The organism is Sphingobium sp. CFD-1, assembly GCF_024611115.1.
In the GTDB taxonomy this organism is placed as follows: Bacteria; Pseudomonadota; Alphaproteobacteria; order Sphingomonadales; family Sphingomonadaceae; genus Sphingobium; species Sphingobium baderi_A.
In genome coordinates this window covers 1,330,413-1,445,755 of record NZ_CP084398.1, presented here as the reverse complement: position 1 = coordinate 1,445,755, position 115,343 = coordinate 1,330,413, and the positions used below count along the sequence as shown (strand labels likewise).

General features: G+C 61.8%; 103 protein-coding genes, 2 tRNA genes, 1 other RNA gene, 1 pseudogene and 1 riboswitch (2 of these 108 cut by a window edge). Of the genes and pseudogenes, 45 read left to right on the top strand and 62 right to left on the bottom strand.

Translation table 11 applies throughout. The features are described 5' to 3' along the window. The 12 genes from LDB26_RS07500 to LDB26_RS07445 all read right to left on the bottom strand — a co-directional run. Positions 1–213: the beginning of a MaoC family dehydratase gene (locus LDB26_RS07500; protein ID WP_257541471.1), read on the bottom strand. The gene continues 243 nt to the left of window position 1, outside the view; the window shows 213 of its 456 coding nt (coding positions 1–213); its start codon is at positions 211–213; its stop codon lies off the left edge, out of view. A gap of 2 nt (positions 214–215) precedes the next feature. Continuing rightward, complete coding sequence (locus LDB26_RS07495; RefSeq protein ID WP_257541469.1) at positions 216–383, bottom strand: hypothetical protein; 168 nt, start codon at positions 381–383, stop codon at positions 216–218. A gap of 169 nt (positions 384–552) precedes the next feature. Beyond that, positions 553–963, bottom strand: coding sequence for a hypothetical protein (locus LDB26_RS07490; protein ID WP_257541467.1), 411 nt, complete (start codon positions 961–963; stop codon positions 553–555). Between the two features lie 455 nt (positions 964–1,418). Continuing rightward, positions 1,419–1,847 (bottom strand): putative toxin-antitoxin system toxin component, PIN family, encoded by a 429-nt coding sequence (locus LDB26_RS07485; protein WP_257541465.1) that lies wholly within the window; start codon positions 1,845–1,847, stop codon positions 1,419–1,421. Further along, positions 1,847–2,086, bottom strand: a complete 240-nt coding sequence (locus LDB26_RS07480) for a ribbon-helix-helix domain-containing protein (protein WP_257541462.1) — start codon at positions 2,084–2,086, stop codon at positions 1,847–1,849. The genes LDB26_RS07485 and LDB26_RS07480 overlap by 1 nt, the downstream gene beginning before the upstream one ends. A gap of 492 nt (positions 2,087–2,578) precedes the next feature. Beyond that, a complete protein-coding gene (locus tag LDB26_RS07475) occupies positions 2,579–3,643 on the bottom strand; it encodes a tyrosine-type recombinase/integrase (RefSeq protein ID WP_257541460.1) in 1,065 nt (354 codons plus the stop codon). Then, on the bottom strand, positions 3,630–3,824 hold the full coding sequence (locus LDB26_RS07470; RefSeq protein WP_257541457.1) for a hypothetical protein: 195 nt from the start codon (positions 3,822–3,824) through the stop codon (positions 3,630–3,632). Before LDB26_RS07470 ends, LDB26_RS07475 begins: the two co-directional genes overlap by 14 nt. Before the next feature lie 27 nt (positions 3,825–3,851). Then, on the bottom strand, positions 3,852–4,442 hold the full coding sequence (locus tag LDB26_RS07465) for a pirin family protein (RefSeq protein WP_231746279.1): 591 nt from the start codon (positions 4,440–4,442) through the stop codon (positions 3,852–3,854). Between the two features lie 111 nt (positions 4,443–4,553). Beyond that, positions 4,554–5,333: an isochorismatase family protein gene (locus LDB26_RS07460; protein WP_373886191.1), complete on the bottom strand. Its 780-nt coding sequence runs from the start codon at positions 5,331–5,333 to the stop codon at positions 4,554–4,556. 8 nt (positions 5,334–5,341) lie between these two features. Further along, a complete protein-coding gene (locus tag LDB26_RS07455) occupies positions 5,342–5,563 on the bottom strand; it encodes a hypothetical protein (RefSeq protein WP_257541453.1) in 222 nt (73 codons plus the stop codon). Between the two features lie 70 nt (positions 5,564–5,633). Next, positions 5,634–6,275, bottom strand: a complete 642-nt coding sequence (locus tag LDB26_RS07450; protein ID WP_257541451.1) for a hydrolase — start codon at positions 6,273–6,275, stop codon at positions 5,634–5,636. A 110-nt stretch (positions 6,276–6,385) separates the two neighbouring features. Next, positions 6,386–7,255: a pirin family protein gene (locus LDB26_RS07445; RefSeq protein WP_257541449.1), complete on the bottom strand. Its 870-nt coding sequence runs from the start codon at positions 7,253–7,255 to the stop codon at positions 6,386–6,388. 118 nt (positions 7,256–7,373) lie between these two features. On the opposite strand from LDB26_RS07445, the gene LDB26_RS07440 reads away from it, so the two are divergent. After that, on the top strand, positions 7,374–8,294 hold the full coding sequence (locus LDB26_RS07440; RefSeq protein WP_257541447.1) for a LysR substrate-binding domain-containing protein: 921 nt from the start codon (positions 7,374–7,376) through the stop codon (positions 8,292–8,294). A 373-nt stretch (positions 8,295–8,667) separates the two neighbouring features. Here LDB26_RS07440 and LDB26_RS07435 read toward each other — a convergent pair whose 3' ends face one another. From LDB26_RS07435 to cofE, 4 genes are all read right to left on the bottom strand, one after another. Beyond that, a complete protein-coding gene (locus tag LDB26_RS07435) occupies positions 8,668–9,879 on the bottom strand; it encodes an acetyl-CoA C-acetyltransferase (RefSeq protein ID WP_257542016.1) in 1,212 nt (403 codons plus the stop codon). 173 nt (positions 9,880–10,052) lie between these two features. Then, a complete protein-coding gene (gene cofC, locus LDB26_RS07430) occupies positions 10,053–10,634 on the bottom strand; it encodes a 2-phospho-L-lactate guanylyltransferase (RefSeq protein WP_257541445.1) in 582 nt (193 codons plus the stop codon). Positions 10,635–10,639: 5 nt separating this feature from the next. Further along, positions 10,640–11,581, bottom strand: coding sequence for a 2-phospho-L-lactate transferase (cofD, locus tag LDB26_RS07425; protein WP_257541443.1), 942 nt, complete (start codon positions 11,579–11,581; stop codon positions 10,640–10,642). After that, positions 11,578–12,354, bottom strand: coding sequence for a coenzyme F420-0:L-glutamate ligase (gene cofE, locus LDB26_RS07420; RefSeq protein WP_257541441.1), 777 nt, complete (start codon positions 12,352–12,354; stop codon positions 11,578–11,580). Before cofE ends, cofD begins: the two co-directional genes overlap by 4 nt. 257 nt (positions 12,355–12,611) lie before the next feature. Between cofE and LDB26_RS07415 the strand changes: the two genes are divergently transcribed. Continuing rightward, on the top strand, positions 12,612–14,396 hold the full coding sequence (locus LDB26_RS07415) for a cation:proton antiporter (protein WP_062065493.1): 1,785 nt from the start codon (positions 12,612–12,614) through the stop codon (positions 14,394–14,396). 104 nt (positions 14,397–14,500) lie between these two features. Here the strand turns inward: LDB26_RS07415 and alaS are convergent, their stop codons facing one another. Both alaS and LDB26_RS07405 read right to left on the bottom strand, forming a co-directional pair. Further along, complete coding sequence (gene alaS, locus LDB26_RS07410) at positions 14,501–17,158, bottom strand: alanine--tRNA ligase (RefSeq protein WP_257541439.1); 2,658 nt, start codon at positions 17,156–17,158, stop codon at positions 14,501–14,503. A 113-nt stretch (positions 17,159–17,271) separates the two neighbouring features. Beyond that, on the bottom strand, positions 17,272–19,377 hold the full coding sequence (locus LDB26_RS07405; protein ID WP_257541437.1) for a malate synthase G: 2,106 nt from the start codon (positions 19,375–19,377) through the stop codon (positions 17,272–17,274). 89 nt (positions 19,378–19,466) lie between these two features. Here LDB26_RS07405 and LDB26_RS07400 point away from each other — a divergent pair, with 89 nt between their 5' ends. The 3 genes from LDB26_RS07400 to LDB26_RS07390 are packed head-to-tail and all read left to right on the top strand — an operon-like array spanning position 19,467 to position 23,420. Then, on the top strand, positions 19,467–20,390 hold the full coding sequence (locus tag LDB26_RS07400) for a LysR family transcriptional regulator (RefSeq protein ID WP_257541435.1): 924 nt from the start codon (positions 19,467–19,469) through the stop codon (positions 20,388–20,390). A gap of 10 nt (positions 20,391–20,400) precedes the next feature. Continuing rightward, the gene (locus tag LDB26_RS07395) at positions 20,401–22,668 is read left to right on the top strand and encodes an NADP-dependent malic enzyme (RefSeq protein WP_257541433.1); all 2,268 of its coding nucleotides are present in this window, start codon (positions 20,401–20,403) and stop codon (positions 22,666–22,668) included. 59 nt (positions 22,669–22,727) lie between these two features. Beyond that, a complete protein-coding gene (locus LDB26_RS07390) occupies positions 22,728–23,420 on the top strand; it encodes a L,D-transpeptidase family protein (RefSeq protein WP_257541431.1) in 693 nt (230 codons plus the stop codon). Positions 23,421–23,441: 21 nt separating this feature from the next. Here the strand turns inward: LDB26_RS07390 and LDB26_RS07385 are convergent, their stop codons facing one another. The 12 genes from LDB26_RS07385 to LDB26_RS07330 all read right to left on the bottom strand — a co-directional run bounded on the left by LDB26_RS07385 (position 23,442) and on the right by LDB26_RS07330 (position 33,318). After that, entirely contained in the window at positions 23,442–23,975 is a 534-nt protein-coding gene (locus LDB26_RS07385; protein ID WP_257541429.1) for a hypothetical protein, read from the bottom strand. Continuing rightward, positions 23,962–24,333, bottom strand: a complete 372-nt coding sequence (gene hisI, locus LDB26_RS07380) for a phosphoribosyl-AMP cyclohydrolase (RefSeq protein WP_257541427.1) — start codon at positions 24,331–24,333, stop codon at positions 23,962–23,964. Before hisI ends, LDB26_RS07385 begins: the two co-directional genes overlap by 14 nt. Before the next feature lie 65 nt (positions 24,334–24,398). Then, positions 24,399–24,475, bottom strand: a tRNA-His gene (locus LDB26_RS07375). Positions 24,476–24,714: 239 nt separating this feature from the next. Then, positions 24,715–24,987 (bottom strand): HU family DNA-binding protein, encoded by a 273-nt coding sequence (locus tag LDB26_RS07370; RefSeq protein ID WP_062065469.1) that lies wholly within the window; start codon positions 24,985–24,987, stop codon positions 24,715–24,717. Positions 24,988–25,181: 194 nt separating this feature from the next. Then, positions 25,182–27,578 (bottom strand): endopeptidase La, encoded by a 2,397-nt coding sequence (gene lon, locus LDB26_RS07365; RefSeq protein WP_257541425.1) that lies wholly within the window; start codon positions 27,576–27,578, stop codon positions 25,182–25,184. 130 nt (positions 27,579–27,708) lie between these two features. Continuing rightward, positions 27,709–28,032 carry a YbaB/EbfC family nucleoid-associated protein gene (locus LDB26_RS07360; RefSeq protein ID WP_062065463.1) on the bottom strand — a complete coding sequence of 108 codons (324 nt, stop codon included), beginning with the start codon at positions 28,030–28,032 and terminating at the stop codon, positions 27,709–27,711. A gap of 3 nt (positions 28,033–28,035) precedes the next feature. Next, positions 28,036–29,637, bottom strand: a complete 1,602-nt coding sequence (locus LDB26_RS07355) for a DNA polymerase III subunit gamma/tau (RefSeq protein ID WP_373886173.1) — start codon at positions 29,635–29,637, stop codon at positions 28,036–28,038. Positions 29,638–29,716: 79 nt separating this feature from the next. Continuing rightward, an RNA gene (gene ffs, locus LDB26_RS07350) (signal recognition particle sRNA small type) lies at positions 29,717–29,814 on the bottom strand. 56 nt (positions 29,815–29,870) lie between these two features. Next, a complete protein-coding gene (gene blaSGM / locus LDB26_RS07345) occupies positions 29,871–30,800 on the bottom strand; it encodes an SGM family class A beta-lactamase (protein ID WP_062065457.1) in 930 nt (309 codons plus the stop codon). A 20-nt stretch (positions 30,801–30,820) separates the two neighbouring features. Further along, positions 30,821–31,156 (bottom strand): 2Fe-2S iron-sulfur cluster-binding protein, encoded by a 336-nt coding sequence (locus LDB26_RS07340; RefSeq protein WP_062065455.1) that lies wholly within the window; start codon positions 31,154–31,156, stop codon positions 30,821–30,823. A gap of 15 nt (positions 31,157–31,171) precedes the next feature. Further along, positions 31,172–32,296: a cysteine desulfurase family protein gene (locus LDB26_RS07335; RefSeq protein ID WP_257541421.1), complete on the bottom strand. Its 1,125-nt coding sequence runs from the start codon at positions 32,294–32,296 to the stop codon at positions 31,172–31,174. After that, positions 32,263–33,318 carry a cysteine desulfurase family protein gene (locus LDB26_RS07330; RefSeq protein WP_257541419.1) on the bottom strand — a complete coding sequence of 352 codons (1,056 nt, stop codon included), beginning with the start codon at positions 33,316–33,318 and terminating at the stop codon, positions 32,263–32,265. Before LDB26_RS07330 ends, LDB26_RS07335 begins: the two co-directional genes overlap by 34 nt. 131 nt (positions 33,319–33,449) lie before the next feature. On the opposite strand from LDB26_RS07330, the gene LDB26_RS07325 reads away from it, so the two are divergent. Further along, positions 33,450–34,106: an alpha/beta hydrolase gene (locus LDB26_RS07325; RefSeq protein ID WP_062065446.1), complete on the top strand. Its 657-nt coding sequence runs from the start codon at positions 33,450–33,452 to the stop codon at positions 34,104–34,106. A 71-nt stretch (positions 34,107–34,177) separates the two neighbouring features. On the opposite strand, the gene LDB26_RS07320 is transcribed toward LDB26_RS07325, so the two are convergent. Then, positions 34,178–34,375 (bottom strand): hypothetical protein, encoded by a 198-nt coding sequence (locus LDB26_RS07320; RefSeq protein WP_062068802.1) that lies wholly within the window; start codon positions 34,373–34,375, stop codon positions 34,178–34,180. 101 nt (positions 34,376–34,476) lie between these two features. On the opposite strand from LDB26_RS07320, the gene rpiB reads away from it, so the two are divergent. The 4 genes from rpiB (at position 34,477) to LDB26_RS07300 (ending at position 37,981) form a co-directional block, all read left to right on the top strand. Then, positions 34,477–34,914, top strand: a complete 438-nt coding sequence (gene rpiB, locus LDB26_RS07315; RefSeq protein WP_062065443.1) for a ribose 5-phosphate isomerase B — start codon at positions 34,477–34,479, stop codon at positions 34,912–34,914. 11 nt (positions 34,915–34,925) lie between these two features. After that, positions 34,926–36,245, top strand: coding sequence for a serine hydroxymethyltransferase (gene glyA, locus LDB26_RS07310; protein WP_306812057.1), 1,320 nt, complete (start codon positions 34,926–34,928; stop codon positions 36,243–36,245). Positions 36,246–36,363: 118 nt separating this feature from the next. Further along, a complete protein-coding gene (gene nrdR, locus LDB26_RS07305; RefSeq protein WP_062065437.1) occupies positions 36,364–36,825 on the top strand; it encodes a transcriptional regulator NrdR in 462 nt (153 codons plus the stop codon). Positions 36,826–36,907: 82 nt separating this feature from the next. Then, positions 36,908–37,981 carry a TrmH family RNA methyltransferase gene (locus tag LDB26_RS07300; RefSeq protein ID WP_082635210.1) on the top strand — a complete coding sequence of 358 codons (1,074 nt, stop codon included), beginning with the start codon at positions 36,908–36,910 and terminating at the stop codon, positions 37,979–37,981. Here LDB26_RS07300 and LDB26_RS07295 read toward each other — a convergent pair. Next, on the bottom strand, positions 37,978–38,274 hold the full coding sequence (locus tag LDB26_RS07295; RefSeq protein WP_062068798.1) for a chorismate mutase: 297 nt from the start codon (positions 38,272–38,274) through the stop codon (positions 37,978–37,980). The two genes, LDB26_RS07300 and LDB26_RS07295, sit on opposite strands and share 4 nt — an antisense overlap. Positions 38,275–38,454: 180 nt before the next feature. Between LDB26_RS07295 and rpsD the strand changes: the two genes are divergently transcribed. The 4 genes from rpsD to aguB all read left to right on the top strand — a co-directional run bounded on the left by rpsD (position 38,455) and on the right by aguB (position 42,841). Continuing rightward, positions 38,455–39,069 carry a 30S ribosomal protein S4 gene (rpsD, locus tag LDB26_RS07290; protein WP_021246646.1) on the top strand — a complete coding sequence of 205 codons (615 nt, stop codon included), beginning with the start codon at positions 38,455–38,457 and terminating at the stop codon, positions 39,067–39,069. 131 nt (positions 39,070–39,200) lie between these two features. Then, positions 39,201–40,880 carry a M28 family metallopeptidase gene (locus LDB26_RS07285; protein WP_257541417.1) on the top strand — a complete coding sequence of 560 codons (1,680 nt, stop codon included), beginning with the start codon at positions 39,201–39,203 and terminating at the stop codon, positions 40,878–40,880. Positions 40,881–40,970: 90 nt separating this feature from the next. Continuing rightward, positions 40,971–41,954, top strand: coding sequence for an agmatine deiminase family protein (locus LDB26_RS07280; protein ID WP_257541415.1), 984 nt, complete (start codon positions 40,971–40,973; stop codon positions 41,952–41,954). A gap of 38 nt (positions 41,955–41,992) precedes the next feature. After that, the gene (gene aguB, locus LDB26_RS07275) at positions 41,993–42,841 is read left to right on the top strand and encodes an N-carbamoylputrescine amidase (protein ID WP_062065429.1); all 849 of its coding nucleotides are present in this window, start codon (positions 41,993–41,995) and stop codon (positions 42,839–42,841) included. A gap of 3 nt (positions 42,842–42,844) precedes the next feature. Here aguB and LDB26_RS07270 read toward each other — a convergent pair whose 3' ends face one another. Beyond that, entirely contained in the window at positions 42,845–43,498 is a 654-nt protein-coding gene (locus LDB26_RS07270; RefSeq protein ID WP_257542012.1) for a uracil-DNA glycosylase, read from the bottom strand. 26 nt (positions 43,499–43,524) lie between these two features. Here LDB26_RS07270 and folK point away from each other — a divergent pair, with 26 nt between their 5' ends. The 11 genes from folK to cbiB all read left to right on the top strand — a co-directional run bounded on the left by folK (position 43,525) and on the right by cbiB (position 56,856). Continuing rightward, positions 43,525–44,037, top strand: coding sequence for a 2-amino-4-hydroxy-6-hydroxymethyldihydropteridine diphosphokinase (gene folK / locus LDB26_RS07265; protein ID WP_257541413.1), 513 nt, complete (start codon positions 43,525–43,527; stop codon positions 44,035–44,037). A gap of 42 nt (positions 44,038–44,079) precedes the next feature. Continuing rightward, positions 44,080–44,155: transfer RNA gene (locus tag LDB26_RS07260), tRNA-Lys, on the top strand. Between the two features lie 236 nt (positions 44,156–44,391). Further along, positions 44,392–45,585, top strand: coding sequence for a hypothetical protein (locus tag LDB26_RS07255; RefSeq protein ID WP_257542010.1), 1,194 nt, complete (start codon positions 44,392–44,394; stop codon positions 45,583–45,585). Positions 45,586–46,183: 598 nt separating this feature from the next. Further along, a complete protein-coding gene (locus LDB26_RS07250; RefSeq protein WP_257541411.1) occupies positions 46,184–48,634 on the top strand; it encodes a TonB-dependent receptor in 2,451 nt (816 codons plus the stop codon). Between the two features lie 8 nt (positions 48,635–48,642). Then, positions 48,643–50,049: an MFS transporter gene (locus LDB26_RS07245; RefSeq protein ID WP_257541409.1), complete on the top strand. Its 1,407-nt coding sequence runs from the start codon at positions 48,643–48,645 to the stop codon at positions 50,047–50,049. A 42-nt stretch (positions 50,050–50,091) separates the two neighbouring features. After that, positions 50,092–51,033 carry a TauD/TfdA family dioxygenase gene (locus tag LDB26_RS07240; protein WP_257541407.1) on the top strand — a complete coding sequence of 314 codons (942 nt, stop codon included), beginning with the start codon at positions 50,092–50,094 and terminating at the stop codon, positions 51,031–51,033. Between the two features lie 131 nt (positions 51,034–51,164). Next, positions 51,165–52,808 (top strand): arylsulfatase, encoded by a 1,644-nt coding sequence (locus LDB26_RS07235; protein WP_062065413.1) that lies wholly within the window; start codon positions 51,165–51,167, stop codon positions 52,806–52,808. Then, positions 52,805–53,752, top strand: coding sequence for a formylglycine-generating enzyme family protein (locus tag LDB26_RS07230; protein WP_062065410.1), 948 nt, complete (start codon positions 52,805–52,807; stop codon positions 53,750–53,752). Before LDB26_RS07235 ends, LDB26_RS07230 begins: the two co-directional genes overlap by 4 nt. A gap of 55 nt (positions 53,753–53,807) precedes the next feature. Continuing rightward, positions 53,808–53,995: riboswitch (cobalamin riboswitch) on the top strand. Between the two features lie 221 nt (positions 53,996–54,216). After that, positions 54,217–54,945 carry an adenosylcobinamide-GDP ribazoletransferase gene (locus tag LDB26_RS07225; protein WP_257541405.1) on the top strand — a complete coding sequence of 243 codons (729 nt, stop codon included), beginning with the start codon at positions 54,217–54,219 and terminating at the stop codon, positions 54,943–54,945. Then, positions 54,942–55,925, top strand: coding sequence for an aminotransferase class I/II-fold pyridoxal phosphate-dependent enzyme (locus LDB26_RS07220; RefSeq protein WP_257541402.1), 984 nt, complete (start codon positions 54,942–54,944; stop codon positions 55,923–55,925). Before LDB26_RS07225 ends, LDB26_RS07220 begins: the two co-directional genes overlap by 4 nt. Continuing rightward, positions 55,918–56,856 (top strand): adenosylcobinamide-phosphate synthase CbiB, encoded by a 939-nt coding sequence (gene cbiB / locus LDB26_RS07215; RefSeq protein WP_257541400.1) that lies wholly within the window; start codon positions 55,918–55,920, stop codon positions 56,854–56,856. Before LDB26_RS07220 ends, cbiB begins: the two co-directional genes overlap by 8 nt. Positions 56,857–56,914: 58 nt before the next feature. Here cbiB and proS read toward each other — a convergent pair whose 3' ends face one another. Together proS and phaR are read right to left on the bottom strand one after the other, a co-directional pair. Further along, the gene (gene proS, locus LDB26_RS07210; RefSeq protein WP_257541398.1) at positions 56,915–58,441 is read right to left on the bottom strand and encodes a proline--tRNA ligase; all 1,527 of its coding nucleotides are present in this window, start codon (positions 58,439–58,441) and stop codon (positions 56,915–56,917) included. Between the two features lie 92 nt (positions 58,442–58,533). Further along, the gene (gene phaR / locus LDB26_RS07205; protein ID WP_062065395.1) at positions 58,534–59,097 is read right to left on the bottom strand and encodes a polyhydroxyalkanoate synthesis repressor PhaR; all 564 of its coding nucleotides are present in this window, start codon (positions 59,095–59,097) and stop codon (positions 58,534–58,536) included. Between phaR and LDB26_RS07200 the strand changes: the two genes are divergently transcribed. Both LDB26_RS07200 and LDB26_RS07195 read left to right on the top strand, forming a co-directional pair. Beyond that, a complete protein-coding gene (locus tag LDB26_RS07200) occupies positions 59,096–60,184 on the top strand; it encodes an alpha/beta hydrolase (protein ID WP_231746275.1) in 1,089 nt (362 codons plus the stop codon). The genes phaR and LDB26_RS07200 overlap by 2 nt on opposite strands. Positions 60,185–60,230: 46 nt before the next feature. Next, positions 60,231–61,403 carry an acetyl-CoA C-acetyltransferase gene (locus tag LDB26_RS07195; protein WP_062065392.1) on the top strand — a complete coding sequence of 391 codons (1,173 nt, stop codon included), beginning with the start codon at positions 60,231–60,233 and terminating at the stop codon, positions 61,401–61,403. 47 nt (positions 61,404–61,450) lie between these two features. On the opposite strand, the gene alr is transcribed toward LDB26_RS07195, so the two are convergent. The 9 genes from alr to LDB26_RS07150 all read right to left on the bottom strand — a co-directional run bounded on the left by alr (position 61,451) and on the right by LDB26_RS07150 (position 73,233). Further along, positions 61,451–62,497, bottom strand: coding sequence for an alanine racemase (alr, locus tag LDB26_RS07190; RefSeq protein ID WP_062065389.1), 1,047 nt, complete (start codon positions 62,495–62,497; stop codon positions 61,451–61,453). Positions 62,498–62,537: 40 nt separating this feature from the next. Next, positions 62,538–64,124 carry an MFS transporter gene (locus LDB26_RS07185; protein WP_062065386.1) on the bottom strand — a complete coding sequence of 529 codons (1,587 nt, stop codon included), beginning with the start codon at positions 64,122–64,124 and terminating at the stop codon, positions 62,538–62,540. Positions 64,125–64,232: 108 nt separating this feature from the next. Further along, positions 64,233–64,604: a tRNA-binding protein gene (locus LDB26_RS07180; protein ID WP_257542007.1), complete on the bottom strand. Its 372-nt coding sequence runs from the start codon at positions 64,602–64,604 to the stop codon at positions 64,233–64,235. A gap of 133 nt (positions 64,605–64,737) precedes the next feature. Beyond that, positions 64,738–66,735, bottom strand: a complete 1,998-nt coding sequence (locus LDB26_RS07175) for an acetyl/propionyl/methylcrotonyl-CoA carboxylase subunit alpha (protein ID WP_257541396.1) — start codon at positions 66,733–66,735, stop codon at positions 64,738–64,740. A gap of 99 nt (positions 66,736–66,834) precedes the next feature. Further along, complete coding sequence (gene bioB, locus LDB26_RS07170; protein WP_257541394.1) at positions 66,835–67,836, bottom strand: biotin synthase BioB; 1,002 nt, start codon at positions 67,834–67,836, stop codon at positions 66,835–66,837. Then, on the bottom strand, positions 67,833–69,986 hold the full coding sequence (gene scpA / locus LDB26_RS07165; protein WP_257541391.1) for a methylmalonyl-CoA mutase: 2,154 nt from the start codon (positions 69,984–69,986) through the stop codon (positions 67,833–67,835). The genes bioB and scpA overlap by 4 nt, the downstream gene beginning before the upstream one ends. 44 nt (positions 69,987–70,030) lie before the next feature. Continuing rightward, positions 70,031–70,468 (bottom strand): methylmalonyl-CoA epimerase, encoded by a 438-nt coding sequence (mce, locus tag LDB26_RS07160; protein WP_062065370.1) that lies wholly within the window; start codon positions 70,466–70,468, stop codon positions 70,031–70,033. Continuing rightward, positions 70,465–71,655 (bottom strand): beta-ketothiolase BktB, encoded by a 1,191-nt coding sequence (gene bktB / locus LDB26_RS07155; protein ID WP_257541389.1) that lies wholly within the window; start codon positions 71,653–71,655, stop codon positions 70,465–70,467. The genes mce and bktB overlap by 4 nt, the downstream gene beginning before the upstream one ends. 45 nt (positions 71,656–71,700) lie before the next feature. Then, positions 71,701–73,233 carry an acyl-CoA carboxylase subunit beta gene (locus tag LDB26_RS07150; RefSeq protein WP_062065367.1) on the bottom strand — a complete coding sequence of 511 codons (1,533 nt, stop codon included), beginning with the start codon at positions 73,231–73,233 and terminating at the stop codon, positions 71,701–71,703. Positions 73,234–73,355: 122 nt separating this feature from the next. Here LDB26_RS07150 and LDB26_RS07145 point away from each other — a divergent pair, with 122 nt between their 5' ends. Beyond that, positions 73,356–74,771: a short-chain fatty acyl-CoA regulator family protein gene (locus tag LDB26_RS07145; protein ID WP_257541387.1), complete on the top strand. Its 1,416-nt coding sequence runs from the start codon at positions 73,356–73,358 to the stop codon at positions 74,769–74,771. 58 nt (positions 74,772–74,829) lie between these two features. Then, on the top strand, positions 74,830–75,552 hold the full coding sequence (locus tag LDB26_RS07140) for a 2OG-Fe dioxygenase family protein (RefSeq protein ID WP_373886172.1): 723 nt from the start codon (positions 74,830–74,832) through the stop codon (positions 75,550–75,552). A gap of 2 nt (positions 75,553–75,554) precedes the next feature. Here the strand turns inward: LDB26_RS07140 and gorA are convergent, their stop codons facing one another. Further along, complete coding sequence (gene gorA / locus LDB26_RS07135) at positions 75,555–76,901, bottom strand: glutathione-disulfide reductase (protein ID WP_257541384.1); 1,347 nt, start codon at positions 76,899–76,901, stop codon at positions 75,555–75,557. Positions 76,902–76,974: 73 nt separating this feature from the next. Further along, positions 76,975–78,480 carry a glucose-6-phosphate isomerase gene (gene pgi / locus LDB26_RS07130; protein WP_257541382.1) on the bottom strand — a complete coding sequence of 502 codons (1,506 nt, stop codon included), beginning with the start codon at positions 78,478–78,480 and terminating at the stop codon, positions 76,975–76,977. A gap of 177 nt (positions 78,481–78,657) precedes the next feature. Between pgi and lepB the strand changes: the two genes are divergently transcribed. From lepB to LDB26_RS07110, 4 genes are all read left to right on the top strand, one after another. Next, positions 78,658–79,482 (top strand): signal peptidase I, encoded by an 825-nt coding sequence (gene lepB / locus LDB26_RS07125; protein ID WP_062065359.1) that lies wholly within the window; start codon positions 78,658–78,660, stop codon positions 79,480–79,482. Beyond that, a complete protein-coding gene (rnc, locus tag LDB26_RS07120) occupies positions 79,431–80,150 on the top strand; it encodes a ribonuclease III (RefSeq protein WP_062065357.1) in 720 nt (239 codons plus the stop codon). Before lepB ends, rnc begins: the two co-directional genes overlap by 52 nt. Before the next feature lie 73 nt (positions 80,151–80,223). Beyond that, the gene (era, locus tag LDB26_RS07115) at positions 80,224–81,132 is read left to right on the top strand and encodes a GTPase Era (protein ID WP_257541380.1); all 909 of its coding nucleotides are present in this window, start codon (positions 80,224–80,226) and stop codon (positions 81,130–81,132) included. Between the two features lie 194 nt (positions 81,133–81,326). After that, complete coding sequence (locus tag LDB26_RS07110) at positions 81,327–81,902, top strand: GGDEF domain-containing protein (RefSeq protein WP_257541378.1); 576 nt, start codon at positions 81,327–81,329, stop codon at positions 81,900–81,902. Positions 81,903–81,968: 66 nt separating this feature from the next. Here LDB26_RS07110 and topA read toward each other — a convergent pair whose 3' ends face one another. The 3 genes from topA to plsY all read right to left on the bottom strand — a co-directional run bounded on the left by topA (position 81,969) and on the right by plsY (position 86,343). Next, a complete protein-coding gene (gene topA, locus LDB26_RS07105) occupies positions 81,969–84,536 on the bottom strand; it encodes a type I DNA topoisomerase (protein ID WP_062065347.1) in 2,568 nt (855 codons plus the stop codon). 128 nt (positions 84,537–84,664) lie between these two features. Then, positions 84,665–85,747 carry a DNA-processing protein DprA gene (dprA, locus tag LDB26_RS07100; protein ID WP_257541376.1) on the bottom strand — a complete coding sequence of 361 codons (1,083 nt, stop codon included), beginning with the start codon at positions 85,745–85,747 and terminating at the stop codon, positions 84,665–84,667. Next, positions 85,744–86,343 carry a glycerol-3-phosphate 1-O-acyltransferase PlsY gene (gene plsY / locus LDB26_RS07095; protein WP_257542005.1) on the bottom strand — a complete coding sequence of 200 codons (600 nt, stop codon included), beginning with the start codon at positions 86,341–86,343 and terminating at the stop codon, positions 85,744–85,746. Before plsY ends, dprA begins: the two co-directional genes overlap by 4 nt. Positions 86,344–86,473: 130 nt before the next feature. Here plsY and murI point away from each other — a divergent pair, with 130 nt between their 5' ends. Together murI and hemA are read left to right on the top strand one after the other, a co-directional pair. After that, positions 86,474–87,277 (top strand): glutamate racemase, encoded by an 804-nt coding sequence (gene murI, locus LDB26_RS07090; protein ID WP_257541374.1) that lies wholly within the window; start codon positions 86,474–86,476, stop codon positions 87,275–87,277. 129 nt (positions 87,278–87,406) lie between these two features. Continuing rightward, complete coding sequence (gene hemA, locus LDB26_RS07085) at positions 87,407–88,627, top strand: 5-aminolevulinate synthase (RefSeq protein WP_257541371.1); 1,221 nt, start codon at positions 87,407–87,409, stop codon at positions 88,625–88,627. Positions 88,628–88,684: 57 nt separating this feature from the next. Here hemA and LDB26_RS07080 read toward each other — a convergent pair whose 3' ends face one another. Then, entirely contained in the window at positions 88,685–89,308 is a 624-nt protein-coding gene (locus tag LDB26_RS07080) for a class I SAM-dependent methyltransferase (protein WP_373886190.1), read from the bottom strand. A 20-nt stretch (positions 89,309–89,328) separates the two neighbouring features. Further along, complete coding sequence (locus LDB26_RS07075) at positions 89,329–90,552, bottom strand: DUF3419 family protein (RefSeq protein WP_257541367.1); 1,224 nt, start codon at positions 90,550–90,552, stop codon at positions 89,329–89,331. Between the two features lie 132 nt (positions 90,553–90,684). Between LDB26_RS07075 and LDB26_RS07070 the strand changes: the two are divergent. Next, positions 90,685–91,101 (top strand): annotated as a pseudogene (locus LDB26_RS07070) (DNA ligase-associated DEXH box helicase); the annotation flags it as partial. Between the two features lie 405 nt (positions 91,102–91,506). Here the strand turns inward: LDB26_RS07070 and LDB26_RS07060 are convergent. Continuing rightward, the gene (locus LDB26_RS07060; RefSeq protein WP_257541365.1) at positions 91,507–91,965 is read right to left on the bottom strand and encodes a DUF1801 domain-containing protein; all 459 of its coding nucleotides are present in this window, start codon (positions 91,963–91,965) and stop codon (positions 91,507–91,509) included. Between the two features lie 85 nt (positions 91,966–92,050). On the opposite strand from LDB26_RS07060, the gene LDB26_RS07055 reads away from it, so the two are divergent. From LDB26_RS07055 to LDB26_RS07045, 3 genes are all read left to right on the top strand, one after another. Further along, on the top strand, positions 92,051–93,256 hold the full coding sequence (locus tag LDB26_RS07055; protein WP_257541363.1) for a saccharopine dehydrogenase family protein: 1,206 nt from the start codon (positions 92,051–92,053) through the stop codon (positions 93,254–93,256). A gap of 99 nt (positions 93,257–93,355) precedes the next feature. Next, a complete protein-coding gene (locus LDB26_RS07050; RefSeq protein WP_257541360.1) occupies positions 93,356–94,528 on the top strand; it encodes a carboxynorspermidine decarboxylase in 1,173 nt (390 codons plus the stop codon). 147 nt (positions 94,529–94,675) lie between these two features. Further along, positions 94,676–95,869 (top strand): type III PLP-dependent enzyme, encoded by a 1,194-nt coding sequence (locus LDB26_RS07045; RefSeq protein ID WP_257541358.1) that lies wholly within the window; start codon positions 94,676–94,678, stop codon positions 95,867–95,869. 68 nt (positions 95,870–95,937) lie between these two features. Here LDB26_RS07045 and LDB26_RS07040 read toward each other — a convergent pair whose 3' ends face one another. From LDB26_RS07040 to LDB26_RS07005, 8 genes are read right to left on the bottom strand one after another with little or no spacing between them, the layout of a single operon-like run. After that, complete coding sequence (locus LDB26_RS07040; protein WP_257541356.1) at positions 95,938–97,143, bottom strand: class I SAM-dependent RNA methyltransferase; 1,206 nt, start codon at positions 97,141–97,143, stop codon at positions 95,938–95,940. Then, complete coding sequence (locus tag LDB26_RS07035) at positions 97,140–98,528, bottom strand: NAD(P)H-hydrate dehydratase (protein ID WP_257541354.1); 1,389 nt, start codon at positions 98,526–98,528, stop codon at positions 97,140–97,142. Before LDB26_RS07035 ends, LDB26_RS07040 begins: the two co-directional genes overlap by 4 nt. Before the next feature lie 2 nt (positions 98,529–98,530). After that, complete coding sequence (locus tag LDB26_RS07030; protein WP_306812056.1) at positions 98,531–98,890, bottom strand: hypothetical protein; 360 nt, start codon at positions 98,888–98,890, stop codon at positions 98,531–98,533. Next, positions 98,877–100,598, bottom strand: a complete 1,722-nt coding sequence (gene ilvD, locus LDB26_RS07025) for a dihydroxy-acid dehydratase (RefSeq protein WP_257541349.1) — start codon at positions 100,596–100,598, stop codon at positions 98,877–98,879. The genes LDB26_RS07030 and ilvD overlap by 14 nt, the downstream gene beginning before the upstream one ends. A gap of 45 nt (positions 100,599–100,643) precedes the next feature. Further along, positions 100,644–101,360, bottom strand: a complete 717-nt coding sequence (locus LDB26_RS07020) for an N-formylglutamate amidohydrolase (protein ID WP_257541347.1) — start codon at positions 101,358–101,360, stop codon at positions 100,644–100,646. Next, positions 101,357–102,208 carry a 4-(cytidine 5'-diphospho)-2-C-methyl-D-erythritol kinase gene (locus LDB26_RS07015; RefSeq protein ID WP_257541345.1) on the bottom strand — a complete coding sequence of 284 codons (852 nt, stop codon included), beginning with the start codon at positions 102,206–102,208 and terminating at the stop codon, positions 101,357–101,359. Before LDB26_RS07015 ends, LDB26_RS07020 begins: the two co-directional genes overlap by 4 nt. Before the next feature lie 31 nt (positions 102,209–102,239). Continuing rightward, a complete protein-coding gene (locus tag LDB26_RS07010; protein WP_257541343.1) occupies positions 102,240–103,850 on the bottom strand; it encodes a tetratricopeptide repeat protein in 1,611 nt (536 codons plus the stop codon). Positions 103,851–103,884: 34 nt separating this feature from the next. Next, the gene (locus tag LDB26_RS07005) at positions 103,885–105,537 is read right to left on the bottom strand and encodes an electron transfer flavoprotein-ubiquinone oxidoreductase (RefSeq protein ID WP_062065305.1); all 1,653 of its coding nucleotides are present in this window, start codon (positions 105,535–105,537) and stop codon (positions 103,885–103,887) included. A gap of 151 nt (positions 105,538–105,688) precedes the next feature. Here LDB26_RS07005 and LDB26_RS07000 point away from each other — a divergent pair, with 151 nt between their 5' ends. The 3 genes from LDB26_RS07000 to moaB are packed head-to-tail and all read left to right on the top strand — an operon-like array spanning position 105,689 to position 108,689. Next, entirely contained in the window at positions 105,689–106,384 is a 696-nt protein-coding gene (locus tag LDB26_RS07000) for a uracil-DNA glycosylase family protein (RefSeq protein WP_257541341.1), read from the top strand. Next, positions 106,381–108,162, top strand: a complete 1,782-nt coding sequence (locus tag LDB26_RS06995; RefSeq protein WP_257541339.1) for a lytic transglycosylase domain-containing protein — start codon at positions 106,381–106,383, stop codon at positions 108,160–108,162. Before LDB26_RS07000 ends, LDB26_RS06995 begins: the two co-directional genes overlap by 4 nt. Further along, entirely contained in the window at positions 108,162–108,689 is a 528-nt protein-coding gene (gene moaB, locus LDB26_RS06990; RefSeq protein WP_062065296.1) for a molybdenum cofactor biosynthesis protein B, read from the top strand. Before LDB26_RS06995 ends, moaB begins: the two co-directional genes overlap by 1 nt. A 19-nt stretch (positions 108,690–108,708) precedes the next feature. Here moaB and LDB26_RS06985 read toward each other — a convergent pair whose 3' ends face one another. Beyond that, a complete protein-coding gene (locus LDB26_RS06985; RefSeq protein WP_257541337.1) occupies positions 108,709–109,254 on the bottom strand; it encodes a YbjN domain-containing protein in 546 nt (181 codons plus the stop codon). Positions 109,255–109,337: 83 nt separating this feature from the next. On the opposite strand from LDB26_RS06985, the gene LDB26_RS06980 reads away from it, so the two are divergent. Together LDB26_RS06980 and LDB26_RS06975 are read left to right on the top strand one after the other, a co-directional pair. Then, a complete protein-coding gene (locus tag LDB26_RS06980) occupies positions 109,338–110,405 on the top strand; it encodes a PA0069 family radical SAM protein (RefSeq protein WP_257541335.1) in 1,068 nt (355 codons plus the stop codon). Positions 110,406–110,618: 213 nt separating this feature from the next. Beyond that, positions 110,619–111,110: a flavin reductase family protein gene (locus LDB26_RS06975; RefSeq protein WP_062065290.1), complete on the top strand. Its 492-nt coding sequence runs from the start codon at positions 110,619–110,621 to the stop codon at positions 111,108–111,110. A gap of 133 nt (positions 111,111–111,243) precedes the next feature. Here the strand turns inward: LDB26_RS06975 and dnaE are convergent, their stop codons facing one another. Beyond that, positions 111,244–114,783, bottom strand: a complete 3,540-nt coding sequence (dnaE, locus tag LDB26_RS06970) for a DNA polymerase III subunit alpha (RefSeq protein WP_257542001.1) — start codon at positions 114,781–114,783, stop codon at positions 111,244–111,246. Between the two features lie 133 nt (positions 114,784–114,916). Here dnaE and LDB26_RS06965 point away from each other — a divergent pair, with 133 nt between their 5' ends. Continuing rightward, positions 114,917–115,343, top strand: the 5' portion of a protein-coding gene (locus LDB26_RS06965) for a Yip1 family protein (RefSeq protein ID WP_257541333.1). Its footprint extends 743 nt past the window's final position; 427 of the gene's 1,170 nt are visible here — the first part of the coding sequence; the start codon lies at positions 114,917–114,919; the stop codon falls past the right edge of the window.

Sequence of the window (115,343 nt, the reverse complement as noted above, 5' to 3'; positions counted from 1 at the left end):
ATTGTATAATCCCATCGACAGTGCGATCCCGAAGGGGCCGTGCGCGATGATCCGGCCCATCGCCGTCTGCGCGGCATAGGCTGGATCGACGTGCATCGGGTGGCGATCGCCCGAGACTTGGGCGAAGCGGAGGAAATCCTCGTGCGTGACCCGGCGCGCGCCCGAAACGAACTGGCGCCCTTCAAGGAGGATCGTGTGCCGGCCCGCGGGCATGATCACGCGCCTTGCGCCGAAAGGAACTTGCGCATGCTCTTCTGCCAGCGCTGCGGATCGTCGGCTTTCTGGCGAAAATAGCGCGCGACCTCGGGGTGCGGCAGGATCAGCGGCGCTTCCTCGCGAATGCCTTCGACGATCGCCGCCGCCGCGTCCTGCGCGCTGATCACGCGGCCCGCCGACTTATAGCCGAGTTCGCCGCCTCGCCGACCAACGTCGCCGCCAGCATCGGCGTGTCAACGGTCTGTGGGCAGACCACGCTGGTGCGGACGCCCTGGTCGGCATACGTGATCGCGAGCCATTCGGAGAGCCGACCAGCCCCAATCGAGCGCGACGCAGCTATACCAGCCGTGGTCGTTGATGCGCTTGCCCGGCAGCCCGATCCACATGCGGCAGCTTGGCAGCGAAATAACCGGCCGGGAGCTGGTATCGCTTTTCGATGCGGCCGAGCAGTTCGAGGCTCGTCACCGAACGAGGCACCTTGGTCCCGGCTACCCAATGCGCGATCGTCTTGCGGTCGACCCGGTCTTTCGGGCCGGTGATCGCCTTGTGCAGATGCCAGACGGTGTCACCGTGGCGCTCGATATGGAAGGCAAGGGCTTCGTGGAATGCATCCTTGTCCGCCCATATCGCGGACTTGGCTTGCGGCAGTTCGACGACAGGACGCGGCTTTGGACCACGCTTCTTTTTCAGTGATGGCGGAATGGCCCGAGTGGAAGAGATGCGCTTGCGACGGGCCTTCGGTATCATGAAATAAGGTCTATCCTGTAACGACTTATGGAGCGGGGTCAGGCTCCTTACAAGATCGAGCTCGTTACGGAACAGAAATCGTCATCGTCGTAACCGGATTGGCTGACCGAAGAGTATCATGCCATCGAAGGCTACCGTCTTCATATGCACAGCCTTCACGCCAGAATATGCTGGCTGGCAGTGCTTGCGCCATCATTTCGTGCTGGGTGAATGATATTCACAGAACTGTAGATTTTGTGATCGAAATTCGCGATCCGTGAACGAGATTCGCAGACGATCCGGGCCTAGTGGTAGTTTTTCACGGAAAGACTATGGGCCCATGCCCCTCACCGCCAGTGAACGATTTTCGCGGGCGGGCACACCTGAACCGGTAACACCAGTCGGCTATGCAGCCCTGATGGCCACCTACGATCTTTCTATCTATTCCTTCGCCGGTCAGAAGTTCTTAAGAACTTCTAGCCCATCAAGCCCAGCGCCTCGCAAAATGCCCCCGGAGTAAGAAGCCGTGCGCGCTGAAAACTGCCGCGTTGCAGGAGCCCGGCACGTCTATCTCCGGTAACGAGAAAATCCGCGTCGCTGGCGAGGACCATGCCCAACAGGAAATCATCGTCGGGATCGCTTGATCCCGCACCATCCGGCAAGGCCGGGAGTTGGTCCAGCACGATCGCACGATCGAGATTATTGATCATGGTGCCAATGCGGTGGTTCGGCAGGATAGCCTTCAATTTGGGGTAGCGACTTACACGCCGCAGCTCGTCCAGTTGCAGGCGGCATGTTACCAGCTCGAAGCGACCACTGCGCCAGGCACGATAGATCGCCTCTGGCGGGCTATGTCGTGAGATCAGAGCGGCAACCAGGACATTGGTGTCCACGATCACGCGCATCAGTTATGGCGCGCCCACTGGACAGCTTCATCGATCAGGTCCGCAAGGTCCACCTCGCCGATATCGGCGGTGGCGTCCTTAGCCTGCTCCACGGCCTGTTCAAACAGATAGGTCCGAACCGCCTGCTCGATAAAACGCGATAGGTCGCCTTTGCGGCCTCCGCCTTGGGCGGCCAAGAACATCCGTACGGATTGATCCGTGTCCGGCGACACAGCGATATTCCAGCGGACGGACGACATGGCAAACTCCGGTGTATTGACGCTTTTACACATATACACCGATAAGCGGGAATTTCAACCTGCCGCCTTCCGCGATCTCCTTCCCCTTTGCTCGCGGCTGCACCAACGAAAGGTGAAGAAAGATATCGGCTGACGTCGAGACACATGTTGACCTGGAAGGCAAGAAGCCATTGACCGGGAGCAAAAGCAGCAAATATTGCACTTTTCGGAAAGAGATTGGATCAGGAGGTTTCAGGCGGGCCCAGAACGGAAATGAGGCGCCGAAAATAGCGGGGCCGATGCCTTCCCTTGTGGCAAATTCCAAGCTATAAAATTGGATCGAAGAAGCACAGGGTTCAAAACAAGAAAATATAATAATATCAATATTTTGTGAGACCATACTGACTCTTAATCAGCGGGTCCTTGGTTCGAGCCCAAAAAAAAGTGCGTCCACCACCTTTTTCTGCCGTTTTCCCGTCATCATCATCGGACTCGCGTAGAGCAGTTGGGAAGTCAGTTGGGAGAATCCGTTCTCCTTTCGAGCTTCCGGATGGCCGATTCTGCTAGGCGCGGATCGCGTTTCAGATAGTGGGCATCCAGGATCGCAGCGACATCGCGAAGCGAGTGTCCGGTGATCGTCGCAATCTCCGCTTCGCTACATCCGGACAGCGCCAACCGCGTGACGGCCGTGCCGCGAAGATCGTGAAAGGTGACGCCCACCACGCCCGATTTCGCACACGCCTTGCGCCATGAAGCGCGGAAGCCGGACTCGGTCCAGGCCGTGCCGCCTTCGGTCGCCAGGATTGTCAGGGGACGCGGTTTGCCCTCTTCCATCTCGGCCAGCTTGCGCTTTGCTTCCTCCAGCGCCGCCTTCAGCGGTGCGCCCACGGGGATGATGACGCGGGCACCCGTCTTGCTTTGCTTCAGGCGAATATGCGTGCCGTTGTATGCGCTCCAGGTGAGCTTCAACAGGTCGCCTTGTCGCTGGCCGGTCCACAGCGCCAGAATGAGCGCCAGGCGCAAATGCACGGGAGCCTTTTCCATGAAGGCGGCTTCGTCTTCATCGCTCCACACGCTTTCGGAGCGGGTGGACCTATAGAGGCGGCCGGGACGCTCGCACGGATTAGTGAGCACGAGTCCACGATTAAAGCCCCATGCGATCATGCGCGCCAAGACGCTGAAGCGATAATCGGCTTGCCGCCGCGATACCGCGCCAACGCGATCCCGCCATGCCAGAAACTCCCCGCGCGTGCGCCGGTCATCCATCGCCTTCAGCGGGAAATCGCCGAACTCCGTTTCGATATGCTTGATGTGCTTCTTGTAATCGGCGCGCGTCTTCGCGGCCAATGACGTGAAATCGGAAGACACTTGGAAGGCGTCAATGACGGACTGGAGCGTATCTTTCGGGATGCGGCGCTGCGCTTCCACAGCGGCGTGATAGCTGGCGATGAACTCCGGCGATCCCGGCTCGCCCTCCAGTCTTGGGCCGCCCTTGCCTAGGTAATAGTAAATCCTCTCGCTTCCGTCCGCGAGTTTCTTCTTGGTGCGATTCAGCCCCTTCAGGTTAATGCGTGTCACGCTTCGCCTTCCATTGGTCAAAGGGAGTCGCCGGTTCGGAAGTTACTTCCGTCCGATGATCGAAGATAAATGTGCCATCGGGAAGCACAAGCGTCCGCACCATGGGCAAGCCCGCTGCCTTCACACCTTTAGCGGCGCGGGTCAGTTCGGCTTGCTTGAATGGAGCGGGACGCTTGGCCATGACACTGCTATCTTCCAACGCCCGCAGTTACGACGCCTGCCCGTCCAAGATCATCATTTTGCCGGCCCCATAGGTTTCACCATCCAGTTCGATCGCGCCACGTGCAACATAGACCGCGCGCTCGGGTTGATCTGTCGGGATGCCCGCAACCGCATCGGGCACCATGTCGAGATGGGCATAGAAAAGCGGAGAATGGGTGCGCGCAGCGGCCTTGAGTCCATAGGCTGCACCGGCAATCAGATGACAGCTCACGCCACCCTCCTCCCAGTGCCGCAGGTCAGCCCCGCCATGATGGGAAAAGCTCGGATCGCTCTCCTCATCCTCCCTGGGCAAGGCAACCCAGGCCTGGATCCCATGTAGATGATTGCCCACCGCGCGGGCCTTCTCGAATCGCTCGCTATGCGTGATACCGCTGCCGGCGGTCATCCAGTTCACCTCCTGCGGGCGGATGGTCTGGACCGATCCCACGCTGTCGCGGTGCATGATCTCACCCGAAAAAAGATAGGTAACGGTGGAAAGCCCGATATGGGGGTGCGGGCGTACATCGAGATCCTGTCCCGCCCCCGCCGCAACGTCGAGCGGTCCCATATGATCGAAGAAAATGAAAGGGCCAATCATCCGCCGCTTGGCTTAAGGAAGCACCCGTCCGACCTCCAGCTCGCCGCTCAGGCTGCGCCGGCGCTGCTCGATTACCATCTCGATCATCCTAACATTCCTGCCTCAGTCGGATCAGCCGTCAACAATATCGGCATATTCGGGATGGCTCGCGAAGAAGCGTGCCATGAAGCTGCATTTCAGCACGGCCTTGCGACCGCTGGCACATATGAGGTCGAACACGCCTGTGGCCAATCTTGTGCCCACGCCCTGACCGGAAAAGGCATAGGGGACTTCGGTATGGATCAGAACCACCCGTCCCTCCTCGATCCGATAATAGGCCGCCGCCAATGCGTCGCCGCCCAGATCCAGCTCAAACCGATGTTCAGCGGGATTATCGATCACCTTATTCGTCATATGTCCGCCTTTCGACGTGGCCGGCAGGGCGCCGGCCATATTTGGTTTCCATCTCCGCTGTGAATCGGGCATTTCATGTTCGATCGCAACCTGTTGCGCCTTGGCATAGCTTTCGATCAGTAACTGATAGGGCGGGAATATGCGGGTATAAATCTCGGCCCATTTTTCCGCATCATCGCGATGCCATGTCTTCTGGATTTCCGATGCGACGGCGGCCGTATCCATTGGCACCACGCCCGCCTGGACAACACGCGCCAGCGTGATTTCTTGCGCCATCTTCGAATAGGTTCCCGACGCATCAACCACCGCGAACACGCGATAGCCATCCTGCACGGCGGCAATAGAGGGGAAGGCCATACAGACACTGGTGATCGTACCCGCAATAATTAGCGTCCCGCGTCCAGTCGCTTTGACCGCTGCAATGAAATCGGGATTATCCCATGCGTTGATCTCGCCCCGGCGGGCCACATATTGGGCATGTGGCGCATTGGCATGGATTTCCGGGATCAGCGGACCATTCGGCCCCTGGGGTACTGACGCGGTCGTGATGACAGGGTTTTGGCCAGCGTCGCGATCGAGGCGAGCGCGCCGGCTCGAGATCGCAATTCAGGCATCGGCATGTCGCCAACGGTCTGGAACAGGCCGCTCTGATGGTCGATCAGCAGCATCACGGAATCGTCAGGATCGATGATCGGTCGGCTGCCGTTGAAATTGGCGGGGGAAGACATGGAATTTCTCCTGCGGAGTGGAGGTCGATCACGGCCAAGGCGTCATGCCGTCTGGCCGTGATCGAAAAAATCAGTCGGCCTTGTCGTAGGAAAACTGGATGCCAGCGGTGCCACCGGTTTCGATGAACAGGTTCATGAAGGCGGGCACGGTCTCGCTGCGTTTCCAGTCACGCTGCAGTTCACAGAAAAGCTGGGGCACCGAGATCATCTTGCCACCGGCTTGCTCGATCCGGCGGAGGCCTGCCTCATGTGCGGCCAGCGATGTCCCCCCAACCGCATCGACCGGAACATAAACTTCATATCCTTCCTTCAGTGCATCGAGCGCCGGGAAGGTCAGGCAGGCTTCGGTCCAGAGCGCGGTCATGATCAGCTTCTTGCGCCCCGTCGCCTCCACTGCCTGGCGAAATTCGATATCTTCCCAGCTGTTGATGCTCGTGCGGTCATAGGTCGGATAATTGGCCAGCGCTTTGCGTACTTGCGGGACCGGCGGGTGGTTGAGGCCGGTTTCGACGTTCACGGTCGAATGCACGATCGGCAGATCATAGGCGACCGCCGCCTTGGCGCAGCCGACGATGTTGTTGAGCAGCAGTTGCCGATCCATCGAGGCGATCGAATTCACCTGGACCGGTTGATAGTCGATGATGATGAAGGCCGAATTTTGCGGTGTCAGCAGATGATCCGCCTTGGGATCGCGGATGGATTCGCTCGTCATGATGGTTCCTTTCCTGTGCAGCTTCCGTAATGAAACGAAGGTCGGCTGGACGCCCGACCGCCCCGTAACCATGGCCCCGGCGATCAGGATGACCGCCGGGGTTGAGGTCGTCAGCCGATCGCCTGCGCGAAACGACCATTGTTGAAGTCATCGACGGCCGCCCGGATTTCCGCCTCGCTGTTCATAACGAAGGGGCCATGACCGACGATCGGCTCGTCGATCGGTTCGCCGGTCAGCACCAGCAATGTCGTGTCGACATCGGCACGGAGTTGAACATCCTGTCCATCGCGACCGAGCAGCAGCATTTCCGCTTCGCCAATCTCATGCTCGCCCGCCACGGTCAGCCGACCACTCAGAACGACCAGCATCGCGACATGGCCTTCGGGCAACGGCAGGCGCATCTCCGCATCGCGGGTCAGGCGCATGTCCCAGACATTGACGGGGGTGAAGGTCCGGGCTGGACCATCAATGCCGTCGAACGCCCCAGCAATCACCCGCACCACGCCGGCACCGCTTGCCAGTTCGACGACAGGGATGTCGGCATTGACGATCGCCTGATAGCCGCCGGGGGTCATCTTGTCCTTGGCCGGCAGATTGACCCACAACTGCACCATGCGAAATGGACCGCCGGTCCGCGCAAAGCTGGGCGAATGATATTCCTCGTGCAATATGCCGCCGCCGGCCGTCATCCACTGCACATCGCCCGGACCGATCACGCCGCCGTTGCCGGCGGAATCCTTGTGCTCGACCTCGCCATCATAAACGATGGTAACCGTCTCGAAGCCACGATGGGGATGCTGGCCAACGCCACGACGTTCCGCAGTGGGTGCGAAATAATGGGGACCAGCATAGTCCAGCAGCAGGAAGGGGCTGATATACTGACCCAGGCCATGGTAGGAAAAAAGCGAGCGAACGGGGAAGCCATCGCCCACCCAATGGCCATGATCATTGCCATAACGGCCCAGAATTTCCTTGGTCATCTTGCACCTCCTGGCAGGGCGACTCCATTTTGCGGCCCTGAACTTGCAGCGAAGATGATCCTGCAATGATGATAGCGAAAGATTGCGATCGGGGACGCAGCGTCCTACTGATGGGACGATGCACGACCTCAATGATCTTTATTATTTCGCCCAGGTGGTCGAGCATGGCGGCTTTGCGCCCGCCGCACGGACCATCCATCAGCCCAAATCCAAACTTAGCCGGCGCATATTATTGCTGGAAGACCGAGTGGGCGTGCGCCTGCTCAATCGTTCCTCGCGGCGCTTCTCCGTCACGGAGGTGGGGCAGGAATATTATCGGCACTGCCTCGCCATGCTGGTCGAGGCCGAAGCCGCCGAGCAGGCGATCGCCGAACTGCGCGCGGAACCCAGAGGTGTCATCCGAATGGCCTGCCCGGTCGGGCTGCTGCAATTCCAGTTCAGCGGCCTTGTCGCTCATTTTGTGAAGGAGCATCCGGCGGTCGATATTCACCTCAAAAGCTTCAATCGTCCGGTCGATCTGATTGCTGAGGGATATGACCTTGCCATTCGGGCGCGTTTTCCGCCGCTCGATGATACGGGGCTGGTGATGCGCAAGCTGGATGACAGCCGGCAATGCTTGGTGGCCAGCCCTGAACTGATCACACGCCCCGTCATCTACCCCGCCGACCTCAATGGACTACCAAGCCTCGATCTGGGGCCGGCACACAACGATTATCAATGGCATCTGGAAAGCAGCGATGGCCAGCGGGCGGCCGTCCGCCATCGCCCACGGATCGTCACTGATGACATGGCAACCTTGCGCGCGGGGGCGCTGGAGGGACTGGGCGTCGTGCAATTGCCTACCCTGCTGATATGGCCAGATGTTATGGCAGGCCGGCTGGTTCATCTCCTGCCGGATTGGCGTCCTCCGGCGGCGATCGTCCATGCCGTATTTCCTTCGCGCAGGGGGTTGCTGCCGTCGGTTCGGGCACTTCTAGATTTCTTTGTCAGAGAATGTGCGGTTCAACGCGCCGCCGCCGAGAATGCCTTGAAGACATGAACGCCCCTTCCCGGCTGTTTAGCCGTCGATTTTTAATCCCGACAAGCTGACGGTCGGCTTACTGGAGCGTTAAGACCATAAGCCTCCGGTAAACTCGGGGCGGTTCACTCAGTAAGATTGATACATCCCTCTCAGTTGGGAGAGTTCCCCACATTTCACAGCTCCGAAATTGGTGGGTCGCCCGCTCAGAACTGCATTTCAGATAGTTAGAATCGAATATTGTGCCTGATCTTTGATCCCGTGCCGATGAGTTCGGCGTCAGTACAACAAACCGGCTGGTAGCAAGGGCATCCCTATCGGCAGAGAAGCTGAACACGGAATCAATGTTCAGTGTGCCGGAGAAGTCCGTCCGCGCCGCCTTGGTTTTGTGCGATCAGGCTGCTTCGAATATCGCCGCGATGCCCTGCCCCCCTCCAATGCACATCGTCTCCAATCCAAAGCGTCCACCGCGCCGTTTGAGTTCACGGGTCAGATTGGCGAGAATCCGTCCTCCCGTCGCACCAATCGGGTGACCAAGGGAAATGCCCGACCCATTTACATTGAGGAGGGCGTGGCGTTCGTCCGTCGCGCTCCACCCCCACCCCTTGAGCACAGCCAACACCTGAGACGCAAAGGCTTCGTTCAGTTCGATAAGGTCAATATCACTCCAGCCAAGCCCGGATCGAGCGAATAGCCGTTCCACGGCAGGAACTGGCCCTATCCCCATGCGCGAGGGTTCACAGCCCGCTGCCGCCCAACTGTGAAACCATGCAATCGGCTCCAACCGCAGTTCAGCCAATTTATCCTCCGCGACCACCAGGCAAGCTGCAGCGGCATCATTTTGCTGGCTGGCATTCCCCGCAGTGACGACGCCGCCCTCTAGGGGACGCAATGTTGCGAGCGATTCCGCCGTCGCATCCGGGCGATATCCCTCGTCATGGCTAAACATCAGCGGATCGCCTGGCTTTTGCGGGACAGGTACGGGAACGATCTCATCGGCAAAAACGCCATTTGCCCATGCCGCAGTGGCACGCTGATGGCTGGCCGCCGCGTAGGCATCGCATTGGGCGCGCGTGATGTCATAGTCCCGTGCCAGGTTTTCGGCTGTTTCGATCATTCCACTGATGACGCCGCACCGTGCGGCAGGTTGCGACATGATCCGGCCACGAATCAACCGGTCGTGCATGGTTACGGAGCCAGCACGGGCGCCCTTCCGCAAGTCAGTCGAATAATATTCGACATTTGACATGCTTTCCACGCCACCCGCCACCACAACGTCGGCTGCTCCTGTTTGCACCATCATCGCGGCATTGATCACTGCTTGCAAACCAGAGCCGCAACGCCGGTCGAGTTGATAGCCGGGGATCGAGATAGGCAGACCGGCGGCGAGCGCGGACCAGCGCGCGACACACGGCGCTTCGCCATTGCCATAGGCCTGGGCAAATACGATATCATCGATCCTGTCAGGATCCACCCCGGAGCGGCCGATCAGTGCTCGCATGATCACTGCCGCCAGTTCTCCTGCTGAAACCGGGGACAGACTGCCAAGAAATTTTCCCACGGGAGTGCGAATGGGCGAAACAATTGCGGCCCGGCGCAGCGACATTAGGAGGATCCTTTCGAGTAGATACCGATAATTCCTAGCATGCGAATCGCCGTCGATGCAGAGGAAAAACCCCAAACGCTCCACCAATATCTTGCTCGCCGCCCGGGCAGACATATGATGCCATCCTGTGCCGCCTCGGGTCGCCCAGCGCGGCCAGCAACTTCCCCGCTAAGTCAACAGGAGCGATTGTTCAGAAACAGCAGGTCTTCGGGTCGATCCACGTCATGAGCCAAGCCGATCCGTTCTACCACTGTCCAGCGCAACCCCGCCCCGTCCGCCTCTGCTTCATGCAGCGCACGGCTATCCGGCCCGAAACAAGGACGGATCAGGCGTGGCTGGCCCAGAAAAAGCGCGTTAGTGCCGGTCCTTGCTTTGTCCGTGGCGATTCCGACATCCACGGTTTCTCCCAACGCGAGCATGACTGCGAGATCTTCCGTGATCAGGAAGGGAAGGTCTGAACTCAACAACAAAACCGATCCATTTACCCGGCCCATCGCCTGCTCCAGCGCGCCGTTCTGGCCCTGTCCCCGCTCAATCATGCTTCGGGCACCAGCTTTACGCGCCATCTCCAAGGCTTCCTGACACCGGCTGACTACCAGCACTTCTGCATTCAATGTCCGGTCCTTGGCCAACGTAAGGACATGCTGGAAGAAATCGCGGCTCAGCCGTTTCCGCTGTTCCGGGGTCAGGATGGACGCAAGCCGGGTTTTACCTTCATGGAAAGGCTTGACTGGAATGATGATGGTGCCTGCCATGCGGCTTAGCGCGCGGTCGCGCCCAGAGCACGCGCAAAGTCCAGCACTTCGCTCGCCAGACGCCGTTGATCCACCGGATCGCGCATCAATATATCCGTGGCAAAAAGGGCCGGCCGCTTGCCTGACAATGCGCCCACGTCAGCGGTATCGATCACCAATCCGTCGATCAGTTCGCCATAATGGGTGGCCACGGCTGCCGGCGTGGTGGCAATGCCCAACTCGGTCATAATCTTGGCTGCCGGTCCCTTAACCGCCTGCCCCGCAATGAAAGGCGACAGGGCGATGCAGGGCACGTTCCGGTTGACAATATGTTCGCGCACGCCCGGCACCGCCAATATCGGCGCAATCGACAGCAGTGGATTGGACGGGCAGAGAATGATGGCTTCCAGCGCCGGATCACCGAGCGCCGCGAGAAATCCAGCACTGGGCCGCGCCTTCTCGACTCCGTCAAAGCGGATCGATTCAAATCGCGGCGCGCATTGATAGCGGACGAAATAATCTTGAAAAGGCAGATCCCCACGATCCGTCGACACGATGGACCGGACCGGATCATCGCTCATCGGCACAATCCTCTGCGCTATACCAAGGCGCCGCCCGATTTCATCCGTCGCTGCGGACAAATCCCCCTGCTGCATGAGCTGCCGTCGCAGGATATGCGTCGCCAGATCGCGATCACCCAGCCGGAACCATGTTTCGCCACCCAGCCGGGCAATGGCATCCATGAAGGCCCAGCTTTCATCCGCAACGCCCCAGCCCAGTTCCACATTGTTCATATCCGCCAGCGCATAGGTCACGCTGTCGAGATCGGGACAGATAAGCAATCCGAGATGCTCGAAATCATCGCCCGTGTTGACCGCTATGGTAAGTGTCCCCAGCGGTAATATCGCGGCAAGTCCATTGGCGAGTTTCGCTCCGCCCACGCCACCTGCCAATGCCAGCACGCTCATGGGAAAAGGTCCAGCTCAGGCTCGCGGATCAATTCGGCAGCGCTGCCTTTGGAACGTCCGCGGCCGACACCCCGGACAAGAACGACCGGCCGCCCTTCGTCGCCCTGTCCCATGACCAGCGATGCCGCCGCTGCCACTTCGTCGGCAAGGCCTAACTCACTTGTCTGAAGTTGTCGTCCGTGCAAATCCGGTGCGCCGCGCAGATCCAGCAGTCCGGCCATTCCGCTCACACCGATGGCGATGCCACAGGTGCCCTTGCGCCAGGCCCTACCCAGACTGTCAATGATCAAAACAGCGATATCCTTTTCCGTCCGCCGTACGATCTCTTCCCGGATGACCGCGCAGCTGGCGTCTGGATCAAGCGGCAGCAAGAGCGCGACACCGTCTTCATCCTGCGTGATGTTCGACTGGTCGATGCCTGCGTTGGCCAACACCAAGCCCAGCCGATGACGGACGACGAGCACGCCTTTACGGACACGCATCACCTCATCCGTTTCGGAAAGGACCAGTTCTACAAGACGTGGGTCCTTATCGCATCGCAACGCCAGTTCCCTCGCCTCGGTGGAAGGCACGACCTGCGCCAGAGAAACGGCCCGCCCTTCCGCCTTCGACACAATCTTCTGCGCGAGAACGATGATGTCGCCATCCAGCAAAATTTCTCCCGACCGCTCCAGCGCATCAAGGATCATTCCGGAAAGATCGTCGCCCTGCCCGATCATAGGCATGCCGCCCAGGGCAAGCAGGGTGGCGGTGGCCGATGCGGCAGAAGTCATGATGAAACGGTCGAACCCCCGTGATGCGAATGCCGGAACCGGGCATCTTGTATCGACGATTGAGGGCGATCAGCACGGAGGTCAAGCCCTCCGCAACACTGAATCGCAAAGCAATCCCGCATATGATGCGCGCAGACCGATTTCTCCCGCCGGAACGACCACCGTCTTCATCGTCAGTCGCGATGGCTGATGATGGCATCTGGATATTTCTACTGAAAAACTCTGGATATTCGCATGCCACGCCGCGATGATAGGGCATGGCCGGCGCAATCAATCCTCAAAGCTTCAGTGATTCCCTTGTCATCCTCGGCGCAGCCGGTCTGGTCATTCCCGGATTTGCCCGTTTCCGCATCAGCCCGGTCATCGGTTTCATCTTGGTAGGCCTCGCGGTCGGCCCGGCGGGGCTGGGATCGCTGGTGGGCCAATATCCCTGGCTTTATCATATCACCATATCCAATCAGGAGGCGATAGAGCCCTTCGCGGAACTTGGCGTCATACTATTGCTGTTTTCCATAGGGTTGGAACTGAGTTTTCGTCGCTTATGGACCATGCGGACGCAGGTGTTCGGCGTTGGTGCCGCCGAGCTGCTCGGCAGCGGCCTGCTGATCGCCGCAGGTCTTTATATATTGGGTCAGCCCACGGCGGGCGCGATCGGCCTTGGCCTCGCGCTCGCATTGTCCTCAACCGCCGTGGTGCTTCCCATGGTCGGCACCCAGAGCGCGGTGGGACGCGCCGCCTTTTCGATGCTGCTGTTTGAGGACCTGGCGCTCGTCCCCATCATTTTCATGCTGGGCGCGCTCGCCCCTTCCGTTGCAGCAAGCCCCGATGGTGCATGGGGCGAATTGGCGAGCACGCTGCTTAGGGGCGGCATCACCATTGCTATCATGCTGGTGCTCGGTCGCATCATTCTGCCTCATATCTTCAGCCAGGCCGCACGCACCAAGAGCCCCGAGGTTTTCCTTGCCGCCAGTCTGCTGGTGGTGATCGTTTCCAGCCTTGCCACGTCCATCGCGGGCCTGTCCCCCATCGTCGGCGCGCTGCTGGCGGGTCTGCTGATCGCCGAAACCGAATATCATGGCGAGGTCGAAGTGATGACCGCGCCGTTCAAGGGACTGGCGCTGGGCGTTTTCCTCATCACCGTGGGCATGAGCCTCGACATACGCGTCATCCTCGCCAACTGGCCAAGTCTGGTGCTGGCCGTCATGGGGGTCATCCTCGCCAAAACGCTGGTGACGGCGGCGCTCCTTTATTTCTCCGGCGCACGTAAGGGCGTGGCGCTGGAGGTTGGCGTACTGATGTCCAGCCCGTCTGAAACCACGCTGATCGTGCTGTCGGCGGCAGCGGCGGCCAAACTGATCCTCCCTTCCACCGCAGCTTTCTGGCAGATCGTGACCGCAATCGGCCTTACCATCACGCCGCTTCTCGCCCGCATCGGCCACGACATCGCCCGCCGCCTTGAAATGGCGCTGGGCGAGGAAGCAGTGGAGGTGAAGGAAGAACTGATAGAGGCCGCCGCCGTTGTCATTGGCTTTGGACGTGTTGGCCGCATGGTGTGCGATCTGCTCAAAATGCATAAGCAGCGGTTCATCGTTGTGGAATCCGACCCGGATGTGGTCGCCGAAGCCCGCCGAAGCGGCTATCCGATCCTCTTTGGCGATGTATCGCGAGCGGAAATGCTCGATCGGCTGCGATTGGGGCATGCCCGCGCGTTGATCCTGACCATGGATGATCCGGTGCTGTCTGTCCGCGTGACCAAGCGGGTGCGCGGCTGGGTGTCTGATCTTCCCATCATCGCCCGCGCCCGCGATACCGAACATGCCGCGCAGCTTTATCGGGCGGGGGCGAGCGACGCCGTACCCGAAACGCTGGAAAGCTCGTTGCAACTGGCGGAGACCGCGCTCGTCGATCTCGGCATCGCCATGGGACCGGTGATAGCCTCCGTTCACCAGATGCGCGAAGACCTCCGTATCGGGATCAAGGACGCCGCGCAGCTTGAAAACGCGCCGAAACTGCGCCGCCTGCGCGCCGACGAAGTGCCTTAAATTCGGTCCCGAGCGCGGTCCTGTGAAGGCGCTTCAATCCAAACAAGGCCAGCGTGGCGTCAGGCCGGAGAGTCCTATCGCTCCGGCCTGACGCGCGCCTTCCCTCAAGCGGGAACTTGCGCCAACGCTGCCTTTACGGCTTCTATGGCCGCAGCGGCCTTGTCGCCGTCTGGGCCACCGCCCTGCGCCATGTCCGGCCGACCGCCGCCGCCCTTCCCTCCAAGAGTTTCCACGCCCGCGCGGACCAGGTCGACCGCGCTGATGCTGCCCATCAGATCATCGGTCACGCCCACGGCAATGCTGGCCCGGCCATCAGTGACAGCCAAAACCGCCGAAACACCGCTGCCCAGCGTCGTCTTGTTCTGATCAACAATGCCGCGCAGTTCCTTGGGGTCCAGGCCTTCGATTACCTGACCAATAAAGTTGACATTCCCTACCTGTTCCAGCCCCGCCGGTTGAGCCGAACCGCTGCCGCCGCCAAGAGCCAGCGCCTTCTTCGCTTCAGCCAACTCCCGCTCCAGTTTCCGGCTCTGTTCCACCAGCGCCGCGATACGGACAGGCACTTCCTCCGGCGTCGTCTTGAGCGCCGCCGCCGACTGACGCAAGCGATCCTCGCGATCGGACAGCCATAGACGGGCAGCCTCGCCCGTCAGCGCCTCAATACGGCGAACGCCTGAGGAAACCGCGCTTTCCGAAATGATCTTGAAGAGCGCGATATCACCCGTCGCCCGGACGTGGGTGCCGCCGCACAATTCCACCGAATAGCTGTGTTCGTCGCCACGCCCCATGGAAAGAACGCGGACCTCATCGCCATATTTCTCACCGAACAGCGCCAGCGCTCCGGCCGACACCGCATCGTCTGGCGTCATCAGACGGGTCGTGACCGCTTCATTATGACGAACCTGCTCGTTCACATCGGCCTCGACCGCTGCAATCTGGCTATGCGTCAACGCTTCGGGGTGCGAGAAATCGAAACGCAGACGATCCGGCGCCACCAGGCTCCCCTTCTGCGTCACATGCGCGCCGAGTCGATTGCGAAGCGCCGCATGAAGTAAATGGGTCGCGCTATGATTGGCGCGCAGCCGGTCGCGGCGGTCCCTATCGACGCTCAAATGCACGGTATCGCCGATTTTGATGCTGCCCGCGCCAACCTTCGCCCGGTGTGCGTTCAGGCGGCCGAGCGGCTTCGCGGTATCTGACACGTCCGCGACCAGCCCGGTCTGCGACGTGATGCTACCCGCATCGCCCATCTGGCCACCGCTTTCGCCATAGAAAGGCGTCTGGTTTGTAATGATTGTCACTTCATCGCCGGGCCCAGCGCCGTCGACGCGCGCGCCATCCTTGACCAGCGCCAGCACTTCGCCTTCGCCCTCTGTCGAGTTGTAGCCGATAAACTCGGTGCTTCCCGCGCTTTCCGCGATGTCGAACCAGATTTCGTCCAACGCCTTTTCGCCCGAACCCTTCCACGCGGCGCGGGCGGCGGCTTTCTGCTCGGCCATCGCCTTGTCGAAGCCGTCCCGGTCCACGCCCAACCCGCGCGAACGCAGCGCGTCCTCGGTGAGGTCATAGGGGAAGCCATAGGTGTCATAGAGCTTGAACGCCGTCTCGCCCGGCAACGTCCCGCTCTCGCCAAGACCGACGGTGGCTTCGTCGAGCAGTTTCAGGCCGTTTTCCAGCGTCTTGCGAAAACGCGTTTCCTCCCGCAGCAGCGTTTCCTCGATCAGCGGCTGCGCGCGCACCAGTTCGGGATAGGCCCCGCCCATTTCGGACACGAGGCCGCCGACGAGGCGATACATCAGCGGCTCCTTCGCGCCGATGATATGGGCGTGGCGCATCGCGCGGCGCATGATCCGGCGAAGGACATAGCCCCGGCCCTCATTGGCGGGCAGCACCCCGTCCGCGATCAGGAAGCTGGTCGAGCGGAGGTGGTCCGCGATGACGCGATGGCTCGCCTTGTATTCGCCGTCGGTCGCTGTGCGGGTCAGCGCGCCCGATTCCGCGATCAGCGCCTTGAAGGTGTCGGTGTCGTAATTGTCGTGCACCCCTTGCATGACGGCGGCGATGCGCTCCAACCCCATGCCGGTGTCGATGCTGGGCCTAGGCAGGTTGCCGACGATCTCGTTCGCTTCCTGCTCGAACTGCATGAAGACGAGGTTCCATATCTCGACGAAACGGTCGCCATCCTCTTCCGGCGATCCGGGAGGGCCGCCCCAGATATGCTCGCCATGGTCGTAGAAAATCTCCGAGCAGGGACCGCACGGGCCGCTGTCGCCCATGGCCCAGAAATTGTCCTTCGTCGGGATGCGGATGATCCTGTGATCGGGCAGGCCCGCGATCTTCTTCCACAGGTCGAACGCCTCGTCATCGGTGTGATAGACCGTCGCGGTCAGCTTTTCCGCCGCAAGCCCCCACTCCTTCGTCAACAGCGTCCAGGCATGGAGAATCGCCTGTTCCTTGAAATAATCGCCGAAGCTGAAATTCCCCAGCATTTCGAAAAAAGTATGGTGCCGCGCGGTGTAGCCGACATTGTCGAGGTCGTTATGCTTGCCGCCGGCACGCACCGACTTCTGGCTGGAGGTCGCCGTCGTATAAGGCCGGGTTTCAAGGCCCGTGAAGACATTCTTGAACGGCACCATGCCCGCATTGACGAACATGAGCGTCGGGTCGTTATGTGGCACCAGAGGTGCGGACGGGACGATGGTGTGGCCGTTCGCTCCGAAATATTCGAGGAAGGATCGGCGAATGTCGTTGGTCGAGGTCATGGGGGCGATTTAGTGGGAAGCGCCCCGGCGCACAAGCGGGGCTTTTCATCGCATCGGTCGATTGGATCATCTGGCGGGACGGGTGGCGTTGATGCGCCGCCCGTCCATTTCCCTCAGCTCGCCGCCTTGGCAAGGGCGCGATATCGGTGCAGCAGCGGTTCTGTATAGCCATTGGGCTGCGTCACCCCTTCGAAGACCAGCGCGCGGGCAGCCTGATAGGCAAGGCTTTCCTCCTCGCGACCGCTAATAGGCTGATAGAGGGGATCGCCCGCATTCTGCGTGTCGACCTTGACTGCCATGCGTTTGAAGGCGGCATCCACCTGCTCCGCCGTGCAGACACCGTGTAGCAGCCAATTCGCTATATGCTGGGAGGAAATCCGAAGGGTCGCGCGATCCTCCATGAGGCCGACATCGTGAATGTCCGGCACCTTCGAGCAGCCGACGCCCTGATCCACCCAGCGCACGACATAGCCCAATATGCCTTGCGCGTTATTGTCCAGTTCCTCGGCGATTTCCTCGGCCGACCAGTTGCGGCCGGAGGCGGCGGGAACGGTCAGCAGCTTTTCGAGCGGCGCTATGGGTTCGGCGCGCCGTTCGGCCTGACGAGCGAAGACATCGACCTGATGATAGTGCGTCGCGTGGAGCGTCGCGGCGGTCGGCGACGGCACCCAGGCGGTGTTCGCGCCGCTCCTGGGATGGCCGATCTTCTGTTCCAGCATATCGGCCATGCGGTCGGGCGCGGCCCACATGCCCTTGCCGATCTGCGCGCGCCCCGAAAGGCCGCAGGCGAGGCCGATCTGGACATTGCGGTCCTCATAGGCCGCGATCCAGTCGCTCGCCTTCATCTCGCCCTTGCGGATCATGGGACCGGCGCGCATCGCCGTGTGCATCTCATCCCCCGTGCGGTCGAGGAAGCCGGTGTTGATGAAGATGATCCGGCCCTTCACCGCCTCGATGCAGGCGGCAAGATTGGCGGAGGTGCGGCGCTCCTCGTTCATGACGCCGACTTTCAGCGTATGGCGGGCGAGGCCCAGCATGTCCTCGATGGCGTCGAAGAGGCGGTTGGTGAAACCCACTTCCTCCGGCCCGTGCATCTTGGGCTTGACGATATAGACGCTGCCTGAGCGGCTGTTGGCGAAGCCGCCCTTGCGCTGGAGGTCGTGCATCGCGATCAGGCTGGTGACGATGCCGTCGAGAATGCCTTCGGGCGCTTCGCGGCCGTCGGGCAGGAGAATGGCGGGCGTCGTCATCAAATGGCCGACATTGCGGACCAGAAGCAGGCTACGGCCGGGCAAGGTGAAGCTGCCGCCGTCGGGCGCGGTATAGCTGCGGTCGGCGTTGAGGGCGCGGGTCATCATCGCGCCATTCTTTTCGAAGGTGTCGGTGAGGTCGCCTTGCATCAGGCCCAGCCAGTTGGCATAGGCGGCGACCTTGTCCTCCGCATCGACGGCGGCGACGGAGTCCTCAAGGTCGCAGATGGTGGTCAGCGCGGATTCGAGGATCACATCGGCAATGCCCGCCGGATCGTCCTTGCCGATGGGATGATCGCGGTCGAACACGACTTCGATGTGAAGTCCGTTGTGGCGGAACAGGCGCCCCTTCCCGTTCTTGCCGCGATACTGGGTCGGATCGGCAAGGGAAATGCCTTCCGCATCGGTGAGACCCGCCCAACTGCCGCCGGCGAGCGGGACAGCCTGATCGAGAAACGCCTTTGCCCAGGCGATGACCTGCGCGCCGCGCCCGGCGTCATAGCCCTTCCCCGCCGGAGCGCCAGGGATGGCATCCGTGCCATAGAGCGCGTCATAAAGGCTGCCCCAGCGCGCATTGGCGGCGTTGAGGAGGAAACGGGCGTTGAGGATCGGCACGACGAGCTGCGGTCCGGCAAGGCGGGCGACTTCATCGTCGACATTGTCGCTGGTGACGGTGAAGGGCGCGGGTTCGGGGACGAGATAGCCGATTTCCTGGAGGAAAGCGCGCAAGTCCGCCGCGTTGCCGGGTTGGCCCGCGCGGTCGCTGTAGAAGGCGTCGATCCGACTCTGGAGATTATCGCGCTTGGCGAGCAGGGCCGCGTTTTCCGGGGCGAATCGGGCGAAGATCGCCGCCGCGCCGGACCAGAAGGCCGGCGCGTCGATGCCGGTGCCGGGAAGGACGCGCTCTTCGATGAAGGCGGCGAGGGGCCGGGCGACCTGAAGGCCGGCTTTGTCGATCATGTTCGTCATGCGATGCTCCTTTGCCATAAAGCATAGACGGTCCGCATTATGTGCAGTAGGGGATATTATATAAATTCAGAATTTCCTGTGGTGAAATTATGATGGACCCGGATTACGATCTCTTCGCCGCCATAGTGGAGGAAGGCGGACTGGCCGCGGCAGGGCGGCGGCTTCGCATTTCGCCCGCCATGGTGTCGAAGCGGCTGGTGCGGCTGGAGGAAAGGCTGGGCGCGCGGCTGATCCATCGCACGACGCGAAGGCTGGCGCTGACGCCCGCGGGCGAGCGACTGCATGACGACCTGCGGGAGATAATGACGGCGCTGGACGCAGCGGAAAGGCGCGTGTCGGGCGCCTGTGAGGAAGCTTCGGGGACGATACGGATCACCGCGCCCACATCCTTCGGGCGGATGCATATCGCGCCGCATCTGGGGCGGTTCATGGATGCACATCCCCGCGTTACGCTGCATATCGACCTGTCGGATGACTATGCCGACCTGCTTGCCACGCGGGCCGATCTTGCCATACGCATCACCGTCGATCCGGGACAGGGCCTCGTGGCAAGGCGGCTCGCGACCAACAGGCGGATATTGTGCGCCGCGCCCGCCTATCTGGAGCGGTTCGGCGCTCCGCAGGACATAGCGGACCTCAAAAAACACAGGCTGCTGGCAGCGGAGGGGCAGTTGCCATGGCGGCTGACCGGCCCAGACGGCGCCATCAGCGTGGGCGGAGTGAGCCATGTCCCCACCAACAGCAGCGAGGTCGTGCGTGAACTGGCGATCGCGGGCACGGGGATCGCGCTGCGTTCGCTCTGGGACATCAGCGAGGCGCTGGCGCTGGGACAGGTGCGGCAAATCTTGCCCGCATGGGAAGGATCGGCGGACGTCGGCCTGTTCGCGGTTCACCTGCCCCAGCCCAATCCACCGCTGGCCTTGAGCGCCTTCATTGATTTTCTGGCTGGATTATATCAGCCGACGCCGCCGTGGGAGGGGACGGCCATTGCCCCGGCGGCGCAGGACTTCTAAGGCTCCCCCCATGGACGACAATACACGCCGCGCCGCGCTCGACTACCACCGCTTTCCCCAACCGGGCAAGCTTCGCATCGAACCGACCAAGCGCATGGTCAACCAGCGCGATCTGGCACTGGCCTATTCGCCGGGCGTGGCCGCGCCCTGCCTGGAAATCGCGGCAGACCCCGACAAGGCACTGGATTATACCGCGCGCGGCAATCTGGTCGCGGTGATTTCCAATGGCACGGCGGTGCTAGGGCTGGGCGCCATCGGCGCGCTGGCGTCCAAGCCGGTGATGGAAGGCAAGGCCGTCCTCTTCAAGAAGTTCGCCGATATCGACGTGTTCGACATAGAGGTGGACACGACCGACCCGGACAAGTTCGTCGAAGCGGTGGCGCTGCTGGAACCGACCTTCGGCGGCATCAATCTGGAGGACATAAAGGCACCGGAATGCTTCGCCATCGAAGCGCGGTTGAAGGAACGGATGAACATCCCGGTCTTTCACGACGATCAGCACGGCACGGCCATCGTCGTGGCGGCGGCGGTCCGCAATGCGCTGGTCCTGCAGGGCAAGACGCTGGCCGAAGCGCGGCTGGTAACGTCGGGCGCGGGCGCGGCGGCGCTGGCCTGCGTCGACCTGCTGGTGTCCATGGGCCTGCCGGTCGAGCATGTGACGATGACCGACAAGGACGGCGTGATCCATTCCGGGCGCGAAGGCATGTTGCCCAATATGGCGCGCTATGCCCGCGTCACCAATGCGCGGACCCTGCCGGAAGTGCTGCCGGGGGCGAACATCTTTCTGGGCCTGTCGGCGCCGGGCGTGTTGAAGCCGGAATGGCTGCCTTTGCTGGCGGATAGCCCGTTGATCTTCGCGCTCGCCAATCCGGAGCCGGAAATCCTGCCGGACGTGGCGCGGGCGGCCCGGCCCGACGCCATCGTCGCGACGGGGCGGTCGGACTTTCCCAATCAGGTCAATAATGTCCTGTGCTTCCCCTATATCTTCCGGGGGGCGCTGGACGCTGGCGCGACGCAGATTAACGAGGCGATGAAGGCGGCGGCTGCCGAAGCCATCGCAGCCCTTGCTCGCCTACCCGCGCATGACGACGTGGCGCAGGCCTATGGCGGGCGTAAACTGGTGTTCGGGCCGGAATATATCATTCCCACCCCATTCGACCCGCGCCTGATCGCGGAAATTGCGCCGGCCGTCGCCAGGGCGGCGATGGATAGCGGCGTGGCGAAGCGGACGCTGGATATCGACGAATATCGGCGCGCGCTGGCCCGCCAGAATACGCGTTCGGGCCAGCTCATGCTGCCGGTGTTCGAGGCGGCACGGGGCACCCATCGGCGCATTGTCTATGGCGAAGGCGAGGATGCGCGCGTGCTGCGCGCCATTCAGGACGCACTGGACGAAGGGATCGTGCGCCCCGTCATCGTTGCGCGCCGGCGGATATTGGAACAGAAGCTGCCCGATCTGGGCCTGCGTTTCGAACTGGACCGGGATGTCGAGGTGATCGACCCGGAAACCGACCATGGCGTCATGCAGGAACTGGTCGATGGCTATCGCACGATAGCGGCGCGTAAGGGAGTGCCAGCCGCCGAGATTTTGCGCCATGTCTATCGTCGGCCAACCGTGACCGCGGCCATGCTGCTGCGACTGGGCAAGGTCGACGCGGCATTAGTCGGCGGCAATTCGGAATATTGGGGCCAGGTCGAGCATGTGCTGCGGATCATCGACCGGGAGCCGGGCTATGGGCGCGCCTATGCGCTGTCGGGGCTGATCCTGGACGCGGGCGCGCTGTTCATCACGGACAGCCATATGGTGCCCGATCCGACGCCGGAACAGATTGCGGAGATGACATTGCTGGCGGCGACGGAGCTGCGCTATTTCGGATTGAAACCGCGGGTGGCGTTGCTCTCTCATTCCAATTTTGGGGCTTCGCACAGCCCCAGTGCGCGCAAGATGCGGGCGGCACTGAAGCTGGTGCGTGAAGCCGCACCCGATCTGGCCGTGGATGGCGAAATGCATGCGGATGCGGCCCTCAGTCAGGCGTTGCGCGACCGGCTGGTCCCCGATTCGCGGTTCGAAGGGCCAGCGAACCTGCTGGTCATGCCCAACCTGGATTCGGCGAACATCGCGCTGACGGCGCTGTCGGCCTCTTCCAGTTCGCCCACGGTGGGGCCGATGCTGATGGGCCTTTCACAGCCGATCCATGTTTTGACGCCGGGCGTCACCTCACGCGGGATATTGAACCTGACCGCCATTGCGGCGGCGGAAGTAGCGCGGGAAGGCTGACCTTAACCTTTTCCCGTCACATTACAGCACGGCAATGGAACGGAGCGGGTTAGCGGATCATGGCAGGTTTCCTGACGGGACTAGTGAAGGGCTTCGGGCCGAAGCTGGCGATCGGGGCCGGATTGGGCGCTGCGGGCCTGCTGGTCGCGAGCAAGATCGACCGTCCGGCGGCGACTGAGGGAAAGACGGCGGAAGTCTCGCCCGAAGAAAAGAAGACGGCTGCCGTCGCCCTTGCCGGCACGAAACCCGCCGAACGCTCACGATCCCAGCCGATGGCCGTCGATCCCCATGCACTTGTCGTGAAGCGCGTGCTCAAGATCGACGGGCCTTTCCGACATGGCGATTATGTCTGGGACGAAAGCGGCGCGCCGACCACCGGCCCGGTCATCATCACTATCGACCTCAAGGCGCAGACCCTGTCCGTGTTCCGCGGCGGCTATGAAATCGGGGCGGCGGTCATTCTTTACGGCGCGGATGACAAGCCCAGCCCGCTCGGCGCCTTTCCAATCACGGAAAAAGACGCGGACCATGTGTCGAACCTCTATGACGCGCCGATGCCCTATATGCTGCGGCTCACCAATGACGGAGTGGCGATCCACGGCAGCGACGTGCAGTGGGGCAATGCGACCCATGGCTGCATCGGCGTCCCCACGCCCTTTGCGAAGAAGCTGTTCGGAGCGACTAAATTAGGCGACATGGCGATCATCACCAACGGACGGATGCTGGACACCAGCCACGCCGACCCGGCCTGACGCTTTCGGAACAGGCTTCGCTCAGTCCGGCGCGCAGAGCGATTCGCCCGCGCGGTCCCGGGCAGCGAAGGCGGGCCCTGCCTGTCCAGCTATCCGAGGAAAGCTCACGCCTTCCAGCGAGCCGCGACCATCGCAAAGGTCGGCGCATTTCATGTCGACGACGCCCGGCAAGGCGATCTGATCGCCATCATATTGCGCCACGATGATGCATTGGTCGCGCCCGCCGAAGCTGAGGACCAGCTTGTCTCCCGCCCTGCGGGCCGCGCCCTGTCCGTGGCAGCTCTGTTCGGCGCCGAAAATGGCCTCCAGCCCGAAATGCAGGGTTCCGTTGCGGCCTGGCACAATGCAGAGCATGTCGCGCCCCGCTTCATGCCGCTGTTGAAACAGGCCGACGGGGGATATCTTGCCGACATCGGCGACGACCCCGGATTCGATGGCGGCCCGTTCCAGACCAGAGGCGGAAGGAGTGTCCGCTCCGCCCCCCGCCTGATCCGGTCCAGCCGCCTGCTGGCAGGCCGCCAACAAGAGGAGCAGGAACAGGCTAGTCCGCCGCATCGACCCTGCTGAGCCCCTCCGCGCTTATGCGGCGGAAAAAGCAGGTGCGCGCGCCGGTATGGCAGGTGGGACCGGCGGGCGTGGCCTTGATCCATACCGCGTCCTGATCGCAGTCGATGCGGAGATCGCGGACCTGCAACATGTTGCCGGACGTTTCCCCCTTCTTCCATAGCGACTGGCGGCTGCGGGACCAGAAATGGGCCAGGCCCGTTTCGATGGTGAGCGCCAGAGCCTGCGCGTTCATGTGCGCGACCATGAGCACATCGCCCGTGGCCACATCCGTCACCACCGCCGTGATGAGGCCGTTATCGTCATATTTGGGATTGAGGGTCAGTCCCTTGTCGCGCGCATCGTCCATGCCTTGCGCTATAAGAGGCGGAGCGCCGGATGCGAAGTCCCTTATCACAGGAGTCCGGGAGAAAATGGGGCGATCGACGGGATCCGAACCCGCGACCTCCGGTACCACAAACCGGCGCTCTAACCAACTGAGCTACGATCGCCACAGCGCCTTACGGCGTCGAGAGAGCGGCACATATGCGGCCCATTCCCCCTCGTCAAGCGGACAAATCCGCCTGGATGAAAGAAAAGGGAGGCCGGCATCATGCCCCTCCCCTTTCCACTTTCGGCATATGTCCGCATCCGGAAATTCGGGCGCGAACTCACTCTCCTGAAATGCTTCCGACCGCGACGCCGGCAATATATAAGACTTGGACGCTTCCCAAGGGAAACGCCCAGATCGTCAGTTGACCGCGTCCTTCAGGCCCTTACCCGCCTTGAACTTGGGCTGAGCAGATGCCTTGATGGTCATGGTCTCGCCAGTGCGCGGATTACGGCCGGTCGAAGCCTTGCGCTGCGAAACGGAAAAAGTGCCAAAGCCGACCAGGCGCACTTCGTCGCCCTTCTTCAGTGCACCTGTGATAGCATCAAATACGCCTTCGACAGCCTTGCTGGCGTCGTTCTTGCTAAGACCGCTGCTTTCGGCAACCGCACTGATAAGATCCTGCTTGTTCATGCCTTGGGAACCCCCTTATAGCTGTTTGGTGACTTAGGAATCGCGGCGTATGGCGCGGCAATAAGGCCCAGCTTTCAGCGCCTGTCAAAGGGAAAGCGACAAACTACTCTGGTTCGCCGCATTTTTGCCCATTTCAGGACAAAAAAGCATAGAAATCAGTGCCCATTGCCGCCAATTCCCCTTGAATGCCCCTGTCAGTGCCGAAGCGTAGCATCTCCATCCCGGCACGAAGTCGCGGGCGGTTGAGCGGCAAGGTCATCCTCTTCGGTCCATGTAATCGCTTCGGGAAGCGACACCAGCGCGCGGGCCAACACCTCATCCACATGGCTTACCGGCACGATTTCGAGTCCTTCACGGATATTGGCCGGGATTTCCGCCAGGTCCTTCTCATTTTCCTGCGGAATCAGCACGGTCTTGATGCCCCCGCGCAATGCGGCCAGCAGCTTTTCCTTCAGTCCGCCGATCGGCAGCACCCGGCCGCGCAGCGTGACTTCGCCGGTCATCGCCACATCTTTGTGCACCGGGATGCCCGTCAAGGTGCTGACGATGCAGGTAACCATGCCAATGCCCGCGGAAGGACCGTCCTTCGGCACCGCCCCTTCGGGCAGATGGATGTGAATGTCCTTGCGATTGAAGATGCTGGGCTTGATCCCATAGCCGGGCGCGCGCGCCTTCACGTAGGAAAAAGCCGCCTGAACCGATTCGTTCATGACATCGCCCAGCTTGCCCGTGGTTCTGATCAAGCCCTTGCCGGATACAGTCACCGCCTCAATCGTCAGCAGTTCGCCGCCCACTTCAGTCCAGGCAAGGCCGGTGACAGCCCCGATCTGATGCTCTTCCTCACCCACGCCATGACGGAATTTGCGAACACCCGCATAATCGGCAAGATTTTCAGGCGTTATGACGATCTTGTCATAAGCGCCCTCCAATATCTTCCGCAGCGCCTTGCGGGCGAGACGGGCAATTTCACGCTCCAGCGTGCGGACACCCGCCTCGCGGGTATAGTAGCGGATCAGATCGCGAACCGCATCTTCGGTGACTTCGAACTCACCTTCCTTGAGACCGTGCGCGTCGATCTGCTTGGACAGCAGGTGACGCTGGGCGATCTCCACCTTCTCATCCTCGGTATAGCCTTCCAGCCGGATGATCTCCATGCGGTCGAGCAAAGGTTGAGGCAAATTCAAGGAGTTGGCAGTCGTCACGAACATCACGTCTGAAAGATCGACGTCGATCTCCAGATAATGATCCTGGAACTTGCTGTTCTGTTCCGGGTCAAGCACTTCCAGCAGGGCGGACGCGGGATCGCCCCGGAAATCCTGCCCTAGCTTGTCGATCTCGTCGAGCAGGAACAGCGGGTTCATCGTGCCCGCCTTCTTAAGATTCGTCACCACCTTGCCCGGCAGCGAGCCGATGTAGGTGCGGCGGTGGCCGCGAATTTCGGCCTCATCCCGCACGCCGCCCAGCGACTGGCGCACGAACTCGCGGCCCGTTGCCTTGGCGATGGAACGGCCGAGCGACGTCTTGCCCACGCCCGGCGGACCGACGAGGCACAGGATCGGGCCTTTGAGCTTGTTGGTGCGCGCCTGCACCGCGAGATATTCGATGATCCGGTCCTTGACCTTCTCCAGCGCGAAATGATCTTCATCCAGGATCGCCTGCGCGCGCTTGAGGTCGGTCTTGACCTTGCCCTTCTTGCCCCAGGGCAGGCCCAGCAGCACATCCAGATAATTGCGGACGACCGTGGCCTCCGCCGACATGGGCTGCATCGCCTTGAGCTTCTTCAACTCGGCACTGGCCTTGGTCCGCGCTTCCTTGCTCAGCTTGGTCTTGGCGATCTTTTCCGCGAGTTCGGCAAGTTCGTCGCCTTCCTCACCTTCGCCGTTGCCCAGTTCGCGCTGAATCGCTTTCAATTGCTCATTGAGATAATATTCGCGCTGGGTCTTCTCCATCTGCCGCTTCACGCGGCCGCGAATTTTCTTTTCAACCTGAAGCACGCCAAGCTCGCCTTCCATGAAGGCGAACACCATTTCGAGACGCTTGACCGGATCAGCCTCGACCAGCAGCGATTGCTTGTCGGACACCTTGACGTTGATATTGGCGGCGACCGCATCGGCCAGACGGCCCGCATCCTCGATCTCGCGAAGCTGGACCGGGGTTTCAGCGGGAAGCTTCTTGTTGAGCTTCGCATAATTTTCGAATTGTTCGGCGACCGAACGCATCAGGGCGGCCGCTTCCGGCCCTTCCGCCGCCGCTTCCTCCACCGGAAGGATGGTAGCGGTCAGATAACCGTCAACCGAATCCATGGATTGAAGCTGGGCGCGATGCTTGCCCTCCACCAGCACGCGAACGGTGCCATCGGGCAGCTTGAGAAGCTGCAGCACCACGGCCACGACGCCCGTGTCATAAAGGGAATCCCTGCCCGGATCATCCTCCGCCGGGTCAAGCTGGGAAACGAGGAATATCTCCTTGTCGCCTTCCATCGCCGCTTCGAGCGCGGCCACGCTTTTGTCGCGTCCAACAAACAGCGGAACGATCATCTGCGGAAAAACGACGATGTCACGCAGGGGCAGAAGCGGGTAGTTCGTAGTCATTCATTCTCCGGGATCTGCTTTCCAGATCCATATGCGATTCATCGTCTTTATGGGGACGACTATCGCACCAATCAATCGCCCCTGATGGGGACAACATAGTTAACGTCGAACAGGGACCATCGTTTTCGTTTCAAAACGGTAGTTTGAAACCCGGAGGAAGCGAAAGGCCGCTGGTCATCTTCGCCATTTCAGAAGAGCTGACCTCGTCCGCCTTCTTGCGCGCATCGTTGAAGGCAGCCGTGACGAGATCCTCAAGCATCTGCTTTTCGGAGGGGGAAAGCAGGCTTTCGTCGATCGACACGCCGACAATGCGGCCTTTGGCGGATGCGCGCACCTTGACCAGGCCGCCGCCCGCCGCACCTTCTACCTCAATCTTGTCGAGATTTTCCTGCGCGCGCTGCAATTCTTCCTGCACGCGATTGGCCATGCCCAATATTTCGTTGAGATCCTTCATGCCTCATGCACTCCATTGTTCGAGCTTTTCATCCAGCTCGGCATCGGGGAAGGCCGCCATTGCGGCCTTTACCACCGGGGTTTCCAGAATGACGGCGCGTTCTTCCGCCGCCTTGCGTTGTTCCTGCTCCAGCAAGGTGGGTGCAGCCGGTCCATCGCTTTGCGCGACACGCCATGCGACGCCCGTGACTTCGCGCAAGGCGGGCGTCAGGCGGGCGGTGAAGTCGGATGAGAGGGCTGGCGTGGCCTTGTAGTCGAGTTCGGGCGCGGCATAACGGACAAGGCCGACGCAATCGTGAAGCTCTTGCGCCAACTGACCTTTGCCGTGCTGCCAGAAGGCTTCGATCAGATCGTCGAAGCTGGCGGGTAGCTTTGTCGAAGAACCGGATGAGGATTCCAGGGATGCGGCGGGCCCGTTGGTCGCCACCGGCCCACCCTCGCGCAACATCCGGGCGATTTCGCCGGGGTCCGGCATCGTGGCGGCGTGCATCACGCGCAGCAATGCCATTTCGCAGCTTTCGATGGGGAGGATGGCGCTTGCCACCTCGTCATGCCCTTTGAGCAGAAGCTGCCACAGGCGATGGAGCGGCGCGAAACCGAGTTGCGAGGCCCATTCGGCAATGGCTTCCCGTTCCTCGACAGACTGGCCGGGGCTGGCGATGTCGCGCCCCGCCTTGACCAACGTGACGGCGTGGACCAGTTCCAGCAGTCCGCGCATGAGCGAGAGCGGCTCGACACCCAGAGCATATTGATCGCGGGCGGCAGCGAGCAGCGGCGCGGTTTCCCCCTCCAGCAAAAGGCCCAGAAGGCGGCGCACGGAGCCGCGATCGGAAAGGCCCAACATCTCGCGCACCTGCGCGGCGGTGACGAGCGGTGCGCCATCACCCATTTCGGCGTGGGCTATGGCTTGATCCAGGATCGACAGGCCATCGCGGGCGGAGCCTTCCGCCGCCTGCGCGATCAGAGCCAGCGCATCGGGTTCGGCCGCGACTTCTTCCACCTCCACCACATGGGTGAAGTGGCTGGCGAGCAGATCGGCCGGAATGCGGCGCAGGTCGAACCGCTGGCAGCGCGAGAGGACCGTCACCGGCACCTTGTTCACTTCGGTCGTGGCGAAGAGGAATTTCACATGTGCCGGCGGTTCCTCCAGGGTCTTGAGGAGCGCGTTGAACGCGTTCTTCGAGAGCATGTGGACTTCGTCGATGATGTAGACCTTGTAGCGCGCGGAGACGGCGGAATAACGCACCGCCTCGATGATCTCGCGCACGTCGTCGACGCCGGTATGGCTGGCGGCGTCCATTTCGATGACGTCGATGTGGCGCCCTTCGGCAATCGCCTTGCAGGGTTCGCAGACGCCGCAGGGATCGATGGTGGGACCGCCCTGCCCGTCCGGGCCGATGCAGTTCAGCGCCTTGGCGATGAGGCGCGCGGTCGACGTCTTGCCCACCCCGCGCACGCCCGTCATCAGGAAGGCATGAGCCAGTCGCCCGCGCTTGATGGCGTTGCCTAGCGTCTGAACCATGGCGTCCTGCCCGATCAGCTCATGGAAACTGCGCGGGCGGTATTTGCGCGCAAGAACGCGATAGGGCTGGGGGGAATCGGACATGGGGTGCAATCTAGCGGCTTGGAACGATACTGTCGAAGCCGCAAAAGCCTCTTGGGATTATGATCGCACGACCATGGAGGAGGGTGGGAGCCGGAACGACCCGTGACGAAATCGTTGTGGCTGCTTCCGTCAGGACCTGACCAGGTTGGCGACGATCACGTCCGCCCGACTCCCGGCGCGGCATATGGCGAAGTGCGCCGGGTATGGCAAGGGGTGGAAAGAAGGCGGCGCGGTCATTCCGGCCCGCTGCGCTTGGCCTGCGCGACGAAATCCAGCGCGGACGCAGCCGTTTCGGCAATCGCGGCTTCGGCCTTCGCTTCATCCACGGTCGGACGGTCGAGGTAGATCGCCAGCAGATATTCCGCGCCCGTGGGCGATTTGACGAGCGCCACGTCATTATAGGCCGTGCCGCAGCTTCCGGTCTTGCTGCCCGATGTCCATCCTTCCGGCAGGCCCGCCTTTATCCGGTGATCGCCGGTCTTGCTCTGGTCGAGCCAGCTCCGCAGTTTCTCGGCGCTTTCCGGTTTCATGTCCTTGAACAGAAGGCGCGCCATCAGTCCGGCCATCGCCGCCGGGCTGGTCGTGTCGCGAGGATCGCCCGCTTCATTCTCATTAAGATCCGGTTCCTTGCGGTCGAGACGCGAAAGGCTGTCGCCATGGGCGCGGAAGAAGGCCGTCAGCCCCTCTGGCCCACCGATCATGGGCAGCAGCAGATTGGCGGCGCTGTTGTCGCTGACTTCCACGGCCGCCGCCGCCAGTTCCTCCATCGACAGGCGGCCGCGTTTCAGATTCTGCTTCACGACCGGAGCATGGGAAAGAAGGTCGTCCTTCGTGAGGGACACCTGTCCTTCCAGTCCGAACTTGCCGCCTTCCGCGCCCAGCAGGATGGCGGCTGCCAAGGGTGCCTTGAAGGTCGAGCACATGGCGAAGCGATCGTCACGATTGAAGCCAAGGATGAGCGCGCCCGAACTGTCGACCAACGCAACTCCCAGGCGGCCGCCCGTTTCCTCCTCGATCATCTTGGGATTGCGGACGGTTTTCAGCGCGGATTCGGGAATCACATAACGCGGCGCAGGCGGCATCAGCGAAGGTCGTTCGCTGTCCTGTGCAAGAGACGGAGCGGCGGCGAGCAACGCGCAAGCCGTCAGCAACGCAAGGCGCATCGGATGTTTCATGGCAATTCTCACATACCCTGCATGTTGTAGGTTTCGGGCGGAATACGGACAGTCAGGCTTTCCAGCGCCGCATCCAGCACGATCTGGCAGGAAAGGCGGCTGGTGCGCGTCGCGGAAGCGGCAAGGTCAAGCATGTCCTCCTCCTCCTCCGTCGCCCGGGGGAGTCTGGAAAAATCGGCGGCGTCGACGATCACATGACAGGTGGAGCAGGCCATTTGCCCTTCGCAAGTGCCTTCAAGCGGCTGCCCGGCCGCCTGCGCGACGTTCAGAAGGACCGAGCCGGCGGGCGCGTCAACCTCCTGCCTGCTTTCGCCATCGGCGCTGATGAAGGTTACCCTGGTCATAGGTGCGACGCTCCCTTATCGCGACGCGCCTTGCATGCCCGCCGCCTTATTGATCGCCTGTGCAGCATCCTCCAATTCGGCCTGTGTCGTATAACGGCCAAAGCCGATCCGCACCGATCCCCGCGCCTGCCTGTCCGAAAGACCGAGCGAGCGCAGCACATGGCTAGGCCGACCCGACCCGCTCGCGCAAGCGCTGCCGAGCGAAAAAGCGACATTGCGGCAATCGGACAACAGGCGCGAGCCATCGATTCCATCACGCCGCAGGTTGAGATTGCCATGATAGCGCCGGTCGGCGTCGCCGTTGAGCGCCCAGTCGCTGAACAGCGTCCGCGCCCGTTGCCAAAGCGATTCGACATGGGCGCGATCCGTGTCGGCACGTTCCCGCATCAACCGGGCCGCCATGCCGAGGCCAGCGCAAAGCGCGGGAGAGAGTGTCCCGGATCGCAATCCCCCTTCCTGCCTACCCCCGTGGATGAGCGGGCGGAGGGTCACGCCGTCCCTGATCCAGAGCGCGCCGATCCCCTTGGGGCCGTGGATCTTGTGGCCGCTGACAGCGATCATGTCGCAGGGTGGAGGGATGGGGACGCGGCCATAGCCTTGCACGGCGTCGCACAGGAACAGGGCTCCGGCGGCGTGGGCAAGTTCCGCGAGGGCCTCGACGGGCTGAACGACGCCAATCTCATTATTGACCAGCATCGCCGCGACCAGCGCGACGCCGGGCGCGATCGCCTGCCTCGCGGCGTCCATATCGACCAGACCGCCCGGTCCCACCGGCAGGACCGTGACCTCGCGCCCGTCCCGCGCCAAAGCATCGACCGTATCCAGCACTGCGGCATGTTCCGTCGCGATGGTGACGATGCGGCCGGCCCCTATGCCCTGAATGGCCATGTTCAGCGCCTCAGTCGCGCCGGAGGTGAAGAGCAGGCGCCCATCGGGAGGGAGCAATCGCATCACCTCCTCGCGAGCGACCTCTACCTGCGCGGCGACGGCGCGGCCGAGGCGATGAGCGCTGTGGGGGTTTGCGAACTGGTCGCGCAATAACGGCGCCATGACGTCAAAGACTTCGGGCGCGGGTGGGGTTGTGGCCTGATAATCGAGATAGATGGTCATGACCGCGCACGCTCCGCCATGGCGGTCCATTGCATGAGGAAGCGGTCTATGTCCGCCTCCCCGGTCGTGGGGCCGAAGCTGACGCGGACCACCTCACCCGCCGCCGTTTCGTCATAGTCCATGGCGCGCAGGACGTGGCTGGTCTTGAGCGAACCGGAGGAGCAGGCGCTGCCCGCAGACACCGAAATGCCTGCAAGGTCGAACTGGATAAGCTGAGCGCGGGCCGACAGACCAGGCATCCGGTAGCTGGCGATGGAGGCGATGCGCGAGGCGTTGCGGGCGATGACTTGCCCGCCCGCCCCCTCGATCCCGGCATCCAGCCGGGCGCGCAATTGCCTCGCGGCAGGGAGCCAGTCGCCGCGCGCCTCCAGCGCGGCAGCCATGGCGAGGATGCCGGGGAGGTTTTCCGTTCCCGCCCTGTAGCCCTGTTCCTGCCCGCCGCTTGGCTCCAGCAACGCCAGATCGCGGATCAGCAATGCGCCCATGCCCGGAGGCCCACCGAATTTATGCGCGCCGATCGCGATCATGTCGGCATCTGGCAGGGGCAGCTTGCCCGCGCTTTGCGCGCAATCGACGAAGAGCAGACCGGTATCGCGCCCGATCCGGTCGAGCGGCTGGATCACGCCGGTTTCATTATTGACGTGCTGGATGGCGAGGATCGGGCTGGATCGCCCTTCGACAAGCCCAGGAGGCAGGGAGGCCGTGTCAACGATGCCATCGGCATCCACCGCCATCCGTTCCGCCAGCGGCGTCACGCGCAGCACGGCATCATGTTCGACGGGGGACGTGAGAACGCACTTTGCCTTTGCCCGGGTCAGGCCGATGGCGATCGCTTCGCTGGCGCCGGAGGTGAAGATGACGTGGCCATCCCAGCCGAGCGCGCCCGCGATCCGCCGCCGCGCATCCTCCAGTGCGGCGCGGGCGGCGCGGCCGTCGCCATGGGGACTGGACGGATTGGCCCATCGCTCCAGCCCTTCGATCATCGCGGCTTTCGCCTCCGCCAGCATTGGCGTGGTTGCGGCATGATCCAGATAGAGACGGTCGGCGGCCAAGGGGGATACTCATTGATTGCGGAAATGGTCGCGCCCTCTATATAGGCTGTCTGCGGCGCAGCGCCAGCAAAGGCTTGTCCGCGTCCCACGCATCCATCAGCCGCCCGGCGGCCATAACGATAACAGGTGCCATGCCCGACGTAATTTTCCCCGGACCCGAAGGTCGCCTTGAGGGTCGTTTCAGCCCTCCGCCCCGCCCCCGCGCGCCTGTCGCGATGATCCTGCATCCCCACCCGCAGGGCGGCGGCACGATGAACGACCGCATCACGCAGGCGCTCTACAAGACGTTTGTGAAGCGGGGCTTTGCCGTCCTGCGCTTCAATTTCCGTGGCGTGGGCCGCAGCCAGGGCACGTTCGACAATGGCATCGGCGAACTGTCCGACGCCGCCGCGGCGCTCGATTGGGTGCAGAGCTTCCATCCCGAGGCGCAGACGACCTGGATCGCGGGCTTTTCCTTCGGCGCGTGGATCGGGATGCAGTTGCTGATGCGGCGGCCGGAGATTCGCGGCTTCATCTCGGTCGCGCCGCCGGCCAATATGTATGACTTCTCGTTCCTGGCCCCCTGCCCCGCTTCCGGCATCATCGTGCAGGGAACGGCGGACGAAGTAGTGACCGCCAGCGCCGTGCAGAAGCTGGTCGACAAGCTGCGGACCCAGAAGGGCATCACCATTCATCATGACGAAATCCGTGGCGCGAACCATTTTTTCGAGCATGAACTGGATCAGCTCATGAAGTCGGTCGACAATTATCTGGACATGCGCTTGTCGCCGGATTCGCCCATTCGCTGAGACCCGCACTGGCCAGAATGTGAAGGGGCTGCCGTCGGGTGGTCCCTTTTTCTATGGCCGCGCTAGCCGGATCAGCGGCTGGCATTTTCCAGACCGGGCAGGTCCGGTCCCGGAATGGCGGAGATCGCGACATTGGCGAACATGACGATGCCCGCGACAATCATCAGCACGCCCCGCTTCCGGTCGCGCTTCTTCACGATGGCGTAGATGCCTCCGCTGGTCAGGAGAACCCCCGCCAGCATCAAAATGGATAAAATCGTGCCTGCCATGGAAAGGGCCATAAGCATGGCGGTGGACTGTGGCAATCCGCCGCCGCTCCGCCTAAGAGGCGCGTGAAACGAATCACCCGAGCGGTGAAGGGATATATCCGATGAAAATCGCCATTGCTTCCGATCATGCCGCTGTCGATCTGAAGGCGGAACTCGCGGAATGGCTGCGCGCCGAGGGGCATCAGGTGGACGACCTTGGCCCTGCGACCGCCGACCGGGTCGACTATCCCGACTATGGCTACAAGCTGGCGTCTGCCGTGGCATCCGGCTCTGCCGAGCGGGGCATCGCGCTTTGCGGCTCCGGCATCGGCATTTCCATCGCGGTCAACCGCAATCCCGCCTGTCGCTGCGCGCTGGTCGGGGAACCGCTTTCCGCAGCCCTGGCGCGCGAGCATAATGACGCCAATGTCCTTGCCATGGGCGCGCGCCTGACCGGCGTCGACATGGCAAAGGCCTGTGTCACCGCTTTTCTGACTACCGATTTCGGCGGCGGGCGCCATGCCGGCCGCGTCGATAAACTGTCCCAGCCCGCGCTCTGAAAGGACTTGAGATGAGCACAGCAACCCTCACCCAGCCTGACCTGTCCGACATCCGTTCGGAAGGCTATTTCACGCGCAGCCTGGCCGATGCCGATCCGGCGGTCTTCGCGGGCGTCACCCACGAACTGAAGCGCGAGCAGAACCAGATAGAGCTGATCGCGTCGGAAAATATCGTCAGCAAGGCGGTGCTGGAGGCGCAAGGGTCCGTCTTCACCAACAAATATGCGGAAGGCTATCCGGGCAAGCGCTACTATCAGGGTTGCGCCCCTTCGGATGAGGTGGAGCAGCTTGCAATCGACCGCGCGAAGCAGCTTTTCAACTGCGGCTTCGTCAATGTGCAGCCCCATTCGGGCGCGCAGGCCAATGGCGCGGTGATGCTGGCGCTGACCAAGCCGGGCGACACGATCATGGGGCTGTCGCTGGACGCGGGCGGCCATCTGACCCACGGCGCAAAGCCCGCCATGTCAGGCAAATGGTATAATGCCGTGCAATATGGCGTGCGTGAGGACACACATCTGATCGACTATGACGTGGTCGAAGCGATGGCGGTGGAAAGCAAGCCGACGATCATCATCGCGGGGGGCAGCGCCTATCCGCGCCATATCGACTTCGCCCGGTTCCGGGCCATCGCGGACAAGGTAGGCGCGCTGTTCATGGTGGACATGGCGCACTTCGCCGGTCTGGTGGCGGGCGGCGCGCATCCAACGCCCTTCGGCCATGCCCATGTCGTCACCACCACTACGCACAAGACGCTGCGCGGGCCGCGCGGCGGCATGATCCTGACCGATGACGAAGCCATCGCGAAGAAGATCAATTCGGCGGTGTTCCCCGGCTTGCAGGGCGGTCCGCTGATGCATGTCATCGCGGCGAAGGCGGTCGCTTTCGGCGAAGCGTTGCGGCCTGAGTTCAAGACCTACGCCCAGGCCATCGTGACCAACGCCAAGGCGCTGGCCGGTAAGCTGGAACAGCGTGGGCTGGCCGTGGTTTCGGGCGGCACGGATACGCATCTGGCGCTCATCGACCTGCGACCCTACGGCATTTCGGGCAAGGATGCGGACGAAGCGCTGGAGCGCAGCTTCATAACCTGCAACAAGAATGGCGTACCGGGTGATCCCCTGCCCCCGACCAAGACGAGCGGCATCCGCGTGGGTTCGCCCGCGGGCACGACGCGCGGGTTCGGCGTGGCGGAGTTCGAGGCGATCGGCGACATGATCGCCGATGTGCTCGAAGGGCTGCGCGACAAGGGAGAGGCTGGCGATGCGGCAGTCGAGGCCAATGTGCGCGAGCGCGTTTCGGCGCTCACGGCCCGCTTCCCGATCTACGCGGATTAACCCAGGAGCGTTCGTGTCGAACCCTTCGACTGCCTGCAAAGGCAGGCGTTCAGGACAGACCGAGACGCGGCAAGCGCCAAGCGTTTTTCGACAAGCGCGAAACGAACGGAGTTTGTGAATGCGTTGCCCTTTCTGCTCGCATGAAGACAGTCAGGTAAAGGACAGCCGCCCGACGGAGGATGGCAACGCCATTCGCCGTCGGCGGCAGTGCGAAGCTTGCGGCGCGCGCTTCACAACCTTCGAGCGGATACAGTTGCGTGACATCTGGGTGATGAAGAGTGAGGGGCGCAAGGAAGCGTTCGACCGCGACAAGCTGGCGCGATCCATCGACATCGCCTGCCGCAAAAGGCCGATTGACCCAAGCCGTCTGGAAAAGCTGATTTCCGGCATTCAGCGCCAGTTGGAAACCAGCGGCGACAGCGAAATCCCCGCCCGTTCCATCGGCGAGATGGTCATGCAGGGGCTGAAACGGCTCGACAGCGTGGCCTATATCCGTTTCGCCAGCGTCTATAAGGACTTCACCGACGCGCGGGATTTCGAGGATTTCGCCAGTACCGTGAAGGAAGTCGGGAGTGAGTGAGGTGACGACATCTACACTCTTTCCGTTCACCCTGAGCGAAGTCGAAGGGCAAGGTCGATCGAGGCGATACTGTTGAACCGCAATGGGATTTTACGCCTATATCCTGCGATGTTCGGACGGTTCCTATTATACGGGCCACACCGATGATCTCGAAAAGCGTCTGGGTCAGCACCAATCCGGCGAGATCAAGGGTTATACGTTGGACCGCCGTCCCGTAGAAATTTTGTGGTCCGCACAATTTGAAACTCGCGCCGAAGCGCTTGCCAGCGAACTCCAGATCAAGAGCTGGTCGCGCAAGAAGAAGGAAGCGTTGATTGCAGGGAACTGGGAAAAATTGAAGAAGGCGGCCGTTTCACATACTTCGCCTGCGCTCAGCAGCGCCCTTCGACTTCGCTCAGGGCGAACGGAGGAAAGCAATGACAAGCACACTGAAAATAGCCCTGCGGCCTCCCCCGTCATCGTCCTTGTCCGTCCGCAGCTAGGCGAGAATATCGGCAAGGCGGCGCGGGCCATGCTGAACTTTGGCCTGACGGAGATGCGGCTGGTATCTCCGCGTGACGGCTGGCCCAATCCCGATGCGGGGCCTTCGGCGGCGGGCGCGGACATCGTGCTCGACAAGGCCATGGTTTTCGAGAATCTGGCCGACGCCGTATCCGATTGCGCGCATGTCTATGCGACGACGGTCCGCAAGCGCGGCGTGACCAAGCCGGTCGTGACGCCAGAGGAAGCGGCGCGGGAAATTCATGCCGCGCAGGGGCGCTGCGCCTATGTCTTCGGACCGGAGCGGTCGGGGCTGGAAACGGAGGACGTGGCGTTGGCCCGCAAGATCCTGACCGTGCCGATCAATCCGGAGTTCGGGTCGCTCAATCTGGCGCAGGCCGTGATATTATGCGCCTATGAATGGTCGAAGCAGGCTGCGCTGGAGCAGCCGACCGTGGTCGATCTGGGCGAGCCGGCTCCGCAGATGGAGCTTGAAGGGATGATCGCGCAGTTTGAAGCACTGCTCGACAAGGCGGGCTATTTCTTCCCGCCCGACCGTGCGCCCGCGACCAAGCGGACGCTGCGGAACCTGCTCACCAAGCCAGGCTGGAACCATCTGGAGGTGCGGACCCTGCGCGGCGTACTGTCCGCGCTCGGCAATCCACGGGAGCGTTAGCCTTTCAGGCGGTCGAACTCGTCCATCTCATAAGCGATGGAAGCTTCGACAAGCTGATCCCACAGCGCCGCAACCGCATCGCCGGGCGCGCCCAGTCTTTCCGCTTCGTCGCGGGCGTTGGCGATGACCAGCGCCTTGCGTTCCTCGTCGCGGACGTGCCCGCGTTCCGGCTTGATCCGGGCGGCGGCGCGCATATGGGCGAAGCGCTGGGCGAGCAACGCCACGATCTGCCGGTCGATTTCATCCACGCCGGCGCGGACCTGCGCCATGGTCGTATAGCTTTCGGGGTTCATGAGCAGGCTGCCTAAGCCCAGAGCGGCGCCCTGTCGAGGGTTGACATCATCGGCCCCCTTCTTCATAGGCGCGCCTTCGCGATTGGTCCCGCATCCCGGTGAAGCGGTGGCCCTGCCCCTTTTTGAGGCAAGCAGGCGACGACCGGGAATAACGTTGTTAGCGATTGTAAGGAATTATCTATGACGAAGCGCACCAGCGCCAAGTACAAGCTTGACCGCCGCATGGGCGAGAACATCTGGGGTCGCCCGAAGAGCCCGGTCAACAAGCGTGAATATGGCCCCGGCCAGCACGGCCAGCGTCGCAAAGGCAAGATGTCCGACTATGGCATTCAGCTGCGCGCCAAGCAGAAGCTGAAGGGCTATTACGGCGACATCACCGAAAAGCAGTTCAAGAAGAACTATATCGAAGCCGCCCGCATGAAGGGCGACACCGGCCAGAACCTGATCGGCCTGCTGGAGCGCCGTCTGGACGCGGTCGTCTATCGCGCCAAGTTCGCGCCGACCATCTTCTCGGCCCGGCAGATCGTTTCGCACGGCCACATCTATGTGAACGGCGTGAAGTGCAACATCGCGTCGCGTCTGGTGAAGCCGGGCGACGAAATCACTCTGGGCAAGAAGGCGCAGGAAATGGCGCTGGTTCTGGAAGCGCAGAGCCTGCCCGAGCGCGACATTCCCGACTATGTCGCCCCTGACGGCGCCGCCAAGGTCAGCTATGTCCGCGTTCCAACGCTGGACGAGGTGCCCTATCCGGTGAAGATGGAACCCAATCTGGTCGTCGAATTCTATTCGCGCTGATCGGTTTCCCAACAGTTCCAAATCGCGAGAGGGCGGCCTTTGGGTCGCCCTTTCTTTTTCGCGCAACAATCTTGCGCGTCATGGCAACGGCTGGCATCACGCACCTATCACAATCTTGCGAGGGTTTTGTCATGCGTAGCTCTCTGGCGGCTTTGGTCGCAGTCTTTGCCCTTCCCTCCCTTTCGATCAGCCCACCCGGCCACGCCGCGACACCCGCAAAAACCGGGAAGGCAGCGGCGCAGCCGTCCCTCGACACCATGAAGCGGCTGGTGAAGGAATTATCCTCCGATGCGTTCGAGGGCCGCGCCCCCGGCACGGTGGGCGAGGAAAAAACGCTGGCTCTGCTGTCAGACGCATTCGGGAAGCTTGGTCTCCAACCCGGCAACAAGGGCAGCTGGTTCCAGGATGTGCCGTTGGTCGAGATTTCGGCGAAGAATGTGTCGGCGCTGTCCTTCACTGGCGGCAACAGCGCCGTTTCGGCCGCCTATGGCCCCGAAATGGTGGTCGCCACCTATCGCACGGCCCAGCCGCATGTCGAGGTGAAGGATAGTCCGGTCGTGTTCGTCGGCTATGGCATCAACGCCCCGGAGAAGGGCTGGAACGATTATGCCGGGCTGGATGTGAAGGGAAAGACCGTCATCATTCTGGTCAATGATCCCGACTATGAGATGACAGGGCTGGATGGACCGTTCAACGGCCGAGCCATGACCTATTATGGCCGCTGGACCTACAAGTTCGAGGAGGCCGCGCGACAGGGCGCCACAGCGGCGATCATCGTCCATGATACAGTGCCCGCGGCCTACGGCTGGAATGTCGTGCAGTCGAGCTGGACCGGCGCGCAGCAAGTCGCCGACAACGCGAACGGCAACGCCGACCAGTCCGCCGCGATCGGCTGGATACAGAAGGACAAGGCGGCTGCTTTGATGACCAGTGCTGGCCTTGATCTCGATACGCTGATGGCGCAGGCGAAGAAACCGGGCTTCAAGGCAGTTCCCCTGAAGGGCGTCAAGGCGTCCCTCTCCTTCGACAATGACCTTCGCAAGCATATGTCGAAGAATGTCGTCGCCCTGCTGCCCGGCAAGACGCGGCCCGATGAATATGTGCTCTACAGCGCGCATTGGGACCATCTGGGCCGCTGTCAGGCCGCGCCGGACGGTGACGACATCTGCAATGGCGCGGTCGACAATGCGACCGGCACGGCGGCGCTTGTAGCGTTGGCGGAGGCGAATGTGAAAGCAGGGCCGACCGATCGCAGTCAGGTATTCCTGGCCGTGACGGGGGAGGAATCGGGGCTGCTGGGGTCGGCCTATTATGGCGATCACCCCGTCTTTCCGCTTGGGAAGACGGTTGGCGGCGTCAACATGGACGCGCTCAGCATGGCGGGACCGGCGAAGAATGTGGTCGTGATCGGCAAGGGTAAGTCGGACCTCGACGCCTATCTGAACCGAGCATTGGCGGCACAAGGCCGGGTTGCCACCGTCGAGCCGACGCCGGAAAAGGGCTTCTATTATCGTTCCGACCATTTCAGCTTTGCCAAGCATGGCGTCCCGATGCTCTATTTTGAAGGCGGCGAGGATCTGGTGAAGGGCGGGACGGCTGCGGGCATGGCCGCGGCGGAGGATTATACCGAACATCGCTATCACGGTCCCAAGGATGAATATGATCCCCATTGGGACTGGAGCGGCGTGGAAGCCGACCTTCAGCTCTACTTCGATGTCGGCCGGGCGCTCGCCAATACAGCGGACTGGCCCAATTGGGTGGCAGGTGACGAGTTCCGCGCCATCCGCGACAAAAGCCGCGCCGGGCAATAAGCATCAGGGGGAGCGTCCCGTGAAATGACGCTCCCCCTTTTCCGCTGCTGCTGCTAAGGGGCCGCCGACAATTCCCCCGAAAGGACAGTGATGAGCTTCCGAATGCCTGCCGAATGGGCGCCACATGACTGGGTATGGATCGGCTTTCCGACCAATCCCGCCGAATGGCCCGGCGCTTTTGACGGAGCGCGGCGGCAGATCGCCGACTTCGCCAATGCCGTTCACGCGGACGGACGCGGCGAGGAAGTCCGGCTGGTCGTCGCCGATGAGGCCGATGCTGACTTCGCCCGGAAGCTGGTCCATCCGGGCGTCACCATCATCGTGCAGAAGCTGGGCGATGTGTGGCTGCGCGACACGGCGCCGATTGCCGTGTCCAACGGACACGCCCGCGCGCTGGTCGATTTCGGCTTCAACGGCTGGGGCGGCAAATATCAGATGGACGGCGACGAGGACATCGGTGCGCGGCTGGCCGCCACGACCGATTGGCCCACCGACACGCAACATTGGGTGTTAGAGGGCGGCGCTATCGACACCGACGGCAGCGGCCTTTTCGTCACCACCGAGCAATGCCTGCTCAACCCCAATCGCAACCCGGACCTTGACCGGGGTAAGATCGAAACGCTGCTGGCCGGCTCGCTGGGCCTGTCGGATATGTTGTGGCTGGGCGATGGCCTGAAAAACGATCACACGGACGGACATGTGGACAATCTGGCGCGCTTCGTCGCGTCAGGCGTGCTGGCACTGCCGGAGCCCTATGGCCAGGACGATCCCAACGCCGCCATATATGCCGATGCCAAAGCGCGGGCCAAGGCGCATGGCGTGGAAATCGCCCCCATCCCCTCCCCCGGCCGGATCACAGTGGATGGGGAGGCCATTCCGGCAAGCTATATGAATTTCTACATCGGCAACGCCGCCGTCATCGTGCCCATCTATGCCAGCGCAAACGATCAGGCGGCGCTGGATGCGCTGCGCCCCTTCTTTCCGGGCCGGGATATTGTCGGCCTGCCCAGCGACGCCATATTGTCAGGCGGCGGCAGTTTTCACTGCACCAGCCAACAGATGCCGTCGGCCTGATCGAAGCCGCATATCCGCATTTCTGACGGAGCAAGACATTGACACAGCTTACCGTTGCCGCGCTTCAGCTCGCCTTTTCCGACGACATGGCGAACAATATCGACATGGTCGCCGCGCATGTGGGCAAGGCCGCGGCGCGCGGCGCGAAGATCGTCCTGCCGCCCGAATTGTTCGAAGGCCCCTATTTCTGCAAGGTCGAGGACGAAGCCCTCTTCGCGAATGCACAGCCGCTCAATAGCCATCCCGCCGTGCAGGAAATGCGGAAGGTGGCGAAGGCATGCGGTGTCTATATCCCAACCAGTTTCTTTGAACGGGATGGGCAGCATTATTACAACAGCCTTGCCATGATCGACGATCAGGGAGAGGTCATGGGCGTCTATCGCAAGAGCCATATTCCCGACGGGCCGGGATATGAGGAGAAATATTATTTCCGCCCCGGCAATAGCGGATTCAAGGTGTGGGAGACGCGCTATGGCACCATCGGCATCGGGATATGCTGGGACCAATGGTATCCCGAAACGGCGCGGGTGATGGCGCTGATGGGCGCGGAGATGCTGTTCTATCCCACTGCTATCGGCTCGGAGCCCTATGATGCCGATCTCGACACCAGCCGCATGTGGCGGCGCGCGATGATCGGCCACGCCGTCAGCAATTGCATGCCCGTCATCGCCGCCAACCGGATCGGCGAGGAAGATGGGCAGACATTTTACGGTCATAGTTTCATCACGGATGAATGGGGCGATTTCGCCGCGGAAGCCGGGGCGCGGGATAGTGGCGCGCTGGTCGCCACGCTCGATCTGGAGCGAGCACGCAAGCATCGGGCGGGCATGGGGTTTTTCCGGGACCGCCGCCCGGAACTTTACGCCCGCATAGCCCAGGATATCTGAACGTCAGTTACGGGCCAATTCCACCGCCCGCGCGAACACCGCTTCGAACATCTCGGCGGTGAGCCGCCCCGTATTCTGATTATATCGGGAGCAATGATAGCTATCGATCAGAATACGGCCATCGGGCATTCTATGTTCGGCCAGATGCCCAAAACGCGCCTTTGGCAATTTGCCTCCCAAGATTTTCACCGCCGACTGATGGGCGATCTGGCCCAGCGCGATGAAGGTGCGCGCCTTTGGCAAGGCTGCCACGCCCTCCGCCAAAAAGGGACGGCAATTGTGGATTTCAACCGGGAGCGGTTTGTTCTGGGGAGGAAGGCATTTGACCGAATTGATGATGATGATGTCACGCAGAACCAGCCCGTCATCCGGCCGCGCCATATAATGGCCCTCAGCCAGGCCAAATTTCGCCAGCGTGGCGAACAGAAGATCCCCTGCATAATCGCCTGTAAAGGGGCGCCCCGTGCGGTTGGCTCCATGCTTTCCGGGCGCAAGGCCAATAATCGCGATTCGCGCATCGGGATCGCCAAAGGCAGGCACCGGCGCATTCCACCAATCCGGATGTTCCGCGCGGCAAGCCTCCCGCAACTCCACGAGCCGGGGACAGCGTGGACAATCATGAAGCGGTTCGCTTTGGAGGAGAGGGCTTTCCTGCATCTTGGGAAGCAGATAGGCGTTTAGAGATGCCGGGCACAAGCCATCTTCATTCCTATGCGCTTTCCCTGGGGTCCAATCGGCCATTGTCGGGGAATCGCCCTCCCGCGCAGCTTCTCTCTAACGCGATGGAGCGGCTCGCGGACATCGGGCGAACGCAGCTTGTCTCCCCCTTTTTCACGACACCCCCGCTCGGGCCGTCGCGCCGTGTTTTCACCAATGCCGCCCTGCTGCTGGAAACCGCTTTGTCACCCGAAGAACTGCTGCGGGAATTGCAGAAAATCGAACGCGCATTGGGCCGCCGCCGATTCCGCCGATGGGGCGCGCGGTCCATGGACATCGACATCATCCTATGGTCAGGGGGCCGCTGGGAGAGCCCATCCCTCTCCATTCCCCATCCCGCCTTCCGGGGCCGGGACTTCGTTCTGAAGCCTCTCTTGAGCGTCGTTCCAAAATGGCGTGATCCTCTGTCGGGCTTTACCATCCGGCACCTTCGCGCCCGCCTCCTGAAAGCAAAGACAAAAGATGCGGCAAGAGGTTGACCATCCGCATCAGCCTCACTAGTGCGGGCCAACCTCATTCGGGGGCCCTTAGCTCAGTCGGTAGAGCAACTGACTTTTAATCAGTAGGTCGCTGGTTCGAACCCAGCAGGGCTCACCATTTTCGGGCTTTTCAAACACGATAGCTGAAATGATCGGCAGGCGCGCAGCGGCAGCCTGACTCGAAGTCCGTTTGGTGGATGCAGCCTTCAAAACCTCTTTTCGGCGGCAGCGCTCGCCGGGCAGGTGGAATTTTTTCCAGGCCCCGGAATTTTTGCGTCCGCGCATCCGTAAGCACCTCAGAAACAGGAGGTGACCATGCTGCCATAGCACTGGGCGGCGGTGCGATACGTGAACATGAAGCATGTCTTTTCATATGATTCCGGCGATGATCGCTTTGAGCCGGCCCCCGCCCGCCATGGGGAAATTCTCTTCCTCTTCATCGGGGGAATGCATCAGCCTCTCCATCTCGCGCCAGTCGCGGCGGCCATGGCGCGGCTCTATCCCGACGTACAGGTCACTTGCCTCTATCGCGATCAGGAAACAGGTGAGATGCTGGCAGAGGTGCGCCGTTCGATGCGAGCCTGGTCGATGGCGATTGCAGCATCGTCGCCGCCCCGATGGAGCGGAGCGATAGGCCGCTGGCTGCACCGGCCCTCCATCGAGAAATTGCCGTTGCTGTTCGGGATTGCACGGCGCCATCGCGATGTTCGCGCCATTGTCGTTCCCGAACGGACCTCCACCCACCTTCGCAAAATGGGAATGGCCGACACCCCCCTCATTCATTTCCGGCATGGCGCAGGGGACCGGGCGCCCCGTTCCGAGCATCGACTGAAGAGCTTCGACCTTATCGTCGTGCCCGGCGAGAAGGATATCGATCGCGCGATCAGGCAGCAAAACATAGAGCCGGAGCGCCTGCGGCAATGCGGCTATGTGAAGCTCGATTACCTCGCGCAGTTGCGTGGAAGGGAACGGTCTCGCCTGTTCCCCGATCAACGCCCAATCGTGCTTTACAACCCACATTTCGATCCGCGGATTTCCTCCTGGCATGATGCCCGCGAAGTGATCGAGATATTTGCCCGACAGGACAGATATAATCTGATCGTGGCGCCTCATATCCGCATCAGCGAACAACTGTCGGCGCGGGAAATCGCGGATTGGAAAGCGCTGGCCGTTCCCGGCCGGATCATCGTCGACCTCCATTCCCGTAACATGGTCGATATGAGCTATGTGCAAGCCTCCAACATCTATCTGGGCGATGTATCCAGCCAGCTATACGAGTTCCTTTACAAGCCGCGGCCCGCCGCCTTCCTCAACAGCCATCAGATCGATTGGGCCGACGATCCCCGCTATGCGGGATGGCGACTTGGCGCGGTGACGAACCATGTGGCAGATGTGATTTCTGCGGTGGATCGGGCGGTTGCCGGGCAGACGGAGCAGATCGAGAGCCAGAAGGCTGCCGTTAAGGAGGCGTTCGGCGACTGGCAGGGCGCTTGCGTGAGAGGAGCCGAGATCGTCGGGGCGTTCCTTGGCCTTGATGAGGATCGGTAACTGTCTCTCCCACCGGAATGCGGCGCTTCTTCACGGACAAGCGCAAATTGGACACGACATAGCAAAAGTTGGATTGACCCGTTTAATCTCTATGTCATAAGTAGAGATAGCTCATGAGGACGCGGTTGGCCGCCGCGATCCGGTTCGCCGAGCATCGGCCCGCGGCTTTTGAAGGGATGCAGCTTGCTCCGCGTCAACAACGGCTAAAGCGCACGATGCTAAGGCGACCACGCCAGGGATCGTGTTCCCCCCGTTCCAGTTGGGGAAATGACGATGCACAAACTCTTAAATCACATGGGAAACGCAGCCACGCCGACAGGCGGGCGTAGCGGTTAACGGAAGCATGGCGCACGGCCCCGAAAGGCCGCCGCCTGTTCCTCAAAACAAGCCATTCCACGTCACGGCCTGACCGCGACGCAGGGCGCACCATGTCCGCATGAATAATCGCAAGGCGCCGCGGCGCTGAGCGAAGTCTTTCTCATGCCCAACGGCACCCGGCCGATCGCCGGACGGCTTGTCCTTGCTCCGCGCTTTTTGACCGAGCTGCGGCGGCGGTTTTCGGCGTGCCCATAACATGACAAAATCTCAGGGAAAAACAGTGATCCAACATACTAAAACAAAGGGAAATTCCGTCGCGGTCCGGCAAGTACTGCTAACGGGCGCGGCCTTTGCGGGCTTGCTCGTCGCAGCGCCCGCATGGGCTGAATCGGCCGCCGATAACGCCCCGGCCCTCGTCGATGCGCTTGCCGCCGATGCCGCTGGAGAGATCGTCGTGACCGCCCGCCATCGTGACGAAGACGCACAGGATGTGCCTATCGCGCTGAGTGTCGTCAGCAGCGAAACCCTGGCGAACACGGGTAATTTCACGCTCGGTCAAGTCCAGCAGCTAGTGCCCAGCCTTCAGGTGTTCAGCTTCAACCCGCGCAATACCAATGTGAACATACGAGGCCTTGGTTCGAACGTCGCGCTTACCAATGACGGCCTCGAAAATGGCGTCGGCTTCTATGTCGACAATGTCTATTACGGGCGGCCCGGCCAATCGCAGTTCGATCTGGTCGATCTGGCGCAGATCGAAGTGCTGCGGGGACCGCAGGGCACACTGTTCGGCAAGAACACCACCGCCGGCGCGATCAATATCACGACAAAGGCTCCGACCTTCGATCCCGAATTTTTCGGCGAGGCAACGCTGGGCACCTATGGCTATCATCAGGTCAAGGGGTCAGTTTCCGCGCCGATCATAGCGGACAAAGTCGCTTTTCGCCTCAGTGTCGCCGACACGCATCGCGACGGCTTCCTCACCAATATTTATGATGGGTCCAAAGCGCAGGATTACGATAATTTCTCGGTCCGGGGCCAATTGCTGGTCACACCGTCCGAAGACCTCTCCATCAAGATCATCGGAGACTATTCGCACCAGAAGCAGCATTTTGCGCTCAACATCCCGGTCGCCTATTTCTCATCCTATGACAGCGGCGTGGCCGTTCCCAACAATTTCCTGCAACGCGCGGCCCGGGCTGGCTATACGCCGCTGCCTGCCGATCCCTTTGCCCGACGCGGCGATTCCGATGGGCATTATCAGGCCTTCATGAAGGGTTATGGCGTGTCGGGCCAGATCGATTGGGACCTGGGCCCGGTCGCGCTGACATCCATCACTGCCTATCGCTGGTGGGACTGGGACCCGGCCAATGACGGCGATTCCACCAGCCTGCCGGTTATAACCAAGGCGCAGCAGGCGAACCGCCAGCGCCAGTTCAGCCAGGAAATCCGCCTCGCCTCGACAGGCAAGAACACGATCGACTGGGTCGTGGGCGCCTATTATTTCTGGCAGATCGTCCGGGGCTATGGCGCGTCGGCCTACGGATCGGCGGCCGCCAACTGGAACTTCCCGCCGCCCGGCGTGGCGGGCGCCACCGATCCGGTTATCGCCGAAGCGGCCCTGAACGGGTTCGAGGCGCGCTCGACCTCAACGCCGCGAACCAAAAGCTATGCGCTGTTCGGGCAGGCGAACTGGAATATCAGCGACCGGCTGAGCCTTACCGGCGGTCTGCGCTATACCTACGAAAAGAAGGACGGAGAATATGATCAATATTGGTATGCCGGAGACGATCTTTCCGGGCTGACCGATGCTCAGGCGGCAGCTGCCCGCGCCCTTCGCACCCGATTCAACCCCGTCACCAACTATTCCGTCAACCTGACTGACAACAGTGTTTCGGGCCTCGCAACGCTGAGCTGGAAGATTACGGACGATGTGATGCTCTATGGCTCCTACTCGCGGGGCAACAAGTCGGGCGGCCTGAACCTTACAACCCTGCCACCGGGCGCCACGGCTGAGGTGAAGCCGGAAAAGGTCGACAATTTCGAGATCGGCCTAAAAAGCCAATTCCTCGATCGCAGCCTGACCATCAACGCGGCGGGTTTCTGGACCGAGGTCAGTGATTATCAGACCGCCATCACCGTGATCCCGGCGTCCGGGCCTGTCATTCAATATATCTCCAACATCCCCAAGGTGCGCTCGCGGGGCGTCGAAGCCGACCTCAGCTACGCGCCCGCCAAGTGGATCAGCTTTTCGGCCGCAGGTTCCTATGTGGAGGCCACCTATCGCGGCTACGCCAACGCGCCCAACAAGCAGGAGAACAACCCCGTCGTGACCCCCGGCGATCCCACGTCCGGGCCGACCCAGGATCTGACCGGGGTGCAACTCGGCGGCGTTCCCAAATTCACTTATACGCTGGGCCTCGACCTCTCCCGGCCGCTCACCGAATGGGAAGGCAGGGGCGTCGAGATTTACGGCCATGCCGACTTCTCTCATCGGTCGGGCTTCAACACATCGTCGACCGACAGCCGCTATGCCGACGTCCCCGGCTATGGCCTGTTGAACGCGCGCATCGGCCTGCGCGTCGATGATGGCCTCTGGGACATATCGCTCTGGGCGCGAAACCTTACCGACAAGGATTATTTCCAAGCCCTGTCCCCCGGCGCCTTTGGTCTTGTCACCGGCACGATCGGCGATCCGCGCACGATCGGCGTCACCGTCCGCACGAAATTATGAGGTGAACCATGGCGACCGTCCTGCCCCGTTCCTCTTTATCCGACAGCCCCCGGCAAAAGGCCGGGGGCGGGCTCGACAGTTGGCGGCTGGCCGGTTTCGCGTCGCTCGCGGTGCCGATCTATGCCGCGCAGATGCCGCTCGCCGTCTATCTGCCAGCGATCTATGCACAAAATTTCGGGCTTTCGCTGGGCGTCATAGGCGCGATCTTCCTGGCGGAGCGGATCTGGGGCGCGGTTGCCGATCCCCTGATCGGAACACTGAGCGATCGCACCCGCAGCCGGTTCGGCCGGCGACGGCCCTGGATCGCCGCTGGCGCCGCTATCTATGCGATTGCGGCGGTTGCGCTGTTCTTCCCCGCCAGCCCGATCGCTCCGGCCTATCTCGCGGCCGCCCTGTTCGCCTTCTACCTCGGCGCGTCGATGATTCAGATTCCCTATCTCGCCTGGTCGGGCGAGATTTCCCGCGCCTATCACGAACGAACCCGCGTCGTGACATTTCAGGCCGTCAACGGCTCCGCGGCCCTGCTGCTGGTGCTCGTCCTGCCGACCATCGTCGATCAGTTCCGGCCCCTGGACGGTGGCCTGAAGCTAGCGGCCATGGGCACGGTCATCCTGATCAGCCTGCTGCTGGCGCTCCCCCTCACCTTCCGCGCCTTTGGCGAGAGGCAAATTCCCGACGAAACGCAGCGGGCACCCCGCCAGTCCCTGCTCCGCACGCTGGAAGTGTTGGCGAGCGAGAAGCTGCTGCTGCGCGTACTTGCCTCCGATTTCGCGGTGCGCGCGGGCCAGAGTGTGCGCGGCGCCCTCTTCGTGTTCTTCGTCGCGATCTACATGGGCCTGCCCCATTGGGCGAGCGGCCTGTTCCTTCTCCAGTTCGTGTTCGGCATCGCAGCCGGTCCGATCTGGATGAAGATCGGCTTCCGCATCGGCAAGCATCGCGCGGCCATCGCCGGAGAACTGGTGCAGGCGGCGGTCAATATCGGCCTGCTGCTGGTGCGGCCGGGCGACCTTCCGCTCCTGCTAACGCTCACCATCGTGCAGGGTCTGGCCCAGGGATCGGGCAATCTGATGCTGCGGTCGATGGTTGCCGACGTGGCCGATCAGCACCGCCTGAAAACGGGCGTCGATCGCGCCGCGCTGTTCTTCTCGGCCTTCAGCCTGTCCGAAAAAGCGGGCACCGCCGCCGCCATCGGCATCGCCCTGCCGCTCGTCGGTTGGCTGGGCTTCGACCCGACAGGCACGGACAACAGCGCCAGCGCGCTGCGGGGCCTGCTCTACGTGTTCGCGCTCGGCCCCGCCGCCGCCCACCTGATTTCCGCCTGGCTCATCCGGGGCTTTTCTCTGGACGAGGCCGAGCACAGCCGAATTCGACGCGCGCTCGATGAACGCGACAAAGCCATGGCGCCCGCCGAATGACCCCCGAATGCCAAGAGACCAAGACCGAAGGAGGATTGTGACATGACTGCCCATATCAACAATTTCATCAACGCCGCCGATGCGGCAAGCCCGCTTGACATCGTGCCCGTGGCGGGCCGGATCGGTGCTGAAGTCAGGGGCATCGCCCTGTCCGGTGACCTCGATCCGGCCACCGTCGCCGCCGTCGAAGCCGCGCTGGTTCGCCACAAAGTCATTTTCTTCCGCGATCAGGACGCGCTCACCGATCAACGACATGAAGAATTCGCCGCGCTGCTGGGTGATCCGGTCGCACATCCCACCGTGCCGGTGGCCGAAGGTTCACGCTATCTGCTCGAACTGGATTCCAAGGAAGGCTATGCCGCCTCGAGCTGGCATACGGACGTGACCTTCGTCGATGCCTATCCCAAGGCGTCGATCCTCCGCGCGCTTCATGTGCCCGAAGCTGGCGGCGATACGCTGTGGGCCAACACCGCCACCGCTTATGAAGATTTGCCCGAAGCGCTCAAGACGCTGGTGGACGGTCTGTGGGCGGTTCATTCGAACAAATATGACTATGCCCATGCGCTGAGCGCCAAGGACCAGCAGCGGCAGGAGGAATATAGCAAGGTTTTCGCTTCGACCGTTTATGAAACCGAGCACCCGGTCGTTCGCGTCCATCCGGTATCGGGCGAGCGCACCTTGCTGCTCGGCCATTTCGTCAAGCAGTTCGCCGGCCTCAACAGCGCGGATTCGCAGCGGCTGTTCTCCATCCTTCAAGACCACATCACCAAGCCGGAGAACACGGTACGCTGGCGCTGGCGCGCGGGCGACGTCGCCATCTGGGACAATCGCGCCACCCAGCACCGCGCCATCGCCGACTTCGGCGTCCAGCGCCGGCACCTGCGCCGCGCTACCGTGAACGGCGACGTGCCGGTGGCGATCGACGGCAACCGCAGCCGCACCACGAAAAAGGAGCAGCAGCCCGAACTGGTGCCGGCCGAATAAGATCCTCCTCATCGCCGGATAGTATCTCCCTCCGGCCATACACTGGGCCGCGCTCCCATCATCTGGCGCGGCCCGCCTTTTTTCCAATGGTCCACCCGTTGTAATGGTCCACCCTTTGTAATGGAGAGCGCATGTCCGTTCGCCTCTTGCTCGCCGCGCTGGCCGCCATCGTCGCGACGCAACCCGCCGCCGCGGAAAATTCCAGCCGGCCCAATTTCCTCGTCATAGTCGCCGATGACCTCGGCTATTCCGACATCGGAGCATTCGGGGGTGAGATAGCGACGCCGAACCTGGATGCGATCGCGACGTCCGGGCTGCGGCTGACCGGTTTCCATACCGCGCCGACCTGTTCGCCGACGCGTTCCATGCTGCTGTCGGGCACCGACAACCATCGCGCCGGTCTCGGATCGATGGCCGAGTTGCTGGCACCCAACCAGAAGGGCCAGCCGGGCCATGAGGGCTATTTGCGGCCGCAGGTGGCCTCCCTCGCCGAGCTTCTGTCGGCGAACGGCTACCGCACCTTGTTGTCAGGCAAGTGGCATCTGGGCGTGACGCCGGGACAAGACCCGCACGCCCGCGGTTTCCAGCACAGCTTCGCACTGTTGCAGGGCGGCCATAATCATTTCGGCCGGGGAATATCAACCGATCCCGCCAAGGGATATACCTATACCCAGGACGGCAAGGTGCTGAGCGCTCTGCCCGACGGCTTCTATTCATCCGACTATTTCGCGACCAAGCTCATTGAGGAACTGAAGACCAGCGGTAAGGGCACGGAAGGGAAAAAGCCGTTCTTCGCCTATCTTGCGTTCACCGCACCGCACTGGCCATTGCAGGCGCCCAAGGAAGACATCGCCAAATATCGCGGCCGTTATGATGCAGGCTTCGAAGTGCTGCGCGCGCAACGCTTGAAGCGGCAAGCAGAATTGGGTCTGCTAGATCCGGCAGTGGCCGCGCATGAGCCTGTGCTGCGTAAAGGCGGATGGGATTCCCTGACGGCCGAGCAGAAGCGCGTGGCATCGCGCGATATGGAAATCTATGCGGCGATGGTCGACCGGCTGGACCAGAATGTCGGACGGGTCATCGCGGAGCTGAAACGCACCGGCCAGTATGACAATACCGTCATCCTGTTCCTGGCGGACAATGGCGCGGAAGGGATGGACCTGACCGCGACGGAAATGGCGGGGATCGGCAAGCTGGCGGCCGGAGCCGATAACAGCTTCGACAATCGCGGCGCGGCGACCAGCTATGTCGGCTACGGTCCCGGCTGGGCGCAGGCGGGAACAGCGCCCTCCTGGCTGGTGAAAGCCTATGCCGCGGAAGGCGGCACGCGCACGGTTTCGTTCATCAACTACAAGGGGTTCAAGCGCCAGGGCATCGCCAACGCTTTCCTCTCTGTCGCGGATGTGGTGCCCACCTTTCTGAACCTTGCCCATGTTCCCGATCCACAGGGCAGCTTCGCCGGACGGCAGGTGGAGCCGATACGCGGCAAGAGCTGGGTGCCCTATCTGAGCGAAACGGCCGACCGGGTCTATGCGCCGGGCGACAGCATCGGGACCGAACTGTTCGGCTCGCGCGCGCTGCGGCAGGGCGACTGGAAAATCACCGACATCGGCGATGGAGAGTGGCGGCTGTTCAATCTGGCCGAAGATCCCGGTGAAACGCATGACCTGTCGCTGGAACATCCCGACCGCAAACGGCAACTGATCGCGGCCTGGGATGCCTATGCGAAGGATGTCGGCGTTATCCTGCCCGATCAACGGATCTATCAACCATGAGTATCGCGCATAGACTTGGCCCGGCCGCCTTATTGGCGCTGCTGCCCCTTTCGACAGCGGCCATCGACCAGCCAGCCTATGGCACGCAGTGCGCTACCCAGAGCGACGACATGGCGTGGGTGCCAGCGGGCAAGGCGCAGATCGGGGATGACCGGGGCTACCCAGAGGAACGCCCCGCCTATGAAGCGAACGTGCCCGGTTTCTGGATCGACCGGCACGAAGTCACCAACGCCCAATTCGCCCGCTTCGTTCTGGAAACGGGCTATCGAACCGTCGCCGAGGGGTTGGGGGATTCTATTGTCTTCCAACCGCCCGGCCCGGGCGAACGGCCGGTCGCGCCCCAGCAATGGTGGCGGATTGTCAAAGGCGCCGACTGGAGGCATCCCGAAGGACCGGGAAGTGACCTTGCCGGACGGAACGACTATCCGGTGGTGCAGGTCGCCTATGCCGATGCAATCGCCTATGCCCGCTGGGCGGGACGCTCGCTTCCCACCGAAGAGCAGTTCGAACGCGCGGCCAATGGCGGACAGTCAAGCGGATGGGAACAGCCCGGCCCCGAAGCCGCCAATAGCTGGCAGGGCGAATTTCCGGCCTCCAACACCGGCCTCGACGGGCATCGCGGCCTCGCGCCGGTCGGATGCTACCGGGCCAACGGTTTCGGCCTGCGGGATATGATCGGCAATGCATGGGAATGGACGCAAAGCTGGTATCTGCCGAGCCATCAACCCGTGCTGATTGGTGAAGGCGCGCCGGGAAATCCCAGCTTCGACTCCGACCAGCCCGACGCCCGCGTTCGGGTCATAAAGGGCGGTTCCTTTCTGTGTGCGCCCAATTATTGCGCCCGCTACCGCCCCGCTGCCCGCCACGCGCAGGACGAGCTTTCCGCCGCGTCGCATCTGGGCTTCCGCACGGTCGATCTCAAGCGCGCCGCCCCGGCTGGATAACAAGGGGTCGGTTCTCGAGCGAGAGCCTCGATTGACGCGGGAGCCTAACTTTCCTATTTCGCGCCGCGCGACAGGTTCCCCAAAAGGGATATACGGGAATGAGGTGAGGAACCTCAGCTGCCCCTGCAACTGTGAGCGGATAGCCGCGCGCCACTAGCCATTGGGATCACAGGATTCTGAGAAGGCGGCGCATCCGGCCCTGACCCGCAAGCCAGGAGACCGGCCCGCCGCAGTCGTTCTTCGTGCGGACAGGGTGTGCCGGGCGAACGGGATCACCCCCGCGTAGCGACAGTCCAGACCGCCAGGTGGCGGACATGTCGTGGCCGAAAAGCCCGCCCTGTCCGCCGCAGGGACGTCTTCTGCTGCGGAAGGTTCACGATGAAATCCAGAAGCCCGATCATCATCCCGTCACAACATAAGGGGAAACAGGGCCGCTGCCTCCCCCGACTTGCAGGATTGCAGTCTTGAAAGGCCTCATCATCGCGGTGCAATTCCTGACGAGGCTGCCCGCACCCCACATCGCTGTCACGCCGAATGAATTCGCATCGGCCATGCGGTGGTTCCCCGCAGTTGGCCTGCTATTGGGTTCGATCCTCGCGCTGGGCGCTTGGGCAGGCAGCCTGATCGATCCATGGATCGGGGCGCTTTCCGGATTGCTTCTGTGGGCCATGGTGACGGGCGGGCTCCATCTGGATGGACTGGCCGACATCGTCGATGCGCGTGGCGCGGCGCATGGAAATCGCGACAGGATGCTGGCGGTCCTGGGCGATCCTCATATCGGCAGTTTCGGCGTCATCGCCATAGGCCTTTTGCTGCTGAGCAAACTGGTGCTGATCCACGCTCTTTTACAGCAAGCGAGCGTCATTAACTTGATGACACTTATCTGCATTCCCTTCATCGCCCGCATCGGTCCCCTGATCTGGACGATTTGGTTGCCTCCCCTTCACGAGGGCCTGGCATCCCGATTTCGCGGAGCCATTCGCCCGTTCGATATATTCGCATGGTCAAGCGTGGCGCTGTTGGCATCCCTTCGCTTCCCCGTCCTGCTCGCCGGCGCCGTCTTCATCCCGCTCTGGGGTTGCTGGATCAAGCGCCAGATCGGAGGTATTTCCGGCGATGGCCATGGCGCCGGCATCGAATTGATTGAAACCGCGCTTCTGATGACCCTGATCGTGGGATCGAAACTGTCATGAAGAATCGATGGACATGGCATGGCGGCGGCCTGGCCGCGGCGCGAGCGCGGTTCGGCGAAGGTCGCCAGCCATGGATCGATCTGTCGACCGGCATCAATCCCCATGCATGGCCAGTTCCGGACGATATGGAGATCGATTGGCGCCGCCTTCCTTGCGAAGCCAACCTGCTGGAGATGGAAAGAACCGCCGCACTCTATTTCGGCGTGGACCCCAGACATCTTTGCGCGCTTCCCGGAACCGAAACGGGCCTGCGTATCGTGAGCAGCCTGCTCGGCCCGGAAGCGCAATATCTCGCCCCCACCTACCGCACGCATGAAGAGATGTTTCCAGTATCGTCCACCATTTCCTCGGCCTCGCCGTCCAATCCCGAAAGCGGCGTCCTCATCCTTGCCAATCCCAACAATCCTGATGGGCGCCACTGGACGCGCGATGCACTGCTCGCCCTTGCAGACAATCGCGCGGAAGAGGGATGGCTGATCGTCGACGAAGCCTTCGCCGACAGCGATCCGACGCACAGTCTGGCCCCCGACATTGCCGACCATCGTCGATTGCTGATCTTTCGATCCTTCGGCAAATTCTTTGGGCTGGCAGGCCTGCGGCTGGGGTTCCTGCTAGGGCCCGAAGCCATCGTCGATCAGATGCGACGAAAGCTTGGTGCGTGGCCCATTTCCGCCGCAGCCATCGCCATTGGCGCGGCCGCTTATGCCGATCATGAGTGGATTGCCGCAACGCGGAATCGCCTGCGCCGCGAAAGGCTGCGGCTGGACGAAATATTGATCGGCTGCGGCTATCGGCCGATGGGCGCATGTCCTCTTTTCACGCTGATCGCGACGGACGATGCGATGGCATTATTTGAGCGCCTTGCACAGCGGGCGATCCTGACGCGGCCCTTCGATCATAATCCGCGCTGGCTCAGGATCGGGCTGCCGGAATCGGACGAGGCGCTGAGCCGCCTGCAAAGGGCGCTTCTCCTTGACTGATCCGGTCGCCATCGCCGCCCTTGCCCTTGATGCGGCGCTCGGTTGGCCACGCGCCCTTTATGTCCGGATCGGTCATCCCATCGGCATCTTCGCCCGGATCATAAGCGCGTGCGAACGCCGATGGAACCGCCCCCAATGGAGCAATGGAGCACGCCGCCTAGCTGGCATCGGGACTTTGGCCATATTGCTGGTCATTGTGATCGGCGGCGGTCTGCTGCTGGAGTATCTCGCATCTCACTGGCTTGGTTCTTACGGCTGGCTCGCCATTGCACTTCTGGCATGGCCCGCTCTGGCGCAACGAAGCCTGTTCGAACATGTCCACCCGGTCGCCCGCTATCTTGAAAAAGGCGATGCCGAAAAGGCGCGGCGCGCGGTTTCGATGATCGTGGGAAGGGACACGCAGGCGCTGGATGAACCGGCCATCGCCCGCGCCGCGATAGAAAGCCTGTCGGAAAGTTTCTGCGACGGGATAGCGGCGCCGCTATTCTGGCTGCTTGTCGGGGGCCTGCCGGGCATCTGGGCATATAAGGCGATCAACACCGCCGACAGCCTGATCGGTCATAAGGAAGAAAAATGGCACGCCTTTGGCGGGGCCGCCGCGCGAACCGACGATCTTGTGAATTTCGTCCCCGCCCGAATAGCGGGCGCGCTGATTTGCATGGCTGGCGGTGGCGGGTGGCGGATCATGCTGCGTGATGCAGGCAAACATGCATCCCCCAATGCAGGCTGGACCGAAGCCGCCATGGCGGGGGCACTGGGGCTGAGACTGGCCGGACCGCTAAGCTATGATGGCATTTCGCATGACAAGCCATGGATCGGCGACGGCGACGAGCGAGCCGCCCCTCGCGACATCGATCATGCCCTGAAGGTTTATCTGCGGGCCTGCGCGATACTCTGGGCTTTGGCCGGCATCATCCAATGGCGTTTCTAAAATCGCGCAGTTTTGCAATCAGCGACACATTCTTCGCCACCGGCCGAGCTAAAACCGATTAATAGGAACGCCCGACCAGAACCCGCTGCACCGCAGGCTGGCCGGTAAAGATACAGACGCCATCGGCCGCTTCGGCATCCATCGGCACATTACGCAGAGTCAGCTTCTCGCCCTTCAGCCACTCGACGACTTTATCAAGTGCTGCGCCGGTCGGCTTGCTCCATTGCACCAATGCCCATCCTGGCTTGGAACTGACTGCAAAAAGGGCCTTCAGATCCTCCAGCGAAGCGATGCTTTTATCGATATTGCCGTGCAATCGGGCATGTGCGTCGGCAAACAGCGCCTGCTGAATGCCTTCCAGCATTGCCGTCGCCTGCGTGAGGAAATCGTTCTTCGCAACAATCTGGCTGTCGAGCTTCCCATCTTCCCGATAAAGCCTGTCGCGGCGCAAGACCGACACATTTCCACCGGCGACGTCACGACCACCGACCTCTATTACGATCGGAGCCCCCTTCTTCACCCAGCCCCAACGCTTGTTGGCCGCCTTGGCGGGTCGCCTGTCCAGCAATGCGCGGACGGGTTCACGAAACACGTCCTGTTCGTTGAGTTCGCTGACCAGAGCCGCGCAATAATCGAGAATGGCCGCATCCTCTTCCGTATCGCGCAGCATCGGCACCACGACGATCTGATAGGGCGCCACCCGTGGAGGCACGCGCAGGCCGTCATCATCGCCATGCACCATGATGAGCCCGCCGATCATGCGGGTGGACATGCCCCAGCTCGTCGTCTGGGCCAGTTCCTGCTGCCCTTCGGCATTCTGGAATTTGATGTTCTGCGCCTGGCTGAAAGTCGTGCCCAGAAAATGCGACGTTCCGGCCTGAAGCGCTTTTCCGTCCTGCATCATCGCTTCGATGGAATAGGTCGCGACCGCGCCCGGAAAACGTTCATTTTCCGGCTTTTCCCCCGCAATGACGGGGAGTGCGACGCACTCTTCGGCGAAGCTGCGATAGACTTCCAGCATCTTCATCGTCTCGTCCATCGCTTCTTCGACAGTGGCATGGGCGGTATGCCCTTCCTGCCAGAGAAACTCGCTGGTCCGCAAAAACATGCGGGTTCGCATTTCCCAGCGCACGACATTGGCCCACTGGTTGATGAGCACGGGCAGATCGCGCCAGCTTTGCACCCAGCGGGAAAAAGCCGCACCGATCACCGTTTCGGAGGTCGGACGCACCACCAGCGGTTCTTCCAGCTTCGCTTCGGGGTCCGGCACCATCTTACCGTCCTTCTGGATCAGACGGTGATGGGTGACGACCGCCATTTCCTTGGCGAAACCGTCCACATGCTCCGCTTCCTTCTCAAAATAGGAAAGCGGAATGAAGAGCGGAAAATAGCAGTTTTCGTGGCCCGTCGCCTTGATGCGCTCATCCAGAAGCTTCTGGATGCGTTCCCAGATGCCATAGCCCCACGGACGGATGACCATGCAACCGCGAACGCCGCTTTCCTCCGCCATGTCGGCTTCGGAGACGACCGCCTGATACCAGGCGGCGAAATCCTGTTCACGGGTAACGGAAAGGGCGTGCTTCACGGGATCGACCTTGGCTATCTGAGTGCAAATGATGGCGCGCCATAGGGCAAGCCCGCCGTTTCTGTCGACCCCCGAAGCGTAGCAGCAGAACTTTAGCTCAGCTTGTCGATCTTCGCGTTGAGAGCCGCAAGCTGCGCCTTGAGGTCGGCGATCTCGTCATCCTTGCTTTCGTCGGATTGGAAAGATTTGGCCGATGGCGCCGCCCCGCCCTTGCCAAAGGCATTGGCCGCCACTTCGAACATCTGCATGTTCCGCTTGGCGATTTCAGCAAAGGGACCACCGCCGAACGCCCCTTTCATCGCTTCCTGAAATTGCTGCTGGTTCTTTCGGAACGCTTCCATGGACGCTTCCAGATATTGCGGCACCATGGATTGCATGGAATCGCCATACATGGAGATCAATTGACGCAGGAAGTTGACGGGCAGCATGTTCTTGCCCCGCTGCTCCTCCTCCATGATGATCTGGGTCAGGACATTATGCGTGATGTCCTCGCCGGACTTGGCATCGACGACTACGAACTCGCGCCCCTCACGAGTCATCTGCGACAACAGATCCAGCGTGATATAGCTCGACGTTTCCGTATTATAGAGCCGCCGGTTCGCGTACTTCTTGATAATCACCGGTTCGGATTCGTTTATCGTCTTGGACTTCGCCATGGAAATCTCTCCCACTCCTGTTCATTCCGCATTAGCACAAGCTCATGCCGCGCCGCAACATGGCCCCCGCCCACTGCCACTTTTCCTCGATATTTTATGGCGCGAAACCGAAGATGATCCCGAATTGCGCCGTCGCGCTTTTCAAGGCCTGCGAAAATATCAATCCGCAGAAAGGTCCACGCCGCCGTCCGCTGCCCCCGTCGTTGCGGCATCAGGAAATGCCCGATTGCTGCACTACGGCACGGCAAGTGGGCGTCCTCCAGTCGTTTTCGTGCCTTCGCTCATCAATCCCCCGACCGTGCTCGATCTGTCCGAAAGCCGATCGATGCTGCGCCACATGGCCGCACAAGGACATGACGCCTATCTGGTCGATTGGGGAACACCCGCCGCGGGGGATTCCATGCTCGGCCTTGATAGCCATGTCGCCGAACGCCTGGTACCGATGCTGGCGTCGCTTCCTCTCCCTCCCATTCTGGTCGGCTATTGCCTGGGCGGCAGTCTGGTTCTCGGCGCTGCGATGCTGCATCCCGTCCGGGCCGTCGCGACCATAGCCGCACCCTGGCATTTCGATGGCTTTCCAGCAGCCGATCTCGACCTGATCATCGGCCTGTGGAATGGGGCGAAGACGACATGTGAGCGCCTTGGCTATGTCCCTATGGAGGTTCTTCAGTCTGGTTTTTGGGCCCTCGATCCCGCCCGAACCATTCGCAAATTTGCGGCGTTCGCCGATATTACCGCTGGAACGGACGATGAACGCGCGTTCCTCTCCGTGGAAGACTGGGCGAACGGAGGCGCGCCCCTGACCTTCGCCGCGGGCCGCGACCTTTTCGAAACATTCTATGAAGGCAATATGAGCGGATTGGGAAACTGGATGATCCGGGACCGGGCCGTGAAGCTCGAATCCCTGACTTGCCCCAATCTTTCCATTTGTTCCGCAACGGACCGTATCGTCCCGGCAGCCGCATCGCCGCGGCTCGCCCAAAGCGAAATGCTGCAGATGGGGCATGTGGGAATGATTGTGGGGCGCCAAGCGCCCGAACTCCTCTGGAATCCTTTATCCCAATGGCTTTCCGGCCATGGTGGATGATGATATGGGCGGCACGAAAATTTCTCCAGCATCGAGGATGTGAACCGTGTCAGACATCGTCATCACCGCAGCCAAGCGAACCGCCGTCGGCAGCTTCCTGGGCGCTTATGCCAACACCCCGGCGCATGAACTGGGCAGAACGGCGATCGTCGCCGCTTTGGCGCAGGCAGGCCTTTCGCCCGAAGAAGTGGACGAAATCATATTGGGCCAGGTTCTGACCGCGGCCCAAGGGCAAAATCCGGCCCGGCAGGCCGCCGTCAATGCGGGTATTCCCGTTGAGCGAACGGCTATCGGCATCAATCAGCTCTGCGGTTCCGGCCTGCGTTCCGTGGCGCTTGCTGCACAAGCGATCAAGGCGGGCGACGCCCGTATCATGATCGCAGGCGGTCAGGAGAATATGTCCATGGCGCCCCACGCGCAAAATCTGCGCGGTGGGGTCAAGATGGGCGCGCTGTCATTGGTCGACACCATGATCCTGGACGGCCTGACCGATGCGTTTCACAACTATCATATGGGCGTGACTGCTGAGAATCTGGCGGAAAAATTCCAGATTTCTCGTGAAGCACAGGATCAGTTCGCCGTTGCCAGCCAGAACAAGGCGGAGGCTGCACGCGCGGCTGGTCGCTTCAAGGACGAAATCGTGCCTGTGACGATCAAGGGCCGCAAGGGCGATACGGTGGTCGATAGCGATGAATATATCCGCACCGGCGCCACGCTGGCAGCCATGCAGGCGTTGAGGCCCGCCTTCAAGAAGGACGGCACCGTCACCGCCGGCAACGCCAGCGGCATCAATGACGGCGCCGCCGCGCTGGTCATCATGACCGGGGCCGAAGCGGCAAAGCGCAACGCGCCGATATTGGGACGTATCGCCTCCTTCGCCACCTGCGGCGTGGATCCGGCGATCATGGGCATAGGCCCCGCTCCCGCCACCCGCATCGCGTTGGAAAAGGCTGGCTGGTCACTGGGCGACCTGGATCTGATCGAAGCCAATGAAGCTTTTGCCGCTCAATCCCTGGCCGTGGGACAGGAACTGGGCTGGGACCCGGAAAAGGTGAACGTCAATGGCGGCGCCATTGCCATCGGCCATCCGATCGGAGCATCCGGCGCGCGCGTGCTCACTACCCTGCTTTATGAAATGCAGAAGCGCGATGCCAAAAAAGGACTGGCGACATTGTGCGTCGGCGGCGGCATGGGCGTTTCCATGTGCATCGAACGCTGAATCCGCTGTCAGGATGGCCGTTGATCCATTGATCGACGGCCATCCTTTCATACCCAGATTCGATCGAAGCGATTCCCGAGGCCGGTCAGAAGTTCATATTGCGACAGGCCGGACACAGCGGCGGCACGCGGCAGATCATAATCGATGTCCAGCCATTGCCCTTCGCAGATGTCCGCTTGTCCGGTCACATCCACGGCCAGCAGGTCCATTGATACCCGCCCGATGAGCGGCAGGCTTTCGCCGTCGACGGTCACGGAACCACAGCCGGAAAAACCCCGCAAATATCCGTCCGCATAGCCAAGGTTCAATATCGCTACGTCCATATCGGCGGGCGCACGGAAGGTTGCATTATATCCAACGGTGTCGCCAGCTACAACGCGGCGGCATTGCAGCACCTGCGCCTGGGGGAACGCAACCTGACGGATATGACCGGCGGCCCGTTCACGCGCTATGCCGCCATAGAGGGAAATTCCCGGACGCGTCAGATCGAAAGCATAATCCCGGCCAAGGCAGATACCGGCGCTGTTGGCCAGACTATATCGCCGGGCATCCACCTTGTTCTTGATCACGGCGAAGCGTTCAAGCTGGCTTTCGTTCAGCGGCGAATCTTCATCCGCCGAAGCCAGATGGCTAAAAAGCGTGTCGACCGACAAGCCCTCCACCAATGTGGCAACATCACTCCGCCAATCGACCCCCAGACGGCTCATGCCCGTATCGACCATCAGGTGACATTCGCCCCTGCCCGCGGCTTTCCACCGTTCGATCTGGATAGGCGAGCATAATACAGGCATGGCCCGCGACATCAGGGCATAGGCCATATCCTCCTCGCGCACGCCGTGAAGGACAGACAGGTTGATCCCCTGTTCCAGCAGAGGCTCAAGATGCTCCGCTTCATGCCAGTTCGATACGAAGAAATCGCGGCACCCTACGGCCGTCAGCCGGCGCACGACCTCCCGAGCGCCCAGCCCATAGCCATCCGCCTTGACCGCCGCGCCGCAGGCAGCCGCGCCGCCCTGCCCTGCGAGCCATTGCCAGTTCGAAACCAGCGCATCGCTATCGAGGCGCAAGCGGAGCGGAGCGGGAAAGGAACGCATGGCTCAGCCGATAGACGTATCGCGCTGCCGGGTCGAGTGTTCAGGCGTCGAGTTTCGTGCCACGCGTTTCCGGCAACCAGAAGAGGCAGATGATCAGCGCGGCGGCGACCACCGCGATCGGATACCATAAGCCCGCATAGGGGTCTCCCGTCCGAGCCACGCTATATTGGCTGACCAATGGCAGAAATCCGCCAAAATAACCTGTGCCGATATGATAGGGGATCGAAAAGGAGCTATAGCGGATGCGCGCCGGGAAATACTCCGACAGCAGAGCCGCCACCGGGCCATAGGTCATTCCGCTAACGACCCAAAGCACGACCAGCGGCAGGAAGATCAGCAGCGACCTTCCCCAACCGGGCGTAACCGTGTCGAACGCGTAGCCTTGGTTGTGGAAAAGCGTGTCCAATCCGGCGGGACTCAAATCGGTGGCCCGTTCATCCCCCACCGTCACACCCAGTTGCCGGTCATCCCGGCTTTCATAGGGCACGCCCCGCTTGGAAAGGTGATCGAGCAGCTTGCCGCAATCGGTAGGCTGGACTTTGGCAAAGGGGTCGAAGCGACAATCCGATCCTGTAACAACCACCGGCGCCCGTTCGGCCGCCTGCGCCAGAGCGGGGTTCGCCTGCTGGCCCATGAACTGATAGATAGGGTAAAGCAGCACGAGCGTGAGCGCATAACCGATAATGATCGGTTTCTTCCGGCCCACCCGATCGGACAGCCAGCCGAAAAAGATAAATGCCGCCATTCCGGCAAAAGCGCTGCCCCCCACCAGCAATTGCGCGATGCCGGGCGCGACATGCAGACTGTTCTGGAGGAAATAGAGCACCTGGAACATCACCGTATAGGCGATGACGGTGAAACCCGCCGCGATGCCGAGCATCGCCACGAACATCCTGCGGCGGTTTCCCGGATAGGTGAACGCCTCTTTCAGCGGGTTGGCGGATTGTTCGCCCGCCGCCTTCATCGCGACGAATACCGGGCTTTCCCGCAGTTTCAACCGCATCCATATGGAAACGCCGAGCAGGGCGAGGGAAAACAGGAACGGCAATCGCCATCCCCAATCGTCCCACACCGCCTTGCCGACGATCCACTGCGTGCCGACCACCACCACCAGCGAAAGAATGAAACCGCCAATCACGCCCGCCTGAATGAAGCTGGTGTAAAAACCCCGTTTGCCGGCAGGCGCATGTTCGGCGACATAAATGGCTGCACCACCATATTCTCCTCCGAGCGCCAGTCCCTGCGCTATGCGGAGAAGGATGAGAATGATCGGAGCGGCAATCCCGATCGTGGCGGCCGATGGCGTCAATCCGACGCCCGCCGTCGCAGCGCCCATCAGGATAATCGTTGCAAGAAAGGTATATTTTCTGCCCAAGCGGTCCCCCAAATAGCCGAACAGGACGGCTCCCAATGGGCGAAAGCCAAAGCCGATGGCGAAACCGGCCAGGGAATAAAGCAACTCGACGGTGGGGTTATCAGTCGGAAAAAAAGTTCGGCCGATGATAGGCGCCAGAACGCCGTAAATATAGAAATCATACCATTCGAAGATGGTGCCCAGTGCGGATGCCGTGATGATTGTCCGGTCGCGTTTCGCGTCCATGACATAATCGCCGCCGACAGCGCCCATATACCCCTCCGATTGCCCCACTTTCGGCCATTGGATAACCGACCGTCGCAAGACGGCAAGCGAAATTGCAGGCCATGCGATACCATTGCCGCAATAGATCGATTTTCGTCAAAAAAGCCGAGAACCGTCGGGAACTCTCTTGTCGGGCGCGAAAAGCGTTACGGAGCCGGTTGAGTCAGCAAATCCCAATGTCAGAACCTCCGACATGAATTTGCCGATTTGACGCGGGGGAAAATTCACCACCGCGGCGACCTGACGGCCCTGCAAATCCGCCAGATCATAATTGTCTGTAATCTGGGCGCTGGATTTTTTGTGACCGATGGCGGGGCCAAAGTCGATCAGCAGCTTATAAGCGGGCTTGCGCGCTTCGGGAAAGGGTTCGGCCGACAGAATGGTGCCGATCCGAATATCCACCTTCAGAAAATCTTCGAAGACAATCATATCTGCAGCGGGCGCTGCAGGATCATGTGAGAGATGCATGACCTGCAATTAGATCATTAGGTGCCAGAGGCCAATCACCTTCCGGTCCCGAACCCAATCAGAGAAAATTGATGCCGGGCAGGTAAGAGCGACGACAAGGCCACCCTTCATCCATGCCCGGCAGGAACAACCGTTATTCAAGTTCCAGAATGATCGCATCCACCGGCAGGCTTTCGCCCTGCGCCGCCGACACGCTTTTCACTGTGCCCGCCTTTTGCGCGCGCAGGATATTTTCCATCTTCATCGCCTCGATCACTGCTAGCGGCTGGCCGATCTCAACCTTGTCGCCTTCCTGCACATTCAGCGCAACCAGAAGGCCCGGCATCGGGCAAATCAGATATTTCGAAAGGTCCGGCGGGATCTTCTCGATCATATGCTTCGCATAGGGAGCGGCATGAACGGGCAGGATACGCAGCTTGTGGCTCGCGCCATGCGCGGTCAGCACGAATCCGGCGCGAACGGGCGCGATCTTCACGGCGAGCTGCTCATCCCCGAACTCCGCCTCGATCAGGCGATCGCCCGGTGTATATTCAAGGCTCATGTCCAGCGATACGCCATCGACCGTCACATCGTCGCCCATGATGACGACATCGTGGATCGTGCCTTCTTCTCCAGCCCCGATCCTCACCTGCCATCCGGTCGGCGCCTTCAGCTTCTTGCCGAGTTGGCCGTCGATGCGCCGCGCACGGTCGGCCTGCGCCATGGCGGCGAAAGCGCCGATGGCGGCCAGCTTGCGAAGCAGTTCCTCCGACGCTGGAGCCCCGGTGAAACCATCAGGATATTCCTGCGCGATAAAGCCCGTTGTGATATCGCCGGAGCGGAACCGCTCATGCTGCATCAGGGCGGACAGGAAGTCGATATTATGGCCCGGCCCTTCGAGTTCGAAGCGGTCCAACGCCGCGATCTGCTTGTCGATCGCTTCAAGGCGGGTCGGCGCCCAGGTGATGAGCTTGGCGATCATCGGATCGTAGAACATGCTGACTTCGCCGCCCTCCTGCACGCCGTCATCGACGCGCACGCCATCGCCGGTTTCGGGCGGATTATAGCGGATGAGGCGGCCGGTGGAGGGAAGGAAGCCACGATAGGGATCTTCGGCATAGACGCGATTCTCAACCGACCAGCCATTGATCTTCACGTCCGCCTGCGTGAAAGCCAGCTTCTCGCCATTCGCGACGCGGATCATCTGTTCGACGAGATCAAGGCCAGTGATTTCTTCCGTGACGGGATGCTCAACCTGAAGGCGGGTGTTCATTTCCAGGAAGTAGAAGCCATCGCCCGTCTTGTCCGCACCCGACACGATCAGTTCCACCGTGCCTGCGCTGAAATAGCCGACCGCGCGCGCCAGGGCGACACATTGTTCACCCATCTTCTTCCGCATTTCCGGGCTGACGAAGGGCGACGGCGCTTCTTCGACCACCTTCTGGTGGCGGCGCTGGATCGAGCATTCCCGCTCGTTCAGATAAACTATGTTGCCGTGCTGATCGCCAAGTATCTGAATTTCGATGTGGCGCGGGCTTTCGATGAACTTCTCGATGAAAACGCGGTCATCGCCAAAGCTGTTCAGCCCTTCGCGCTTCGTCGCCTCGAAGCCTTCGCGAACATCCTGTTCGCTATAGGCAAGGCGCATGCCCTTACCGCCGCCGCCAGCCGATGCCTTCATCATCACCGGATAGCCGATCTCATTAGAGATCTTCACCGCATGTTCGGTATCCTCGATCACGCCGACATAGCCGGGAACGACATTGACGCCCGCTTCCATGGCCAGCTTCTTGGATTCGATCTTGTCGCCCATCGCGGCGATCGCGTTGGCCGGGGGGCCAACGAAGATGATGCCTGCTTCGTCGAGCGCCTTGCGGAAGCTTTCTCGCTCCGAAAGGAAGCCGTAACCGGGGTGGACGGCGTCAGCGCCCGTCGCCTTGCACGCCTCGATGATCTTGTCCGCCAGCAGGTAGGACTGAGCGGCGGGCGGCGGGCCGAGATGAACGGCCTCATCCGCCATCAACACATGGGGTGAACGCGCATCGGCATCGGAATAGACCGCCACGGTCTTGATACCCATCTTCTGCGCGGTGCGGATCACGCGACATGCGATTTCGCCACGGTTCGCGATCAGGATCTTGGTGATTGCCATCTTTATCCTTACCCCAGTCAATATCTGTTGCCCTTGCGGGCTGAAACAAATCGAACTGCGTCCCTCCGCTACGGAAAGCCGATTTTCGATTTGCGAGAGTTATTCCGCCGCTTCCAGATGCCCGTGCGGCTGCGCCTGCATCGCGGTCATGCCAAGCTTGGCCAGCAGCGCCGCATCCTGATCATCGCCCGCATTGGCCGCCGTCAAAAGCTTGTCGCCAGTAAAAATACTGTTCGCACCCGCCATGAAGCACAGCGCCTGACACGCTTCGCTCATGCTTTCACGGCCGGCGCTCAGACGCACCATGGATTGCGGCATGACAATCCGGGCCACTGCAACGGTGCGGACAAATTCCACTTCGTCAATCTTGGCGAGCGGCGTATCCTTGAGCATATCGCCCAGCACCGTGCCAGCAACCGGCACCAGCGCGTTGACCGGCACGCTTTCCGGGTGCGGCATGGTGGCGAGCGCATGCAGGAAGCCGACGCGGTCGCTCCGCGCCTCGCCCATGCCCACAATGCCGCCGCAGCAGACATTGATACCCGCCGAACGCACATTTTCCAGCGTCTCGATCCGATCCTCGAAGGTCCGGGTGGTGATGACGTTGGCGTAATTCTCCGGCGAGGTGTCGATATTATGATTGTAATAATCGAGGCCCGCATCGGCGAGCTGCTTGGCCTGCCCTTCGCTCAACATCCCGAGAGTCATGCAGGTTTCCATGCCCATCGCACGGACGCCCTGCACCATCTCGACCAGCTTGGGCATGTCCCGTTCCTTGGGATTGCGCCATGCCGCGCCCATGCAGAAACGGCCCGAACCATGATCCTTGGCCTGCGCCGCCGCCTGAAGCACCGCCTGCACGTCCATCAGCTTGGTGGCCTTGAGGCCGCTTTCCGCTTCGGTCGATTGGCTGCAATAGCCGCAATCTTCGGGGCAACCGCCGGTTTTGATCGACAGCAAGGTCGAAAGCTGCACTTCGTTGCGCGGGAAATTCGCGCGATGGATCGACTGCGCTTCGAACATCAGGTCGTTGAAAGGCAGGTCGAACAGCGCGGCGATTTCCTCGCGCGTCCAGTCGGTGCGGGGCGTGATCTGGGTCAAGCAGCTTCCTCCAGCCCCGCCGGGGGCATGTTGTGGCCGAGAAGGCGCAGCACATCGGCGGCGCATTCCACGACGTTGGAGCCTGGGCCATAAATGCCCTGAACGCCCGCGTCACGAAGGAAGTCATAATCCTGCGGCGGAATGACCCCGCCCGCGATCACCTTGATGTCGCTGCGCCCGGCTTCGCGAAGCTGTCGGATGAGTTCGGGGATCAGCGTCTTGTGCCCGGCGGCAAGCGACGATGCGCCGACCACATCGACGCTGCTGTCCAGCGCCAGCACAACGGTTTCCTCCGGCGTCTGGAACAGCGGTCCCGAAACGACGTCGAAGCCCATGTCCCCAAAAGCGGACGCGATGACGTTGGCGCCCCGGTCGTGACCGTCCTGCCCCATCTTGGCGATAAGGATCTTCGGCTTACGACCAAGGCGCCGCTCGACGGCCTGCACACCGTCAAGAACCTGTTTCCAGCGGCTGTCGTCCTGGTAAGGCGCGGCATAGACGCCCTTCACCGGCGTCGGCACGGTGCCGTAGCGGTCGAAGCTCTCCTCCATCGCGGAGCTGATTTCACCCAGCGTCGCGCGGGCGCGTGCCGCCTCCACCGCCAGCGCGAGCAGGTTGTTCTCGATGCTCGCCGGGCTGGCCGCGCCCTTACGAAGGGCGTCCAGAGCCGCCTGACACTTCGCTTCGTCGCGCTCCGCCTTCATCTTGTTGATGCGGGCGATCTGCGCTTCGCGGACCTTGGTGTTGTCGACCTCCAGTGTTTCAAGCAGGTCTTCATTGGCAAGGCGATATTTGTTGACGCCGACGATCACGTCCTCACCCCGGTCCACGCGGGCCTGGCGGGCGGCTGCGGCTTCCTCGATCATCGCCTTGGGCCAGCCTGCCGCGACCGCCTTTGCCATGCCGCCTTCGCTCTGGACGCGGTCGATGATCTCCTGCGCGCGGTCGACCAGTTCCTGCGTCAGTGCCTCGACATAATAGCTGCCACCCAATGGATCGACGACATTGCACATGCCCGTCTCTTCCTGGATGATGATCTGCGTATTACGGGCGATGCGCGCCGAAAAATCGGTGGGAAGCGCGATGGCTTCGTCCAGCGCGTTGGTGTGGAGCGACTGCGTGCCGCCGAGCATCGCGGCCATCGCTTCGATGGTCGTCCGCATGACGTTGTTATAGGGGTCCTGCTCGGTCAGCGATACGCCGCTGGTCTGGCAGTGGGTGCGGAGCATCTTGGAGCGTTCATCCTGCGCGCCCAGCTTCGTCATGGCCCGATGCCAGAGGACACGCGCTGCGCGCAGCTTCGCCACTTCCATGAAGAAGTTCATGCCGATGGCGAAGAAGAAGCTCAGCCGTCCCGCGAACTTATCGATGTCGAGGCCCGACGCCACGCCATATTTCACATATTCCATGCCGTCCGCGATGGTGAAGGCCAGTTCCTGCACCTGCGTCGCACCGGCTTCCTGCATATGATAGCCGGAGATGGAAATGCTGTTGAATTTCGGCATTTCGCGGCTGGTATAGCCGAAAATGTCGGAGATGATCCGCATCGACGGCTCGGGCGGATAGATATAGGTGTTGCGGACCATGAACTCCTTCAGAATGTCGTTCTGAATGGTTCCATCGAGCAGCTTGCGCTCGACGCCCTGCTCCTCGCCCGCAACGATGAAGAAGGAGAGGATCGGAATGACCGCGCCGTTCATGGTCATGGAGACCGACATCTGGTCGAGTGGAATGCCATCGAACAGGATCTTCATGTCTTCGACGCTGTCGATGGCCACGCCTGCCTTGCCCACGTCGCCGACGACGCGCGGATGGTCGCTGTCATAGCCGCGATGGGTGGCAAGATCGAAGGCGACCGAAAGCCCCTTCTGTCCGGCCGCCAGATTGCGGCGATAGAAGGCGTTGGATTCCTCGGCCGTGGAAAAGCCCGCATATTGGCGGATGGTCCAGGGACGGCCCGCATACATGCTTGCCTTCACGCCGCGCGTGAACGGTGCGAAACCGGGCAAGCCGGGATCGGTCTTGATATCTTCGGCCGTATAGAGCGGCTTGACGTCAATTCCCTCCGGCGTGTGCCAGGTGAGGTCCTTGCCCTTCACTTCCTTGGTCGCGGCGGCGGTCCATTGATCCAGCGTCGGCTTGTCGGTCACTTCAATCTCCGTTCGTCCCGAGTGCAGTCGAGACGTTCATTCGTTCAGTGCGCTTCTTTCGGCGTTTCCATGATTTCAGTCAGGACACCGTTCATATCCTTGGGATGGACGAAGAAGATCAGCGTGCCATGCGCGCCGATGCGGGGTTCGCCCAGCACCTTCTTGCCCAGACCCTCGAACCACTTCTTCGCTTCAAGAATATCGGGCACCTCGTAGCACATATGATGCTGACCGCCCGCCGGGTTCTTCGCGATGAAGCCATGAATGGGGCTGTTTTCGCCCAACGGTTCGATCAATTCGATCTGTGTGCCGTTGGTGCCGTCCTCGCCCGGCGTATCCACGAAGCAGACCTTCACGCCCTGCGCGGGCAGGTCGAAAGGTTCGTGGATCTTCGTCGCGCCCATCACGTCGCGATAATAAGCGATGCTGGCCTCCAGCGAGGGGGTCGCAATGCCGATATGGTTAAGCCGTCCGAGTTTCATGCCACATTCTCGATAACCATGGCGATCCCCTGACCGCCGCCGATGCACATGGTGATCAAACCATATCTACCGCCCGTGCGCTTCAGTTCATAGGCCGTCTTGACCGTCAGGATCGCGCCGGTCGCGCCGACCGGATGCCCTAGCGCAATGCCGCTGCCATTGGGATTGACCTTTTCCGGATCGAAGCCGAGTTCACTGGCCACGGCGCAGGCCTGCGCGGCAAAAGCCTCATTGGCTTCGATCACGTCGATCTGGTCGAGCGTAACGCCCGCCCGCTCCAGAGCGATGGGAACCGCCTTGATCGGCCCGACGCCCATGATCCGCGGATCGACGCCCGCATGGCCCCATCCCAGGATGCGCGCAAGCGGCTTCAAGCCCTTTTCCGCCACCGCCTTGCCGCTTGCCACCACAACGGCGCCCGCGCCATCATTGATGCCAGATGCGTTGCCGGGTGTCACGGTGCCGCCCTCCTTCCGGAAAGCAGGCTTGAGCTTCGCCATCTGCTCCAGGCTCGCATCGGCGCGGACATGTTCGTCCGTATCGAAAGTGACGACGCCCTTGCGGCTCTTTACTTCCACTGGCACGATCTGTTCCTTGAACCGACCTTCCGCGATGGCCCTTGCGGCACGGCTGTGCCCTTCCACTGCCAGTTCGTCCTGCGCGGCGCGGGAAATCTGATATTTCTCAGCCACATTCTCGGCGGTGACGCCCATGTGGAAATGCTCGAACGGGTCCGAAAGCACCTCCAGCATGGCGTCGATCATTTTGATGTCGCCCATCTTGGTGCCGAAGCGGGCGGCCTTCACCACATGCGGGGAATTGCTCATGCTCTCCGTGCCGCCTGCAAGGGCGATGTCGGCCTCACCCAGCTTCAGCGTTTGCGCGGCGGAAATGATCGCCTGCAATCCCGATCCGCACAAGCGATTGAGCGTCAGCGCAGGCGCTTCAACGGGAATACCCGCGTTCACACCGATGACGCGCGCAATATAGGCGTCACGCGGGCCACTCTGGATCACCTGCCCGATGACGACATGCTGAACATCAGAAGGCTCAATGGCCGCCCGTTCCATAGCGGCGACCGCAACGATACGGCCCAGTTCGTCGGGCTGCACATCCTTGAGCGCCCCTCCGAAATCGCCAATCGCCGTGCGCGCTGCGCCGACAATGAAAATGTCCCGATCATCCATGGCCAATACCTTATTTGCTTAGCAAGCCGTCACCTGAGCAACATGTCAGAGCGGAATATTGTCGTGCTTCTTCCAGGGGTTCTCCAGGCTCTTGTTGCGGAGCTTGCGAAGGCCCAGCGCAATGCGCTTGCGCGTGGAGTGAGGCTGGATCACCTCGTCGATGAAGCCCTTGCTTGCCGCCACGAAGGGATTGGCGAAGCGGTCTTCATATTCCTTGGTGCGCTCAGCGATTTCCTCCGCCGTCTTACCGCGGAAGATGATCTCGACCGCGCCCTTCGCGCCCATCACCGCGATCTCGGCGGTCGGCCAGGCATAGTTGAGGTCGCCACGCAGATGTTTGGAGGACATGACGTCATAGGCGCCGCCATAGGCCTTGCGCGTGATGATCGTGATCTTGGGCACGGTGGCTTCGGCATAGGCGAAGAGCAGCTTCGCGCCATGCTTGATGATGCCGTTATGCTCCTGCGCGGTGCCCGGCAGGAAGCCCGGCACGTCGACCAGCGTGATGATCGGAATCTCGAACGCATCGCAGAAGCGGACGAAACGGGCAGCCTTTTTGGAACTGTTAATGTCCAGCACGCCCGCCAGCACCATCGGCTGATTGGCAACGATGCCGACAGTCTTGCCTTCGACCCGGCCGAATCCGCAAAGGATATTGCCCGCATGGGCAGGCTGCACTTCGAAGAAATCACCTTCGTCAACGACCTTCCGGATCAGCTCATGCATGTCGTAGGGCTGATTGGCGTTCGCGGGAACTAGGGTGTCGAGACTTTCTTCGATCCGGTCCCATGGATCGGCGCTGGGACGCTCCGGCACTGGCTCGCGGTTGGAGGCGGGGAGGAAGTCCACGAAATCGCGAACGGACAGCAGCGCCTCGATGTCGTTTTCGAACGCCACGTCGGCCACGCCAGACTTGGTGGTGTGGGTGACGGCGCCGCCCAGTTCTTCCTGTGTGACGACTTCGTTTGTGACGGTCTTGACCACATCGGGGCCGGTCACGAACATGAAGCTCGAATCCTTCACCATGAAGATGAAATCGGTCATCGCCGGCGAGTAAACCGCGCCACCCGCACAGGGCCCCATGATGACGCTGATCTGCGGCACGACGCCCGACGCCAGCACATTGCGCTGAAACACCTCGGCATAGCCCGCAAGGCTGGCAACGCCTTCCTGAATACGGGCGCCGCCGGAATCATTGAGACCGATGACCGGCGCGCCGACCTTCATCGCCATGTCCATGATCTTGCAGATCTTGGTTGCATGGCGCTCCGACAGGGCACCGCCATAAACGGTAAAATCCTGCGAGAAAACAAAGACCAGACGGCCATTGATCGTTCCGGAGCCGGTGACGACGCCGTCGCCGGGGATGTGCTGTTCATCCATGCCGAAATCTACGCAGTTATGTTCGACATACATGTCGAGTTCTTCAAAACTGTCTTCGTCCAGCAGGACCTCCAGCCTTTCGCGCGCGGTCAGCTTGCCCTTGGCGTGCTGAGCGTCGATGCGGCGCTGGCCACCGCCCAAACGGGCTGCTTCGCGCTTCGCTTCAAGCTGTTCGATGATGGCGAGCTTGGACATAATAAGACATCTCTCCAGTCGGTACGGACGGGTATCCCTGCCCCTTTCCAGCCTTTGGCGCTTTTCGCAAATGCAAATTTGCCAATTTGCAAATCACGATTTTGCAAACTAAGCAAAACGACATGGCACGCGGCAATCGTATTTTCGCCGGTCAGAGGCTCCGCCAGCTTCGGATCGATCATCGCATGGATCAGGCGACCATGGCGCAGGCGCTTGGGATTTCCGTATCTTATCTCAGCCAGCTTGAAAATGACGACCGCCCCCTGACCGCCAAGGTAAAAGCCGCGCTGGCCAGCGCCTTCCCCACCGATTGGGCGAGTTTCGACAGCCGGGAGGAGGAACAGCTTCTGGGCGCGTTCACTTTTGCCCTGGGGCATCCTGAACTGCCGGGAGCGTCGCTGGAACCGGAACGGATCGAGAAGCTCCATCTCCAATTCCCCGAATTCGCGGCCCGCTATGTAGACCTCTACAACGCGCATATGCGCGCCAATGAGCGGATCAACATGATCGAGGAGGCGATCGCCAACGATCATGCCGTACAGGCTCGCCTGCCATGGGAAGCGGCGCGCGACTGGTTCCATGAAGCGGGGAATTACGTCCATCCGCTCGATTGCCTGGCGGAGGATATGGCGGCGAGCTTCACCGCCGGGCAGGCGCTGGACGAAGGGATGCTGGTGGAGGCGCTGGCGCGGCGGCACGGCATCGAAACGCTGATCGCCGATACGCCGGATTCCGCGCTCCGCACCTATAATGCCAGTCAGCGGCGCCTGTTCATCAACGCCGCCCTGCCCACCGAAAGCCGCAAGTTCATGCTGGGACATCAGTTGATGATGCTGGAGGGACAGACGCTGATCGCGGACATCGTGGCGAAAGCCGCCCTGTCCGTCGCAGGGGCGGATCGGCTGCTTTCCATTGGCCTGGGCAATTATGCGGCAGGCGCGCTGCTGATGCCCTACGCCCCGTTTCGAGAGGCTGCGCGAGAGAGCCGGCATGACATCGACCGGCTGGCGCGGCGTTTCGGCGTGAGTTTCGAACAGGCCTGTCACCGACTGTCCACCTTGCAGAGGCCGGGGCTGCGCGGCATCCCCTTCTTCTTCTGTAGGGTCGACATGGCGGGCAACATCACCAAGCGGCACAGCGCCACCCGGTTGCAATTCGCGCGCTTCGGTGGCGCTTGCCCCCTGTGGAACGTGCATGAGGCGGTCGCCATCCCCGACCGGATCAATGTGCAGCTTGGCGAAACGCCTGACGGAGTGCGCTATGTGTCCATGGCGAAGGGACTGGTGAAGCCTTCGGGCAGCTACGCCCGCACGCCGCGCCGCTATGCCGTGGTGCTGGGGTGCGAAGTCGCCCATGCGGCAAACTTCGTCTATGCGGACGGCTTGCAGCTTGAGGATGAGGGTTCGGCGACGCCCATCGGCATCACCTGCCGCCTGTGCCCGCGCCAAAGCTGCGACCAGCGCGCCTTCCCGCCCGCGGACCGGCCAATTCATGTCGACCCCGACAACCGGCAGATCGTGCCCTACTGGATCGGATGAGCCAGTTTGATTCAACTGGCCCTGTCCGGGGGATGCCAGCTTTTCTAGGGTCGATGCAGTGACATATGAGGCCATCCCCGCTCCCTCCCTTGTCGTGCTGCGCGATGAACTCGTCGAGCATGGTTATGCGCGGCTGGATAACGCAGGGACGCTCGCGCTCCTGAACGTCGGGTCGGATATGTGGGCGAGCTTCGCGGAAAGCTGGAACGATCTGGGCCCCGATCTCTATATGGCGGATGGAGGACGCTACCGCCGCCGCCGTCACGCGGCCTTCCGCTGCAAGGACGGAATTTTCACCCGCAAGCCGCATCAGCCGCATTTCCAGAGCCGCGACTACAATCCGCTGAATGGGGACGTGCAGCGCTGGTTCGAACCGGTAACGGATGCAACCGCGAGCAATGACGTGATGCAAGCGGTCTTTGCCTTGTGCGCCCGGACTTTCGCGGATCACGCCACGCAATCATGGCATGTTGAAGCGCACCAGTTCCGGATCGAGACGGGCAGGAACGAGGCCGGCAGGCCGACGCCCGAAGGCCTGCATCGGGACGGGGTGGATTGGGTCTTCGTGATGCTGATCGATCGCCGCAATGTCCGTGAAGGCGTGACCCGCATCGGCGCGCCGGACGGGACCGCGCTGGGCGAATTTACGCTGACCTTGCCGGGCGATGCCGTGCTGATCGACGATCACCGCATCCTGCACGGCGTCACGGAAATCCACCCGGTCGATCCGGAGCACCCCGCTTGGCGAGATGCGCTGGTCGTGACCTTCACGGCGCAATAGCCCTATTTCAGCAGCACCAGTTCCTCGGCCATGCTGGGGTGCAGCGCGACCGTGTCGTCAAACTGCTGCTTGGTGAGACCCGCCTTGACCGCGATGGCAGCAGCTTGCAGGATTTCCGGGGCATCGGGACCGATCATATGCAGGCCGACCACTCGATTAGTAGTGGCATCCACCACCATCTTGTAAAGCGCCCGCTCCTCCCGGCCCGCAAGCACATTCTTCATAGGGCGGAAGTCCGACGTATAGATCTTGACCGTGCCCAGCTTGTTCTTCGCCTGCGCCTCGGTCAACCCCACGCCCGCTAGCGGCGGATCACTGAACACGGCTGAAGGCACGCAGCCATAATCGACCGTGCGGGGGTTATCGCCAAAGACGGTATCGGCAAAGGCATGCCCCTCACGGATGGCCACGGGCGTGAGTTGCAGCCGGTCGGTTACATCGCCCACCGCATAGATGCTCTCGCAACTGGTGCGGCTATATTCGTCGACCTTGATCGCGCCCTTGTCGTCGACTGCGACGCTGGCGGCTTCCAACCCAAGGCCGTCCGTATGGGGCCGTCGTCCCACCGCGAACAACAGGGCGTCACAAGGGACCGGATCGCCCTCCTTGAAATGGACGCTGAGCGTGCCGTCACCCTTCTTTTCGATCTTCTCCAACTGGGCATTGAAGCGGAACTGGATGCCCTTGGTCGTGGAAATCTGCATCAGCCGGTCGCGAACGCTCTCGTCATAACCGCGCAACAGAGTGGATGAGCGGTTGACCAGCGTCACCTGACTACCGAACTGATTGAAAATGCCCGCAAACTCATTGGCGATATAGCCGCCGCCGACAATGACGAGACGCTTGGGGCATTCCTCCAGATAAAACATGTCGTTCGATGTGAGGCCATGTTCGGCACCTTCGATTTTGGGGACGACAGGCCATGCGCCGGTGGCGATCAGAATATATTTCGCAGTGACTTCGCGCCCGCTCACCAGCTTCACGGAATGCGGTCCGGTGATGGTGGCGCGCTCGGGGATCAATTCGACATGATGGCTGTCGAGCGTATTCTTGTAGAGGCCCTCCAGCCGATCCACATCAGCCAGCACATTGTCACGCAGCACCGGCCATTTGAAGGCGCAGTCGGGCACGTTCCAGCCGAAGCGGCGGGCATCCTTCAGATCCTCGGCGAAATGCGCGCCATAGACGAGCAGCTTCTTGGGCACGCAACCGCGAATGACGCAGGTGCCTCCGACCCGATATTCCTCCGCCACCGCCACCTTCGCGCCATGGGCGGAAGCCACCCGCGAGGCCCGCACGCCGCCCGATCCCGCGCCGATGACGAAAAGGTCGAAGTCATAGTCACTCATGCAAGCCTCCGCTGGGTATGTCGCGCATATGGCGGCACCCCGGCGGAGTTACAAACGGGTTTTTGCGCGGGACTCAGCCCCCACCCAGCGCAATGTCGATCAACGCCATCGTGGACGGATCGAAACCCTTAGGACCGTCCGCCTCGATGAATCTGGCGATTTCCTTGCCCAGTTCAACGCCGAACTGGTCGAAGGGATTGATACCCATCAGCACGGCATTGGCGAAGGTGCGATGTTCATAGAAGGCGATCAGCGCGCCCAAAGATTCCGGCGTCACATCATCGAGCAGGATCGTCGTGGAAGGACGATTGCCCGGATAGGCCCGCGCGGGATCGCTGGGATTGTCGCGCCCGCGCAGCAATGCCGCCCCCTGCGCGAAGCAATTGACGAGCAGGGCCCGGTGATGCGCCGGATCGAGCGCATGGCCCGGATCGATCGAGGCGACGAATTCGACCGGCGCCAATACCGTGCCCTGATGGAGAAGCTGGAAAACGGCATGTTGCGCGTCCGTGCCCACCCCGCCCCAGGTGATCGGCGCGGTAGGACCATCCACCGGATCGCCATCGCGCGTGACGCTCTTGCCGTTGCTCTCCATCTCAAGCTGCTGGAGATAGGAAGGGAGCAGCTTCAGCCGCTCGTCATAGGCAAACAGCGCGCGGGTCTGGCAGCCCATTATCCGCGTATAATATTGGTCGGCGAAGGCCGCGATCAGCGGCGCGTTCTCACGCGGGGGGGAAAGGCGGAAGTGGCGGTCCATGGCGGCCGCACCCTCCAACAGGCTTTCGAACGCATCCCATCCCAGCGCCAGCGCCGCCGGGAAGCCGATGGACGACCAAAGCGAATAGCGTCCGCCCACGCTTTCGGAAAAGGGCAATACACGCGTTTCGTCAACGCCCCATTCCATTGCCTTATCCGGCGAAGCGGTCAGCGCCACGACCCGACCATAGGGGTCGTCCACGCCCGCTTCCACCATCCAATTGATCGCGCTCGCCGCATTCAACATGGTTTCTGTGGTAGTGAACGTCTTTGATGCGATCGCGATCAAGGTCGTGTGCGGATCGAAACGGTTGATCGCCTGTTCCATCGCGGTGCCGTCGACATTGGAAACGATGGCGACGTCATAACGCAACCCGTCACCGCCCAGCGCATCCACAATCAGGTCCGGCCCCAATGCAGACCCACCAATGCCGATGTGCAATATATGGCGGATCGGTCCCAGAGCCTCAGCCTCGACGGCGTCAATCAGCGCACGCATCCGGGCATGGAACATCCGCGCTCGCGCCACGCTGTCGGCATTGCCTTCGCCTCGTTCAGCGGGATGCTCGGCGGCACGGCCTTCGCTATTGTTGACAGGCTTGCCCGCGAACAGCGCCTCGCGCCAGCCGGTAAAATCCCGTTCCTGCGCCAGGGTCAGATAAGCGTCCATCAGATCGTCCGTCAGATGCGTCTTCGACCAGTCGAAACGGATCGGCCCCTGCGTCAGGACGAAACGGGACAGCCGGTCGGGATCGGCCGTGAAGATGGATTTGAGGTCGGCTTGCGGAAGGCGCGCTATGGCAGCCTGTGCAGGGGACGGCATGGGGAAATCCTCTTGTGACGTTGGTGGATACCGACGCTGCACTTGTCGATTCTTTTCCTCTTTAACCAATGACAGGACTATTTGCATCGGCGCCTGCGCTTGACGCGGCTCATCCAAGCCCGCAAAAGCCGCGACAGGCCGCTTTGTCGGCGTCACTAAGGGACAAATCGAACGAGCATGAACGCAAAATCGGAAACGCGGGATTTCCTCTGGTTTCTCGCAAAGCTGGCGGTGTTCGTCTTTGTCCTGCGGAGCTTCATCGTTTCGCCGTTCAACATTCCGTCGGAATCCATGCAGCCGCGGCTGCTGATCGGCGACTATCTGCTGGTGGCAAAATGGCCCTATGGCTATTCGCGCTATTCCCTGCCTTTCGGTGTGCCACTGATCCCCGGCCGCATCTTCGCCTCGACGCCGGAACGGGGCGACGTGGTGGTGTTCAAGGCGCCGCCCAGCCAGAAGAATGACTATATCAAGCGCGTCATCGGCCTGCCCGGCGACATGATTTCCGTGCGCGGGGGCACCGTTTACCTGAATGGTCAGGCCATTCCCAAGCAGAAAGTGGCGGACCTGGTGATCCCCGTCACCCCGAATATGATCGATGCCGCCGCGAAGGAGGGCAGCCCCTCCCCCTGCTATCGCCCGAAGTTTGAAGAAGCCGCGCCCGGCGGCGGACGCCAGTGCCGCTATCCCCAATATCGCGAAACGCTGCCCAACGGGAAAAGCTATAATGTGCTGGACCTCGTGCCGGACGGCGCGGCGGATGACCGCGACACGGTGGTCGTGCCGGAAGGCCATCTCTTCATGATGGGCGACAATCGTGACCGTAGCGCCGACAGCCGCTTCCCGGCGGTGGAAGGTGGCGGCATCGGCCTTGTTCCGGAAGAAAATCTGGTGGGCAAGGCGATGATCTCTGTCTTTTCGACAGATGGCAGCGCCAACTGGTTCCTGCCATGGACCTGGTTCACAGCCGCGCGGTGGAGCCGGATCGGGGAAGGTTTTTGACCAAGCCTGATACAGCGACCTGGCTGAATGCCCTGATCGGGCGCGCGCCGCGCGACGTGGCGCGGTTTCAGCAGGCGCTGACCCACGGCAGCGCCAACGCCGCCAATTATGAGCGGCTGGAGTTTCTGGGCGACCGGGTGCTGGGGCTGCTGGTTTCGGAATGGCTCTATGACCGCTTTTCAGATGAGCCGGAAGGGAAGCTGTCCCGCCGGTTCAACGCGCTGGTGTCCGGGGAAACCTGTGCCGAAATCGCGCGTGGAGCGGGCGTGTCCACCCACCTCGTGCTGGGCAAGCAGGCGCGGGACGACGGCGCGCACGACAGCGACAATGTGCTGGGCGACGTGATGGAGGCGCTGATCGGCGCGCTCTATCTGGAAGGCGGGCTCGACGAAGCGCGGGCGCTGGTGCGGCGGCTGTGGGCCGACCGGGTCGATACGCAAACCAGCGCGCCCCGCCATCCCAAATCCGCGCTTCAGGAGTGGGCGGCCGCCAACCGACGCAAGCCGCCCGAATATGTGATGACCGATCGCTCCGGCCCGCATCACGCCCTGCGCTTTACCGTCATGGTTTCGATCAAGGGCGCGGGCGAGGCCAGCGCCACGGGCGGATCGAAGCAGGAAGCGGAAACGGCGGCGGCCAAAGCGCTGCTAGATAAGCTGGCAGGCTGAAAACCTGTCCCCACCGGATTTTTTGAATTAAGCAGGAACGGGTGCGACACAATGCGCCGGAATGGAGTTTTGATTGACGGTTGATCTCACTAACCAGCGCTGCGGCGTGATCGCCATTGTGGGCGCTCCCAATGCGGGCAAGTCCACGCTAGTCAACGCGCTGGTGGGGCAGAAGGTGGCGATCACCAGTCCCAAGGCGCAGACCACGCGGACCCGCGTCATGGGCGTCGCGATAGAGGGCGACGCACAGATCGTGCTGGTCGACACGCCCGGCATCTTCCAGCCCAGGCGGCGGCTGGACCGCGCCATGGTGCAGGCGGCATGGGGCGGCGCGCAGGGTGCGGACCTGATCGCGCTGATCGTGGACGGCAAGGCGGGCCTCGGGCCAAAGGTCGAGCCGATCATCGAAGCGCTATCGGGCCGGTCGGAACGCAAATGGCTGATCCTCAACAAGGTCGACATCGCCGCCAAGGACAAGTTGCTGGTCCACACGCAGAAGCTCAATGACATTCTGGGTTTCGAAGAGATTTTCTTCGTCAGCGCATCGACCGGCGACGGCCTGCCCGAACTCAAATCAGCCTTTGCCGCCGCGATGCCGGAAGGGCCGTGGCATTTCCCGGAGGATCAGGTTTCCGACGCCACCGACCGTATGCTGGCTGCCGAAATCACGCGTGAGCAGCTCTATCATCAGTTGCACGCCGAACTGCCCTATGCCGCGGCCGTGGATACGGAGAAATATTCTGAGCGGGAGGATGGATCGGTGGAAATCCACCAACAGATACTCGTCGGCCGTCCCACCCAACGCGCCATTGTTCTGGGCAAGGGCGGGCAGCGGCTCAAGGAAATAGGGTCCAAGGCGCGCGCTGAATTGTCCGCGCTGCTGGGATGCCGCGTTCATCTCTACCTCCACGTCAAGGTCAAGGAAAATTGGGAGGAAGATCGCGGCATTTACCGGGACATCGGGCTCGATTGGGTGGAGTGAATTTTCCAAGCCACGGAAATTACTCATTTACCTTCATATTGTAGGGCGCGCCCATGGGCGTCAGAGTCAAAACCCTTTATTTCAGCATGGGATCGATGCTGAGTATGTTCGTGATAATGCGAATCACGTCCCATCTGTCGGGCATGGACATCCCCCTGCCCATTTATATTCTGAGCATGATGTTTGCGGGCATCATGTCATATCCTTTCTATGTCCTGCTGCTCGAAAGCTGGGAAAAGAATCAGCGGCTCCGCAAGGAACTCGAGCAGATGGTCGCCCATCTCCAACGCAAGGCGGATGTCGACGACCTTACCGGATTGCTATCCCGCTCGGCTTTTCTGGAACGGGCCGAAGCGATGTTAAAGGAAGATCAGGTCTGGCTTCTTGTGATCGACATCGATCATTTCAAGGAGTTCAACGATACCCATGGACATCAGACAGGCGATGCGATTCTCCAGATCGTTGGCCATGTCATTCGCAGCGTCCTGCGGCCCGGGAACCTCGCAGGCCGCTTGGGCGGTGAGGAATTTGCTCTCTGCCTGACGGCGCATGATGTCATGAGCGCCACGAACAGAGCCGAGCTGGTGCGCGCGGGGATTCAGGCCCTGGGCGTCGAAGCGCCATCCGGTGGCATGTTGCGCGCAACCGTCAGTATCGGATTATCCCCCTATCGGGCAGGCCAGTCCCTTGAGGAATGTCTCCATGCGGCCGACCTGGCCATGTATGCGGCAAAGACGGCTGGCCGCAATCAGGTCCGCCTCGCCGCCTGACAATTGGCTCGCGATCGTAACCAATCGCGAACGTTCGGCTGAAATCAGCAGCGGCGCTGAAGCGGATCACTCCGCTGCAGTCGCCTTTTTCGTCGCAGCTTTCTTTGCAGGTGCCTTCTTGGCGGGTGCCTTCTTGGCCGCAGCCTTTTTGGGAGCGGCCTTCTTCCCCTTTTTCGCCGGAGCCGCCGCCGCGCGCGTGTCGATCAACTGCGCCGCTTCTTCCAGCGTCAGCGCATCCTGCTCGATGGTCTTGGGCAGGGTCGCGTTGGTGGTGCCGTCGGTGACATAGGGGCCATAGCGCCCCGCCATCAGCTTGATCTCCGCCTCGGTGCGGGGATGCTTGCCCAGCACCTTGAGCGGTTCCCGTCCGCCCGCCGAACGCCCGCCGCGATTGGCGGCATCGGCCAGCTTCGCTACCGCACTGTTCATGCCGACCTCGAAAATCTCGGCGGTGGAGGACAGGCGGCCATATTTGCCGTCATGCAGCAGATAAGGCCCAAAGCGCCCGATATTGGCGACAATGGGTTTGCCGGTTTCAGGATGCAGACCGATCTCGCGCGGCAGGCTGAGCAGTTTCACGGCCCACTCCAGCGTCAGTTCGCCATCCGGCAGATCCTTGGGAATGGAGCCGCGTTTGGCCTCCTTCCCCTCGCCCATTTCAATATAAGGCCCAAAGCGGCCGGATTTGCGGACGATATCCTGCCCTGTTTCGGGATGCTGACCCAGCACTTCCGGCCCCGTGTCCTCGCCGCCATTGGCGCCGCCGGGTTGCCCGAATTTCCGCGTATATTTGCATTCGGGATAGTTGGAGCAGGCGATGAACGCCCCGAACCGCCCACCACGCAGCGACAATTGCCCGTCATCGCACATCGGGCAGGCACGCGGATTGCTGCCGTCCGCCTTCGGGGGGAACAGCATGGGTTCGAGGAACTTGTCCAGCTCCGCCGTGATGTCGGACGGCTTCTGCTCCATGACCTCAGCGGTCTTGGGCTTGAAGTCGCGCCAGAAGGCTTCCAGCACCGCCTGCCACTGGGCGCGCCCACCGGAAATCTCGTCCAGTTCGTCCTCAAGGCCCGCCGTGAAATCATAGGACACATAGCGTTCGAAGAAGCGCTCCAGGAACGCCGTCACCAGCCGCCCGCTTTCCTCCGCAAAGAAGCGGTTCTTCTCGACACGCACATAATCGCGGTCCTTGAGCACCTGAAGCGTCGAGGCATAGGTGGACGGACGCCCAATCCCCAACTCCTCCAGCTTCTTGACCAGACTCGCTTCGGAATAGCGTGGCGGCGGCTGGGTGAAATGCTGTTCCGCCATCACCTTTTTCTTCGCCGGGGCATCGCCCGTCGCCATGCGCGGCAGCAGCTTGCCGTCCTCATCTTCGCTGTCGTCGCGGCCTTCCTCATAGAGCGCGAGGAAGCCGGGGAAGATCACCACCTGCCCCGTGGCGCGCAACGCATGTTGCCCCGTGCCGTCCACCATATCGACGGTCGTGCGTTCCATCCGCGCCGACGCCATCTGACTCGCCAAGGCCCGCTTGAAGATCAGGTCGTAGAGCCGCGCATGATCGCCCGAACCCACCTTGTCGCGGCCGAATTCGGTCGGGCGGATGGCTTCATGCGCTTCCTGCGCGTTCTTGGCCTTAGTCTGATACTGGCGCGGCTTCTCCGGCAGATAACCGCCGTCATAGCGTTGCGCTATCGCCTTGCGCGCTGCGGAAATGGCGCTGCCGTCCATCTGCACGCCGTCGGTCCGCATATAGGTGATCGCGCCGTCCTCATAAAGCTGCTGCGCGATCCGCATCGTGTGGCTGGCGGAAAAGCCCAGCTTGCGCGCCGCTTCCTGCTGCAACGTCGATGTGGTGAAGGGCGCCGGAGGATTGCGGGTGAGCGGCTTCGTCTCGACCTTCTCAACGGTGAAGCGTCCCGCCTCCACATCCGCCTTCGCGGCCATGGCGTCGCCTTCCTTGCCGATGGTCAGGCGCTCGATCTTTTCGCCGCGCCAGCGCACCAGTCGCGCCGTGAAACCCTGCCCGCCCTGCTCCATCTCCGCCGCGACGGACCAATATTCTTGAGCCGTGAAGGTTTCGATTTCGCGCTCACGCTCCACCACCAACCGCAGCGCCACCGACTGCACCCGCCCCGCCGATTTCGCGCCCGGCAGCTTGCGCCAGAGCACCGGCGACAGCGTGAACCCCACCAGATAGTCCAGCGCCCGCCGCGCTCGGTAGGCGTCGATCAGATCCTCGTCCAAGGCGCGGGGATGCGCCATGGCATCCGTCACCGCCTGCTTGGTGATGGCGTTGAAGGTGACGCGGTCGACCTTCGCGGGAAGCGCCTTCTTGGCGCGCAGCACTTCCTGCACATGCCAGCTTATCGCCTCACCCTCGCGATCGGGGTCGGTGGCCAGGATCAGGCGGTCGGCTTTCTTGGCTTGATCCGTGATGGCCTTGAGCTGCTTGCCCTTATCGCCATAATTTTCCCAGCTCATCGCAAAGCCGGCTTCCGGGTCCACCGACCCGTCCTTCGCGGGCAGGTCGCGAATATGGCCATAGCTGGCGAGCACATGGAAATCGCCGCCCAGATATTTCTCGATGGTCTTCGCCTTGGCGGGCGATTCGACGATAACTAGCTGCATTATGGCCCCGGTTCTGGAGTTCCTCACGTATACGCGCGAGTCTGGAAGGCGCCGACGGCTGCCGTCAAGCGGTGGAGTGATTAAGTGGCAAGTTGCTCAAACGCCAGCAAGTCTTTCTTCCCCCGCCATCACCGAAGGCTGACGCGGCCGCCTGCATGACGGTCCAGACGATCGGCCAGTTCCAGCTCCAGAAGCACGGTCTGCACCACAGAGGGAGCAAGACCGCAAAGCCGCACAATCTCATCCACGGGCGCGGGCGCTGGTCCCAACAGGATGACGATGGCGGCACGCTCTTGTTCCGTGACATCGCTGCTTGCCGGCTCGGCAAGAAAATCCATCCGCGCCTGCCGCACCATGCGCGGGTCGAGGGAGCCGATGGCTTCCATCACATCAGCCGCATTCTGGATCAGGATCGCGCCCTCACGGATCAGTTGGTTGCAGCCCTGTGCACGCGGATCGAGCGGCGATCCAGGCACGGCCATGACCTCCCTCCCCGCCTCTCCCGCCAGTCGCGCGGTGATGAGCGATCCCGATTTCGGCGCCGCCTCCACCACCACGGTTCCCGCCGCCAGCCCTGCGATGATGCGATTGCGCGCCGGAAAATGACGGGCGAGCGGCTGGGTGCCGGGCGGATGCTCGGTGACGAGCAGGCCGTCCTGCGCCACCTGTTCCTGAAGCATGGCGTTTTCCGGAGGGAAACCGATGTCAATGCCGCTGGCGATCACCCCGATCGTCCCGCTCGCTATCGATCCCTGATGCGCGGCCGTATCGATGCCCCGCGCCAGCCCCGAAACGACCACCGCGCCCGCCTGCCCCAGTTCCTGGGCCAGCGTCCGGGCGAACCGGCAAGCCGCCGCCGAAGCGTTACGCGCCCCCACTATCGCGACACATTGCCGCACGGCCAAGCCTACATCCCCCTTCACGATCAGGGCGGGCGGCGCGCCCTCCATCTGGTCCAGCAGAGTGGGATAATCGGCATCGCCCATCAGCAGATAGCGTGCACCCAGAGAACGGCTCCGGGCGATTTCCGCCTCCACAGTCCGCGTATCGGCGACCTGTCCCTTGCCGCCGCCACGCGCCGCGAGATCGGGCACCGCGCGCAACGCTTCACCCGCCGTTCCAAACCGCGCCATAAGCTGGCGAAAGCTGACCGGGCCAATCCGGGGCGAGCGGATCAGGCGCAGACGGTCAAACCGTTCCTGTTCGCTCACCCTTTGGACGCCCCGATCTTCGGTTCCGTCCCGCTTGCGAGGCGCGAGATATTGGCGCGATGCCGCCACAGCACAATCAACGCCAGCGCCAGCGTGACGGGCAACAGATCGAAGCGCCCCATCGCCCCCACCGCAATAGGCGCGCTGACCGCCGCCGTCATTCCGCCCACCGAAGACCATCGCGTGCCCAGCAGCGCGGCCAGCCACACCAGCGCAAACACGATGCCCGCGGGCCAGTAAAGTGCTGTCACCACGCCCATCATGGTCGCGACGCCCTTACCGCCTGCAAAGCGCAGCCACACCGGATAGCAATGCCCGATAAAGGCCATCGCCCCCGCCATCGCGCCGCCCCCACCGACCAGCGATTCGCCGATCAGCACCGCCGCTGCGCCTTTGGCAAGGTCGAGCAGCAGCGTCGCCGCCGCCAGTCCCTTGCGTCCGGTCCGCAGCACATTGGTCGCCCCGATATTCCCTGATCCGATCTGCCGCAGATCGCCCGCGCCGGTCGCTTTCGTCAGCAGCAGGCCAAAGGGGATCGAACCCAGAAGATAACCGATCAACAGGACGAGAGCAGGAAGGAGCCAGGGAACTGTCATGATCTCACCGAACAGGAGTTGCGGGCGCGACCATAGCGTTCCCGTCGCATCCGGCAATGACGAAGGTTGCCGCCGCCCGCCTTCCTCCCCGGTTGACAGGCAGCCAGCGCGCGGCGAGATACGGGCATCCATGAAGGTCGCATCCACCGCCCCCTTGTTGTTCTTCGATTCCGGCGTCGGCGGACTGTCCATCCTCGGCCCGGCCAGAGAGCTGCTTCCGACTGCGCCGGTCATCTATGCCGCCGACAGCGCTGGTTTCCCCTATGGCACCAAGAGCGAGGCGGAAATCGCCGCGCGTGTCCCCGCGCTGCTTGGGCGGCTGGTGGAACGCTACCGCCCCCGTCTGGCTGTGATCGCCTGCAACACGGCTTCCACCATCGCCCTGTCAGCCGTGCGCGCCGCACTGGATATTCAGGTCGTCGGCACCGTGCCCGCGATCAAACCCGCCGCCCTGTTATCGAAAAGCCGGGTGTTTGGCGTGCTCGGCACGGATGCGACCGTGCGGCAGCCCTATGTCGACCGACTGGCGGCGGAACACGGAAGTGATTGCCTGGTGCTGCGTCACGGCTCCGCGGCGCTGGTGCAACTTGCCGAAGCGAAATTGCGGGGCGAGCCGCTCGATCCCACCATCGCCCGCGACGCGCTGTCCGGTTTGCTGGACCAACCCGGCGGCGATCGGATGGATGTCGTCGTCCTGGCATGCACGCATTTTCCCCTCGTGCAGGCGGAGCTTGCCGTCGCAGCGCCCCGTCCACTGCGTTTCGTGCACGGCGGTGAGGGCATCGCCCGGCGAATCGCTTATCTGACGCAGGGACAGCCCTGGCCCGCCGTACCCTCGCCCGGCACGGCGGTGTTTACGCGGGTGGACGGCGATGTTCACGCCTTGCAGGATGCGTTGCGCCAATATGGTCTTGAACGGATCGATGCCCTCTAGGACAAAAAGTCCGATTTCGATGATCGGTTTTTCCGCCTATATTTGCGAACGGTTATCGCTGGTAATGACGGCTCGGAGCGGTTAAATGCGCGCAACGAGAGGATGCGAGCCAAAGGGATAGGGCTTTTCGTGAACTACAAGCATATTTTCGCGCAGGCAATCGACCGGCTCCATGAAGAGGGCCGCTACCGGGTTTTCATCGACATCCTGCGTAACAGGGGCGCCTTTCCCAATGCCCGCTGCTTCCATGGCCATAACGGTCCGAAGCCAATCACCGTCTGGTGCTCCAACGATTATCTCTCCATGGGACAGCATCCCAAGGTCGTCGCCGCGATGGAAGAAGCGCTGCACGATGTCGGTGCGGGATCAGGCGGCACCCGCAATATCGGTGGCAACACCCATTATCATATCGACCTTGAAGCCGAGCTGGCCGATCTGCACGGCAAGGAAGGCGCGCTGATCTTCACCTCCGGCTACGTGTCGAATGAAGCGACGCTGTCCACGCTCGCCAAGTTGCTGCCGGGCTGCATCATCTTCTCGGATGAATTGAACCACGCATCCATGATCGCGGGCATCCGCAATTCGGGCTGCGAAAAGCGCGTTTTCCGTCATAACGACGTCGATCATCTACGCGAACTGCTGACGGCGGAAGATCCCGACGTGCCCAAGCTGATCGCGTTCGAAAGCGTCTATTCGATGGACGGCGACATCGCGCCTATCGCGGCGATCTGTGACCTCGCGGACGAATTCAATGCGCTCACCTATCTGGACGAAGTTCATGCGGTCGGCATGTATGGTGCGCGCGGCGGCGGCATTTCCGAACGGGATGAAGTCGCGGACCGCCTGACCATCATCGAAGGCACGCTTGGCAAGGCGTTCGGCGTCATGGGCGGCTATATCGCCGCCGACCAGATGATCGTCGACGTCATCCGCAGCTATGCGCCCGGCTTCATCTTCACCACGTCCCTGTCGCCGGTTCTGGTCGCGGGTGTGTTGGCGAGCGTGCGCCACCTCAAGCAATCGAGCGAGGAGCGCGAAGGACAGCAGGCCGCCGCGGCGAAGCTCAAGCAGATGATGCGCGACGCGGGCCTGCCGGTCATGCCGTCGGTCACGCATATCGTGCCGCTGATGGTCGGCGATCCGGTCAAGGCCAAGCGGATCAGCGACATATTGCTCGCCGAATATGGCGCCTATGTGCAGCCGATCAATTATCCGACCGTGCCGCGCGGCACCGAGCGCCTGCGCTTCACGCCCGGCCCGACGCATGATGAAGGCATGATGCGCGATCTGGTGAATGCGCTGGTCGAAATTTGGGATCGTCTGGAACTGGAATTCCGCAAGGCCGCCTGAGGATCAAGCGGACAGCCGTTCGTTTCGAGCGAAGTCGGGAAACCGCCTGGAACCTCTTCAAACCCGGATAAGCCCGCCCCTGACCGCATAGCCGCGATAAAGTGTCCGGCTGTGCGGAAAACCGCCAGTGTCCGCAGCCAATGCCCTGATCGCGGTCGGCAGCTCCGCGCGGGGCGACACATGAAAGCGCGCCAGCCACCCGAACAGCCCGCGCCGCCAGACGCTCGGCAACCCTTCCTGCTGGCCGAAATCGACGATCTCCAGCCGTCCGCCGGGCGCGATATGACGCGCTGCATGGGCCAACGCCTTACGCCAATCGGGAATCATCGACAGGGCGTAGCTGATGAACACCCGCTCAAACGTCGCGCGGCCAAACAGCGCCTCCGCATCGAAGGAGCAGGCATCGCCCTGCGCCAGCACGACCCGGCTTGCCATGTTCGCCCTGACCATGGAACCGTGCGCGGTTTGCAGCATCGCTTCGGAAATATCGACGCCATAAAGACGGGCTTTCGGCCAGGTCTTGCCAACCGCGATCAGGTTCCGCCCCGTGCCGCAGCCGATTTCCAGTACCGCGCCTCCCGCCGGCGGCGCGAGATCGGCGATCAGGCTATCGCGCCCCAGCAGATAATATTTACGGCTGAGATCATAGATATGCCGTTGACGCCGATAGACGCTGTCCATCAGCCGATCGTGGGACCCGCTCACGTATCGTCTCCCTTGAGGCAATAGAGATGCACGCCGCCGTAAATGGCCGACCGGTCGCGCGCCGTATAGCCTTGCGACGATTGGGTGCGATAGGACCAATGAGAGAGGATGGCTTCGCTGACGCGGCCCGGCAGGATACTCGCCTCACCCGCCGTGCGGAACAGGACGCGCGCACCGGGCCGCGCCGTCCGGGCGATCTGCGCCCAGAGCGCGTTCAACTGGTCGTTGTTCATCCAATCCTGTGCATCCAGCAGCACATATCGGTCAGCCGATGCCGCCGGCTGGCTGGCGAGGAAGTCGGTGAAGTTCACATGCCGCACATCGACCCGGTCGACGCGCTCGACCACCGACCCATGGTTCGCGGCCTGAAGATAAGGCGGCAGCGCCCCTTCACCCCCGGCATATCCTCGTCCGAACGCCTGCACCGCGAAATAATTATCCTTCAGGTCGAAGTCGCAGGCCAGCTTTTCCAGCCGCGCCTTGAGAACGCCGTTCATCCGCTCCTCCCCGGCCAACGCCTCGAACTGCGCGGGCGGAATGCCAAGGCCAAAGAGCGAGGCAGGCTGATTGGTAAGCCAGCGGATGAAAGCCCTGTCGAATACCGGAGCCAGCTCGGCTTCGAAAATCGCGCGCTGCTCGTCCCGCGATTGCGCGTCCAGCATCCGCCGTGGATCGACGCCGTGCAGGCGCGCCAGCAGATGCGCCGCGCCAATGAACCGGCCAAGCAGGCCGTGCTTATATATGCCCCGCGCAAAACCGCCGATCCGCCGCCGCCCCATGATGTCGCGCCCCTCCCAGTAACGGCGCGTCGCTTCATCCAGATGCGGCGCAACGAACTGGCGGTAGGCCGTGACATTATCCCTGCTGTCGGCCTGCGCGAAGAAGCGGTGGAAGCTGGCATGATCCGGCAATGTTCTCGCCGCCGTTAGCTTCAACCTGTTGAGGGCGATATGCGCGGTATTGAGATCAACTGCCGTAATCTTCGCCGGATTGGCCGTCAGATAGCTCAACACATTGCAGCCGCCCGACGCGATGGTGACGACATGGCTGTCCGGCATAATCTCCAGCGCCTCCATATCCACGATCGGATCTTCCCATATCTGGGCATAGACCAGCCCGCGAAAGGCGAAGGTAAATGCCCGCTCCAGCAATCCCTGCCTTGAAAGATGGCGGTGCCGGTGCACGGCCTTTGTCACTCGTTGATGCGCCGATGATGTCATGTTGCGCCTTTCCGTTCCCAAGCGGGGTCTGAGCGCGCCCTAGGACAGCGGCATGTCAGCGAAATGACGCGGGGATTGCGGTTCCGTGAACCCCCTGTGGAACCGATGGGCCATTCCCCATCTTCTTGGCTCATGTCCCACTGGATCGAACCCTGGCCAACCGGCATCTATATGCGCCCTGCCGATGCATGGATCGATCCTTCCGTCCCTCGGGAAAGAGCGTCCGTCACGCACGGTCACGCCCATCATGTGCGCGGAGGGGGCGCGCGGCCATGTCTGGGCCACCCGCGAAACGCTCGCCATCATGGCGCTTCGCCATGGCATGGCTTGGGACACGGCCGTCGGTTATAGCGAGCCATTCCGGCTGGGCGGCGTCACGATCCGTTATGTCCCCGCCGGACATGTTCTGGGCTCAACGCCGATCCGACCTGCCTCCCCTTCGAGCCGGTGCCCTGCGACATCTTCGTGACGGAGGCGAGCTTCGCCCTCCCCATGTTCCGCTATCCCGCTAGGGGCAGCGAGATCGACCGGCTGCTCGACACGCTCCACGAGTTCATCGTTCCGGGGCGGACGATCCCACCTACTAAGGAGCCCACCATGCCCTACACCGGAAGCTGCCACTGCGGCGCTGTCACCTTCACCATCGCCGCCGACGCGCCCAGCGAAGCGATGAGTTTCAATTGCTCCCATTGCAGCCGCAAGGGTTTCGTTCTCACCTTCGTGCCCGCCGACCAGTTCACGCTCGACAGCGGCGCGGACAAGCTGACCGACTATCAATTCTACAAGCACAAGATCACGCACCGCTTCTGCGCCATCTGCGGCACGCAGTCCTTCGCTGAAGGCAAGTCCCCCGACGGCCCGATACGCACCATCAACCTGCGCTGCGTACCGGAGGTCGACATCGATACGCTGAAAATCAACAGGGTCGACGGCGCCAGTTTCTGACGGTACGCCCTAGCTCATCCACCCCGGCAGGCCCGCCGCCTGCCTGATCCAGCTTACCATCAGCGCCTCATCCGGCCGCTCGTCCTCGAAGATATGCACATAACGCGTATCGGCGTTCTTCGACGTCACGGGCGGCAGAGGATCGAGCCGCGCGCCGCTGAAGAAGGCCAGCTTGATGTAGCGCGTCATGCAATGATAGCTCAGGAACCACCCATTCCCCTCCACACCGTAGAAGGGCGAGTTCCACTTCACCGCCTTGCGCGCATTAGGCATGGCGCGAACGATCAGATCGTCCAGCCAACGCCCCGCTTCGCTTTTCCAGCCCGGCATGGCGGCGATATAGCCCTGCACCGGCGCATCGCCGTCCCCTTTGGGGATTTGTGGATTGCCGCTGCCGCGGTTCGGAAGACATGTGGTTGGCCATTCGCTCTCCTCCTTGCCCCGCCATACCATGATCCGCGCACCCATCCCACAGACTGACTTTGCGCTGTCATGCACAGCCCCTATATGGGCGCTTTCGCGTGCCACGCGCGGTCAGGTCATGGAGACGAAATTGAGCAAGGTTCTGGTCATTGGCGCGGGCGGCGTCGGGTCTGTCGCGGTTCACAAGATGGCGATGAACCCGGAGATATTCTCGCATATCACCCTGGCCAGCCGCCGCATCGTGAGTTGTGAGAAGGTCGCCGAATCGGTCAAGGCCCGCACCGGCGTCACCATCGATGTGGCGCAGGTCGACGCCGATGATGTCGCCGCCACCATCGCCCTCATCGAAAAGGTCCAGCCCAAGCTGGTCGTCAATCTGGCCCTGCCCTATCAGGACCTCAACATCATGGATGCCTGCCTCGCGACCAGGGTGGATTATCTCGACACCGCCAATTACGAACCGCGCGACACGCCCAAATTCGAATATGGCTGGCAATGGGCCTATCAGGACCGCTTCAAGGAAGCCGGGATCATGGCGCTGCTGGGTTCGGGCTTCGACCCCGGCGTCACCAGCGTCTTTGCCTCCTACATCAGGAAGCATCTGCTCGACCGGATCGACACGCTCGACATTCTCGACTGCAATGGCGGCGACCATGGCCAGCACTTCGCGACCAACTTCAACCCGGAAATCAACATCCGCGAAGTTACCGCCCCCTCGCGCCATTGGGAGGGCGGCAAATGGGTCGAAGGCCCCGCACTCAGCCACAAGCAGGCGTTCGACTTCGATCAGGTGGGTGAGAAGAACATGTACCTCATGTATCATGAGGAACTGGAATCCCTCGCCAAATTCTACCCGGAAATCAAGCGCATCCGCTTCTGGATGACTTTCGGTGACGCCTATTTGAAGCATCTCGAAGTGCTCCAGAATGTCGGCATGACCCGCATCGAACCGGTGATCTATGAAGGCAAGGAGATTATCCCGCTCCAGTTCCTCAAAGCCGTCCTGCCCGAACCGTCGAGCCTGGGCTCCACCACCAAGGGCAAGACCAACATCGGCGACATCGCGACCGGCGAGAAGGACGGGAAGCCCAAGACCGTCTATGTCTATAATGTCTGCGATCATGAGGATGCCTATGCCGAAACCGGCAACCAGGCAGTCAGCTACACTACCGGCGTGCCCGCGATGATCGGCGCGGCGATGATGCTGACGGGCTCCTGGAAGGGTGAGGGGGTGTTCAACATCGAACAGTTCGATCCCGACCCCTTCATGGACATGCTGAACCAGCACGGCTTGCCCTGGCAGGTGAAGGAACTGGACGCGCCGCTGGACTTCTAAATCAACTCGAAGCCGTTCGGGCTGAACCTGTCGAAGCCCTCTACTTTCTTATCGAAAAATCGCGTTCCACAGGCTCGACGCGAACGGAATCGGACAAAGATGGACACAAAAGCCGGCGATCCCGCTGCCTTCGCGCATTTCGACCTGAACCGCGTTCCCTCGCCCGCCTTCGTGGTGGACGAGGCTGCGATTCGTCGCAACCTGTCGATCCTCGCCGACATTGGCGAGCGCGCGGGGATCAAGGTTCTGGGTGCGCTCAAGGCTTTCTCCATGTGGTCGCTGGGCAGTGTCGTCGCGGAATATCTGGATGGCGTATGCGCGTCCGGCCTTTATGAAGCGCGCCTCGGCCGCGAAGAATATGGCGGTGAAGTCGCCACCTATTGCGCCGCCTACAAGGCGGAGGATCTCCCGGAAATCCTGCGCCTTTCGGATCATGTGATCTTCAACAGCCCCGGCCAGATCGCCCGCTTCCGCCCGATCATCGATGCAGCCAGGGCCGAGGGACTGCAATTCGACATCGGCCTGCGCGTCAACCCGCTCCACGCGGAAGGAGAGGTCGCCAAATACGACCCCTGCCAGCCGCACAGCCGCCTCGGCTTCCCCATCGACCAGCTCAGGGCGGAGCATCTGGAGGGCGTCTGCGGCCTCCATTTCCACTCCCTGTGCGAACAGGATTTCCTGCCGCTGGAACGCACCTGGGCAGCCATAGGATCACGAATCCTTCCCCATATCGACAACCTCAAATGGCTGAATTTCGGCGGAGGCCACCACATCACCCGCACCGATTATCAGCGGGACGCGCTGATCGCATTCCTGCGCGGCATCCGTGAAAAAACGGGTCTGGAGCTTTATATAGAGCCTGGCGAGGCGGTGGCCCTCGACGCCGGCATTCTCATCGGCGAAGTGCTCGACGTCATCGACAACGGGATGCCCGTCGCCATCACCGACATTTCCGCGACCTGCCACATGCCTGACGTGATCGAAGCCCCCTATCGCCCCGCCATGCTCCACGAGGCAATGAACGGCCCCGCCACCAGACTCGGCGGTCCCTCCTGCCTCGCGGGCGACATCATCGGCGACTATCGAGTCCCCGGCGGTGCGACTCCGGGGCGGCGCATCGCCTTTCTCGACCAGGCGCATTATTCGATGGTCAAGACCAACAGCTTCAACGGCGTGCCCCTGCCCGCCATCTGGCTCTGGAACTCGGAAACCAACGAACTCAAGGAAATCCGCCGATTTTCTTATGAAGACTTCAAGAGCCGTCTTTCCTGAAGCACGTTTCACAGCCTTCCGCGCAATAAAATTCACGCATGCGCTTTACAGGGGGGAAGCCTCGGCATATATCGCCCTTCCGCTGCCCCATGGGACTTCCACCGCAAGGCAGCTTGATTGCCACGACACCACTGGAGGTCCCTTGAGTTGCACAAGCACCATAGCGCGCTGGGGGTAGCAAGCGCCCTCAAACCGGCAGCACCGGTAACGCTTATTCGTCCCCAGGCAGCAGCCCGGGCCGCCCGCTTCTTTACAGAGAAGTTTCCGGGGCGCTCGCTTTACGCGGTCAAGGCGAATCCGTCTCCCGATCTGATCCGTACGCTGTTTGCTTCGGGGATCACGCATTTCGACGTGGCCTCCATCGCGGAAGTGCGCCTTGTCGCCGAAACGCTGAACGGTCAGGCGAAGCTCTGCTTCATGCACCCGGTCAAGGCCGAGGAAGCAATCGCCGAAGCCTATCATGTTCATGGGGTGCGTACCTTCTCGCTCGACACGATGGACGAGCTGGAAAAGATCATGCGCGCAACCGGCGATGCCACCGATCTGGAACTGTGCGTGCGTCTGCGCGTGTCGTCGGAACATTCCGAGCTGAGCCTTGCATCCAAATTCGGCGCGGAACTCTCGGAAACGAGCGAACTTCTGATGGCCACCCGTCAGGCGGCCGATGCGCTCGGCATCTGCTTCCATGTCGGCAGCCAGGCGATGAGCCCGCAAGCGTATAGCGACGCCATCGAACGCGTGCGCGCAGCCATCGTCGAGGCGTCCGTCACGGTCGACATCATCGATGTGGGCGGCGGTTTCCCTTCGGTCTATCCGGGCATGGAACCCCCTGCGCTGGAAGCCTATTTCGATGCGATCCATCGCGGCTTCGAAAGCCTGCCGATCAGCTATTCCGCAGAACTATGGTGTGAGCCGGGCCGCGCCCTGTCCGCCGAATATAGTTCCGTCATCGTGCGTGTGGAACGCCGGCGCGGCAAGGAACTGTACATCAACGACGGCGCCTATGGCGCGCTGTTCGATGCGGCGCATATCGGCTGGCGCTTCCCCGTAGCGTTACTGCGCGACGAGGAAAGCGATGAGGAACTGACCGGATTCTCCTTCTACGGCCCGACCTGCGACGACATGGATCATATGGCCGGCCCGTTCCTGCTGCCCGAAGACGTGGCTGCGGGCGACTATATCGAAATCGGGATGCTGGGCGCCTATGGCGCGGCGATGCGGACCGGTTTCAACGGCTTTACCTCGGAAGCCGTCATCGAAGTGGAGGATGAGCCGATGGCCAGCCTTTACGCCGATCCCGTTCCGGCGCGCCGTCGCGCAACTGTCATCAAGCTCGGTTAAACGGGGGGCCGCTCCCCCCTTGGAGAGGGTGCCTGTCCCTCGTCGCTTCCCCGGTGGCGAGGGACATTTCAAAGACGGCGAAAAATGCCCGCCAGTTCAACATGGGTCGACCAACGGAACTGACCGACTGGTCTCACGCTTTCCAGCACATAGCCGCCTGCAACCATAAGGGCGGCGTCGCGCGCGAAGCTGGCGGGATTACAGGAGATATAAGCGACCGATACAACGTTGGATGCAGCGATTTGCAACACCTGTTCCCGAGCGCCTGCACGGGGGGGATCAATGATGACGGCGGCAAAACGGTCGAGTTCCTGCGGCGTCAGTGGCCGCCGAAACAGATCGCGATGGTCGGCCGCCAGCCTTCTCTGGCTCCTGCCCGCAGCGGCCTTGAGCGACAGGATCAAATCGCGGGCCGCTTCCGCCGCATAAACCGGGCGCCCCTCCACCACAGCCAGAGCAAAGGTGCCAAGACCGCAGAAAAGATCAGCCACAGCCCCTTGCGGGGGCAGGGCGGAGCGTGCCGCTTCGACCAGCGCGGCTTCTCCATCGGGAGTCGCTTGAAGAAAGGCGAAAGGCGGAAAACCGACCGCTACGCCGCCAAAGCTGACGGTCACAGGTTCCGGCTCCCAGCGCGTTTCGGCTCCATGACCTTCATCGACCGTCAATCGTGCAAGCCCCTGCGCGGCAGCAAAATCCCGCAAAGCCTCGTCTGCGGCGAGGCCTTCGATCGTCACGCCTTCCAGAAGCAGATCGACGCCCTGATCCGTCATCGACATACGCACATGAGCGGACCGCCGGTCGGGCAGGATGCGCGCCAATAGCGGCCGAAGCGGCTCCAGAAGTCCAAACAGGCGCGGGTCCAGCACTTCACACATCGACAGATCGATCAGGCTATGGCTTCCCGCCTCCGCAAAGCCGATCGCAACCTTCTTGCCCTGACACGCGGCGCGCAAGGAAGCCCTGCGGCGAGTCCGGGGTGGCGAAATATGCGGAGGCAGGACTTTGAGCGCATCAACGCCTTGCCCCGCCAATGCCCCCATGACCCGCGCCGCGACGAAATCCGCATAGCTTTCATCGTCGATATGTTGGAGTTCGCATCCGCCGCAAACAGGGAAATGACGGCAAAGCGGGTCGACATGATGCGGGCCGAACTGAACACCGCCGCCCGCCTCCATACGATCTCCCGGTGCGGCAAGCGGCACATGGCGGCCATCGGCGGTCACGCCATCGCCCTTCGCGGCGATGCGGATGATAAGGTCGTTGTCTTGGGTCACAGGCGGCTGGCAATAGCCTCTGGGAGCCGTTCGATCAAATCGTCCGCGATGAAGGCCGCGCCCGCTCGGCGAGCGGCTTCGCCATGCAGCCAGACAGCCTCGCATGCGGCTTGGAATCCGTCTCGCATGACGGCCAGCCTGCTCGCGACGATGCCCGCCAGAACATCACCCGTCCCCGCCGTGGAGAGCCAGGATGAACCATGGCTTGCAACGGCAGCGCGTCCGTCCGGTGCGGCAATGACAGTGCCGGCACCTTTATACACCACCACGCAGCGTGATCGGCGCGCCGCATCCAATGCCCGATCAATCTTGCTACCGGGCAATTGGTCAAACAACCGGGTAAACTCCGCTTCATGGGGCGTCAGAATCGCTTGCTGGGGCAAATGAGCGATGCCTATTTCCCCCAATATATTGAGCGCATCCGCATCCAGAACCAGCGGATGACCGCTTTTCAGAACCACATCCAGACGTGCTTGGGCATCTTTATTTCGTCCCAGTCCAGGACCGACCAGAACCACCGCCAACCGCTTGTCCTGGAGAGAATGCTCCACCTCTGTCGCGGTTTTCGCAAAATCAGTGACGATGGCATCAGGTCCTCCGATATACGCGTCGGCGGCGATCCTGCGTACCATGCCCGCGCCGGAACGGGCCGCTGCATGGCTGGCGAGCAGGCTCGCGCCCGCCATCTCGCCCCCGACGACCGCCACAAGACCACGGCTATATTTATGCGCTTCTGTGCCGGGAGCATAAACAGATGGCGGCGCCAGCCGACAGATGGAAGAGTTGGCCGCAATGCCTATATCCGCGCAGACCAGCCGCGTCATCCTGTCCGCCGCTGGAAAAAGCAAATGAGCGGGTTTCAACGCGCCCAGCGCGATGCCCATACCAAAATGCGGAACGGGTGAGAGCAGCGCGCCGCTATCGGTTTCCACGCCGCTAGGCAGATCGATGGCGTAGCTGTGGCTCGCCATGCCGACGAGGTCATGGAGTTGCGCGGCAATCCCATCATCCAGTTCACGCGCCAAGCCCGTGCCGAACAGGGCATCCACCAGTTGCGCGGCAGGCTCCGCGTCGTTGAACGCTTCCACCGGCCCCGCCCACGCCGCGCGAGCCTGAATAGCGGACGATGTCCTGCTGTCCCCCAGCGCCGCAACACGCACCGGCACGCCCCGCGCGCGCAGAAGCCGCGCGATGACAAAGCCATCGCCGCCATTATTGCCGGGCCCGCACAGCACCAGCGTGTCACGCAATCCTCCCGCCCGCCAGATGATCTCGGCAGCGGCAGCGCCCGCACGCTCCATCAACTCATATTCAGGCACACCCGAAGCGATGACCGCCTGCTCCGCCGCCCGCATCCCGGCGGCCGTCAGGACAGGCGTAGCCATGGTCAGCGGGGTGCTCCCGCAATGGTAGCGGGGATATGGTAGCGCGCGTCGCCTATCGTCAATTCGATCTGGCGATCGCCCACGATATCAACCTTTGCCTGTTCCGCACCATCGGCGGGGACAAGGCCGCGCCCGTCCTTGACGATGGTGAAACGGCGAAACCCGCCATCGGCATGTCGCAGCGTCAGCATATCACCCTGGCGTTCCGCCACGCAGTCACGCGCCCATTCCGCTTTCGCACCAAAGGCACATTCGATCCGGTCGCCATCATTCGCCGACAGTCCGGCGTCCGGCGCCTGCTTACAGGCTGCAAGGGCGAGGCACAGAAGCCCCGCCCCGATCAATCCATCAGATATCCGCATAGACATGGGTTTCAGCCTTTGCTCCGGGATGCGTTACCGCTCCCTTGTAGGCCGGGCCCACATTCTGTGCATAGCGCCACAATGCGCCGGACTGATAATCATTCTGGCGTGGCTGCCAGTTCTTGCGGCGCTCGGCCAGAATGGCTTCGTCCACCTGAAGGTCAATGGTGCCAGCCTCCGCATCAATTGCGATGATGTCGCCATTTTCGACCAGAGCGATCGGCCCGCATTCGGCTGCTTCCGGCCCGACATGGCCAATGCAGAAACCCCGCGTGCCGCCGGAAAAACGCCCGTCGGTGATAAGCGCCACCTTCTCGCCAAGCCCTTGGCCATAAAGCGCGGCTGTCGTCGCCAGCATTTCACGCATGCCGGGACCGCCCTTGGGGCCTTCGTAACGAATGACGATGACGGAGCCTTCTTTGATCGCGCCCGTTTCGACGGCAGCGAAGGCATCTTCTTCCCGCTCGAATACCAGAGCCGGACCACTGAATTGCAGGCGGTGCATCCCCGCCACCTTCACGATCGCGCCATTGGGCGCCAGCGAACCTTTCAGGCCAACCACGCCACCCGTCGGCGTGATCGGGGTCTTGGCGTCATAAATGACCTTCTGTTCAGGATTCCACGTCACCTCATCGATATTCTCCGCCAGCGTCTTACCGGTGACGGTCAGGCAGTCGCCATGCAGCAACCCTTCGGCATGCAATGTCTTCATCAGCATGTAGATGCCGCCTGCCTCATGCATGTCCTTGGCGACATAGCGGCCGCCGGGCTTCAGATCGGCGATATAGGGCGTCGTCTTGAAAATTTCCGCCACATCGAACAGGTCGAAGTCGATACCGCATTCGCTGGCCATGGCGGGCAGATGCAGCGCGCCATTGGTCGAGCCGCCGGTCGCCGCCACGATGCGCGCGGCGTTTTCAAAAGCATCGCGCGTGCAAATGTCGCGCGGACGGATATTCTGCGCCAGCAATTCCATCACCTGCCGGCCGGCAGCCACGGCGATTTCCTCACGCGATTTATAAGGAGCAGGCGCCATGTTGCTGTTCGGCAATGACAGGCCGATGGCTTCACCCACGCAAGCCATGGTGTTGGCCGTATATTGACCGCCGCATGCGCCATGGCCGGGACAGGCGGCCTTTTCGATGGCGGTCACTTCGGAAAGCGGGCAATTCCCGGCTGCATAGCGTCCGACCGCTTCGAACACGTCGATAACGGTCAGGTCGCGCTCCTGATAACGACCGGGCAAGATCGAGCCACCATAGACGAAGATCGACGGCACGTTGAGGCGCAGCATCGCCATCATCATGCCAGGCAGCGACTTGTCGCAACCGGCAAAGGTCACAAGCGCGTCATAGCAATGGCCACGCACGGAAAGCTCGACTGAATCCGCAATCACCTCCCGGCTCACCAGCGAGCTTTTCATGCCCTGGTGCCCCATGGCGATGCCATCGGTAACGGTGATGGTGTTGAAACGCCGTGGCATCCCACCCGCTTCATTCACGCCCTTGCGGCACCAGTCGGCCTGCGTGTCGAGTGTCGTGTTGCAGGGCGCGCTATCGTTGCCTGCCGACGCGATGCCGACGAAGGGACGAGCGATCTCCTCCTCCGTCAGGCCCATCGCGTAATAATAGCTGCGATGGGGTGCGCGTTCCGGACCAACGGAGACAAAACGGCTCGGCAGCTTCGATTTATCGAATGTATGAGACATAAAACTTACCCTTGTTGCGCGCGCCTCTTTCCAAAAAGGAGTGATTCACGCAAGTATATTATGACAATTCAGTGAAATTTGACCTAATATTTCCGCAAAGCGCCGCTGACCCGCTTCGTCACGCACCAGATCCTGCCGCATTTCGACACCGAGATAGGGAATGCCATTGGCTTCCGCATGCCGATTCATCGTCGCGTTGAGCAGTTGACCCGAATAGGGCTGCTGATCGCCCACCTTCAGGCCCACAGCCTCCAACAGTGGGATGGCGATCCGTGCAGCACGATCATCTTCGTTATAGAGCACGCCGATCTCCCATGGCCGCTGCTGCTCCGGATCGCTGGCAAGACGCGGTGTGAAGCTATGCACCGACAGAATGAACGGCGACGTCATGCGGTTCAGCAACCGGCTCAGTTGATGATGATAGGGATGATGGAACCGGATCATCCGCTCCATCACGTCCGCATCGCGATTGCCAGGAATTGCATGACCATCGCTCATTACCGGCAACAGGCCCGGCGCGTCATCCTCGCGATTGAAATCTATCACCAGGCGGGACACGCCCCCCAGAATAGCCGTGCAGCCCAATTGCCGCGCGATTGCCGCGCTGACTTCGGCCACGCCGATATCGACGGCGATATGTTCCCTAAGCAAGACCGGATCGATGCCCAGATCAATGTCGCGGGGCACATGGGCCGATGCATGATCCGCGACGATGAGAATGTTGAGATCGCCGCCGTCGATCTGCGTAAAGGCTTCGGTCATGCCGTTCTGATCCGCGTTTCCATGATCCACCATATAGGATACTCCGCACGCAACGCCTGTGCAGCCGCGCGCATGGTATCTTCCGTTTCAAACAGGGCGAAACAGGTCGCGCCCGATCCCGACATGCGGGAAAGAAACTGCCCTTGGCATTGCGCCAACCGCGTGAGGACGTTCGCGATCACCGGCGCTTCACGCCTTGCGGCTGGCTCAAGGTCATTGCGTCCACCCACGCAAAGTTCCTTCAGGTTATCCGCAACCAACGCACCGCGATCCATTCCATCCCAGCCCGCAAATACACGTCCTGTCGACAGCGCCACCCCCGGATTGACCAGCAATAGCGGCGCACCCGCCAATTCCGGCAGATCATGATCTTCCAGCAATTCACCGCGTCCACGGACGAGCCGGGTCGTACTGGCCAGACAGGCGGGAACGTCGGAGCCGATTGTCAGAGCCAGTTCTTCCAGCTTGGCCCGTTCAATCTTCGCATCCCACAGCCGCATCAGCAGCCGCAGCGTCGCCGCGGCATCCGCAGAGCCTCCTCCGATGCCCGATGCCACTGGCAGATTCTTGGTCAAATGCAGGGCCGCTCCGCGGGATTCGCCCAAATGGCTGCGAAGAGCCGCTGCCGCCTTCACCACAAGATTGTCCGCGTCTTGGGTAATCTGCGTTCCGAATGGCCCGTCCGTGTGGAGCGTGATGGCTCCACTTTCCGTGCCCCTACCGTCCAGGCGATCTCCATCCTGCGCGAAGGCGAAAAGACTTTCCAGTGCATGATAGCCGTCCGGCCGACGGCTACGGATATGCAGCGCCAGATTGATCTTGGCATAAGCAATTTCAGTATCTTGCATATCGATATTGATATTTTGAATCATCTCAAACTCAGGGGGCGGCATATTCGGGCTTCATACCCTCTTCCGCCTTTGCTTTCAGCCGTTCCGCCACGACTCCATCGGCGAATGTGGCCGCGGCCTTCCATGCATAGCGCGCCTCATAACGCCGCCCGGCCGCCCATAATGCATCCCCCAGATGCTCATTGATGGTCGCATCGCCCGGCGCGCTGGCCGCTGCCTTCTCCAGCACTGGGACCGCCGCCTCCACATTGCCCGCAATGAATTGGGCCCACCCCAGCGAGTCCGTGATCGATGGATCGTCGGGTTTCAGGGTGCTGGCCTTTTTCAATAACGCCAGCGCCTCGTCCACATTCTGACGCCGCTCGATCTGCGCGTAACCAAGATAATTCAATATCATCGGCTCATTCGGTGCGATTTTCGCCGCGCGTTCCAATACCGCCCGCGCTTCATCCCAACGTTTGCCCTGCTCGAGCGCGCTGCCCTCGAACAGAAGCAGCGTCCAGGGCATGACATCGGCCGGATAGCGGGCTTGCGCGGCGCGGAATGCTTCCGCGGCTCCGCCAAAATCCTTGGCGCCCGCCAGCAAGCTGCCCAGGCGCACGAAACGCTCCGCCTCGGCATTCGGTGCCGCGGCCTGCGACCGCGCCAGGGCAATGGCGCCTTCGTCCTGCCCTGTTCCATCCAATGCGTCGATCAGTTCCGCTTCCGCCAACGAACCATAATAGCTGTCCACGGGAATCTTGCGCGCTTCGGCAAGGCCCAGCGCGGGATTTTCATTCTCGGTCAACAGGCGCGCCATCACGATCCGGCTTTCCGCGCCTGGATCCGCAAAGGTCGCGATACGCGCTAGTCGAATCGACAGAACTTCGCCGCCGTCCATCGCTGCCGCGTCAACCGCGAGCCGCGTCAGCAGCCGCCCAAAACCTTGCGCGGGCGTAAGTGGCGCGCCTTCCCGGCGTAGTTTCCTGCTCCTGCCCTGCTCAATATCCGATCGTGCCAGAGCGAAATTGGCTCGATCGTCGGGCAGAAGCTCAAGAGCCTGTGTAGCAGCTCGCTGACTTGCCAATTGGGCGGCAAAAGTCAGGCGCAACGCATCTTGATCGCTGGTCCGGGTGGCAAGAGCGGCCCGGATTGCGGGAAGAGCGGCCTGAACATCCTTCCGCGCCAGCGCCTGCAAGGCAATCTGCTCATCCATATAGCGCCGCGCGAGGATGTCGGCGCGGTCTTTCGCAACAAGGATGGGCGGGTCGTAATTCCCCTCACCAAGCCTAATCCAGCTTCGCACAAGGGGTGCGAGGAAGGCGAAATTGCCCTCTTCCGCCATTCGGTCGGTCCACGTCCGGGCTGCCGCCCAATCCTTGCGATTGAGCGCATCGCCAATATGCAACAAAGTGCCATCGCGCGGCAGAAGGCCTTCTGCGTCCAGCAACCGAGCGGACCGCAACGCCAGAGGAAGATCGCCGCTTTCCAGCGCCTGCAGATAAGATCGCCGCGCGATGGCCGGGCTCCCCGGATCTTCGTCCAGCGCCAGCCGGTAATTCTCGACCGCCAGCGGCGACGCGCCATCCCCATCGGCAAGCCGCGCGCGCGCATAGGCATGAAATGCGCTGTCCGGTGCCACCGATGCCTGTGCGGTCATCGGCAGCGCCAACAGTCCCAAAGCGATGATGCGCTTACATGTTGGGATAGTTCGGCCCTCCGCCGCCTTCCGGCACGACCCAGTTGATGTTCTGGGTCGGGTCCTTGATGTCGCAAGTCTTGCAATGGACGCAATTCTGCGCGTTGATCTGGAAACGAGGATTGCCTTCGTCCAGCCCGACCACCTCATAAACGCCAGCAGGACAATAACGCTGTGCCGGTTCGTCATAAATGGGCAGGTTGTAGCTGATCGGAATCGAGGGATCCTTCAGCTGCAAGTGAACCGGCTGATCTTCCTCATGATTGGTGTTCGACAGGAACACCGAAGAAAGGCGATCGAAGCTGATCACGCCATCCGGCTTGGGATAATCGATCTTCCGGCACGAATCCTTGGGCCAGATTTTCTCATTGTCCGGCTTGTGCTTCATCGTGAAAGGCAGGCCGATTTTGAGCGTTCGCATCCACATGTCGATGCCCGCCAGCAACGTGCCAATGGTGTTGCCGAACTTAGACAGAAGCGGCTCGGCATTCTTGACCAGTTGCAGTTCCTTCGCGATCCAGCTTGTCCGAAGGCGGTCCTCATAATCGTGCAGCACGTCGCGGGCGCGTTCGTTCTGGATCGCCTCGAACGCGGCTTCGGCGGCCAGCATGCCCGACTTCATCGCGGTATGGGTGCCCTTGATACGCGGCACGTTTACGAAGCCCGCCGTGCAGCCGATCAACGCGCCCCCGGGGAATACCAGCTTCGGAATCGACTGCCAGCCGCCTTCATTGATCGCGCGCGCGCCATAGGAGACGCGGCGACCGCCTTCCAGATATTTGCGGATTTCCGGATGCTGCTTCCAGCGCTGAAATTCCTCGAACGGATAGAGATAGGGATTGCGGTAGCCAAGGCCGACCACGAAACCCAACGCCACCTGCCCATTGGCCTGATGGTAGAGGAAACCGCCACCATAGGCGTCCGTCAGCGGCCAGCCTTGTGTGTGAATGACCAGGCCCGGCTTATGCTTGGCGGGGTCGATGTCCCACAATTCCTTCATGCCCAGGCCATAGACCTGCGGCTGGCTGTCGGCGTCGAGGTCGAACTGACGCTTCAATATCTTGGTCAAATGACCGCGCGCGCCTTCGGCAAAGAAGGTATATTTGGCGTGCAGTTCCAGACCCGGCTGATAATCGGACTTGCGATTGCCTTCACGATCGATGCCCATGTCACCGGTCGCGACGCCTTTCACCGACCCATCCTCATTATAGAGGATTTCTGCCGCCGCGAAGCCGGGGAAGATTTCCACGCCCAGTCCTTCGGCCTGCTCCGCCAGCCAGCGGCACAGATTGCCCAGCGATCCGGTATAAGTGCCCTTATTGTGCATCCAGCCCGGGGTCATGATGTGCGGCATCGCCATCTTGCCGCCCTTGGTGAGGAACCAGTGCTGGTTATCCGTCACCGGCACTTCGGCCAGCGGGCAACCCTGACCCCGCCATTCGGGCAAAAGCTCATCAAGCGCCTTGGGATCGACGACCGCGCCGGACAGGATATGGGCGCCAATTTCCGATCCCTTTTCCAGCACGCATACCGCCAGTTCCTGGCCCGCATCGTTCGCCAACTGCTTCAGCCGGATCGCGGCAGACAGGCCGGCAGGCCCGCCACCGACGATGACGATGTCATAGGGCATCGATTCCCGTTCGCTCATAATCCCTCCATTAGGCACACCGGCAGGCTTCCCTCCCTCATCCGGTCGCCGCATTACTCCAACATTCTGACATTAAGCGCGATGAAGATTCTTGACCACGCCGTCAACCTCTGGCCCTAGAAGAACTATGCGGGGTGCATTGCAGATTAACTTGTCGGCAGCGGCCGATGCCTATCTTGAATGGTGGGCAGCAGCGGGGGTCGATTGCGCGGTGAGCGAAGCTGCCGTTCACTGGCTGCGCCCAGCGCCCGTCACCATCACAAAGCCCACCGTCGCCGCCCCGGTTCCGGCCATGCCGGCGACGCTCGCGGCATTTCACGACTGGCTGGCAAGCGAAGCCACGCAGCCCGAACGCCGGTGGGCAGCCCCGCCGATCATGCCTGCGGGACCGCAATCCGCACCGCTCATGATCGTCACCGATATGCCCGATCCGGCAGACATGAACGCGAACAGCCTGCTTGCGGATCGCGCCGGAACGCTGCTCGAAGCGATGTTGCGAGCCATCGGCATGAGCCGCCCGGATGTCTATATCGCCTCGCTCTTCGCCGCGCGCCCTCCCGGCGGCATGGTGGAGGCTGGCGACATTGACTTCGCCGCCAGACGGATGCGCGCGCATATCGCGCTTGCCGCCCCGGAGCGACTGTTGCTGCTGGGAGATCGGACAGCCCGTGCCCTTTTGCCGTCGGATGCAGGCGACAGCGCAAATAGTTTACGTTTCTTTAACCATAATGGCGGCACTCTGCCCGCAATTGCCACATTTCATCCGCGACTGCTGCTCGGCCAGCCAGCGGCCAAGGCGGAATGTTGGCGCGCTCTGCAAAGTCTTATCAAGGAAAGCCGTTCGTGATTCGCGCCACCACCTGCCTTTCCCGCCTGGCCCTTCTGGTGCTGGGCGCCGCGACGGCTCTGCCCGTAAAAGCCGAAACGGCGGCCATGGTTGCCGCCCTTCCGATAAATTCCACCCCGCTTCGATTGAGCGACGGCGACAAGGGACGATACCGCGCCATTTTCGCCTCGCTTCAGGACCAGAAATGGATCGACGCAAAAGCAATGATCCTGACTCTCGACCAGCAGGACCCGATGCGTTCCATGGCGCTTGCCGAACTCTACCTGGCGAAGGGCTCGCCACGCGCCGAACTGTTCGACCTTCTCGACCTGCTCAACAAGGCGCCGTGGTTGCCGCGCGCGGATCAGCTTTCCCGCCTGGCCCAGAAACGTGGCGCGACCATTCTGCCGGATCTGCCTCAAGTCCAGAAGCTGGTCTGGCTGGGCTCCGCACCGCGCCGCGAATATGTGCGCGCGACCAAGACCGATCTGCTGGCGCAAAGCCTCGCCAGCCGCATCCAGCCCTTCATCAACAATGACGATCCGGCCGGAGCGGAAGGACTGCTCACCACCGGCGAAGCGGGCCTGACGCCCGAAGGGCTGACCGAAGTGCGCCAACGCGTTGCATGGGCCTATTATATCGAAAGCGACGACGGGAACGCCCGGCGCATGGCCGCAAAGGCGCTGGAAGTTCGATCGGGCGGCGACTGGACGGTGCAGGCGCATTGGACGACGGGCCTTGCCGCATGGCGTCAGAATGACTGCATCGCCGCCGCACCTGCTTTTGCGAATGTGGCGGCCCTGTCGGGCAATGCCGATATGCGCGCGGCGGGCGCCTATTGGGCCGCGCGGGCCTATATGATCTGCGGGCAGCCCGAAAAAGTCGAAAATTTGCTCAAGGTCGCGGCTCGTTCGGACGAAACCTTCTATGGCCTTCTTGCCCGCGAGACGCTGGGCTTACCGCTGGGCGGCGCGGCGATGGGCGTTCGCTTCGGCGAAGCGGAATGGCAGCAGTTGAAGGCCAATCCCAATGTCCGCGCAGCGATCGTCTTTGCGGCCATCGGCCAGTCCGACAAGGCCGATGAAGCCTTGCGCTATCAGGCCAAACTGGGTGGCACCACGCAATATGATGCGCTGCTCCGTCTGGCTAGCGCCCTCAATCTTCCCGCGACGCAGTTGTGGCTTGCCCATAATGGCCCCGCCGGAAAGCAACCGGAAAGCTTCGCGCGCTTCCCCGCCCCCGACTGGAAGCCCGATGGCGGCTGGCGCGTCGATCCTTCGCTGGTCTTTGCCCACACACTTCAGGAATCCGGCTTTCGCGCGGATGCCGTCAGTTCCGCGGGCGCGCGTGGCTTGATGCAGGTCCGGCCGGGGACGGGCAGCGACATGGGGTTATCCTCCCCCGCGCAGTTGTTCGTGCCGTCCACCAACATGGAATATGGCCAACGCTATCTGGAAACCTTGCGCGACATGAGCGCGACCGGCGGCCTTCTGCCCAAGGTCATGGCCGCCTATAATGCCGGGCCTCTGCCCGTGCAGCGCTGGAATGTCCAGGTGAAGGACAATGGCGATCCGCTACTATTCATGGAATCCCTGCCCTATTATGAAACGCGCGCCTATGTGAACATCGTCATGCGTAATTACTGGATGTATCAGATCCAGGCGCAGGGCAAGGCGGAGTGCCTGACCGGCATGGCGCAGGGCCTTTGGCCCACATTCCCCGGCACCAAGGGAAGCCGGCTGGTTCGCCTGACGCGCGTTGACGGGAAAAGCCTGATCGCAGCGGGCGGCAGCGATTGATGTCCATCGATGAAAGCCGGCCCTTCCTGCCGGTCCGCATTGCTGTCCTGACTGTTTCCGATAGCCGAACGTTGGCGGAGGATCGTTCCGGCGACACTCTGGTCGAACGGATCGCGGCGGCCGGCCATATCCTCGCCGCTCGCCATATCGAGCAGGACGAGCGCGCCACCATCGTGGCGCGCCTTCATGCATGGATCGACGATCCGCAAGTCGACTGCATCATCACCACCGGCGGCACCGGCGTGACCGGACGGGACGTAACCCCCGAAGCGCTGGCGCAGGTGCAGGACAAGGAAATTCCCGGTTTTGGCGAGCTGTTCCGCTGGCTCAGCTATCAGACGATCGGAACGTCCACCATCCAGTCCCGCGCCACCGCCTGCGTCGCGCGGGGCACCTATATCTTCGCGCTACCCGGTTCCACCGGCGCCGTCAGGGATGCCTGGGACGGCATACTTGTAAGCCAGTTGGACAGCCGGTTCCGTCCCTGTAATTTCGTGGAACTGATGCCTCGCCTCAACGAACGCTGATAGCGGCCAGCAGTCGGGCCTACTTGACCGCCGCCTCGGCTGCGGCAGCAGGCGCCGGGTTTTCCTTGAAGAACTTGTTCAGTTCGCCCAGCATCAGCGCCCACCAGTCGACCACATCTGCGAAGTTCTTCTGGTTGAGGCCCCCGATCGTCGCCACATCATAGCTGACGGCCAGCGATTTGTCGTCGGCCACGGCCATCTGACTGAACCGCTTGTTGCTGTTCCACTTGTTCGCCAGTTCCAATGTGTTCGCGCCATCATCCTCAAAGCTGATCTGGAACTGGATCGAACCGCATTTCTTCCCATCTTCGCATTCGTAGAAGAAAATCGAATAATTATAACCGTTGGCCGCGCTTTCGATCATCGGATTGCCGGTGGTGCTGCTTTTCGACAGGACAGCCTTATACCCGGCGGCCTGCACGCCATCGGCAACCGATTGCGGATTGCTGGCGCACACCATGCTTTTGCCGCACGGCTCCTCATCCAGCGCGAAAGCGGGCAGGGAAAAGGCAGCGGCTGCAATGGCAAGGCTCGTCAGGATAAGGCTCGTCAGGATATGGCGCATTTGAGGTCCTTCATCGATTTTTCCGTCCTGTGCCGCCATCGATAACGGCTTGTCAAATTGTTCATGTTATGTTCTAATCCTGTATGGCCAGCGAAAAAGGCAGAGGCGCAACGCGGAACGAAGCAAGCGGCCGCTTCAACATTCCCCATCGGGAAGCGGATGGAGACTGGCTGGATGCCTTGCCCGCAATCGATGGCCTTGCTCCGCACCGCCGCACGAGCGTAACGATAGAGCGCGCGCGGCGCATCATTACTCGAAACAATTCCCCGGACATCGCATTCAGCCAGTCCATCAATGCCTATCGGGGATGCGAGCATGGCTGCATTTATTGCTTCGCAAGGCCAAGCCATGCCTATCACGACCTGTCGCCGGGCCTCGATTTCGAAACGTGTCTTTTCGCCAAGCCCGACGCCGCCAAATTGCTGAAAGAGGAACTGTCGCGAAGCAATTATAGGGTTGCGCCCATCGCCATGGGCACCAACACCGACCCCTATCAACCGATAGAAAGGGAATGGCGGATCACACGCCAGTGCTTGGAAGTGTTAGCCGAATGCCGCCATCCGCTGTTCATCACCACCAAATCGAACCGCATATTGAGGGACATTGACCTGTTGTCGGACATGGCGCGCGACCGGCTGGTTTCCGTGGCGATTTCGCTCACGTCGCTCGATCCTCTGGTGGCGCGCACGCTTGAGCCTAGGGCGCCCCATCCTCTGCGCCGGCTGGATGCGATCCGTCAGCTTGCAGAGGCCGGAATCCCGGTTCTTACCAGTATTTCGCCCGTCATTCCGGGGATCACCGATCATGAAATAGAGGCTCTCGTCGCGCGGGTGGCGGATGCTGGAGCCCGCGAGGTCAGCTACATTCCGATCCGCCTTCCACACGAAGTCGCACCTCTATTCAGGGCATGGCTGGATGAGCATTACCCGGATCGGGCCGGAAAGGTGATGTCCATCATCCGCGACATGCGCGGCGGAAGGGATAATGATCCGGACTTTCGCACACGCATGCGCGGCCAGGGCGTATGGGCCGATCTGATCCGTACCCGCTTTATCAAGGCACGGATGCGGGCAGGCCTCACCGGAGAGCGCCTGACCGTCAGGACCGATCTTTTCCGACCCCCGGAAGGACCGCAAATGCGCCTTTTCTGAGAAAATTCCCATGCTTGCATCCACCAACACCCCTTCCACATCGGCCGGGCGCTCGATATTGGGTGTTCAAGGGGGAGTCGTCCGAACCGATCACACATGCCCCGCTTTATGCGGATCGACCCGCTGGTATGAGCGATGCAGACTCTCGGAACATATTTGAAGAATGCGGAATCTTGCGAACATCGCGACTGGCTTGACTGAGGAAAGGCATCGATGACCAATCTTACGGATGATTTCAAACAGGCGATGCGTCGCCTTGCCACCACCATCGCCATTGTCACCGCTGGCAAGGGCGAAGAATGCACCGGCATGGCGGCAACGGCCGTCATGTCCGTAACCGCCGATCCCCCGACCCTGATCGTCGCGGTCAACCGCAATGCCAGCATCGCGCCGATCCTGGCGGACGAGGAAGAATTCTGCGTCAACCTGCTTGCTGCCCGGCATCAGGGGCTGGTAGGCATCTTCAGCGGCCAGAAAAAGGGGCGCGAGCGCTTCGAAACAGGCGACTGGCAGTTTAACCCTGACGGTCCGCCAGTTCTGGGCGACGCCGTCGCCAGCATGATGTGTCGTAAGTCCGGCGCTTTCGAGGTATCGACCCACATTCTTTACACCGGCGAAGTCACCGGCATCGTGAACCATCCGGAAATCGATCCGCTGGTCTGGGTGGATGGAACCTTCGCCTCGGCAGCGCGGCTGAAAGACTGACTCTCCATCGCCTGTGTTGGCTCGTTTCAATCCATAGGGGAAAAGGGGCATCGGCCTCTTTTCCCGGCACAGGCAGGGAGCGTACGCTCATCCTCAATCGGCAATCGTCACGCGCTTACCGAACACCCGCATCCTATCCGCCGGCCACCAGCCGCAAACCAGCCCGCCGGTTGCGCGCTCTATAGCCATCCGCCTTCGGCTCCATCCGTTCGAACGTATGAATCGCAAGCCCGGGAATCAGCGCAATCGCATCCACCTGATCCGCCCCGATGGTATAGTCATCCCCCAGGAAAATCCGCACAGCTTTCCCATCCTGCACCGGCGCGCGCAGGAACACTTCGCTCCGTCCGCCTCGCGCCCGCGACAATAGTTGCGCCAGCGCCGCCACCGATGTCGGATCGCTCGCATTTACCGTCAGTTCCATGCGCGATGCGTTGGCAAGCTGCCGGAAAGGCTCCACGCCCCGGACAGTGACGCGCGGCGTTTCCTCTCCCGGCAAACGGTCCAGTTCCACCATCAACAGCGCGCAATCGCCCTCACGCGCCATTTCCTCAATGGCCTTGCACGCATCCTCATCGAAGCAACTCGCCTGAAACTGCCCGCTATTGTCTGAAAAGGTCGCGGCGGCATAGCGCGCCCCGCGCTTCGTCTCGCGCCAGCGCACATCCTCGACCATCGCGGCCATCACGCCATTGACGCGCCCACCTTCGGCTACCGGCTCCGAACAGATCGTCCCATAGCTCTTGGCCCCGCGCGCATCGGCCAGATGCCGATAACGATCCACCGGATGCGCCGAAAAATAAAAGCCGAACGCTTCCTTCTCCTGCGCCATGCGATCCGCCGTTGACCAGGTCTGATGCGGCGGAATGTGGACATCGGCATGGGGCGTTTCTTCTCCGCCGAACAGCCCGCCCTGCCCGCTCGCCCGAGCCTCCGCGTTACTCGCAGCAACGGTCAGGATCGTCTCGGCCGCCGCATGAACCCCTGCGCGGTCCGCATGAATATGATCGAAAGCGCCCGCCGCAGCGAGGCTTTCCAATTGCCGCCTGTTAAGCAGCCGTGGTTCGATCCGATCAGCGAAATCATCGAGGCTCTTGAACGCCCCTCGCGCTTCCCGTTCCTCGACGAGTTGCTCCATCGCCTTTTCACCCACGCCTTTGAGGCCGCCCAGCGCATAGCGTACCGCAAAGCCCAGACGCGGATCGTCGCCTTCATATTCCACCGCCTCGACCGAGAAATCCGCCTCGCTCCGGTTGATGTCAGGCGCCAGGCAGGTCAGCCCCATGCGCCGCATATCGTCCACGAACACAGTGAGCTTGTCGGTCAGGTGGATATCGAACGCCATCGACCCGGCATAGAACTCCGCCGGATAGTGCGCCTTGAGCCACGCGGTTTGATAGGCGAGCAAGGCATAAGCCGCCGCATGGCTCTTGTTGAAGCCATAACCCGCGAACTTGTCGATCAAGTCGAACAACTCATTGGCCTTGGCCGGCTTGATGTCGCTCCTGGCGCAGCCCTCCACGAAGCGGGCGCGCTGCGCGTCCATCTCCGCCTTGATCTTCTTGCCCATGGCGCGGCGCAGCAAGTCGGCGTCGCCCAGCGAATAGCCCGCCAATATCTGCGCGGCCTGCATCACCTGTTCCTGATAGACGAAGATGCCGTATGTTTCTTCGAGGATCGGTTTCAGGAGAATATGAGGATATTCAATCTCCTCCTGCCCGTTCTTGCGACGGCCGAACATCGGGATATTGTCCATCGGGCCGGGGCGGTAAAGCGACACCAGCGCGATGATGTCGCCGAAATTGGTTGGACGGACGGCGGCAAGGGTTTTCCGCATCCCCTCCGATTCCAACTGGAACACGCCCACCGTATCGCCGCGCTGGAGCAGGTCGTAGACCGCCGGATCGTCCCAGCTCAGGCTGTCGAGATCGACCTCGACGCCTCGCCCCGCCAGCAACTGCACCGCTTTCTGCAACACCGACAGCGTCTTAAGGCCGAGGAAGTCGAACTTCACCAGCCCCGCGCCTTCGACATATTTCATGTCGAACTGCGTCACCGGCATATCGGATCGCGGATCGCGATAGAGCGGCACCAACTGACTCAGGGGCCTGTCCCCAATCACCACGCCCGCCGCATGGGTGGAGCTATGGCGCGGGAAGCCTTCCAGCTTCATCGCATAGTCGATCAGCCGCCGAACCTGCCCGTCATTGTCATATTCCGCCCGGAACTCGGACACGCCGTTCAGGGATCGCTCCAGCGTCCATGGGTCAGTCGGATGGTTGGGCACCAGCTTGGCGAGCCGGTCGACCTGCCCGTAGCTCATCTGGAGCACGCGTCCCGTGTCCTTCAGCACCGCGCGCGCCTTCAGCTTTCCGAAGGTGATGATCTGCGCCACATGGTCCGCGCCATATTTATTCTGAACGTAGCGGATCACCTCGCCCCGCCGCGTTTCGCAGAAGTCGATGTCGAAGTCCGGCATCGACACGCGTTCCGGGTTCAGGAATCGTTCGAACAGCAGCCCCAGTTGCAACGGGTCGAGGTCCGTGATCGTCAGCGCCCACGCCACCACGGAACCCGCGCCCGAACCACGTCCCGGCCCCACCGGAATATCATGCGATTTCGCCCATCTGATGAAATCGGCAACAATCAGGAAGTAACCGGGAAAGCCCATCTGGACGATAATATCCGTCTCGAACTTCAGCCGCTCGAAATAAGGTCGCCGTGCGTCTTCATCACTGATGCCCAGTTTTTCCAGCCGCGCTTCTAGTCCGGCCACGGCCTGTTCGCGCAGCATCTGCGCCTCGCCTTCGATATCACCCGCGAGGCTGGGGAGGATCGGCTTGCGCTTGGGCGCGGCCACCGCGCAACGCTGCGCCACGACCAGCGTGTTCGACAGCGCTTCGGGCAAATCCTCGAACAGCCTTTTCATCTCCGCCGCCGGTTTCATCCAAGCATCGGGAGAACTGGTGCGGCGGTCCGGCGTCTCCACATAAGCGCTGTCGGCGATGCACAGCATCACATCATGCGCTTCATGGAAATGCGGTTCGGCAAAACAGGTCGGATTGGTCGCGACCAACGGCAGGTTACGCGCATAGGCCATGTCGAGCAGGTCGGGCTCCGCCTTCCCCTCGACGGGATCAAGCCGCCGGCAAATTTCGACATAAAGCCGGTCGGGAAACAAGACCTCCAGTCGCTCGACATAGGCCCGCGCAGCGTCCGGCTGGTCCTCTGCGAACAGCCGCGCGATGGCGCCTTCACCTCCCGCCGTCAAAGCAATCAGGCCATCGGTCCGCCCCTCCATCGCCTCCAGCGTGACATGCGGCACTTCCTCGACCGGACGGTCGAGATGCGCCATGGACACTAGCGCGCAGAGATTGTCATAACCCGCCGCGTCCTGCGCGTAGAGCGTCAGCCAATCGTGCACGGGCGGAGCATTGAGCGGGCGTCCCGGCCGCAATATCCCCAGCATCGCGCCGATAATCGGCTGCACCCCTTCGCTCTTGCAGGCGTCGGAGAAAGCCATGGAACCGTAAAGCCCGTTGCGGTCCGTGATCGCCGCCGCCGGAAAGCCCAGCGCCTTGGCCTGTTTGGCGATCTTCTTGGGATCGATCGCTCCTTCCAGCATGGTGAAGGACGACAATATGCGAAGGGGAACGAAACCGGCGTGAGGCATGGCGGCATTATGCACCCTCCCCGATTCGATGCCAGCCCTCATCATCGAAAGCTGGGGATAATTAAGGCAGATAGCGCTTGCGTTATGCATCCGAAATTGATCCTATCCCCGTAACGAACAGGGAGAGTGCCACATGAGGGACGTGAACCCGGTTTCCACCCCGCCCAGCATCGTCGTCAGGGCAAAAGCGATCATCCTCAAGCCCAAGGAAGAATGGGCCGTCATCGACGCCGAACCGGCAACCATCGGCGGCATCTTCACCGGCTATGTGCTAATCCTCGCGGCCATCCCGCCGCTCGCCGCGCTGATCGGCGGCCAGATATTCGGCTATGGCGCGCTTGGCATCACGTTCCGCCCTTCGCTCGTCGGCGCGATCAGCATGGCGATCGCCCATTATGTCTTCGCGCTGATCGGCCTCTTTGTCCTTGCCCTCATCATCGATTTCCTCGCACCCCAGTTCGGCGGCCAGAAGGACAAAGTGAAGGCGTTCAAGGTCGCCGCCTATTCCGGCACGGCGGGCTGGCTCGCGGGCATTTTCTCGCTGGTGCCTTCGCTCTCGA

Coding starts and splice junctions, on each gene's coding strand:
- LDB26_RS07490 (WP_257541467.1), bottom strand. CDS start 963: ATGATACCGAAGGCCCGTCGCAAGCGCATCTCTTCCACTCGGGCCATT.
- LDB26_RS07485 (WP_257541465.1), bottom strand. CDS start 1,847: ATGCGCGTGATCGTGGACACCAATGTCCTGGTTGCCGCTCTGATCTCA.
- LDB26_RS07480 (WP_257541462.1), bottom strand. CDS start 2,086: ATGTCGTCCGTCCGCTGGAATATCGCTGTGTCGCCGGACACGGATCAA.
- LDB26_RS07470 (WP_257541457.1), bottom strand. CDS start 3,824: ATGGCCAAGCGTCCCGCTCCATTCAAGCAAGCCGAACTGACCCGCGCC.
- LDB26_RS07465 (WP_231746279.1), bottom strand. CDS start 4,442: ATGATTGGCCCTTTCATTTTCTTCGATCATATGGGACCGCTCGACGTT.
- LDB26_RS07455 (WP_257541453.1), bottom strand. CDS start 5,563: ATGTCTTCCCCCGCCAATTTCAACGGCAGCCGACCGATCATCGATCCT.
- LDB26_RS07450 (WP_257541451.1), bottom strand. CDS start 6,275: ATGACGAGCGAATCCATCCGCGATCCCAAGGCGGATCATCTGCTGACA.
- LDB26_RS07445 (WP_257541449.1), bottom strand. CDS start 7,255: ATGACCAAGGAAATTCTGGGCCGTTATGGCAATGATCATGGCCATTGG.
- LDB26_RS07440 (WP_257541447.1), top strand. CDS start 7,374: ATGCACGACCTCAATGATCTTTATTATTTCGCCCAGGTGGTCGAGCAT.
- LDB26_RS07435 (WP_257542016.1), bottom strand. CDS start 9,879: ATGTCGCTGCGCCGGGCCGCAATTGTTTCGCCCATTCGCACTCCCGTG.
- cofC (WP_257541445.1), bottom strand. CDS start 10,634: ATGGCAGGCACCATCATCATTCCAGTCAAGCCTTTCCATGAAGGTAAA.
- cofD (WP_257541443.1), bottom strand. CDS start 11,581: ATGAGCGTGCTGGCATTGGCAGGTGGCGTGGGCGGAGCGAAACTCGCC.
- cofE (WP_257541441.1), bottom strand. CDS start 12,354: ATGACTTCTGCCGCATCGGCCACCGCCACCCTGCTTGCCCTGGGCGGC.
- LDB26_RS07415 (WP_062065493.1), top strand. CDS start 12,612: ATGGCCGGCGCAATCAATCCTCAAAGCTTCAGTGATTCCCTTGTCATC.
- alaS (WP_257541439.1), bottom strand. CDS start 17,158: ATGACCTCGACCAACGACATTCGCCGATCCTTCCTCGAATATTTCGGA.
- LDB26_RS07405 (WP_257541437.1), bottom strand. CDS start 19,377: ATGACGAACATGATCGACAAAGCCGGCCTTCAGGTCGCCCGGCCCCTC.
- LDB26_RS07400 (WP_257541435.1), top strand. CDS start 19,467: ATGATGGACCCGGATTACGATCTCTTCGCCGCCATAGTGGAGGAAGGC.
- LDB26_RS07395 (WP_257541433.1), top strand. CDS start 20,401: ATGGACGACAATACACGCCGCGCCGCGCTCGACTACCACCGCTTTCCC.
- LDB26_RS07390 (WP_257541431.1), top strand. CDS start 22,728: ATGGCAGGTTTCCTGACGGGACTAGTGAAGGGCTTCGGGCCGAAGCTG.
- LDB26_RS07385 (WP_257541429.1), bottom strand. CDS start 23,975: ATGCGGCGGACTAGCCTGTTCCTGCTCCTCTTGTTGGCGGCCTGCCAG.
- hisI (WP_257541427.1), bottom strand. CDS start 24,333: ATGGACGATGCGCGCGACAAGGGACTGACCCTCAATCCCAAATATGAC.
- LDB26_RS07370 (WP_062065469.1), bottom strand. CDS start 24,987: ATGAACAAGCAGGATCTTATCAGTGCGGTTGCCGAAAGCAGCGGTCTT.
- lon (WP_257541425.1), bottom strand. CDS start 27,578: ATGACTACGAACTACCCGCTTCTGCCCCTGCGTGACATCGTCGTTTTT.
- LDB26_RS07360 (WP_062065463.1), bottom strand. CDS start 28,032: ATGAAGGATCTCAACGAAATATTGGGCATGGCCAATCGCGTGCAGGAA.
- LDB26_RS07355 (WP_373886173.1), bottom strand. CDS start 29,637: ATGTCCGATTCCCCCCAGCCCTATCGCGTTCTTGCGCGCAAATACCGC.
- blaSGM (WP_062065457.1), bottom strand. CDS start 30,800: ATGCGCCTTGCGTTGCTGACGGCTTGCGCGTTGCTCGCCGCCGCTCCG.
- LDB26_RS07340 (WP_062065455.1), bottom strand. CDS start 31,156: ATGACCAGGGTAACCTTCATCAGCGCCGATGGCGAAAGCAGGCAGGAG.
- LDB26_RS07335 (WP_257541421.1), bottom strand. CDS start 32,296: ATGGACCGCCATGGCGGAGCGTGCGCGGTCATGACCATCTATCTCGAT.
- LDB26_RS07325 (WP_062065446.1), top strand. CDS start 33,450: ATGCCCGACGTAATTTTCCCCGGACCCGAAGGTCGCCTTGAGGGTCGT.
- LDB26_RS07320 (WP_062068802.1), bottom strand. CDS start 34,375: ATGGCAGGCACGATTTTATCCATTTTGATGCTGGCGGGGGTTCTCCTG.
- rpiB (WP_062065443.1), top strand. CDS start 34,477: ATGAAAATCGCCATTGCTTCCGATCATGCCGCTGTCGATCTGAAGGCG.
- glyA (WP_306812057.1), top strand. CDS start 34,926: ATGAGCACAGCAACCCTCACCCAGCCTGACCTGTCCGACATCCGTTCG.
- nrdR (WP_062065437.1), top strand. CDS start 36,364: ATGCGTTGCCCTTTCTGCTCGCATGAAGACAGTCAGGTAAAGGACAGC.
- LDB26_RS07300 (WP_082635210.1), top strand. CDS start 36,908: ATGGGATTTTACGCCTATATCCTGCGATGTTCGGACGGTTCCTATTAT.
- LDB26_RS07295 (WP_062068798.1), bottom strand. CDS start 38,274: ATGAACCCCGAAAGCTATACGACCATGGCGCAGGTCCGCGCCGGCGTG.
- rpsD (WP_021246646.1), top strand. CDS start 38,455: ATGACGAAGCGCACCAGCGCCAAGTACAAGCTTGACCGCCGCATGGGC.
- LDB26_RS07285 (WP_257541417.1), top strand. CDS start 39,201: ATGCGTAGCTCTCTGGCGGCTTTGGTCGCAGTCTTTGCCCTTCCCTCC.
- LDB26_RS07280 (WP_257541415.1), top strand. CDS start 40,971: ATGAGCTTCCGAATGCCTGCCGAATGGGCGCCACATGACTGGGTATGG.
- LDB26_RS07270 (WP_257542012.1), bottom strand. CDS start 43,498: ATGCAGGAAAGCCCTCTCCTCCAAAGCGAACCGCTTCATGATTGTCCA.
- folK (WP_257541413.1), top strand. CDS start 43,525: ATGCCGGGCACAAGCCATCTTCATTCCTATGCGCTTTCCCTGGGGTCC.
- LDB26_RS07255 (WP_257542010.1), top strand. CDS start 44,392: ATGAAGCATGTCTTTTCATATGATTCCGGCGATGATCGCTTTGAGCCG.
- LDB26_RS07245 (WP_257541409.1), top strand. CDS start 48,643: ATGGCGACCGTCCTGCCCCGTTCCTCTTTATCCGACAGCCCCCGGCAA.
- LDB26_RS07240 (WP_257541407.1), top strand. CDS start 50,092: ATGACTGCCCATATCAACAATTTCATCAACGCCGCCGATGCGGCAAGC.
- LDB26_RS07235 (WP_062065413.1), top strand. CDS start 51,165: ATGTCCGTTCGCCTCTTGCTCGCCGCGCTGGCCGCCATCGTCGCGACG.
- LDB26_RS07230 (WP_062065410.1), top strand. CDS start 52,805: ATGAGTATCGCGCATAGACTTGGCCCGGCCGCCTTATTGGCGCTGCTG.
- LDB26_RS07220 (WP_257541402.1), top strand. CDS start 54,942: ATGAAGAATCGATGGACATGGCATGGCGGCGGCCTGGCCGCGGCGCGA.
- LDB26_RS07200 (WP_231746275.1), top strand. CDS start 59,096: ATGGAAATCTCTCCCACTCCTGTTCATTCCGCATTAGCACAAGCTCAT.
- phaR (WP_062065395.1), bottom strand. CDS start 59,097: ATGGCGAAGTCCAAGACGATAAACGAATCCGAACCGGTGATTATCAAG.
- alr (WP_062065389.1), bottom strand. CDS start 62,497: ATGCGTTCCTTTCCCGCTCCGCTCCGCTTGCGCCTCGATAGCGATGCG.
- LDB26_RS07185 (WP_062065386.1), bottom strand. CDS start 64,124: ATGGGCGCTGTCGGCGGCGATTATGTCATGGACGCGAAACGCGACCGG.
- LDB26_RS07180 (WP_257542007.1), bottom strand. CDS start 64,604: ATGCATCTCTCACATGATCCTGCAGCGCCCGCTGCAGATATGATTGTC.
- LDB26_RS07175 (WP_257541396.1), bottom strand. CDS start 66,735: ATGGCAATCACCAAGATCCTGATCGCGAACCGTGGCGAAATCGCATGT.
- mce (WP_062065370.1), bottom strand. CDS start 70,468: ATGAAACTCGGACGGCTTAACCATATCGGCATTGCGACCCCCTCGCTG.
- bktB (WP_257541389.1), bottom strand. CDS start 71,655: ATGGATGATCGGGACATTTTCATTGTCGGCGCAGCGCGCACGGCGATT.
- LDB26_RS07150 (WP_062065367.1), bottom strand. CDS start 73,233: ATGTCCAAGCTCGCCATCATCGAACAGCTTGAAGCGAAGCGCGAAGCA.
- LDB26_RS07145 (WP_257541387.1), top strand. CDS start 73,356: ATGGCACGCGGCAATCGTATTTTCGCCGGTCAGAGGCTCCGCCAGCTT.
- gorA (WP_257541384.1), bottom strand. CDS start 76,901: ATGAGTGACTATGACTTCGACCTTTTCGTCATCGGCGCGGGATCGGGC.
- pgi (WP_257541382.1), bottom strand. CDS start 78,480: ATGCCGTCCCCTGCACAGGCTGCCATAGCGCGCCTTCCGCAAGCCGAC.
- lepB (WP_062065359.1), top strand. CDS start 78,658: ATGAACGCAAAATCGGAAACGCGGGATTTCCTCTGGTTTCTCGCAAAG.
- rnc (WP_062065357.1), top strand. CDS start 79,431: ATGGACCTGGTTCACAGCCGCGCGGTGGAGCCGGATCGGGGAAGGTTT.
- LDB26_RS07110 (WP_257541378.1), top strand. CDS start 81,327: ATGTCATATCCTTTCTATGTCCTGCTGCTCGAAAGCTGGGAAAAGAAT.
- topA (WP_062065347.1), bottom strand. CDS start 84,536: ATGCAGCTAGTTATCGTCGAATCGCCCGCCAAGGCGAAGACCATCGAG.
- plsY (WP_257542005.1), bottom strand. CDS start 86,343: ATGACAGTTCCCTGGCTCCTTCCTGCTCTCGTCCTGTTGATCGGTTAT.
- murI (WP_257541374.1), top strand. CDS start 86,474: ATGAAGGTCGCATCCACCGCCCCCTTGTTGTTCTTCGATTCCGGCGTC.
- LDB26_RS07080 (WP_373886190.1), bottom strand. CDS start 89,308: ATGGACAGCGTCTATCGGCGTCAACGGCATATCTATGATCTCAGCCGT.
- LDB26_RS07075 (WP_257541367.1), bottom strand. CDS start 90,552: ATGACATCATCGGCGCATCAACGAGTGACAAAGGCCGTGCACCGGCAC.
- LDB26_RS07060 (WP_257541365.1), bottom strand. CDS start 91,965: ATGGGTGCGCGGATCATGGTATGGCGGGGCAAGGAGGAGAGCGAATGG.
- LDB26_RS07050 (WP_257541360.1), top strand. CDS start 93,356: ATGGACACAAAAGCCGGCGATCCCGCTGCCTTCGCGCATTTCGACCTG.
- LDB26_RS07035 (WP_257541354.1), bottom strand. CDS start 98,528: ATGGCTACGCCTGTCCTGACGGCCGCCGGGATGCGGGCGGCGGAGCAG.
- LDB26_RS07030 (WP_306812056.1), bottom strand. CDS start 98,890: ATGCGGATATCTGATGGATTGATCGGGGCGGGGCTTCTGTGCCTCGCC.
- ilvD (WP_257541349.1), bottom strand. CDS start 100,598: ATGTCTCATACATTCGATAAATCGAAGCTGCCGAGCCGTTTTGTCTCC.
- LDB26_RS07020 (WP_257541347.1), bottom strand. CDS start 101,360: ATGACCGAAGCCTTTACGCAGATCGACGGCGGCGATCTCAACATTCTC.
- LDB26_RS07015 (WP_257541345.1), bottom strand. CDS start 102,208: ATGCAAGATACTGAAATTGCTTATGCCAAGATCAATCTGGCGCTGCAT.
- LDB26_RS07010 (WP_257541343.1), bottom strand. CDS start 103,850: ATGACCGCACAGGCATCGGTGGCACCGGACAGCGCATTTCATGCCTAT.
- LDB26_RS07005 (WP_062065305.1), bottom strand. CDS start 105,537: ATGAGCGAACGGGAATCGATGCCCTATGACATCGTCATCGTCGGTGGC.
- moaB (WP_062065296.1), top strand. CDS start 108,162: ATGTCCATCGATGAAAGCCGGCCCTTCCTGCCGGTCCGCATTGCTGTC.
- LDB26_RS06985 (WP_257541337.1), bottom strand. CDS start 109,254: ATGCGCCATATCCTGACGAGCCTTATCCTGACGAGCCTTGCCATTGCA.
- LDB26_RS06980 (WP_257541335.1), top strand. CDS start 109,338: ATGGCCAGCGAAAAAGGCAGAGGCGCAACGCGGAACGAAGCAAGCGGC.
- LDB26_RS06975 (WP_062065290.1), top strand. CDS start 110,619: ATGACCAATCTTACGGATGATTTCAAACAGGCGATGCGTCGCCTTGCC.
- dnaE (WP_257542001.1), bottom strand. CDS start 114,783: ATGCCTCACGCCGGTTTCGTTCCCCTTCGCATATTGTCGTCCTTCACC.